Origin of the sequence: Gluconobacter cerinus (assembly GCF_025961355.1) — a bacterium.
Lineage (GTDB): Bacteria > Pseudomonadota > Alphaproteobacteria > Acetobacterales > Acetobacteraceae > Gluconobacter > Gluconobacter cerinus.
Genome location: NZ_JAOQNM010000001.1, coordinates 1265001 through 1379398 on the forward strand (window position 1 = coordinate 1265001; position 114398 = coordinate 1379398).

Below are 114398 nucleotides of genomic sequence, written 5' to 3' on the forward strand. Positions count from 1 at the left end.
GTCATAATAATCATTCAGCGTATCAACGCCGACTACCTCCATGCCTCGCGCCAGCAAGGCATGCGAGACGTGAAAGCCGATAAATCCCGCTGCCCCGGTAACTAAAACCTTCACGTATCAGTGCTTCAGTGCCGGGCTACTTACGGTATCCCCTACGCGGATACCCAACTCTTCCGTAACCCCTCCAGCAAGCTCAAGCGTGTTGGCCACAACCCCGTCACTGCTCAGGATTGCCTCACTCAGCGGAACCGCCTTCTCCGCAATGGCATGAACATGATTGGTGGAATCAATGAAAACGATATCGAGGGATACCAGTGTGTTTCTCATCCACATGTCCGAAACCTGCGGCTGCGGCCAAAGGAAAAGCATTCCCTTGTTTTTGGGCAGCTCCTTGCGGAACATTTCGCCGACTTCCTGTTCCCTGTAGGTTTTGGCCAACTCCACCGTAAACGAGTGCTTAACTCCGTCTTGCGTCGTGATTGTCAAAGGTGCTGTCGGAAGAACAGGCTGCGCCTGACGAATAGGTTCTTCTGCGGCACAGGCGGAAGCCGTCATACTGCCCGCGAGAACACCTATCGCACCTAATATGGAACAAGCCATTACACGCATGGGAAACCCTCTTTGAAATTTATTGTTCAGAAACAAGAAATGGATTGGACCGGCGTTCTTCCCCAATGGTCGTAGGCATTCCATGCCCACACAGCACCACAGTCTCATCCGGCAAACTCATGAGATGTTGGCGAATACCTGCAATCAGCGCAGGAGCATCCCCATAAGCAAAATCGGTTCGGCCTACCGTCCGGCGGAACAATGTATCGCCAACAATAGCACGACGACTGCCATGATCCACAAACACGATATGCCCTGGCGTATGTCCGGGAATATGACGCACCTCGATATCATGGCCCAGAAGTTGGAGTGTCTCACCGCTTTCCAGAAAGCGGTCCGGAACAACACTCACCATCCCTGTCATACCAAAATGCGTGGCCTGTCTCTCAATACTACTCAGCAGGAACGCATCACGCCGATCTGGCCCGAGAACAGGCACGGGATCTGATTGAATTTTATTCAGGCGTTCCCGGAGCTCATCAGCGCCGCCAGCATGATCAAGATGTCCATGCGTAAGAAGAATAGCCTCAACTGTCAGCCCGCGGAGCTGGGAGAGCAGTTCATCCACATCCCCCCCTGGATCGACCACCACGGCATGGTTCCGTTCGTCCCAGAGGATCGTGCAATTCTGCCTGATCGGCGTCACAGGCACTCTTTTGACATTCAAAGGGACCACGGTTTTTCTCCCGCACGGCCAGTTTAGCGATACCTCCCGGCGATACCGCGTCCCACCCCCTACGACAAGGGAGCCAAGAGGTGATTGACCGCTTCTTAAAGCCGCCTCACTCTGGGGCTTTCCAATCTCGGGATCAGGATACCCCCATGAGCCGCATCATTCGCACAGAACCCAACGCCATTCTTTCCAAGGCTGTGGAATATCATGGCTTTGTTTTCACCCAAGGCGTTGTCGCCTCAGACCTGTCACAAGATATCGATGGCCAGACCAAAGACGTCTTGGCTCAACTCGATGCCATTCTTGAAGAACACGGCACAGACAATACCCGCATTCTTCAGGCACAGATCTGGCTTAAAGACATCGCAGACCGCAATGCTCTCAACACGCACTGGTCCGCATGGCTCCCGGAAGGACTAGCTCCTGCACGCGCCTGCGTTCAGGCTGTCATGGCTGACCCACGCATCCTCGTGGAAATCATGCTGACAACCACGAAATAAGCCACCCGACCAAATACGGCACAATTAAGGCAGAATGCGACACGAGAAAGATTTTCATTAGAAATGAAAATTTAACCCTTAGTGATGCATTCTGCCCTTGTCAGGGTTGCATGAAGATTGTTAGCTCCCTGTAACCCGAACGACACAAGCCTATTCAGGATCAAAAAGATCGTGACGCATAAAAGTTGCCGGAAAACATTTTTCTCTGCCCTGGCGCTCTCCGCTGTCATGTTCTTTGCGAGTCATGCACAGGCCAAACACCTCCGTAGTTCACACGGTGGTCATGGTGTCTTCCGCTCCCATCGCGCATCTCATGCGTACCATCATCACACCTTTTCAACTGCACACGTCATTCAGTGCGTAGCTTATGCAAAAGAAGCATCTGCCGTCGTGTTGCACGGCAATGCGCGGGACTGGTGGTACAATGCTGCAGGCCGATACGCCCGTGGTAACGCTCCGGAAGCGGGATCGGTTCTAAATTTCCGTGGCATCCGTCGTATGCCTCTGGGCCACGTCGCTGTGGTACGGGCTGTCGAGAACAACCGTACGATCTACATTGACCAGTCTCACTGGGCATCCAATGGCATTGCGCACAACGTGCGCGTCGTTGACGTATCACCCAACAATGACTGGAGCGCCGTTCGCGTTGCCCTTAACGACCGTAGCGGCCGTCTTGGTAGCATCTACCCGACATACGGCTTCATCTATGGCCGCGCAGACGATGGTCGCCAAGCTCCGCAGGTCATGGTCGCTCGCGAAAGCCATGCAACTACCTTCCGTCATCGTGCAATCTTCAGAGGATCGAATGCTCTGAGTCATCCGATGAGCAACACGGAAATTGCAGAAGCCCCAGACGATGCATTCACATCTGACGCTCCGAACCGGTCCATCCGATAAGAAGACTTCAGATGCAAAAAGCGGGGCTTAAAGCCCCGCTTTTTTTATGCCCAATCGCTCAGAAACGGCTTAATCCGGCCGACTGTCTTTATGATAAGGATGGTTCGAATTGATAGCCTGAGCCCGAAAGACCTGCTCGGCAATCATCACGCGCACAAGCATATGGGGCCAGGTCATCGCCCCTAGAGCAATAACGGCATCAGCTCTCTGGATCACTGATCCATCCAGCCCTTCTGCTCCACCAATCAAAAAATATAACGGACGACTGGTTTCCTGCCACCGAGCAAACGTGGCTGCAAACTGCAGGCTGCTAAACGTCTTTCCCCCCTCATCAAGGGCAATGACAAAAGCATTCTCAGGACAGGCTCCCAAAAGCCCCGCAGCATCCTTGCGCTTCTGCTCCATAACGGAGCCTTTGGACGGCGCAATTTCTGTCACCGTCAGCACAGGACGAATCCGGGCGGCGTAACGGTCAAACAGTTCCCGTTCAGGCCCGGACTTCAATCGCCCAATAGCAACGAGCTTCATTCAGCCCTGCTCTTCGTCCTTACCGACAGTCACTTCGGATTCGCTCGAATCTAGATCAGAGCCCCACATTTTCTCAAGAGCATAGAGCTCACGGCTCTCTGGCTTGAAGAGATGAACAACAACATCCCCTGCATCCAGAAGGACCCAGTCGCTGCCATTCGCGCCTTCAACCAGAACCCGGTTGAAGCCATCTTCGCCCAGCTTTTTCTCAATATGGTGCGCCATGGCGGCAATCTGACGATCTGCCAGACCAGTTGCCACAACCATACGATCTGCAAAGTTGGCACGGCCAACCAGATCCAGAACCACGATGTCCTCTGCCTTGTCTTCCTCAAGGCTGGCCGTGATGATGGACAGCATTTTTGTCAGAACATCAGGCTGCACAGGCTCGCGCTTGACGGCAGTCTTCTTGGGGCCAGCAGCAGCAGCCTTCTTGCGAGGCGTTCCAGGCACCTTGGCAGCCTCGGCCAGTGCCGCATCAGGGGTGCTGGTTTTCCGACGCGTGGTCTTGGCCTTCGGGTCGGTTGAGGTCGTCTTGGTGATGGCTTTTACTCCTGATCCGGTTCCAGACAGATTTGCCCGGACTCTCGCAACGCTGTAGCCGATATATCGTTCTGCGGCGCAGAAAGGAACGTCCATGCGCATCCTTTTCTTTGTGCCAGTATAGCAGCCTCCCTCGAAGGCCGTCGATTTCGCCGCAAAGCAGACGCCGCAGCGCCGTGCAAAGCAGGCGTTACACTCCCTGGCCGCGGCAGAATCGCTATAGGCACCATACGGGCCAGCATCCTCCAGTTTTTCCAGCGAGAGAATTGCGCCAGCCCATCTGCTCCCATCAACCAGACAAACTGAACATGAGGAAAGCGCTTCTGAAGCAATGCCACAGTCTTCACTGTAAAACGCTGTTTCAGCCTTGCTTCTATATCCGTAGCACAGATTCGACGGCCATCAGCGATCTTCCGGGCTGACGCAAGGCGCGCCCTGAACGATCCCATGCCCTTTCGAGGCTTGAGAGGATTCCCAGGTGAGACCATCAGCCACACCTGATCCAATCGCAGAGAGCGCAACGCCTGCTGAGCCACCTTCAGATGACCATAATGCGCCGGATTGAAAGAGCCACCCAGCAGCCCAATCCGCATACGTCGGCCATCGCCAAACGTCGGGATCGTATTCAGCCCCGCACCTGTCCGTTGCCAAGCACTTCGTAGCGATAACACGTCAACTGTTCGAGCCCCACCGGGCCTCGCGCATGCATCCGTCCCGTGGCAATTCCGATTTCAGCCCCAAAGCCAAATTCACCACCATCACAGAACTGAGTGGATGCATTCCACAGCACAACCGCACTATCGGTCCCATTCATGAACACAGCAGCAATCTCAGGATCTTCCGCGATAATCGCTTCCGTATGAGCACTGCCATGGCGCGCGATATGGTCGAGAGCCTCCTCGACGCCATCAACAACAGCAATGGAGAGAATCGAATCCAGCCACTCCGTATCGAAATCGGCGGCACTGGCAGGAGGCAAGGTTGAAACAATAGATCTGGCAGCCTCATCCGCCCGGAATGTGCAGCCCTTTCTGGCCAGATCATCCACAATGCTCGGCAGGAGTGACGGAGCAATCGCCCGATCAATTAGAAGCGTTTCTGTCGCCCCACAGATTCCCGTACGGCGCATCTTAGCATCCAGAAGAACCCGACGCGCCATCTCAGAATCAGCACTGGCATGAACATAGGTGTGATTCAGCCCATCGGCATGAGCCAGAACAGGCACCCGCGCCTCACGCTGAACGCGTTCCACCAAAGATTTTCCACCACGTGGAATAATGAGGTCCACGCCCTCAGCAGCCTGAAGGAGCGCGCCCACTAGAGCACGATCGGCAGACGGCAAAATCTGTACACAAGCCGGATCAAGACCCGCAGCCGTCAGCCCTTCAACCATCGCCGTATGAATTGCGCGCGCCGAATTCAGGCTTTCGCCTCCACCACGTAAAATGACAGCATTGCCAGACTTGATGCAAAGAGCCGCAGCATCCGCTCCAACATTCGGCCGGCTTTCGTAAATCATACCGATGACACCGAGCGGCACAGCAACACGACGGAACAGCAACCCGTTAGGGCGCTCCCATTCTGCGAGAACGCGTCCAAGCGGATCAGGGAGCTTTGCGACGTCTTCCAGACCCTTTGCCATAGCCTCAACGCGCTCAGGCGTTAAAGTCAGACGGTCCCGGAATGCCGCTGTCCGATCATCGGAAAGCCCGGCCAGGTCCTGCTCGTTTGCCGTACCGATTGCTGCGCTGTTGGCACGAAGTGCCTGAGCAGCAGCATTCAGTGCCAGATTACGCGTCGCCTCATCCGCTCGCGCCAATCCACGAGCAGCCTGACGGGCCTTATCAGTCAGGCCTTTCAGAATAGCCGCAGCGTCAGACATTGAATCGGAACAGGAGAATATCTCCGTCCTGCACAACATATTCCTTGCCTTCGATCCGCAACTTCCCGGCCTCCTTAGCACCTGCTTCACCATTGCAGGCCACATAGTCGTCAAAAGCAACTGTTTCGCAGGCAATGAAGCCACGCTCGAAATCATTGTGAATGACAGCAGCAGCCTGAGGCGCCTTCACACCTGCCGTAATGGTCCAGGCACGCGCTTCCTTAGGGCCGACCGTAAAGTACGTCCGTAGACCCAGCAGGCGATAGCCCGCTGCAATCACGCGATCCAGACCACTGTCGCTCAGACCAAGCCCTTCAAGGAACTCCGTGCGATCTTCCTGCGGCAACTGGCTAACCTCAGCCTCAATCGCAGCAGACACGATCACAACGCCAGCGCCCTCTTCCTCAGCCCGCTTCCGAACTGCCTCAGAGTGAGCATTGCCGGTCGCCGCAGCAGCTTCCTCGACGTTACACACATACAGAACCGGCTTCGTTGTCAGAAGCTGAAGACGCGCAGCCTCACCTTCCTGGCCCTTCGGCACGGCGGTGCGGGCAGGCTTGCCATCACGGAGAGCCACAATCAGCGGCTCCATGAGTTCGAGTTGCGCCTGTGCTTCGCGATCATTCCCACGCGCACGCTTCTGAAGATTGATCTGGCGCTTCTCAAGGCTTTCCAGATCCGAAAGCATCAGCTCGGTCTCAATGATGTCCGCATCCCGAACCGGATCGACCCCATCTTCAACGTGGGTGATGTCATCATCTTCAAAGCAGCGCAGAACATGAATGATCGCATCCGTCTCGCGGATATTCGCCAGAAACTGGTTTCCCAGCCCCTCACCCTTGGATGCACCACGGACCAGACCCGCAATATCAACAAACTCAAGGCTGGTCGGAATCTCTTTCTGGGACTTACCAATCTTCACCAGAATATCCAGCCGAGGGTCCGGCACGGCAACACGGCCCGTATTCGGTTCAATGGTGCAGAATGGGTAGTTCGCTGCCTGCGCTGCGGCTGTTTCCGTCAGAGCATTGAACAACGTGGACTTGCCAACATTGGGCAGACCAACGATGCCGCAATTGAAACCCATTGTGCTCTCCATCTTTCAGGCCGCCACATCGGTCAGCCCAGTCTCAAAATTCAGTTGCCCTGTGTTCGCAGAATCCACGCCCACGGACAACACCTGCACCCCGCAAAACAGGCAGCAGAGTACGATTCCCGCCCGAGAACTCTCTCCGGCAACGATACCCGCACGTTATAACAGTGAAAAAAGCCGGCCATAAGAGACCTGAAGTCTCGCGGCACTCAGGCCGTAAGCAGCGCTACTTTTGTCATGAACGCTTCATTCTCGCCCTTGCCCAGAATAGGCGCAGCATCCGCAACCGCCTCAAGCCACCGCTCAAGCTCCGGCTCTTCCGCCTTGGCGAAATTCCCCAGAACATGCCCGTGCACCCGGTCCTTGTGCCCCGGATGGCCAATGCCCATCCGCACACGCCAGTAATCCGGTCCGGGAAGACAGCGATCCATTGAGCGAAGGCCATTATGCCCAGCCGCTCCGCCGCCACGCTTGATACGCAGCTTGCCGAAAGCAAGATCGAGTTCATCATGGAAAACGGTAATGTCGGCCTGCGCGATCTTGAAGAACTGCGCGGCCTGCTGAACGCTGTCGCCCGACAGGTTCATGTAGGTCATCGGCTTGAGGAGCAGGATTTTCTGCCCCCCAAGAACGCCCTCGGAAGTCTCCCCCCGAAAGCGCTTGCGCCACGGGGAAAACCCGTGACGCCTGGCGATTTCATCAACCGCCATGAAGCCGATGTTATGTCGATGACGGCTCATCCCCGGCTCGGGATTGCCGAGACCGGTCCAGAGCCTCATGACTTACTTCTTCTTTGCGCCCGGCTTTGCGGTAGCAGCTGCGGCAGCGGCAGCAGCCTTGGCAGCGGCTTCAGCTTCCATTTCCGCATCAATGGTCGGCGGAGCGATGGAAGCGATCACGAGATCAGCAGCCTGATGACCCGTCAGCTTCACGCCTTCCGTGCCCTTCAGATCAGACCAGCGAACGCTGTCATGAATGTCGAGAACACTCAGATCAACAGTGAAGCTTTCCGGAATGCTTGCTGCATCAGCGGCAACGTCCACGGAATGACGGACAACGTTCAGAACACCGCCGCGCTTGATGCCAGGAGCCTTCTCTTCGCCAACGAAGATGATCGAAACCTGAACGTGCACCTTCGTGCCCGCTGCAACGCGCTGGAAGTCGATGTGAATCGGAGCATCCGTCACCGGGTGCAACTGCACGTCACGGATCAGGGCTGCAACCGGCTCTGCGCCTTCTGCTGCCAGGTTGTACACGCGGGAGGACCAGCCACCACGGTGCAGTTCCTTCATGATCACGCGCGGATCAAGAGCAATGATGGAAGGCTCCTGCTTGCCACCATAGATTACTGCCGGAACCAGCCCGGCACGTCTCGTTGCGCGCGCTGCCCCCTTACCAGCCTTCGCGCGCGTCGAGACAGCAAGTGTCGTCAAATTAGCCACTGTTACGCTCCTGCGTATTGAATTTTGTCACCACACAGACCTCCAGGGGTGCCTGTGCGAGCGGCGAAATAGCGGAAAACTGCGCCACACACAACCTTTTTCCCAGATTTTACCTTCCTGATGGCCTACCCCAACCATGGCTGGACCCACGCCCAAACCGCCAGATAGTCTGTCACAGCCCCATAGTCGCCTGCGTTACAGAGAATCCATGAGCATCGCCCACCGCCTCGAACACCTGCCCTTCACCCCCTTCCACCGTCGGCTTCTGATCCTTGGTGGCTGTGGATACATGTTCGACGGCTTGGACTCCGCCATCGTCGCCTTCACACTTCCGGTTCTAAAAACGGAATGGCACCTGTCCGGCCCATCGCTCGGTGTTCTGGGGAGCGCCACCTATCTGGGATACGGTCTCGGCTCCCTGCTGGCAGGTTGGTGGGCCGACAGGTCTGGCCGCCGTTCCGTCATGATGAGCGCCCTCGCGCTCTACGCGATCGGCTCTCTTCTTTCGGCAGTCTCCCACACATTCGGCAGTTTCTTCAGCGCCCGTCTTCTCGCAGGACTGGGCGCCGGCGCAGAAGCCACGATCATCGCCCCCTATCTGAGCGAGTTCGTCTCATCCCGTTATCGCGGCGCCTTCACGGCCAGCCTCACGGGCTTCTATTCTTTCGGTTACGTCGCCGCAGCCATTCTCGGATTCATGATTGTCCCCTCATCACCGGATGGCTGGCGATGGGCCTTGGTTGCCACAGCCCTACCCGTCCTGATGCTCCTCTGGTGGCGGCGTACCCTTCCCGAGTCCCCAAGATGGCTCGATCAGCAGGGGCGAACGCACGAAGCCTGCCGAATTGTCGGAGCCATCGAACAAAGCGCCGGACTGGCCGCCGGTCTTTCGACAACCCCCGATACAGCCGGACGAACAAACCGCCCCCTGAGCGACCTTTTCGCCCCCAGCCTCAGACGTTCCACTTTCATGAGCTGGGCCATGTGGCTGAGCATCACCTTCTGCTTCTACGCGTTCTTCACCTGGATCCCCACGCTCATGATCGAGCGCGGCATGACCGTGACCCGCAGCTTCGCCTACGCCATCTCGATCTACGCAGCACAGCTCCCCGGATATCTGGCCTCAGCCTTCTGCACGGAACGTCTGGGCCGACGCGCCACGGTCGCTACCTTCATGATCGGCGGCGGGATCAGTGCCATCGGCATGGCCGCAAGCCAGACACCCACACAGGTCCTGCTTTTCGGAATTATGCTGTCCATGTTCATGAATGGAACCTACGGCGGCATCTACGCCTACACCCCCGAACTCTTCCCGACGTCCCTGCGCGGAAGAGGCATGGGACTGGCCTCCGCAATCGCTCGTCTGGGCGCCATCTCGTCGCCCGTCCTGATTGGCTGGATCTACCCGAAAGCCGGTTTCCCCGGCGTCTTCGGCCTCACAACCTGCGTCCTCCTCATAGGGGCTAGCATCACCCTTCTCTTCGGCCCCAAAACAGAAAAACGCCCGCTCGATCAGGAGCAGGCGTTCCACTGAGATCCAGAATATCCGGCCCGATCAGAGCATCGGCATCCCGCCATTCACAGGTAACAGAGCGCCCGTCGTGTAACTGTTCAGCGGGTCCGCAAAATACACATAAGCCCCAGCCAGTTCCGCTGGCTGACCTGGGCGACCCAGTGGGACATCAGACCCAATGCTCTTCTGCGCCTCTTCCGGCATTCCCGTCGCAATGAACGGCGTCCAGATCGGGCCCGGCATAACCCCGTTCACCCGAATACCTCGTGACGCAAGCTGCTGCGCCATACTCACCGTAAAGTTCGCTATGGCTGCCTTCGTCATGGAATACGGTACGAGAATCTGAGGCGGCGTCTTCAGATTGACTGAAGACGTATTGATGATGGACGATCCCGGCTTTAGATGAGGCAGAGCAGCCTTCGTCAGATAGAACAGCGCATGCGTGTTGGTATCAAAGTGGCACTTCCAATCGTCGTCACTGATATCCTCCAGATGCTCCGCCCAATTCTGAAACGCAGCATTGTTCACAAGAATATCGAGACGACCGAACTCTTCCAGAACCTTACCAACAAGCAGTTTGCAATGCGTCGCTTCACGAATATCCCCCGGCAGCAGAAGGCAACGACGCCCCTCTGACTCGATCTGCCCGGCAATATCCTTTGCATCCTGACTTTCGGTTTCGAGATAGGAAATCGCAACCTCCGCCCCCTCCCGGGCAAAAGCCAGCGCCACAGCGCGCCCGATCCCGGAATCACCACCGGTAATCAGAGCCACCTGCCCCTTGAGTTTTCCAGAGCCCTGATAGGTCTTTTCTCCATAATCAGGCTGCGGCGTCATTTTTGATGATAGCCCCGGAAAAGGCTGACTTTGCCCTTCAAAAGGAGGCTGAGGATAACGATTGCGAGGATCGACAGGCATTCAAGCCTCCTGAGCTGCATGAAAGATGCAAGTAAGGAGCCGTAACGACCCATTCTTTCATTCAGTTCAGAACATTTCATCAAATTATTTTCTGGAACATTTACCAGGGACTCAGACTTCTAAAGTGAAGGATTTCCCAAACCGGAAATCGACTTACCGAATTCGAAACGGCGTGCCCGGCATTATTCAGTCCGGACAGTCGCGACGACAGCAGATCGGACCGGACCATGAGCGACACGGCAGACAAACGCACCACCGTGACCATCGGTGACCAGACCTTCGAGCGCGGCCCGCAAGGCGCAACCCATCAGACCGCAGATGGCGACACACCGACCCTGACAACCCAGCAGGGCGTTCCCGTCGCCGATGACCAGAACTCCCTGAAAGCTGGCCCGCGCGGCGGAACGCTTCTGGAAGACTTCCATTTCCGGGAAAAGATCTTCCACTTCGATCACGAACGCATCCCCGAACGCGTTGTTCATGCCCGGGGCTACGGCGCGCATGGCTTCTTCGAACTCACAGACTCATTGTCTGACTACACAACCGCAAGCGTCCTCGGAAAAACCGGCACCCGCGTCCCGGCATTCGTCCGATTCTCAACCGTCGCAGGTGGCAAAGGATCATTCGATCTCGCCCGCGACGTCCGCGGTTTCGCCGTGAAGCTCTACACCGAGGAGGGCAACTGGGATCTCGTGGGCAACAACATGCCCGTGTTCTTTATCCAGGACGCCATCAAGTTCCCGGACATGGTCCACGCCGTAAAGGAAGAGCCCGATCGCGGCTTTCCGCAGGCGCAGTCCGCCCATGACAACTTCTGGGACTTCGCATCCCTCTCGCCCGAAACCGTCCACATGCTCCTCTGGATCATGTCAGACCGTGCCATCCCACGCTCTTTCCGCTTCATGGAAGGCTTCGGCGTCCATACCTTCCGGCTCATAAACGCCGAAGGAAAATCCACATACGTGAAGTTCCACTGGAAGCCGAAGCAGGGCCTTCAGTCAGTTGTCTGGAACGAGGCCGTCAAGATCAATGGCGCCGACCCTGACTTCCACCGCCGTGACCTTTGGCAGGCCATCGAATCAGGGGATTATCCGGAATGGGAACTGGGCGTACAGCTCTTTGATGACGCCTTCGCCGACAAATTCGACTTCGACATTCTGGATGCGACAAAACTCATTCCGGAAGAACTCGTCCCTGTCCGCCGGATCGGCCGTCTGGTGCTGGACCGCATGGTGGACAACTTCTTCGCCGAAACCGAACAGGTCGCCTTCTGCACCCAGAATGTCGTCCCCGGTATTGGCTTCACCAACGATCCACTCCTGCAAGGCCGGAACTTCTCGTATCTGGATACGCAGACAAAGCGTCTCGGTGGCCCGAACTTCACGCATATCCCCATTAACGCGCCCAAATGCCCGTTCCACAACTTCCAGCAGGACGGCCACGCCGCCATGCACAACCCGAAGGGTCGTGTAAACTACGAACCCAACTCTTGGGGTGCAGGTCCGCGTGAAAACCCCAAGACCGGCTACAGGCACTTCCCCGATGACAACGGTCGCACGACCCGCGAGCGCGGTGAACTCTTCGCCGATCACTACAGCCAGGCACGCCAGTTCTACATCAGCCAGACAAAGCCCGAACAAACGCACATCAAGAACGCGTTTGTCTTCGAGCTCAGCAAGGTTGAAACTCCAAACATCCGCTCCCGCGTCATCGCCCATCTTCTGAATGTGGATGAAACGCTGGCCAAGGGCGTGGCCGAAGGTCTGGGCCTGAAAGAGCTCCCCGCCCCAGCTCCGGCCGCCCGTACACCCATCACGGATCTGGCCGCCTCAACAGCACTCAGCATCCTCAAGAACGGCCCTGACTCTTTCGCAGGCCGCAAACTGGGTGTCGTGATTACAGAGGGTACGGATGCGGCCTTGCTGGATGCACTCCAGAAAGCCGCAAAGGCGGAAGGCACACTGATTGAACTGGTCGCCCCCGTTGTCGGCGGCGTAACGCTGACAGATGGCAAGACCATCCCGGCTGGCCAGAAAATCGTCGGCGCCCCATCCGTGCTTTACGACGCCGTCGTGCTGCTCTCTTCCGTGGAAGGGACAAAGCTTCTGAGCAGGGAAGCAACAGCCCGTGACTTCGTGGCAGATGCCTTCGCCCACGCCAAATTCATCGCCTACGGCCCGGACGCTGCCCCCCTTCTGGCAAAAGGCGGCATCACGCCCGACGAGATGGACGATGGTGTAATCGCCATCAAAAACGATGGCGATTTTAAACCCTTCATCACAACCTGCCGAAAGCTCCGCTTCTGGGAACGTGAAGCCAAAACCCACAGCGTCTGACACACAAAAAGAGCCGGGGATTACTCCCCGGCTCTTTTTTAATGCTGAACAGAGGCCGCAACCCGCCGATCAGCTTCCTGCCGAACATGCGCAAAATCCTGCTTCAGCGGCTTTCCATGCTCAACCATCAGCACGCCCCCCACATACACCTGCTCCAGATTTTCCTGAGCCGCCGCAAAAACCAGCGTGGCATACGGGTCAAACACATACCCAAGATTGGTCGGATCAATCACAAGAAAATCCGCAAATTTCCCAACTTCCAGACTCCCAAGACGATCCCCAACTTCCAGAACATCCGCACTCCCCCGCGTGTGCAGGCGCACCACATCATACGGGCTCATGATTGCAGCGCTCTGATACTTGTCCCGGATGGCATAAAGCCCGGTCCGCATGTTCTCGAAAGGATCAGCCAGATCCGCACTGGCTTCCCCATCCTCTCCCATACCAACCCGCAAACCAGCTTTCAGATAGGCCGGAATATCCGCCGTCCCTGACGCCAGACGACCATTTGAAAGCGGATTCCATACCATGGACGCCCCAGCCTTTACGGATCGGGCAATGATCTCAGGCGTCGTATGGATGAAATGCCCGAAAATCAGATGCGGCCCGAGAATGCCTTCATCCTCAAACCAGTGGAACCGGGCCTGCTGAGCTGAAACGTTCTCAGGTGGCTCCAGATAATGACTCTGGTTGGACAGATGATACTCCCGCATCAACGCGCCTTCGATCTTCGCAACGTCTCCGGTGTCGTGAAATCCCGTTCCACCATTAATCATCACGGACAGGAATGTAGACCCCACATGCTGCCCAGCGGACCACGCCAGAAAATCCCCAACATGCTGGTGAGCCTTTGCAAGTGACATATCGGCTTTACCCGGCAATGGCTCAAGACCATGTACAAATCGAATGCCGGAAGCAGTTTCAGCCTGAAACTGCAAACGATCCGTTTGCACGACCATCTTCGGGCTCGCCCCGCCATAATTGAAATTATAGGCAGCCGTGACGCCATGAGCGAGATGATCCAGCGCGCCATCGAGAGTGAACCAATAAATATCCTCAGGTCGCGCCACACTCGCCTTCCCGGAATACAAAGCCGTAATCCATCCCATCAACGTCTGATCCGCCGCGAGGCCACGATACGCAGCCTGCCAGAGATGGCTATGAGCGGATATGAACCCTGGCATGACCCAATGTCCGTGCAGGTCCATGTCCTGATCCGCTTGAAGATCTTTGGGAGGAGTTCCGGGGCCGATATGATCGATCACGCCATCTGAACGGACAGAAAAATACCCTTTAAAAGGCGCTTTCTGCCCATCGGCCATTGAAAAGATCAGGGCGTTACGAATCAGAAGATGAGACGGTTCGGCGTAGGCTACGCCCCCGGCACAGGCGGCCACCAGCATGGAACAGAGAATCTGAGCAGGACGAAGCATTTTCATGCCGGAACGATAACAGTCCCAGCGATCCGCACAAGCGCTGCGGCACTCTGCAATACTATGATGAAACGCGAGGCCGGATTGCTGAGATCTGATGACCAATATGGCCACCGCCTGCGAGTGTCCGTCGGCGATGGCTGAAGAACCTCTGGTCCGTCAATGTATCCACACCCAGAACTTCAACCTGCTGAACACCAGCAGCTTTCAGCCGCGCCGAGCAGTATTCTGGCAAATCGAACATGAAATGCCCTGCCCGTTCCGCCACACGGAAAAACAGGCCTGCGTTCTCGTCCTGAGCCAGAACGGCATCCCGCATATCCGGGCCAACCTCATAACTCTCAGGCCCAATGCAAGGGCCGACTACTGCCCGAATATTCGTGGCGCCCAGAGCTTTCATTTGCGTCACAGCAGATTCGAGGACGCCGCCTACTGCTCCACGCCATCCTGCATGCGCGGCTCCCACAATCCGCCCATCCTCGGAAGCCAGAAGAACAGGCCCGCAGTCTGCCGTAATGACCCCAACACCCACGTCAGGGCGATCCGTCACCAGCGCATCGCCATCCTGCCCATGCCCCATAGCCCAGAGAACCGTCTCTCTGGTCACTGGAACCGTAATGTCACTATGCGTCTGCTTCAGACCCAGAAGCTTTTCTGGCTCAACCCCGATCTGCCGCGCAACGCGCGCACGGTTTTCGCTCACGTTCGCCAGATCATCAGGAGACGACAGAGAGCAGTTCAGGCTGTCATAAGGTTTCGGGGACACGCCGCCGAGGCGCGTAAAAAAGCCATGTGGCACGCCAAGACCATCACTTCTGAGAATAGCCTCAGACATGTGCGCTCTCCTGCGCCGAACGACGAAGGGCATACGTCATCAGACCCAGCCCGGCGAGCGCCATCGGAATACACAGGATCTGCCCCATCGTGACCCCACCGGCCAGAAAACCAATATTCGCATCTGGCTCCCGAAAAAACTCACAGAAGCTCCGTGCGCAGGCATATCCAAAAAGGAATAACCCTGACAGAAATCCGAAATGTGCCCGCAATTTAGGGCGGGTTGCCGCGAACAGCATGACGCACAACAAGAGAACGCCTTCCGTCAACGCCTCATAAAGCTCGGAAGGGTGCCGCGCCACTGGGCCACCTGTGGGGAATACCATGGCCCACGGCAGATCAGGCGATGCTGGACGGCCCCACAGTTCCCCGTTCACAAAGTTGGCGCAACGACCTAACGCCAGCCCAATCGGAACCACCGGCACGATCCGATCCGCAAAAGCCAGAAAGCTCAGACGGTTCTTCCAAGAGAAGAACGCCAGAGCCAGAATGACGCCCAAGGCCCCACCATGAAATGACATTCCGCCGTCCCATGTCTTGATGATGTCCACTGGGTACGCGAGATAATCCAGAGGTCGGTAGAACAACACGTACCCAAGACGACCACCCAAAAGAACACCCAAAATAGCGTAAAACAGGAAGTCATCGACCTGTTCACTGGTCGCTACTTCCGGTGCCAGCCTGTTCAATCGTCTCGCAATTGGCAGCGCGATGATGAACGAGACCATATATGCCAAGGCATACCAGCGCACCGGCAGCGGGCCGACATGAAACGCAACGGGGTCAAACCCAGGGAACATCAAGGGCTGGCTCAAAGGTTTGACTCCGTTCGGGAAAGATAATCACGCACATACTGCCGTATTCCGTCTTCAAGAGACGTAAACGGCGCATCATATCCTGCCTGACGCAAACGGCTCATATCCGCACAGGTGAAGGACTGATACTGCCCACGAAGCTTCTCAGGCATCTCGACGAATTCTACATCCCGAGCCCGATGCGCAGCGTCACAAACTGCATGCGCCAGATCCAGATAGCTCCGCGCCACACCGGTTCCGCAGTTGAAAAGACCACTGACATCCGGATGGTCGAAAAGCCATAGCATGACGTTCACAACATCCCCGACCCAGATGAAATCACGCTTCTGCTGGCCATCGGCCATTCCTGGAACGTCAGATTTGAACAGTCGTGCCGCAGCCCCACGCTGAAGATCATCATACTTGACCTTCACGACGGAGATCATGGACCCTTTGTGATACTCATTCGGGCCATAAACATTGAAAAATTTCAGTCCAGCCCACTGCGGTGGGGCCGAATGCCCAGCTTCCAGCTCACGCCTTACCCACAGATCAAAAACCTGCTTTGACCATCCGTAAAGGTTCAGCGGCTTGAGATGATCAATCGCGTCCAGCCCGTCACGGAACATCTCAGGCTGGTCCGCAGCGCCATATGTCGCCGCAGATGAAGCGTAAATCATCCGGACATCGTTCTGGGCGCACCAACGCCAGAGAAACTGCGACAACGCCACGTTAGTCGACCAGACAAGGTCTCCGTCTCGTGCAGTCGTTGCGCTGATCGCGCCCATATGAAAGATCGCTTCGATCTTTGGCGCTGTCTCGAGGAAACTCGGGAGCGCCTCAGGCGTGATGATCTGATCCGGCGCATGAGACGCGAGGTTGCGCCATTTTACGCCCTCACGAAGCCGGTCCACAACAACCGTCCGCAGCCCGCGCTGACGCAGGGCGGCATGAAGGCACGATCCAATGAATCCGGCTCCGCCGGTGACGATAATCATCCTTCCTGTATAGTCTGCCCCCGAAAACGATCCAAGCGACGCGCCACACACGACACGCCGCCTCTCTGCAGGAGTTTCTCCCATGTCTGACAGACCCCGCTTCTTTGATGACCTCGCAGGTCTTGCCGGCAATGCTTTTTCGGCTGTTACCGGCGCACGCGAAGAACTTCACTCCATCATCCGCACCCGCGTTGACGAAGTCCTGAATTCGCTGGAACTGGTTCGTCGTGATGAGTTCGATGCCGTTCAGGAAATGGCGACACGCGCGCGCATGGCACAGGACGAGGCAGAAGCACGCCTTGCTGCCATCGAATCGCGCCTGACAGCACTCGAAGACCTCGCAACTGAAGAAAAGGGTGGCCCTCAGGGCTGAAACGGTCGCTTTCGTTGCGATCCGGATGCAACACATCTTCGTACGAACTGATTGAAGCTGTGCGTGATACTTGCACACTTCACCAAGGCCACATAACGTGATCAACGTCAGGAGAGGTCATTCCCCTCCTGGCCGCAGACATCTGGAGCGCCGTACCGGTGCATGACCGGTTCCGGCCTCCACGGCCTTGGGAGATCCGACATGCCTGCCCTGAGCACCTCACTCACCACAGAAACAGAATCCCATCCGCTTGACCTCATGGAACAGGTCATGGGCCTCTACGAATGGGAATTCGAGCGCCTTGGCCAGTCCGAAATGGCGGCTCAGGCCCCAGGTCAATGGTGTGACTACTCTCTCTATTTCACCTGGTCAGACGAGCTTTCAGCCCTGCATCTGAATTGCACGCTGGATCTACGGTCCCCCACAGCACGTCGGTCAGACGTGCATGAACTGGTCTCCCTCGCCAACAACAAGCTGTGGGTTGGTCATTTCATTATTGATCCGGAAACCGGTGTTCCCTCCTTTCGCCATACGCTCCTGATGCGTGGTGTCTCAACCCCTCCAGGTGAAAGCATGGAAGACCTGATCGATATCGCAATGTCAGAATGTGAGCGCTTTTACCCCGCCTTCCAGTTCACTCTCTGGGGCGGAAAATCTCCTCAGGATGCACTGGACGCTGCCATGCTTGATTGTGTCGGAGACGCATGACCTTGCCATCAACACCTTCAATTTTGCTGGTTGGTTGTGGAAAACTGGGAGGCGCGCTTCTCGATGGGTGGCTCGCCTCTCCCACACCACCCCATATCATTGTCGTTGATCGACACAGATCCAGTTCGGACGATACCTTTTCAGTCGTTCGGGCCGCGTCTGACATTCCATCGACCTTTACGCCGGATATTATCGTTCTGGCCGTAAAACCTGCGACAGCGGAAGACGCGATCAGCGCCCTAGGGGAATCTTTGGGCTCTCGCATGAAGAAGGCTGCACTGCTTTCCGTCATGGCCGGCCGAACCTGTGCCGCCCTGTCAGATGCGACATCTAAAAGCGGCGCCACTCTCCCCATTCTTCGTGCCATGCCGAACACCCCTTCAGCAATCGGCGCAGGTATCAGCGGTTTTTATGCGTCTCCTCAGGCGACAGAAGAACAGACAAGCCTCTGCCACGAACTGCTATTCGCCGTTGGCGATGTTGTCCGCGTCGATAGTGAGGAAGACCTTTTGGCAGTAACAGCCGTCTCCGGCTCGGGTCCTGCTTATGTGTTTCTTCTTGCGGAACTGCTCGAAAAAGCTGGAGAGGCACACGGCCTGTCCCAAACGACAGCACGCCGTCTGGCACGGGGAACGATTTACGGCGCCGGGCGGATGTTGGATGACATGCCCGACGATGCTGCCGACCTGCGCAAAGCTGTCACCAGCCCAAACGGAACAACTGCTGCCGCCCTGAATGTTCTCATGGCACCAGACGCATGGCCGTCAAATATTTCAAAAGCCATTGACGCGGCCACAAAACGGGCCGACGAACTCGCCGGTTGATCGTTTCTCTCTGGTGGGAACTTGCTGACACTGGCAAACGCTCCCACCATTAAGAAACAAGTTTTCTACAGGAGACCGGCATGGAAGAGCGGCAGGACCCATTTGATACCGATGAGCTGGCATCAGACAGCACACCGGAACTGGACAGGGAAGCCTTCGATATTGCTCTCCTCCAGTCTGCCCTGAGCCTCGCCGGTTCAGACGGCTGGCACCGGTTTTCTCTAGTTGATGCAGCGCGCGAGGCAGGCCTGCCTGTTGATGCTGTGCGTTCCCGCTATCCAATCAAAGCACTGTTGCTGCTGCGTCTGGGGCGTATGGCCGATGAAAGCGCACTTCGTGACGAAGGAAATGGCGGCACACTTCGCGAATATCTTTTCGACCTGATGATGCGCCGATTCGATATTTTCGAAGAATATCGCACAGGCGTCAGGGCTGTCCTTCACGCCGTTCCCTATGACCCCGCCCTGGCCGCGCTTTTAGCCGGAGCAACTGTGGACTCCATGCGCTGGCTCGCTGATGCAGCAGGCATGGACTGTTCCGGTCTCGGCGGCCTCTGGCGCATTAATGCCCTGACCGCCGTTTGGGGACACGCGCTCCGGGCTTGGGAAAAAGACGAAAGCCAAGACCTTGGAAGCACCATGGCAGCCCTGGATCAGGCGCTCAACAAAGCTGAACGTCTCGGTATCCTGAAGGCCTCAGCCCGCCGCAAAATGGACGAAGCCATGCGCACTACAGGGCTGCCAGATCACGAACTGGAACTTGAATTCTGATATTGGGCTTTACGAGACGCATTGGTTCGGATTAAAAGCCGATCCATCGCGTTCGTAAACGCGATCTACTGGGGCGTAGCCAAGCGGTAAGGCAGCGGATTTTGATTCCGCCATGCGGAGGTTCGAATCCTCCCGCCCCAGCCAAAATCCGATATAAATCATTGATATCAAACGGATTTTATTCGGGTAAAAAATTGAGTTTTGGGACTTTTCTCCATTTTCGTCCCCAAAACTGGCTCCAATGCTCAAACGAAAAAATGGCTGTTACCACTTCCGCAGAGTAGTCCCTTCACATATTCGTGATGCTTTGGGTCAGACTGAAATCTGGCTCTCTCTAGGCACGCACAGGAAGAGAGACGCCACGTCCCGTGCGGGCATGATATATGGACAGGTCGAGAACCTGTTCTGTTTCCTGTCGGGTGGTGGTGCCTTGCCTGAAAAGTTTGACCTTAAGAATTATCTTCTGGAGATGGTGAAGCTCCATCCGTCTGATTTCAAAGAGGATTGGCTGGCAGGAGCCAGTGCCGGAATTGACGTAAAGAAAAAATATCTCTCAGGAGCTTCTGACAGATTCCTTCAGCAGTTCGTGAAGGATATAGATGGCCGAAATGCTCACCTTTTGAACGAAATCCAGCGTCTGGGCGCAGAGCTGGAAGCTGCCAAGGCAGCAGGCAATCATGAGCGGGAAGGTCAACTGTTAGCCCTGCTGGGTCAGGCCATCTCCAAGATACCCGATATGAGCCAGCCGGTTCCTGCTGCTCCTGTCATGCACCACCAGATTCCGCCAAAAATCTCTTCGGTACCTTTCAGAGACATCGCCAACAGGTATTTGGAAATTAAGAGAGCAAGCGTCTCCATAGAGACCTATAACCACTTTGTAGCCGCGTGCAGTCTGTTTGGCAGATTCACTGACACCACTCGTGAGCTACATACTTTTACCCGTAAAGATTCATCAGCTTTCATCAACGTCTTGAGACAGATGCCCAAATACTGGGGAAAATCTCCCAAAGAAGAAACGATGACTCTGGGAGAAATTGCCGCATACCATCGGACGCGAAACCCTGGATACGTGACTTTATCAACAGATACGATGAGCCGACACATCAACAAGATGGCCGAAATCTGGAGTTATGCCATTTCGATTGGAGAACTGGACGACAAGAAGGAATACGATATCTGGTCGAAGCATATGGTAACGGCCATTAACGAACAGACCGTGGACAGAAGGCCGTTCAAGGAAACGGAGCTGGCGGCTCTCATGGAAACCCTGTGGAAGCCACGGATTAATATCAACACAGTCAGACAGATTATATCCGTTGCGACCTATACAGGCATGAGGCTGGAAGAGATTTGCAGACTTCGCCCATGCGATATTCATGAAGTTGAGGGCGTTCTCTGTTTCGATATCCGGATTCATCAAGATGCGAATGGGAAGGAAATCTGGAACCCAAAATCAGAGGCCGGTGAACGTCTCATTCCCGTTCACTCCTATATCAGGAACTCTACCGGATTGATTGAACGCGCTAAAAAATGCGAAAAATCCAAGAAAGACCGGATATTTTTCGACCTTCCTTATGCTGCCTCCACTAATAAATATGGAGCGGCTTTCTCTCAAAGGTTTAGCAAGTTCAAGAAAGATGCGGGTCTGCCTCGTGAGACAACATTTCACAGTTTCCGACATCTGTTCCGAACCATGCTTGGTCATCGAAGCGATGGACTGAACTACCCGGTAGAGTGGATTGACCAGATTCTGGGCCATGAAACAGCCGGAATGGGAAGCCATTATAATGCAGGGACAACACCAGCGAACCTGATGAAAGTTGTTCGCACAGTGAGGTTTGAAAGCTGGGACCCCATGGAAATAAAAAACCGATAACCCTGCACTGAAACAAAACTGCATTTCTGTCTGCTATACTTTCCTCTCAGGACTGGAAAACATCCCGGAGACCAGTCAGGAGAAGGAAGTACAACATGTTTCTACGACAGGACCATTATAGACCATTCTGCCCCTCTCCACGATTACACGGGGAAAGATGCAGGATGATGTGCAGTATGCCGAGATAGACCACTGGATAAGAACCACCAGACCCGATGTCTGGCGCAGGCTGTTACCCCTGCATGGGATTTACAAGAACGAAATTACCCGTAAGGTCGCAGAAAACTGCGAGTTCCTTGCCTGTTTCGAAGAGACCGAACAGGTCGCTATGGAAATCGTGGACTGGGTTGAAACCCTGCCCGATGACCTTGTTTCCGGCTTTGACCTTCTCTCCCAGTCTTATGACGAACTGAAGCAAACCCAGCGAATCACAGGGCAGGTTCTCACACGCAAAGCCAACAGGCTACGCCGTAACCTCCGAAGGGTTCTGGAACTCTCCCCTGAACACGATAGGGTGCAGAAAACATTCGATGACGAAAAGCTGGCTGCCAGCAAATCGTTCATCGTGGTTCCCGACCGACAGAACCCGGACACTGGCCTTTCAGCGCATACGCTCCGTCAGTGGCAGCTCAGGAAACACTATGCGGTCACGCTGGCCATAGCCGACAGCCTGCATGATTTTGCTACCAGATTTCTGGGCTATCAGGGCCTGTTCCTGACCCTCACGTTACCCGGAAAATATCACGCCTGTTCCTACGAAGAAGCAAAGGCAGAAATCTCCAGACGTTGGAAAACTGTCAGACGCAAGGCACGGGAGAAAGATGTCCTCCTGCTGGGCATGACAGCGCTCGAACTCCAGGACGACGAAACACCCCACTATCATATCCAGCTCTACATCGACCCAACTCAGAGAACATGGCTTGAGGAGCAGATACTTCAGGCCTTCCCGAACGAGATTGAGCGACAGGACGAAGCCATCAAGGACATCCGCGATGTGCTGTCTGTCTCTCTTTATCTCACGAAGGACTATGGAAAACCCGAGACCAGTCTGACCTTCATTGGCCTGACACGCGACATCCGAGCCCGTTACACGAGTATCTACGCAGGCAACCGCTACGGAACCCTGTCCGATGCCAGGATTGCCACAGCTCACAGACTGATAAAGCGGAAAGCCTTTGGCGGAACAGCGCTGCTTCTGATGCGGGGATTTTCCGATGAGAGACTAAACCGGATATCAGCACGACATCCCGATTTTCATTATGTCCGCACAGGGATGCCACGGGTTCTGACAGCTCTGGTGCATACAATACATTTCAGGACAGTGAAGGATTTCAATGCATCCCCTGTCAGCCAGAACTCCATGGTCAGACAGAAGGTTTCAGCAGGGAAAACAGGGGTTCAGTCTCTCTTCGTTCCAACTTGTTTAAATGACTACCAAGAAGGTGTCCCGGCCTCTTCGCATGGATGGGAGCGGCTTCAGTCCAGAGGGCAACCTCCTCCTTTTCTGAGCATGAAGTGAAACCCTGACAGCCTCCACCGACCAGACCCAGATTGGCGCAAAACCCAGAGAAATCCCCAAGAGGCGCGAAATCTTCCCTGAACCGGAACGTGTCTGTCAGACCTGTCTCACCCGTTCCCTGCAAAGAGTGGTGTCATAATCCTCCTCAGAAATGAGGACCAACCATGAAAACGGAGACATTACACATCCGGGTCAGACCGGAAGAACGGGAGAGACTGAAAACCACAGCAGGAGCACGCAGACTGTCTGTCTGGTGTCGCAGGGTTCTGCTCAATGAACTGGCCGGAGGGGCTTCGATTGCCGAAGAATTGCTGGCGTTGCGTCGGGAGCTGTCTGCCATTGGCAACAACCTGAACCAGATAGCCAGACGACTGAATACAGGGGAGCAGGTCGATATCGCTGCCCTGCCTGCTGACATCGACACCCTGAAAGCCCGCATCAACAGGGTTCTAAGGCGGGTGCGATGATACTCAAGAGCAACCCCATCAAAACAGCTTCCGGGTCAGGAGCCATTTTCCACCATCTGGTCGAGAAGACTGACGAGAACGAGCATATTCTGCTCTGGAAAGGCAGACGTCAGGATGTCGATGACTGTATCGCTGATGCAGCAGCCTTTCATCGCGTGAACGCAGTCCAGCACTTCCAGGTCTCTTCAAAAGAGAAACTGACCGACGAACAGTTTGCCGACTGCATAACGATGCTCGCCAGAGAGTTCGGATTTCAGGCCTCAGATGTCTGCCTTGCGGTCATCCACACCAAAACCCGCCACGATGGCAAAGCAGACAATCGCCATTGCCAGTTTCTGGTCCGTACAACTCACCCTGAGACCGGCAAGGTTCTCGATGTTTCCCATCGCTATGAACGTCAGGAGAAGGTTGCCCGTCTGTTCGAGCTGAAACACGGTCTGGAGCTGACGAAGGGACGCCATAACCTAGCAGTGTATCACGCTGTTCCAGAGGAGTTCCGTGACCGTCTGAAGGCTCTCTGCGAAGGGCCGCTTCCGAACTCCTGTCTCTCAGACCCACAATCGAAACTGTCCCAGAGACAGGGCGCCAGTCCGTTCGACATCAAATACGAGGTCCGGGAGCTGTTCTCCCGTAGCCAAAGCTGGCAGGCGTTTGAACGTGCCGTGGTAGAGCGTGGCTGGACTTTGGAAGCTGGCCAGAAGAAACCGGATGTTCTCATTCTGAAAGACGAAAACGGGGTCTTTGTGGGGTCTCTGACTCGTCTGCTGGGCCTGAAGAAAGCGGAGCTTCAGCAACTCAGAACAGACCCGGAGGCCATGAAACAAAAAGGGATAGCCAGCCCTGGCCCTCGTGACACACGAGACCCAACTGGCAAGGGGGAAACCCCCGTTGACCCCCATAGCGATAGTGCTGAGGATTCCGATAAGACTTCAGAGGAACAGGAAAAATCTGGCTCCTCTTCCGGGTCTGCACTCCACTCCCCTCCTCCGAACCCCCTGTCTCCAAAACCTCACTGGCTGGGACCCATTGCTCCGCTTCTGCATTCGTCCCGCTCGACAATTACGGAGGGGATGTCACACGCGGAAATCCAGTCGGTCATCGACTTCAATGCTCAGGAAGCAGAAAGAGACGACCAGCTCCGTGAACTGCTTCACGACCAGAAACGCTTTGCGGCCCTGCTGACCGAAATCCTCACCAGTTTCCAGAACCAATGGCAGAACCTGCCGTCCGAGCCATACCCCGCCCCGAAAAGCCGGGATGCATCGGCTCTCCGCAAGACACAGGAACAGACACTGGCCCCCGCCCGTCAGGCATGGAAACAGGCAAAAGCCAAAGCGAGTGTCTGGAATCTCTGGAACGGAACTGACATCCAGAAAGCCAGAGCTGCGTTCGAGGCTCTGCTGCATCGCTATGGCTATGACCGTCACGAGGTCGGCAAACTCGACCTGATGGACAATGACAATTTTGCCTATGCCGTGAACTGGATGGCGGAACGTGTAGCGTCAGGTCGGGAGCGTCAGCACAGGGCGTGGCAGAACACCCCCGAGGTTCGCCGTTACCTGACAGCGAAAGCCGGGATGGAGAGACTGGTGGCTCATCTGAAAGCCACAAAAGATGTGGAACTGCTGCTCTTGGCGAGAACCAACCCGGAGGAGGCTCTGAGACGTCTGGCAGAACTGACGAAGACAGAGGCTGGACAAACCAGTTCGCAATCCCTTCCTGTCAGGACAATTCCATCTCCCGACAGACAGAAGACACAGCGCTCCACTCTCTCGCTTTAAAGAGCTGCCTTGACCGTACTACCGGAGAGCTTGGCATCGACCGAGCCATTCATCTGTTTGAACAGTTCGGCATACATGACCTCTTCAGCCCGTAAATCTTCCAGTGTCAGACGGAGGCCGGAGACATTGGAGAGGTTTTCACCGACCGGAATGACCGTCACCGAGAGATAGGCCATCTCATGGGGTGTCGTGTAGGTCAGCGGTGCATTCGCTTCCGCAGTCGTCCCGGTCTGGGTCGTCACGACCTTTCCATCCGGTCCGGCATAGGCTGTCCCGGACGGTGTGCCATAGCGGGTCATGGGCTGAAGATGCAGACCGTATTTGGACGCGATATCCGCCTGAAGGTCCGCGTAATGCGGGGAGGCTTCCATCGGGAAGGACGCAGAGCGTTCAATCTTCGTAACCACCGCCCCCATGACAGGAATGGACAGGCGCACAGTCAGGCTGTCCTGTCCCTTCTGACAGGTCAGGGTGCTCGGGAAATACTGCGTGTTGACCCCTACCCCTTTGTAGGTGGTGGACAGATAGGTGTTCGTCACCTGAGGAGCTTTGCCACAATAGGACGTCATGGTGCTGGTGGCATCAGCCTGCGTCATCCCGAGCCTAAGGCCAAGAATGCTGTCCTGCCCGAACACGTTGTCGAGGGGCTGATAGGTTACGGTCTGCCTGAGATGCACCCCGCCATTGTCGGGTGGTGTCTGGGGCTGGGACGGTGGCACGGACAGTCCCAGAAGATGGGCACAGGCCGGTGTGATGAGTCCCTGATTATGCGCCAGCAGACACTGGGTGAGACTCTGGGCATGGACGGAGAGCGGAACAGTGCTGACAGCCAGCACGAGGATGAAAGCCGGAAGGAAAGACCTGCTCATGATGTTACTGCCTCAGTCCGCTGCCGCCAGTATTCTGGCTGGTGGTGAAGCTGTGATGGACCACGATGTCCTTGTGGAGTGTCACCTTGAGGATATTGCTTTTGGCGCTGTCTCTGGTCCCCAGAACGCCAAGTCCTACAACGTCCTGCACCATGGACAGACCATCCTGCCGGGTAGCGGAATAGACATACACCCACTGCTCATTGCCGTTCTCGAAGGACGTTTCGGACGGCTCGCCATAGAGCTGACGGAGCTGGGACGAGGTTGTCACACCATCGCGAATGGAGCGGTCGATATCCGCAGCCGTGACACTCTTCAGGGATGCATTGCCAGCCGAGGAGCAGGCACTCAGACAGCCCAGCATCACAGCCAGAGCCGCTGTTTTCATCATCTTCAAGACGGTTTTCCTTTTTGATGGAGCGGCAAACCCGCGTTACAGGCTCTCAAGAAAGCGGGGGTTGCTGTTGAGGATGGTGCTGAGTGTGCGAAGAGCCTGCTGCCTGTTTCGGAACAGCCGAAGCACGACCCGCAGCAGAGCAATGCCACCCACAAGCACCCCGAGATTTACGACCATCGCGAGGAGAGAAATCATCGCCAGAGACGAGGCTTCTCCATGAGGCATCAGGCGACTGACCAGCCCCGTGAGAATCATCAGACACACGAACAGCAGACCGAAGCCGAGCACGCCTTTCAGGAGGCGACCTGCCATTCTGGACGCATCTGTCATCACAACTGACAGCGGCAGGGTATTGGAGACCAGCGTGGACTGACCCGTGGACAGGTTGCGGACATAGAGGATGCGTCCTGTTTTCTTCCCCTGAAGATTCCCCCAGACAAGACAGACCTCCTGTCCCTCCCGGACGGAACACTTCAGGCCCACCTGAAACTGGCGACCATCAGGTGCGACCACCCAGAACCTCTGGTAATCGCGGGTGAACAGGGTTTTCTCGGCAGGAATGTCCACGAAGAGCGTATCCCCGACCGCCATGCCGCCAATGGGAGGACGATAGGTGCTCTTTTCCGACCACTGACAGACCCCGTGAACCGTTCCCCGGATTCCGTGAAGCCAGAAGGGTTTTCCGCAGAGTTCGATATCCATGCCGTGCCCGAAACCTTCCGAAAAACAGGGGAAAAACACGACATCCCCCGTTATCGGGAGAGCGGCACCCAGCCCCCTGTCCGTGCTGAATTGCTCTGCAACATATCCCGTAAACACCTGATTTTGTTATGATTCAGGGAGGAGACCGGAAGGGCCTGAAAGGGTCCCACAAAGGTGTCCCGGAACAACAGGACAGGGATTATGGGAAAATATGGCTATGCACGCGTAAGCACGTCACGACAGCAGACGGACAATCAGGTCACGGACCTTCTGCGGGAGGGCGTGCCGGAAACGCAGATTGTGACGGAAACAGTTTCAGGGGCGACAGCGTGGAAATCGCGTCCGGCCCTGAAGAAACTGGTCAGACGGCTTCAGGCCGGGGATACGCTGACGGTGGTGAAGCTCGACCGTCTGGGCCGTAATGCCCTCGATGTGCTGACCCTCATCGACGTGCTGAAAAAACGGGAGATTTCTGTCAGGATTCTCAATCTGGGGATTGATACCGCAGGCGCTGGCGGCAAGCTGTTCCTGCTGCTTCTGGCGGGATTTGCGGAGTTTGAACGCAACATCATCCGCGAGCGTGTGCTGTCAGGGCTGGAGACCGCCAGGGCAAAGGGCATCCGCCTCGGGAGAAAACCGACGCTGACAGAAGACGACATCGCTCAGGCACGTCGTCTCAAGGCTCAGGGCCTGTCTGCCAGAGAAGTCGCGAAACTTCTCCACGTCTCCAAGATGACCGCCTGGAGGGCGATGAACTCCTGAAATCCGTCCCGCAATCCCCGTACCAGAATTGCAGAACCGGACTCACAGCCATGCAAAATCACCCTATTCCCAAATCAGGTGTTTTTGGGACGATTGATTCTTCATACAGACATTAAAAAACTCGGGTATATATAATATATACCCGAGTAAACAAAAATACGTCACACGTAAGATAAAAGTAAATCTACGAAATCTGTTCCTTTTGCTGTATTATCATCTCCTCCAAGATTATTATATACATCCAAAACTTTATTTTTAAACGGTATAAATGTATCCTCATCTAACAAATTAATATCCAATACCGAAATTTTTTCTATTATTTCAGCTCTATTTTTAGTTTTAATCATACAAACAAGAGCGTACATCGACAGATGATAAACAATATTATTGAAGTCACTTTTATTGCTCATCTGTTCTTTTTTCATGAATCCTTCAATTCTTTTAACGAATAAATAAGAATTCACATATAACTGTAACGGATAATTTTTGTTAAATATTTGATTGTATCTATTATTATCATTAATGAGAGTAGATGGCCTTGCTCTCGCATTGTTAGGCTGAAGCAAAACAACGGACATTACACACTGCGCTAAAAAAGGTATAGATACAATCTTAGACGCGGGTTTCCCATCATTTTTATAGAAATTTTTTCTTCTATCGTAATACAATCCGTATGTTCGAAAATAATCTTCAATATCCCTGTGAATTTCATCAGCACTTCTTAACGAGGCTGGAGGTATGCTTGTTTGGCTATTTGTAGCTCTAATAATCCTATCCCTAGCTTCCGGATTTTCTTCACAAATAACCCTGACAAGTATATTTCTTTTTTCATCTATTGAATTCATTAATTGAGAATAGAAATTGAATATTTCATGGGATGTTTGAAGTCCGTTGACAATTTGTGGATTTTCTATAGTTAAAGTTTTTCCAGAAAGTACAGCTTTTGATGTTATTACAGTAACGCCATTATTCAAAAACCAAAAATCTTCTGTACCAGTTTTTAAAGTTTTTTGTATTTCTACATTAACAATAACATTTTTATTATGGTCCCTGACATTAGATTCAAATATACTTCTTGATATTGAGTCGTTATCTGAAATAAATTCGTAGTATTTTCTTAGGTTGACAAGACATAAATAACTACCACTGATGGTTGCTATCGGCGATTCCGATAATTCCATGCTTCGTGAGGTACTTTTAACCTTTCTATTTAACTCGACTAATTTACTAGCTCCAACAAATTCCAGAGAAAAAGTTGCTCCCGTAAACATTCTCATAATAGTAGATTTCAGGGGAAGGCCCTTGGTTTCTACTTTGTGATGGACCTCCTCCCCCATTGATGCATAATAGTAAGAGAATTTCACATCCGGAAATCCCTTCATTAAATCTGTGTATAGTTTTCTAAATATAGAAACTTTATTTATTAAGTTTTTATTGTATGTGTTTTGAATTACTTCATTGTTTAGGTCTGTAGATATATCAAAAAGGTCCCTTGTAACCTCATTAAATTTTACAACAGAGTCTTCCTTGAAAGATTTTGATGTTTTAGACTGTATTAATATTACTTCTATTTTACTGTTTTTGCCATTTTTTGTGTATTCACTATCCTCTTTTATTAGCTCTCCATTTAAAAATACGTATATTGAGTCTATGCCACCATCATTTCCACCACCAACTATACTATATTCTATATCTGAATACGTTACCTCGTAGTCTTTTAGTAACTGAGATGCTGAATATAACTCAAAAAAATCTTCGTATTTCAATCCTTGCTATTCAGCTTCGTCTTTTATTATTCTTTCCATTATAATTTGTGAATTTGACAAATTAGACACAATATACTCCCTTAATTTTTATTAAATAAAGCCTTTTCCATTGTCCTTGTCCATATGAATTTTATAGAAAATTACATTGATGTATTTGTTAGTGATATTCATTGGCAATTTGCAGATATTTAAATTTTATGAGTAGATTATATAATTAATAAATATGCTATAATATCGCCATAGATTGAGAAATATGGCGGTATTATAGAACCGCAGAAAACAGCCAGAAAATAACCGCCATAAATCTCCGCCAAAATTATAAGGAGAGTTATATGAAATACGGTTATTGCAGAGTGTCCACAGTAGGGCAGGATTTGAAGGAACAGGAAGACGCCCTGGTAGCTCTTGGAGTTCCAAAAGCGAATATCTTCAAGGAAAAAATTTCAGGCGTCATCAGGTCAGATAACAGACCTCAGTTTGGGAAGCTCCTGAAGAAGATTCAGGCCGGAGATGAGCTGGTCGTGATGAAGCTCGACAGACTTGGAAGGTCTACCCTCGATATCCTGACAGTTATCCAAAACCTGAGAGGTCAGGGCATCGCCATCACCATTGAAGGAGTGGGGACCATCAGGGATGACATGATGGGAAGTCTCACCATGAACCTCTTGGCCTCCTTTGCAGAGTTCGAGCGTGCTCTGATTATCGACAGAACCCAGTCCGGCAGAAAAAGAGCAATGGCCAACGGAGTACGAATGGGAAGGAAGGAGAAGCTTTCTCCCCAAGCTCAAAATGCCATCAAGCGACGTTATGGGAGCGAGACCGGGAAATCCTTAGCCAACGAGTATGGCGTTGGCTTGAGGACAATCCAGCGAATAGCTTCCGCAGCATGATGCAAAACGGATTGCAAAACAGCCCAGATAAGCTATCCTCGTCTCCGGAGTTATCTCCAAAGTCGTCTCCAAAGTCGTCTCCAAACTTGGCTGTTTTCCTCGACCTAACTGCTTGATTTTATTGAGACATCGGCTTTTTTGGCTAATTCCTCCCGCCCCAGCCAAATCTTTATAAATTCTGCTTCAGTCCAGGGCTTGCCTTGAACCGGACTGTCCGTCCCGGGGGAACTTCCACCGGTTCTCCTGTCCGCGGGTTTATCGCTTGGCGCGCTTTTGTTTCGCACACGGTAAACGTACCAAAGGAGGAGATAGTAAACCCTCCCTCACGTCTCAGTTCATCAATAATAGCATCTACAAGATCGTTAGCTGCTCGCTGTGCAGCAACGCCTGTACAGTCTATGGAGTCCTGAAGAACAGCTGCGAGAAATGCCTTACTCATAGATGCATTTTTTCTCCTCTTGTGCGTCCCTGTCTCAGGATGCAGCTCCAACACCTGAACATTCACCATCTTTTACAGCATTCCTAAGTATTTCTTACAATACCATTAGGCAACGATGATATAATCGCTTCAGCAGCCCAAGCGTTCCATCGTCAGGAATTTCATGTCGCGTTCTATCTGCCTTTTTGCCTATCACGCGCCTGCACCAACACTGGCCCCACACACCCGCCATCTCCTCGATCAGATTGCGGGATGCGGGTTTGAACTGCATGTCGCCGTCTCCGGCCTGGACCCAAACGATACGGAAGGATTAACAGTCCTTCGGAACAGTTTTACTTCTGGCCCTATACCAATCGCAGCGACCCTCTATCCCAGAGAAAACTCCGGTCTTGATTTTGGTGCCTGGCAGGACCTGCTCAACAGGCAATGCGATGCGGGAGCGACTGAAATTCTCTTTGCGAATGACAGCATCTTTGGGCCTATGACGCCCTTGCAGCCCATTGTGGACAACATGCGAGCCCATCATTCCCCTGCCTGGGGCATGGTGCGGTCAGAGGCTATTACAGCCCATCTTCAGTCATGGTTTCTCGTCATGACACGGGAAACCCTCGATCATCCCGCCATAAGGCGCGTGTTTGAGCAGCCATTTAACAGCATGAGCAAGCCGGAAATTGTCTTGCATGGTGAGTTAGGCCTCGGCTTGGCTATACAGGCAGCCGAACTGGAGATGACAGCCTCCTGGAGCAGCAAACGGGGTCTGGCACGCCTTCTTTCGTTGAACCCAATGCATACAGACTGGCGCACCGTGCTTCACTCAGGGCAAGCACCGTTCATCAAGACAGAGCTTCTCCGCGACAACCCAAGTGGAGTAGCGTCAGTCCATCTCTGGCGAAGCGAAATTCCTGACAAAACCTTTTTCGACCCCGACTGGATCGCACTCTACCTGGCCAACAACCCGCCGCGCGTTCAGCACAAAAAGGCCGGTTTCCGAGCGCGACTGGTTCAGGCCTTGGCCAGTGAAGACAGACTACGTGCTTTACCAGCGCTTTTAATGGGTCACTAAATTGACTTTACGCTTCGCCACGCGCTCCAGAAAGCCAAGAAGCTCTTCTGTTTGCGCTTCGTACGTGGCCAGACTGCTCTTGAATGGATTGACGTATCCATCGAATTTTTCGGCCTGACCCAGCAAGGATTCGACGGCCGAAGCCAGTGTCTCAGGACGTCCATCAAGCGGGAGATGCGTTCCATTCACCCCGTCCACAACGTCCTCTGATTGTCCGCCGGGCGCGGTCGTAACAACCCAGACGTCACGCGCCAAAGCTTCACGAACCGTCAGGCCGTAACTCTCTTTCCATTGGGACGGAAACAGCAAGACATCAATCTGGTCATAGAAATCATCGAGTCCAGCCTGTGTGAAGGCAGGAACAATTTTCAACTCCCCTTTCACTGACCAGTCTTCAGCATGAATGGACCTGAAACCAAGATTAATCTTGTTATCGACCAGAACCAGTTCCCAGTCAGATCGCTCCAGAGACTCCATACATTTTTTGAGTTGTGGATATCCCTTTACGGCCTCTGTCCCACCGACGAATCCAAACCGGATTCGAGAACCGAGCGTTCGCTGACGACGAGGTCGTTCAGGCCACCGAAAGCCATTCCGGTTCACAACAATCCGCTCAGGCTCAACACCATTGGCAAGATAAAGCTGACGATGTGCCTCAGATGGGCTGATCAACAAAGCCGCTTCAGCCAGAGCCTGATGCATGATCGTCACACGATCTCGCAAGTGTCGGGCATGAGGTTGGCACATCTGGCAAACCTGCTGGTCAATACGGGTCTGGAAGCAGTAACGCCCATCCTCCCGAACCATGAACTGCCTGTCGCATAGCCACCACGCATCATGCAGTGTCAGAACATAAGGAACTCCCCGTTCCTGACAAACCCGTAGCATGGCAGTACCAAGCCCCTGAGCGGCATGCACATGCACCACATCAGGTTGGTAAGCATCGAGCCAACCAGCAAACACCTCAGCCATCTGCGGGTTGTCCAGGGCACCAATAAGGTCCGTTCCCTCCGGGATGACCGCAGACAACACGTCCGTGCCGTTGATGACGTAGCGAATACTTCCTGACAAATTCTCGTCCAGGCGTGGGCGGGATGTCATGATTCCCACTTCAACACCGCGGTGCGTGAGCCGGGTTGCCAGTTCCTCTGCGACGATCGTTGCTCCCCCGAATGAGCGGGGAGCGTAATAGACATTCGCCATCAGCACTCGCAGAGCTTTACGTTCCGGTATCATGGGCGCACCAAAAACAGCCTGCCCCTGCGTGACAGCCATTGCTTCAGGCGCGTATCGCTCCATCACATCCTGACGGGCCTGAATTGCTAAACGCTGACGCAATGGCACATCTCGTGCCAAGGTCAGAAAACTCCGCTTCCAGTCATCATCGGTAACGGCCAGCAGGCCATTTTCGCCATGTCGCATGACTGAAAGAAAAGCATTCCGAGGAGAACAGATGGCCGTAACCCCAACGACTGCCGCCTCTAGAAATTTGATATTGCTCTTGCAGTCATTGAAAAGCGTGGGCTCAAGAGGCGCAATCGCAATATCCGTTCGGGAGAGTGCCGCGAGATAGTCGCGATATGAGAGTTCTGTCAGGCGCTCCACACGGTCTCCGAACCTGTGAAAGTCATCCGAAAGTTTAAGCTGACCAATGACCCGCAGACACAACCGCGGCTCATCTTCCATCGCAGCAATCAGCCCGGCCTGAGCCTGCCGAAAATCTTCATCATGCGTATTGGTTCCTGATCCATAAGAAACCCACACACGCTCCACGCCCGTACCTTCATGGGTCGGAAGCGACGCCGCGATCTCAAGCGTCTCATGATCAAGCGCATTTTCCAGCACTGAAACGTCAGTCAGGCCTGCATCCAACATGGCCTGCGCCAATGCCTGGGTCGAAGCGATACCTCGGCCACAAGCCAGCATGCAGCGCCTAAATAAGGTAACACCCGACATGAGCAGATCCTGCTCTGCCTGCGGCAAACTGCTGATGTTCCCATTCTGAAGATACTCTTCAGCATCAAAAATAAGATCATCCACTTCCCACCACGGCTCAAGGCGAAGGCGATGGGCCTCGGCGACCAGCTTCATGACAGTCTCGAAGCCAGGAACCCTGTAGAAAATCACCCGCGTACAAAGCTGTAACCCGGACATCGCAACACCAATGTCCCGCCAGTCCACAACCTGAACAGCCCATCCAAGGCGTTCCAGCAGATCCCGCTTTTGCCACACACGATACTTCGCGCACTGCCTCAAAGAGACTTCTGCGATAATCAGAATTTTTGGTGCAAGGGATGCTGCGCCCTCATCAAGCACATCACTGTAAACGGAGTGGCCAGCCACAGCTTCTTCAGACGTAACTTGCTGGGTAGCCTTTGAAAGAACGGAGTTTCTCTTCTTGCCAGAGCGAGGAAGAGCCTGGCGTGCCAGTGCACCCCCTACTGCCCGAAGACCGCCTTTGCTCCAAAGCTCAGTAACGCGATCAGGAAGTTCTCTAAGGGGCCTGCCCGAGGGAAGCCGCCCGAGAGACAAGCCTCTTACCAGCCGCAGTGGAGCGGTGACCCGCCACGACAGAGAACTCTGAACAAGAGTCATCTGATCCCGCAGATGCGTGTTTTCAATTTGTAGCCCATCGGCTCTCATTCCGTTCAGACGTGCTGAGCTGCGGTAACTCTCAAGCAAAACCTTCTGCGAATCTTCTTCAGCTGTACCTGGAAGGAGGGTCACGTTAGAGCCGGGCTGCACTGTCATCAGAGAAAAGGCCAAAGTCTGTGAAGGGGTGGGCACAAACAAAAAAAGCTGGGTTCTTTCGAACCCAGCTTTCTTCATGAATGCTGGCAAGCCAGCAAACAGGGTAGATTAGCTCAGATTGAAGCTGGAAGCCTTCAGATCTGTAACGCCGAGGAACGTGATCTTAGAACCGTCGGACAGTGCAATGGTCGTGTTGCCACCGGCAACAGTTGCATTGGACAGAACGTTCTCAAGCCCACCGTTGTTCTGAAGGCCGTACTGGTACAGAGCCATCAGGTTACCAGCTGCGCTGCCAAAGTCACTGATGGTGTAGTTGCCACCAGCAGCACCCTTGTTCAGAGCAAACAGGTTAGCGGAGCCGGAACCACCCTCAAGGGTAGCATTGCCCGTTCCACCAACCAGCGTATCGGCACCGGTTCCGCCAATGACGGTCGTGTTGCCGGTACCTGCGAAAGCCTGCAGGACACCATGGGAAGACGCAGCAGAAATTGCTTCGTCACCATCGTTACCTACGAACAGGCTGTAACCGGACACACCATCGAACTGAGCGTTCAGGCCGGATGCACCGAACATGGTAGCATTGCCAGCCGTGATGGTGGTGTTGCCCGTACCGTTCAGGAAGGACAGGGAACCATCGACACTGATGCTGTTGCCCGTACCACGGATCTGCTGGAAGTCACCTGCAGCAGAAATGGTATCGTTCAGACCACCAGCGACCGTAGCAGTCGTTCCAGTCGCGAAGTACGTGCTGGAGCTACCACCCGTGATGAAGCCGTTGCTACCAACCGATACGGTGTTTGCGTACGTCGTGTCGTAAACCGTGGCGTTGGCGCCAAGAGTTACGACCGAGCTGCCACCCAGCAGGGTAACAGTGTCGGTGCCAGCGGAACCGTCGATCGTGTCCTGGCCCTCGGAACGAACAACGTTCGTACCTGAACCCAGGGTGATCAGGTTGTTGCCTGTTCCGCCATCGATGGTGTTGTTGCCATCGGTGCCAGAAATCGTGTCGTTACCGGAACCGGTAGCGATGTTCCAGTTACCAGTCTTGCTTGTGCCAGCGAAGGTGTTGTTGCCAACACCACCGATGAACACGCCGTTCTGGTTTCCAGCCTGAACCGAAACGCCGACCCAGCTGCCTGTCAGCAGCTTGATGTTGGAAGCGGTATCATTTGAAAGGTCAATTGAAACAGCGCCATTGAGCGTATCGGTCGGTGCGTATGAACCCGCAGCAACATAAGCTACATCACCGGTGATGCTGTAGCTGCCGCCTTGGGTGATAACGCCCTGGGAAACGCTTGCGTTACTTGGGCTGCTGTTTCCGCCTGGTACCAGATCATAGCTCGTCAGACCGCTGACACCAGCGATAGCAGACGAATATTGACTGGCCAGAGCGTGGGCCTGCGCACCGTCGACCGTGACCGCAAGGATCTGGCCGGAGGCGCCAACCACGGTAGTGATTGCCATTACCATGCACTCCTAAAAAAGGTTGCCTCGCACTGGCGGCCCTCAGACCACCCAAATGATCGAGTGACGAGTCTTGCATATATCAAAGCCTCATCACCAAAAGCAATAAGGATCTGACGCACCTACACAAGAACCACCCCAACATCGGAGCAATATAAAGGTCCACTCACAGTGCAATACCCAACTGTGCTTAAAAAGACACAGACAGGCAGGGGCAGGAATGCCCCATCACAGAAGGGAGCATTTTACGAAGAGTTGCAATGACAGGTTAAACTTTACAGCAGGCAATCAATAAAAAATTAAAATACTTCACAAAAAACAAACAGAAGGAGGGATTGTGTCTCTACAATGTCTTAAGATGCTTTTCACACCATAATCCTATACGAATCTGTAAATTGCACCTGTGACAAACATATTCCCAACCTCCCTCTCCCCCGCTCTGCAGGACCAGTATCTGGCTGACTTAGCCATTTTGCTTACCCAGAGGCCATCAACCGAGGCAATCTTCTGCCAGCAGGAAGATTGGGGTGACCACGCCGTCAGAACAATTACGTGGCTGGTGAACGGCTTGCAGGATAAATCTCAGCAAGCAGCCACGATCCTGCTTTCCGCAACTCTTGACGATGAGCTTGGCTCCCAGCTCAGGACCCGCCTGGAGCTTGAAGGCAATCTTCCGGAAACAAGATTCACCAGCGTCTTCCAGAACACTGACGGAGGGCTAATCCTCTGTCGGCAGGCACATGAAAAACAGAATACAGTCTCCAGCATTCCAGTTGTTGTGGTCGGAAAAAACTCCCGGCCGCATTCAGAAGAAATACGCCTTTCGGATTATATTTCGCTCTGCCCAGCAGGAACTCACCCCCTTATAGAACTCCTTAAGGGTCAGTCAGACACTTCTCGCAGCTTCCGTCACAGGGTTCGTCAACTCCTGGCCCATGACCTGACCATGCGTCGGGCTAACAAAGAGCTTCAGCGATATAGAAAATCCGCCGAGCAAGCCGAGCGCGCGGTCCATACTCTTCGGATTGAAAGCCGATCCCTTTCAAGAGATCTTCGCAGTCGGAACGAGAAGATCACATCCCTAACGCACATTCTTGACCCTATCCGTCAGGAACGTGACGTGTTCCGCACAAAAATGATGGAAGAGAGCCAGAAGCGGGCAGAGCTTGAACATCACTACACGGAAAATCGTGCTGGTCTGGAGTCTCTGGAAGCTTTCCTCTCGCAACCTGCCCCTCTGTGGCGCCGGGTTCTCCGGTCATTTCGAAAGCCGTTCATTCCCTACATTCCGACGCTTCCAGAACTGCAGCCTCAGTGGGACAAGGAGGATTTTTCATCCAGTGTATCTCCTGCCTCGAGCGAGACCACCGACAGCCCCGACACTCATGGATCTTCACTTGATGGCATACAGCGCGTTCTTTTCATCGCCGGAGAACCCAACACTCCGGGTGTGGCTTATCGATGCACCCGGAACGCTGAAGCTGCCCAAAATGCCGGATATGAAGCGCGCATCCAGCCGTGCGCCGCAGTAGGCTACGAGGATATCCGCTGGGCCGATGTCCTGATCTTCTGGCGCGTAGAATACAGCGGGCATGTCAGCACCATCCTTGATCTTGCCCAGCAGGAGGGCGTCAAAACTATTTTTGACGCTGATGATATTGTCTTCGTTCCACATTACGCCCGCGTCGACTTCATAGATGGCATCCGCTCTGTCGGGGCGACAGAAGAACGTATCGAGCGTTGCTTTGCAGACATGCGCCGAACTCTTGTCCGCTGTGATCAGGGATCGACCACGACACGCGAGCTGGCCCTTGCGATGCATGAGCTACGACCCGTCGTTCACCTTCTTCCCAACGTCTATGATCATGAAACACTGCGTCGATCACGCCTCGGCTGCCGCCTTCGCGGAGAGCCTGGCCGTGCAACGTCTGAAGACGCACTGATCCGCATTGGATACGCCACAGGTTCGCGGACCCACCAGCGTGACTTCGCAATTGCGTATCCCGCTTTGACACATGTGCTGAAGACCCACCCCAATGCACGGCTGGTTCTATTCAGAGAGAAGGACAATCACCGACCCGTTCTTTTGATGGAAGAATTCCCCGCACTTAAAGCCGTAGAAAACCAGATCGAATGGCGAGACATGGTCCCGCTGTCCGAACTTGGAGAAGAGTTCGCCAGATTTGATATTTCCATTGCTCCGCTGGAAGTTGGAAACGTCTTCTGCGAAGCCAAAAGCGAAATCAAATTCCTGGAAGCTTCCCTGGCAGGGAATGCCTCGATTGTTTCCCCAACAGGCCCCTTCCGGCGCATTGTAAGAGATAACGAAACCGGCCTGCTCGCTGAAACGCCCGAAGACTGGACCCGCGCCCTTCTGAAACTGGTCGACAACCCCGATCTACGCCGTACGCTGGCTCGCAACGCCTACCATGACGTTCTCTGGCCCTTCAGCCCTGAAGCTCAGGCCCGGCGCATGTCACTCGCACTCTCTTCTCTCAATGGTGATGTGGAAGCAGCTCAAGCCGCAGAGACCCTTCTCGCCCGGAGCCGCCTGAAGTCCCCGGCGCTCCCGGTCATTCCGGAGAGCGAGACCCTCTTCCATCATGATATTCTGGGGGAAGCGGAGGTCACTGTCATTGTGACATCCTACAATTACGCCAATCACGTTCTGGATGCTCTGGACTCCGTCGCAGCCCAGACACTTCCCATTCTGGACCTTATCGTGGTGGACGATGGGTCAACGGATGAATCTCTTGACCTCATCAGGATCTGGATGGAACGACACACCAGTCGTTTCAACCGCCTGATCTTCAGGCGCTCCATCCGCAATGCAGGGCTGGGTGGCGCACGAAACATCGGCATGGACGCAGCAGAAACCCCCCACACCCTGCAACTGGACGCCGACAACATCCTGCGTCCGGATGCCTGTGAAACCCTGCTGGCTGCCATGACATTTGGCATCGCCTACGCTTACCCGCTGATCCAGTGCTTCGACGAAAACGGGCCACTCGTCACGAAGAAGACCCCTGATCTAACGACACCGCCCGGCGCACCCGTTCTACTGGGGGATCTGCCCTCTAATCCCCTGACACTGGTTTCAGGCAATCGCATTGATGCCATGGCCATGGTCGCCAAATGGGCGTGGGCAGCAGCCGGCGGCTACTATGTTTCACGTGAAGCAATGGGCTGGGAAGACTATGACCTCTGGTGCACTTTTGCTGAACTTGGACTACCAGGACGGCAGGTTCCAGCCATTCTGGCGGATTACAGGCAGCACAGCAGTTCCATGACCAACGCATCGACAGAGCGTGCTGCCCATAAAGCGCGCGTCGTCGCATATGTGCAGGACAGACACCTCTGGATTAATCTGACAGCAGAGAAGGCCCATCAGAGAGTCTAACCTCTCCGAGATACATCTCTCAGACGAAAAAAACCCCGGACAGTTTCCTGTCCGGGGTTTTTCATGAAAAGGCCGGATCGCAAGATCCAGCCAACTCATAATCAGAACGGTGCATCGATATCCACGACATCAATCAGCTTGTGATTCACAAACTCCTTGATGCCCAGACCAATCAGCTCACGGCCATAACCGGAACGAGCCACACCACCGAACGGCAGATCAGCCTTCACCATCGTCGGATGGTTCACATAGACCATGCCCGTGTGGATCTTCTCGGCAACCTTCACGCCACGCGCCGTATCCTTGGTAAAGACGGAACCGCCCAGACCAAACGGCGAGTCATTGGCAACGCGAATTGCCTCAGCCTCGTCCTTCACACGATAAAGCTGCGTGACCGGACCAAAGAACTCCCAGTGACGGGCTTCATTGTCGCCATGCAGGTTCGTCATCAGAAGCGGCTGGAAGAACGCGCCCTTCTCCGGAACCGGTGCGCCGATCACTTCAACAACAGCGCCATGCTTCTTGGCTTCTTCAACCTGAGCCTTCAAATCATCGGCAGCCTTCTGTGAAGACAGCGGCGCAAGCGTCGTAGCCGGATCCATCGGATCACCAGCCTTGAACTTGAGAACCTCAGCCTTATAGATCTCAAGGAACTTGTCGTAGATGGCGTCTACAACGATCAGGCGCTTGGAAGACACGCAGACCTGGCCGGCATTCCAGTGACGCCCGAAAGCAGCCCACTTGGCAGCCTTTTCAACATCGGCATCTTCAAGCACGACAAATGCATCGGCACCGCCGAGTTCCATCGTTGCCTTCTTGAGCGCCTGACCAGCCGTGCTGGCCACAATGGCGCCCGCACCTTCAGAGCCGGTCAGCGCCACACCACAGACGCGCGGATCATTCAGGATCACGGCCGTATGATGACGGGCAGCATAAAGATTGTGGAATGCGCCCTTTGGCAGGCCGGCCTCGATCATCAGATCATCGAAGATAGCAGCACACTGCGGCACATTGGATGCATGCTTCAGCAGAACCGTATTACCGGCAGAGAGCTGCGGCGCGATGATACGAGCGATCTGGTAGTACGGGAAATTCCAAGGCTCAATCGCAAAGACAATACCTTGCGGCTGATGGATCAGGATGGCTTCGCCTTCCTTCGGATCAGCAACCGGAAGCTTTTCCGGCTTCAGAAGCTCTTCTGCGTTCTTGGCGTAATATTCAAAGATCTCAGCGGAGAGAATGGTCTCCAGCTTTGCTTCTTCATAAAGCTTGCCCATCTCAAGGGTGAGAAGCTTCGCATATTTATCGATGTCACGGCGAAGGATTGCGCCTGCCGCAGCCATAACCTTGGCGCGGTCTGCAAAGGAAACGTCGCGCCAGCTCTTAAATGCCTCATACGCGTCCGTGATCGCCTGCTGAACTTCCTGGTCAGTTGCTTCCGGGAAGGTTTTAAGCGTTTCACCCGTATATGGATTGGTCGTAGCGTAAGCCATGACGGAAAATCTCCGTTGAATAAAATGGTACCCTGCATATTGGCATGAAAGCCATGGTACGGAACCCCCAACCCCTCAAAAGTTTGAAAGTTCACATAGCCGTGTTCTGTTTAAGCTCTTCCAGCCATGCTCGTGCGTTACCATCGGACGGCGCCCTCCAGTCTCCGCGCGGAGAAAGAGAGCCGCCAGCAACGATTTTTGGCCCATTTGGCATGGCAGAGCGCTTGAACTGACTGGTGGCAAAAAACCTGTGGATAAAAATCCTTAACCAGTGACAGATTTCTTCCAGATCATAGGATTTTCGCCGGTCTTCAGGGAAATGCATCGGCCATGAACCGGTTGTAACACGTCCCCATGCCTTTTCAGCCAAAAAGGCGATACGTGACGGGCGAAATCCATACCTGAGCACATAGAAAAGCGTGAAATCCTGCAAGGCATACGGGCCAATCATCTGTTCCGTACTCTGAATTCCCTGCCCCACATCCGGAACGAGCTCAGGGGAGATTTCAGCATTGACGATCTTCTCCAGAACGTCTGGTGCACCACCTTCCAGCCCCCCTTCCCGGACCAACCAGCGAATGACATGCTGGATCAGCGTCTTCGGCATTCCAGCGTTCACATTGTAGTGAGACATCTGATCCCCGACGCCATAGGTGCACCACCCCAGCGCCAACTCAGAAAGGTCACCCGTCCCGATGACAATGCCATTTCGATGATTGGCCAGACGGAAAAGAAAGTCCGTTCTCAGCCCTGCCTGCACATTCTCGAAGGTAATGTCATGAACCGGCCTGCCCTCTGCATAAGGATGACCAATGCCCGCCAGCATCGTCTCGGCCGCAGGCCGAATATCGAGCTCATTGGTTTCTACGCCCAGTGCTGACATGAGCGCATGAGCAAGCCCACGACTTTCGCTGCCAGTGGCAAATCCGGGCATCGTGTAGGCAAGGACATGCGTCCGGGGCCAGCCAAGCTCATCAGCAGCTCTGACCGCGACCAGTAACGCCAGCGTACTATCAAGGCCGCCGGAAACCCCAATGACAGCACGCTGCGCACCACTCGCCTGCAACCGCTGACGCAGCGCGCTCACCTGAATGGTCCAGGCTTCATAGCAATCCCGGGCCAGCGTCTTCGGATCAGAAGGAACAAAAGGGAATCTTGCAACGTCGCGCTTTAACCCAAGGTCTTCCAGTGGGGCAGACAACGCGAACCCAATGGTTCTGAAACGGTCACGCCCGACACCAAACTGACCCGTCCGCAAGCGCTCCTGCCGGAGAAGATCAAGATCCACATCCGCCACCACCAGCCGCTCTCCCTGAGGGAAGCGATCTGACTGCGCGAGAAGGCGGCCATTCTCGTGAATGGAAACCTGACCATCCCATGCCAGATCAGTGGTGGATTCCCCCTCCCCAGCCGCTGCATAAGCATACGCGGTCAAAGTCCGCATGGATTGCGCCTGGCACAGCAGAGAACGGTCATCTGTACGGCCAATGGTGACTGGCGACGCAGAAGGATTGAGAACAACACTCGCCCCCGCCTGAGCCAGCATTCCGCTCGGAGGGTTGGCCACCCACAAATCCTCACAAATCTCGACGCCCAGCGTCAGACCCGACAGATCATGTGCTTCAAACAGAAGGTCCGCGCCAAACGGAACCTCAGCGCTTCCAATCCGCACCAGTCCAGACGTTCCCAAGCCAGATGTGAACTGTCTGGGCTCATAAAACTCCCGGTATCGTGGAAGATAGGATTTGGGAACCACACCCAGAATACGCCCACGATGAATGACTGCTGCACAATTATAGAGCAGCTCCCCCCGGCAAAGCGGCAGCCCGACAACAGCAACACTCATCAGGTCAGCCGTCTGCCTGGCGAGCCATTCAAGGGCAGTTCGGGCACCATCCAGCACCACATCCTGGAACCGCAAATCATCAAGCGTGTAGCCGGTCAGTCCCAGTTCCGGAAAAACAACCGTAGCAACACGCTGGCGGTCGCATTCCTTCAGGACCTCAAGAACCCTTTCCGCATTGGCATGCGGTTCAGCCAGAGAAACGGGAAGCGTACAGGCCGCAATCCGGGCAAAACCCTGATGATAAAGTGAGCGGAATCTGGTCATGGTGCCTCTCTCAGACCCAGGCGACGCAGAAGCGGGCGCCACGTTTCAATATGTTCAGCGATACAGCCATTACGAAATTGAACCGGAGAGGCTCTGTGCCGTTCTGGCTTGCTCACCCCGTTTCTCCAACCGGAGGAACATTATGACCCAGGAAACTTACCAATGGATCTGCTTCGCTGGACGGTTGTCTTCCTCATCCTTGCCCTGTGCGCCGCCGTGCTTGGGTTCGGTGGGATTTCGGCAGATTTCGCCTATATCGGCAAGATCCTGTTCTTCATCTTCCTCGTACTGCTGATCATCAGCCTGATCTTCGGACGCGGTCGCCCGAGACTCTGACAGGTTTCAGCCTCGGGAGCGCAGCATGCGCACGCTTCCGAGGCTGGCCACTACAAATACGACTACAGCATACAAACCGCCCGTCTCCGTCATGGAAATCGGAAGGCCGAACAGATAATCCGGCGAATCACAGGGCTTGTTTGGCCGGGACGGCATCGCTGCCATCCAGTCCTTGAAGCTACCGCCATGAAAAACCGGCGCACGGCACTCAGGAGCAGGGCTTGGCCAGAACTTGTGTTCAACGCCAGCGTGCAGAACTGCCAACCCGATACTGACCGCCAGGCACAGCAGACCCGCAAAGACGGGATATCGTGCGTAACGTCGCGGCAAAAGCAACGTCAAAGCGCCAATCCCGATCAGAACGCGCCAAGGCCTCCGTTCCCACAAGCACAGTTCACACGGCGCTAGCAGAAGCCGGTGCTCCGCAAACCATGCCGTCCCGAGCGCCAAAACCCCGGCCAGAACGAACAGCCCTCCCAGTATCCTGGTCATATCGGGCTGCTTCGTTCCGGTCAGAGTCATGTGCGAGAGGCCTCCAGGCTATCTAGAAACTGCTTGGCCCAGCTTCCCGCTGTGTTGCGAGAGACTTCGCCGTAAAGTGCGGACCATGCCTCATGACGGGTCTGCACGTCCATGGTGAGTGCCGCATGAAGTGCATCGGCCATCCCTTCAGCATCCAGCGGATTGACCTGAAGCGCCTCTGGCATCTCAGGTGCCGCACCAGCGAACCGTGACAGAACCAACACGCCCGGGTCCTTGGAATCCTGAGCCGCGATGAATTCTTTGGCGACAAGATTCATACCATCGCGCAACGGGGTGATGTAACCGACATCGGACACCCGATAGAGCCCTGCCAGAACATTCCGGGAAATCGGCCAGGTCGTATAACGGATCGGCACCCAGTCCGGCGTGCCATATGCCCCGTTGATCGTTCCCACCAGGCCATCAAGCTCTTCCTTCAGAAGACGATAGCTTTCCACACCCGTCCGGGAGACAGGCGTGATCTGTAAGAACGTCACCTTGCCGCGATATTCCGGATAGTTTTTCAGGAGCATTTCGTACCCCCGCATCCGCTCAGGCAGACCTTTGGAGTAATCCAGCCGGTCCACACCGATAATCAGGCGCTTTCCAACCAGACTGTCCACAATCTGCTCCACGTCTTCCGTGGATGCACTTTCAATGGCCTGCTGCCTGAAACGGATCGGGTCAATCCCGATCGGAACTGCCTCTACTTCTGCCTTGAGGCCATACTCCGCGAAACATCCCCTGAGATTCTGGGCATCCTCGGGTGTCTGCACACCAATTCGGTCACAACCTGCAAGCCCTTTCAGAAGGCGCTGCAATTGCGGCAGGAGACGCGCCACACTCCAAGGTGGAAAAGGAATATGCAGGAAAAAGCCAATCCGGCCCTTGACCCCTCTGTCCCGCAGCATCTCAGCCAGCGGGAACAGATGATAATCATGAATCCAGATCGTATCGTCCTCTTTCAGAAGAGGAACCAGACGATCGGCAAAGACGGCATTGGCTTCGTAGTAAGCCTCGCAATCTTCACGCGTGTAACGGATAAGCTGCGTTCTGTAGTGGCATAACGGCCAGAGAACGCCATTGGAAAAGTTCAGATAGAACCTGTCATATTGCCGGGGCGTCATATCAAATGTGGCATAAGTCACATTCCCAGCACGGTCCTCCATGACAGGCCGGTCCAGTGCATCTTCGCACTGTTCCCCGGACCAGCCGAACCAGAGGCTGTCCCGTGTCTGAACAGCATCATACAACCCAACAGTCAGACCACCCGCAGGCTGCGTCCGTTCTCCGGGCGCTGGTGTACGATTGGAAACAACTATCAGGCGCCCCATCCATGCCCCTCCGATAAATCGTGCAGCCACCGGCGGAACGTGACTGCATCAGGAAAATCATCCGGAATGAGCCAGCCAGCACCACCCATCTGGCGCGCAGCCCTCACTCCGTCCATGTCTGTAACGTCATCCCCGACAAAGAGTGGCAAGCGACCGCGAAAAGGATTTTCAGACATCAACTCCCGCACGGCTCCCCCCTTGTCCACGCCCAACGGACGAAGCTCGATAGCCATGTGAGCGTCCTGCAAACGAAAACCGCCAGCTTCTGGTGACCATTGCTCCGTCAACGCCCGAAATGCCGTTTCCGCCTCCGGCGCCTGACGATAGTGCAGGACCATTCCAGCCTTCTTGCGTTCCACACTCGCACCGGGATGCAAAGAGACGATATCTTCCGCCTTCTGCAGCCAGTCAGCCGGCACAGAGGGGAGAGCAGGATGGGTAATGTCTTTTTCAGGTGAGGTCCGCACGGCCACTCCATGCTCCCCCGCTACGGCATGAGGAATGCCGGGCAAAAAATGGTCGATCTGGGCGATCGGTCGGCCAGTCACAATAGCCAGCGCTCCGCCGAGCATATCTTTCAGGCGGAGGAGATCGTCTGCCAGTCCCGGGGGGACAACCACACTTTCAGGAGTAGGAGCGATATCGACCAGTGTTCCGTCGAAATCCAGCAGGATTGCAGCTTTTGAAGGCGGAAAAGGAATCTGGATCATGAGTAGGCTTCTCTTTCCAGTTTCAGGGGTACCCCCGCTCCGCCCACTCCTTATTCCAGGCCGGGATCGGCTGCGGGAGGAGGCAAGGACGGTCCGGCTGATGCCGGTGGTGCGGGAGGCACAAGAGACTGCGCACCACCAGAGGGCGGCGCGAGAGGAATCGGTGCGTGGCTGTCTGGCGCCAGCGGAACCGCTCCTCCTTCAGATGATGATGAAGAACCGGACTGATCGGTCCCCCCTTCATCTTCCGTTGCTGTCGTACCGGCCAGTTGAGGCGCTTTTATGACAGGCAGCGGTCCAGCGTCCGGCGCAACACGATCTCCCGTGCACGCCACAACACGCACATCATAAAGCGAACTGCCATAAGTCCCGAGAGATGGCTCATTCTGCAACATCCACCCGTCGAAGGGTGGTCGAGCCGAATCTCCCGAATCACGCAGGTGCAGCAACGCACCAGAGTCAGCCGGCAATGTTTCCGGACGACTGACACACGCCTCAACAGCAACCGAAAGCGTTCGGTAGGAGGCATTTGCACCCACCGGGATCGTCAGCGTTTCAATATGGGCATCCAGCCGATCCAGAACACGAATGACAGCCTGTGTCCGTCCCTGCCAGGTATTAGCGGGGTACATCGCCGGGGGAGCAACCCCTACAGCAGCAAACGCCGATGACGTTACAGACAGAGCCAGAAGCGCCGCACCGGCAAACAGAAACCGATTGGTCATGATCAGGCGTTTCCTTGGGATTTCGGGTCCACGAGATCGGCAAGCATGGCGATGAAGGACTGGCGCATGGCATCTGGGGAAACACCCATCAGAATACCGTCCTCAAACGCATCCTGCAGGGTCTGACGCAATTCGGCATCATTTTCTCTCAGCACGCGCACTTTCTCGACGCAGGCTACTGGCTGCCCATCACGATCCAGCCATGGAAAATCCTCGGAACTCACGGCTCGTCTGACAGGCCACCAGCAGGCTTCTGGGGCTTTTGAGCCTTCTGAAGCGTATCCGTGACCGAAAAGATGAATTTGCTCAGAAGCTGCTCAAGACTAATAGATCCCTGCGTCTCCGTCAGCGCCCCACCAGCCTTGATAAGAGCGTCAGCGCCACCCGGTGACAGCGCAATGTATTTTCCGCCCAACAGACTGTCAGACGTCACAATCGCTGCAGAATCTGTTGGTAGCTTCACGTCCGGGGACAGTGTGAACGTCACCTGGGCCTGAAAAGTCTTCGGATCCACAACCTCAGACATCACATGGCCGACGGTAATTCCAGCCAGACGCACATCTGATCCGACATTCAGACCATCAATCTGGCTGAAAGACGCATGAACCTGGTAGCCACCATCATCATGACGATGATGACCCAGCATCGCCAGAACCAGCATCCCGACCAGAAAGACCAGCACCAGAAACCCAGCCAGAAGCTCAAGCCGATCGTGGCGAGCTGCGGCAGGCGCTGTTCCCGTGGCTGCGCTCATGACATCACCTTCGAAAAAATCATTTTCCTGCACTAGCGGACTCCATCGCCGCAGTCCAACCCTCCCTTTGGAAACAGAGATTATCAGCCCGGGAAAATGTTATCCCCCATATCCCCATGTTCCCACCCATTAACCCGGCCAAAAGGCACGTTTTCCCGCTTCCGGGGCACCGGAACGCAGCGTAGATTCGCAGCATGACAGCCCGTCTTCATTGGACCGGCGTTCGCATGAGAACGCTTCGGGTCACCACCGATCCGGACGACAGCGCCACGCGCTCCGTCACCCTTCCGGCCGCCTGGGAGGATGATGCCGCGCAGGCGCTGGCCCAGATCACGCAAAATGGTGGCCCCATCCGCCTTTCGACGGAAGCGGCACGCTGGGTTGACACAATTGATGCGTGTCCGCCTCTCCCCGGAACGCCAGCCAATGCCCCCTCTCCTGCCCGGAGCCTGTCTTATCTTCTGCTGATGCGTCAGCTCGCCCCCAACATTGCCCTGTGGGAACGTCACCCTGACGAAATTCCAGGCTTTGTTGTGCGACTGTCTGGCTTTGTTCAGGAGGACGGTTTCGCACCAGAGCATTTCGTAGCCTGCCTGAAGCTGGCCTGCGATTCCCTGCGTCGACTTCACGCAGCAACACGCGTGGAGCGAACAGGCGAACTGCCGCTCTTTGATCTGCCCGCTGATCCGTCAGAAGAACCCGCAGGCATTATCCTGCTAACGGACCTGGATGCTTGCCTCGCATCCATGGGGCTCGACTACGACAGTGATGCAGGACGAGAGGCCGCCAGAGCCATTGCCGCACTGGCCACAAGCATCGCGCATGCAGGCACAAATCTCTCGCTTCCGACCATTCCCGCCTGCGCATCTCTACCGGGGCTACGTGCTCTCGCGGCAGAGGCCTGCGCGGCCATGGAAGGCCAGCACCTTTCCCCTGTGGAAACGGGATTTTCCGGACCCGGACCTGTCGACGCACTTCTAGGTGTTGAATCCTGTGGGTTGGCGCCGGTCTTTTCGCCCCTACGAAGCGATGGACATCTCCGCGCCTCGACCCTTGCCAGACTGGCTTACAGAGGCCTGACGCCCGAATCCGCCCTTGCGATGGCTCTTGCTGGTGAAGCTCCCCTTCCTCCGACAAGGCCGGAAGCCCATGCCGCCATGCATAAGGCCATGGAACGCTCCGTCGATTTTCTTCCGGAGTTGCCAGAACCCGAACTGGCGAATCTGCGTGCCAAACTGGAACGGGGCGCTCGGCGTCAGCTTCCAATGCGCCAAACCGGATTTACTCAGCGCACTGCTGTCGGCGGTCACAGTCTCTTCATGCGCACGAGCGAGTTTGAAGACGGCACCCTGGGTGAAGTCAGCATCATCCCGACCCGAGAAACGCCAATGGCCCGGGGTTTAATGGATTGTCTCGGGCAGGCTGTCAGCATCGGTCTTCAGTTTGGTGCCCCGCTGGACGCTTTTGTAGAACGATTCGCTTATACCCGCTTCGGGCCTGCGGGCACGGTCGAAGGTGATCCGGGCGCTGCCTACGCATCGTCGATGCTCGATTACGCCTTCCGAACGCTTTCGGAGGCTTATCTCGGGCAGCACATGCCAGACGCACCACAGATCGAACCGAACGCGGAAGATACATCTCCTATGTTGCCGTTCGATCATTCGTCGGGCGATACACCCCGCGGTCGACGCCTCAGACTGGTGAGTTGATGAAAATATGGCGTCTTCCGACGTCTGCACTGCTGGAATACATTGACAGCCTGCGGACACGTCGGTAGCTAGCGCCTGCGCTGAGAAGGAATCCGGTCATTGTGCCCGGTGGACAGGATGCGCACAGGGTAAGGGATCAGACAGCGTGGGACACGCCCCTTCCGACGAGGATGACAGCTTTGATGTGCGCCTGAAGCGCGCAAGCAAAAAGCTTGATCCCCACGCGGAAGAGTTTTCCACGAAGTCCTCCGATGGAGATGCGGGTTCTATCGCATCTTTCGGGGTTGCGATCCGGGTCGGAACGGAGCTCGTAGCCGGTCTGGCGGTTGGTGTGGCATTAGGCTACGCTCTTGACCGCTGGCTGGGTTACAGGGTTCTTTTCCTTCTGATTTTTGCCCTGCTAGGTTTTGGTGCCGGCATGATGAATGTCTGGCGGGTTTTGAATGGGCCGGGCATGGTGCCCGAGCTGAAAGATGACGGGAGAAGCCAGCGTGGCAGCCGGATCGACGATTGACGCGCTCGGACAGTTCGAGCTCCATCCGGTTCTCGGATCTCTGGGCGAAGCTCTGCGGTTCTCACAGTCTCCACTGTTCATGCTGATCGCCGTTGTGCTGGTGCTCGCATTCCTCTTCATCGGAATGCGCCCAGCCTCCGTCGTTCCTGGCCGTCTTCAGGCCGCAGCCGAAATTGGTTACGACTTCATTCATGACCTTGCCATCGGCACGATGGGTGAAGAAGGCGCTGCTTTCTTCCCGTTCGTGTTCGCTCTGTTCTTCTTCATTCTCGCCGGCAACTACCTCGGCCTGCTTCCCTTCTCCTTCACCTATACAAGCCATATCGCAGTGACACTTGCGCTGGCCGTAACGGTGTTCGTGATCTCGATCCTGGCTTCCCTGCGCTTTCAGGGTCTGGGTTTCTTCAAGCACTTCATGCCAGCCGGCGCCCCTGTGTGGCTGTCGCCGCTGCTCGTGCCGATCGAGATTCTTTCTTTTCTTTCTCGCCCCGTCAGCCTGTCGATCCGTCTGTTCGCCAACATGGTGGCCGGTCACGTTCTGCTCGAGGTGTTTGCCGGCTTCACAATCATGCTCGCCGGTCTGGGCTTCTTCGGTCATATCCTGGCCGTTGCCCCGATCGCGATCAACATTGCGCTGACGGCTCTGGAATTGCTGGTGGGTGTGCTTCAGGCATACGTTTTCGCCATTCTCACCTGCATCTATCTGCGCGAGGCCGTCGCTCACTGAGCGCGGTTTTGCACAACCCCTGTATCGACCCTAAAGGAACCTGACCATGGACGTTCAAGCCGCTCGTGACATCGGCGCCGGTATTGCAGTAATCGCCCTCGCAGGCGTCGGCATCGGCCTCGGCAACATCTTCTCGACGCTCGTGAGCTCCATCGCTCGCAACCCGGCTTCCCGCCCGCACGTTTTCGGCCTCGGCATGCTCGGCTTCGCGCTGACGGAAGCCGTTGCTCTGTTCGCGCTGCTGATCGCCTTCCTGATCCTGTTCGCCTGAGGTCGAACATGCACCGCACGCCACGTCTTTTCCTGTTCGCCGCTCCGCTGGCGGCTGTGCCGGGCCGAGCTGTGGCTGCGGGCATGCCGCAGCTGAACGTCCATGATCCGCTGCTGATCGGACAGGTCGCCTGGGGAGCCGTCATTTTTGCCGGCTTCTATGTCGTCCTTAGCCGTTCCGCTCTGCCGCGGATCGAGCGCGTGCTGTCGAACCGACGCACCCGCATCCAGAACGACCTCGATATTGCCCGCCGTGCGAAAGCCGAGTCCGACCGCGCAAGCGCCGAACTCCTGAGCACCCGCCATGAAGCGGCCGCACAGGCTCGGGCCAATGTAGAGCGCATCCAGAACGAGGCACGCCTCAGCGCTGAAACGCATGCACGGGAAACCGCAAAGCGTCTCGAAGCTGAAGTCGCAAACGCCGAAGCCCGGATTGCCCAGTCCCGCGAGCAGGCTCTTTCCAGCCTCCCCGCGATTGCTACTGGTACCGCTCAGAACCTGGTCTCCCGTCTGATCGGGGAACAGGATGAACAGACTGTCGCCAGCGCCGTGAAACGCGTCAGCGCCTAAGGAGACGACGATGTTCCAAGAACCCCGTTTCTGGACTGCCCTGGCATTTGTCCTCTTCTTCGTGATCTTTGGTCGCAAGCTCTGGGCCGTCATCACGAGCCATCTTGATGCCCGTGCAGAAGGCGTTCGCCGTGATCTGGACGAGGCAGCCCGTCTCCGCCGTGAGGCAGAGCAGATGCTCGAAGATGCGACCCGCGAGCGTGAGAAGACGCTGGCAGAAACGCAGGCCATGATTGCCCGCTCAGAGACGGAAGCTGCTGCTTTGGCAGAACGCGCCCGTCACGAAGCAGAAGCAGCAGCCGGCCGTTACGAGAAGATGGCGCACGACCGGATTGAAGCCGCAGAACGCGCTGCAATCCGTGAAGTTCAAGAGCGCGCAACAGCCATTGCCATCTCGGCAGCTCGCGATGTTGTGGCCTCTCGTCTTTCCGAAAGCCCGGACGTTGCTGCTCAGCTGATTGAGCAGAGCATTCAGAATCTTCCTGAAGCGCTGCGCCGTTCTGCGGCCTGAGTTTATGACATCCGTCCGCCCATCCCAGACTCCTGTGACGCTTTCCATTGTCATGGCAGTCCTGAATGAGGCGGACAATATTCTACCTGTCTGTCAGGAACTCGCTGGAGTTCTTGATGGCTTCCCGGAAAATACTGAAATTCTCGCCATCGACGATGGCAGTACAGATGCCACTGTCGAGAAGCTTCTTGAAGCACGACGTCAGTATCTTCCAAATCTCAGAATTCTTAGCCACCCACGGCGCCTTGGCAAATCTGCTGCTCTGAGAACCGGAGCAGCCGCCGCTCATGGCGAATGGATGGCGACCATTGATGGCGATGGTCAAGACGATCCTTCTTCCATCATCCGCATGCTTGAGCTGGCACGTTCAGCCAATTCCAAGCCGCCGCTGGTGGTTGGTGTCCGTCGAAAAAGGAATGACCGTCTCTCCCGGCGCATTGCGACAAAGCTGGCCAACGGCTTGCGCCGTCGCCTTCTGAATGATGGTTGCCCGGACACCGGAGCGCCCCTCAAACTTTTCTCTCGTGAGATGTTCCTGCGTATTCCGCAGTTTGAGGGTGTACACCGCTTTCTACCGGCCCTCCTTGGACACTATGGCGCCCCGCTGATCTGCCATGAAGTTCAGCACCGTGCTCGTCTGCACGGCTCATCAAAATACACCAATTTCAATCGGGCTCTTGTCGGCATCCGTGATCTTCTGGGTGTCATGTGGCTGCAAAACCGAACCCACCTGCCCGATCGTCTGACCGAACACTGATCCATCCTTTAACGAGGATGGCCTTTCAGACACTTTCCGGCCACCATTCTCTGATGGACCGGAACGGAGCCTCTGCATGAAACTGACATTCCGGCATTATGCCCTCCTTGGGCTAGTGACCTTTCTGCTTGCCTTGCCGGGACGCATGACATTGCCCCCGCTGGATCGTGACGAGCCACGTTATATGGAAGCGTCAGAGCAGATGCTCACGTCCGGAAATTTTGTAGACGTCCGCTTTCAAGACAAGCCACGCTATTTGCAGCCGGCTGGCATCTACTGGCTTGAAGCCTCTTCTGCAAAAATTGCGGAAGAACTCTTTGGCTCAGACGTTCTTCGCAAAACCTGGCCCTATCGCATTCCAAGCCTCATCGCCGCCGCCCTTATCATTCCCCTGACAGCCTGGATGGGAAGCGCACTTTTCGGAGCAGTTACCGGTCTGATGGCTGCGGGCCTCCTGATGGTTTCGACGCTCTTTGTCGCCGAAAGCCATATGGCGACAATCGATACAGTCCTACTCCTGGATATCCTGTGCTTTGAAGCAATGCTTCTGAAGGCATTTCTCGATCGTCAGAAGAACAGTCCGACATCCGTCTGGGTTGCGTGCGGTTACTGGTTGGCGTTGGGCGTCGGCCTAATGCTCAAGGGCCCTGTTGTTCTCATTCCAGGCTTTTGTACCCCACTGGCCCTATGGGCTGTCGAACGTGATCGAGAGTGGTGGTCCAGACTGCGTCCGCGCTGGGGTTGGCTGCTCATGCTCGCCGTAGTCGTTCCCTGGTGTGTCGCGATTGATGTTGTCAGTCATGGGGACTTCTTTTCACGCGCCATTGGCCGTAATTTTCTGGGGAAAGTAGCACATGGCCAGGAAGCTCACGGCCTACCACCGGGCTTCCATCTTATTGTCTTTGCGCTAGCATTCTGGCCTGGATCTTTTTTTGCTGCTTTGGCAATTCCCTCAGTCTGGAAAAATCGCAAACTGCCTCAAGTCCGGTTTTTGCTGAGTTGGATTATCCCGCACTGGCTGGTCTTTGAACTAATCGCCACGAAGCTTCCGCATTACGTTCTGCCCACATATCCGGCCATTGCAATCCTGACTGCCGCGGCTCTAACGATTTGGGGTCGTCCAGCTCTTTCCAAATGGAGCAAAATCGCTCTCGGATTCTACGGCGTTATATGGGCCGCAGTTGGATTGGCCTTCTGTTTCGCTGGCACGGTCGTGCTGTATAAAATGCAGCACATGCTTTCGATCCGCGAATGCCTGGCGCTCTGCGGAGCACTCCCTCTCATGGGAGGAGCAATTCTTCTTTTAATCCGCAATCATCGGCAGCAGGCAGCTTTTTGCGCGATGGGTGCCGCTGTCATTGCACAAGCCGGCCTCTTCCTGGCTGTAATCCCCAACCTGCAAACCATTCGACTGGCTCCCCGAGTGGCTGCACTTTTTGAAGACGTGAAGCCATGCGCTCAAACTGTGCTTGTCTCGACATCTTATTCCGAGCCAAGCTTGGTTTTCCTGGTGGGTGAACACACGCAGTTGATTGGCCCAGAAGCCGCGGCAGCTTATCTCCAGCAGAATCCTCGTTGCACCCTCGCTCTGGTAGACCGAAAGGATGAAAAGACCTTTCGGGATGCATTGAACCGAACCAACCTTAGCATCGTAGAATATGGCCGTATCCAAGGCCTGAACTACTCAAACGGTCATCATCTTGACCTGGGCATGTTCGCCCCGGACTAAATTCCTGGAAATTGCCATGGTGGAGCTGAGGGGAATCGAACCCCTGACCTCCTCATTGCGAACGAGGCGCTCTCCCAACTGAGCTACAGCCCCATGGCACTTTTGATAGTTCCCATCAGCCCGGTTTCTGTCAAGCAATCCGGATGAGGTTGTCCTGTCTCGCCGAGGCAGATACAAAACCTGTTCCTGGCTGGCCGCTTACCCGGTCTTCCGCGTTTTCCGACGAGGTTTTCAGCATGCTTGCCCTGCACGCCATTATCCTGATGATCATTCAGGCATTCGTATGGGCTCTTCTGGCTTACTGTATCCTGTCCATGCTGCTGGGCTTTGGCGTGCTGGATATTCGTAACCGGTTTTTTTACTCGCTCTTCAACACCCTCGCGCGCGTCGTCGAACCGATTCTGGCCCCTATTCGGAATATCCTTCCCAGCACAGGCGGCATGGACTTCGCGCCGATGGTCCTGCTGCTGGCAATCCAGTTTCTGGTCTATCCCTTGGTCAACCGTGTATTCGCCATGCTGATTTACCACCCTGCTTTCTAAGACTTACCGGACTGCGCGCCACACTTCCTCCAGCGCATCAGCCAGATCATTGTGCGGCTCACTCCACTGACCTGAGTGCATCGGCGGTTGCATCCAGGCGCGCCACCCTTTTCCCGGCTCACGTTCAATGCGAACAGACCAGTCTTCAGGCAAGCGGCTTAGCACACGCTCCATCCGGACCTGACTGGTCAGTGGCTTGGCGTAATTATGCCCCATGGTGGAGCTCCTTTCACAACGTGAACTCCTGAGCTGCAATGACCATGGCAAAAATAAAAAACCGGACATTACAGTTCAAAACATCTTATGCCTTTTAAATAGGCACGATGCTGCCAGCTGCAATATCCGGAATGAGTTACGGCTACTTTAAGAGCCGGAAAGCCGGAGAGTTTTACCCTGTCAGGCTGTGCCACCTACCGTCAGGCCAGACAACTTCAACGTTGGTTGCCCCACTCCGACAGGAACGCCCTGACCAGCTTTGCCGCATGTCCCAATTCCCGGATCAAGCGCCACATCTGACCCGATCATCGAAATCTGGTTCATGGCATCTGCACCGTTTCCAATGAGCGTCGCCCCCTTCACCGGGCGCGTCACTTTTCCATCTTCAATCAGATAAGCTTCAGACGCCGCGAAAACGAACTTCCCGGACGTAATATCAACCTGACCACCGCCAAAATTGACGGCATACAGTCCACGCTTTGTAGAGCGGATCATCTCGTCGGTCGTTGCTGTTCCTTCAAGCATCACCGTATTTGTCATACGTGGCATAGGGGCATGAGCGTAAGATTCCCGACGCCCATTTCCCGTGGAAGACACACCCATCAGACGAGCATTCAGGCGATCCTGCAAATAGCCCGTCAGAATACCGTCTTCGATCAAAACAGTCCGTCCCGTTGGCGTTCCTTCATCGTCGATGCTCAAAGATCCTCGACGCTCAGGTAGTGTGCCATCATCAATAACCGTCACCCCAGGAGCAGCCACACGCTTCCCGACCATACCGGTGAAAGAGGATGTTCCTTTCCGGTTGAAGTCCCCTTCCAGCCCATGGCCAACAGCTTCATGGAGCAGAATACCTGGCCATCCTGGTCCAAGCACCACATCCATTTCTCCTGCAGGTGCCGGCGCTGCATCAAGGTGCAGCAGAGCCTGCCTCAGAGCTTCATCAACTGCTGCTTTCCATGTCGCGCCATCCAGAAGACGATCCAGTTCATACCGTCCCCCCTGTCCATGACTACCACTCTCGCGACGACCGTTCTTTTCAACCACGACCGATACATTAAGACGGACCAGCGGACGAAGATCCGCAACGCGATCTCCAGCATCCGAACGCCGCATGATCTGCACGGCCTGCCACTCGGAACTCAGACTGGCACTGACCTGAACAACGCGGGTATCCACACCACGGGCATAGGCGTCAATTTCGCCCAAAACTGCCGCACGCGCTGCGAAGTCCGTTCCCTCCAGCGGTCGGGAGTCAGAATAGAGACGCTGATTGGTTGATCGCGGCCCCGGCGCCATCACGCCACTTCGTCCCTGTCGCACGGCACCGACCGTGCTAACCGCACGTGCCAGGGCGTCTTCACTCATTTCATCAGAATGGGCGAAAGCCGTTTCTGTTCCCAAGACTGCGCGCAGACCGAAGCCGGAAGAGGTTGTGAAACTCGCTGATCGGATTGTCCCGTCATCCAGTGAGATCCCCTCATTTTCGCGGTATTCGAGAAACAGTTCTCCATCATCTACCCCTGCCAATCCCTGTGCAACCAGTGCTTCGGCACCCTCCCGCGTCAGTCGGGAACCGGGGCGGTCAAAAAACAGGGCATCAGTTGTGGCAAGGGCTCCCAGCGCATCTGCGGCAATGGACATCGGGATAATCTCCTGGCTGAGAGGATGGTGAAGAACTAGAAATGGGTCATAGCACGCGAATTGAAAGAGGCCGCCTTCAGGTGAGTGCTTTTTCGAGGCGACGCAGGGCGTCCTGAAGAATTTCCGGCTTCTTGCAGAATGCAAAGCGGATCATGTTGCGTGGCGGTTCAGCGCCCTCCGGGTCATAAAAGGCAGAGACCGGGATTGTTGCTACGCCTGCATGCTCAACCAGCCATTCGGCAAACTCCACATCCGTCCGCCCGTGAGCATGACGTGACGTATCCGCCACGACAAAATAACTTCCATCTGCGGGAAGTGTCTCAAAACCGAGGCGATGCAATCCTTCCACAAGAATGTCTCGGCGCAATTCCAGGTCAGCGGACAAACTTTTGTAGTAGCTGTCGTCTTTATTCAGACCATGCGCCACAGCGCGCTGAAGATTAGGAGCCGTGGCAAACACCAGCACCTGATGAGCCTTGGCAACCACAGACGCCAGAGCCGCGGACGCTGTGACATACCCGACTTTCCATCCCGTCAGAGAGAAGCTCTTGCCTGCGCTCCCAATGCGCATGCAGCGCTCCCGCATGTCAGGAAGCGTCATGAGGGGAATGTGTTTCACGTGAAACGTCAGGTGTTCGTAAACTTCGTCACAGATCACATAGGCATCATGTTCCTTCACCAATCCTGCAATCAGCTCAAGTTCAGTCTGTGAAAAGACCTTGCCCGCAGGGTTCATCGGAGAGTTCAGGATCATGGCCTTTGTTTTGGGGCCAAAGGCTGCACGAAGCTCTTCTTCGGGAAGCTTCCAGTGTGGCGGCTGAAGACGGACGCACTTGGGAACTGCGCCGATCATCTTGAGCATGGGAAGATAGGTGTCATAGAGGGGTTCGATCAGAACCACTTCATCACCAGCTTCCACAACAGCCATCAGGCAGGCTGCCAGAGCCTCCGTTGCTCCAGACGTCACAACGACCTCTGTCGCCGGATTAATCTCAAGCCCATAAAAACGCCGGTTTGATTCAGCGACAGCCTGCCGGAGCTCCGGCAGCCCCGTTAGTGGCGCGTACTGGTTTCTATTGTCCTTCAGCGCCTCGGCCGCGACGTTGATAATATCCGCCGGACCTTCAGTGTCCGGAAAGCCCTGTCCCAGATTGATTGCATCATACTTGGCAGCAAGCTGAGACATAATCGTGAAAACGGTCGTGGGCAGCGAGGACAGATAGGTATTGGGCGTTTTCATGGACCAGAGCTTTTAAGACATGGAACGGAAGAGAGACCTCACCATTGCAGGACCCGCTCGTCCTGAAAAGCCATTCCCTGCGCTTTGGTCCTCACCTCACGATCTCAGTTGAACAAACGTCTTTTTGGAATCAGTACCCGCACAGTAACTATGGAATTCCCGATCAATAAAATTTTCCCGATCGGACAACACCCCGGCAAGTCAGAGCTTCCCCATCCCTGATCGGCCAGAAAAACGCGTCCAATCAGGCCAAGTGCCATTTTGAGACACTTTCTTTCTTCAATTGATGATGAAATGAAGGTGTATGTCGTACTCGACAGATGGGAAATTGTCCCGTAATCGTTTTGAAGCCGTTCACACGATGCAAGGCGACAGATCGATGGCCAGAAAAGCCCCTACTTCCTCCACCGCCAAACCGAAAGCTGCAGCTCCACGCCGCGCTTCCGCCAAGGCTGCTTCCCCCAAGACAACCGCCGCAGCTGGCAAGCCACCAGCACCGAAGCCCGAGGCCGTTGCCCGCGTTTTCGAGATGATCCAGGAACATGCGGCTGAGTTCGTCGATCTGCGTTTCACCGATCCCAAGGGCAAGTGGCACCACACGACCCAGACGGTCTCCACCATTGAAGACGACACGTTCGTTGAAGGCTTCATGTTCGATGGCTCGTCCATCCAGGGCTGGAAAGCGATCAACGAGTCCGACATGGTTCTGCTGCCAGATCCGGAAACGGCCGTCATGGACCCGTTCTCCGCAAAGCCGCAGCTGATCCTGTTCTGTGACATTATTGATCCCAAGACAGGCAATTTCTACAATCGTGATCCCCGCTCCACGGCCAAGCTTGCAGAAGCCTATCTGAAGGAAGCCGGCTTCGGCGATACCGCTTTCTTCGGCCCGGAAGCTGAATTCTTCATCTTCGACAACGTCCAGTTCGGCACCGGCCCGAACTTCGGCACGTACCAGCTCGACAGCATCGAAGGCCCAGGCGCATCTCTGAAAGCCTACCCTGAAGGCAACATGGGCCATCGCCCTGTCGTCAAGGGTGGCTACTTCCCGGTCCCGCCAGTGGACAGCGAGCATGACCTCCGCGCCGAAATGCTCTCCACGATGGGCGAAATGGGTCTTCCGATCGAGAAGCACCATCACGAAGTTGCACAGTCCCAGCACGAGCTTGGCACGAAGTTCGACACACTCGTGAAATCTGCTGACTTCATGCAGATCTACAAGTACTGCGTGCACAACGTTGCCCACTCCTACGGCAAAACGGCCACGTTCATGCCGAAGCCGATCTCGGGCGACAACGGTTCCGGCATGCACGTTCACCAGTCCATCTGGAAAGACGGCAAGCCAACCTTCGCTGGCGACAAGTATGCGGACCTGTCCGAAGACGCACTGTTCTACATTGGCGGCATCATCAAGCACGCCAAGGCTCTGAACGCGTTCACGAACCCGTCCACCAACTCCTACAAGCGCCTGATCCCGGGCTTTGAAGCGCCCGTGCTGCTGGCTTACTCCGCTGCCAACCGTTCAGCTTCGTGTCGTATCCCGCACGCCACGAACCCGAAGGCAAAGCGCGTTGAAGTCCGCTTCCCGGACCCGATGGCAAACCCATATCTCGCATTCGCAGCCATGCTGATGGCTGGTCTTGATGGCATCCGCAACAAGATCCACCCTGGCGACGCTATGGACAAGGATCTGTACGAACTGCCGAAGGAAGAACTGGCTCAGATCCCGACGGTCTGCGGTTCGCTCCGTGAAGCCCTCGAAGCCCTCCAGGAAGATCACGCATTCCTTCTCGAAGGCGGCGTTTTCACCAAGGACCAGATCGAGAGCTACATCGACATCAAGTGGCCTGAAGTCTACAAGTTCGAACACACACCCCACCCGGTCGAGTTCGAGATGTACTACTCGGTCTAATCCGAGCAGACTTCTGCAAAACGGAGAAGCCCGGCCTTTGCGCCGGGCTTTTTCGTACCCGCTTTCCCTGTTACGGCACCCGTCATGATGCACCCCGCTTTCGAGGCTTTTTCAACTTCCGTCCTGCCCATTCTGGATATTGCCGGAACGGCCGTCTTTGCCGTTTCAGGAGCCCTCGCCGCCGCACGGGAACGCCTGACAATCCTGACTTTCATGTTCTTCGCTGCCATTACAGGTGTTGGCGGTGGAACCGTGCGCGATCTGTTGATCGGTGCACCTGTCTCATGGATGCATAACTCCACTGGCATCACAGTCTGCATGGTCTGCGCTTTGCTCGTCTGGTTCACGCCAGGTCGCCTCTGGTCCGAGCGCGCCGTAGACTGGTTCGACGGGATGGGGATTGCGGCTTATGGCGTGTATGGCGCAGCCAAAGCCATTGCTTATGGCATCCCACCTGTTCCAGCCGCTCTGATGGGAATTGTCAGTGCCTGCATGGGAGGCATTTTTCGCGATGTGCTGGCTGGCGTCCCATCCATCATCATTCGTCCAGAACTATATGTTACGGCCGTTGCCCTCTCATCGTGCAGCTATGTGCTGCTGACAAAAGCAGGGTGTGACACCACACTGGCGGCTGCCATCGCCATTTTCGCAGGGTTTGCCCTTCGCGCACTTGCCCTTCTCAAGGGACTGTCGCTACCGCATTATCGAAAATAGCCCTCCTCACGGAAAAGAACGTCCGCTCATGCGCATCGCCCCCGTCCTGAAGGGACTTCTAGCCGCTCTCCCTCTGCTTCTTTGTGCCCCCATAGCGCACGCCTCAGACTTTGATATCGTCGTACTGGGAGCCGCCGGAGGCCTGGATGACGGAACGTTAAGCGCCTACCTAATCCGGCCTGAAGGTTCCGACAAAGGCGTTCTTTGCGATGCGGGAACCGTTCTGCATGGCTTGAAAGACGCCGCAAAAGCGGGTGCGTTCAAAACCCTTTCCCTCAAGTCCGCAACACTGACTCCGGAAGGGGAAATCCTTCACACGACCATTGCGGCCTATCTCATCAGCCATGCTCACCTGGATCATATTGCCGGTCTAATCGCCATCTCCCCGGATGACACACCCAAGCCGATAATGGCTTTTGCGTCCGTCAACGCCATTCTCGCAGACCATATCTTCAACTGGCAGATTTGGCCCAACATGGGCGACAAAGGCGTCAAACCCCGGCTCAGCACATACCGCTATGACGATCTAACACCCGAGAAGCCAACACCTATTAGCGGAACATCTTTGCAGGTTCAGGCCTATCCATTGAACCACGGAGGTGTGGAATCGACAGCATTTCTGCTCACAAACGGCCCAGACGCCCTGCTCTATCTCGGAGATACCGGGCCAGACGCCCCACAGCACTCAGATCACCTGCATCGTCTCTGGCAGGCTATCGCGCCCCTTGTGCGTCAGAAACATCTCCATGCCATCATGATAGAGTGCTCTTATGACAACTCCATTTCCGATAGCCACCTGTACGGGCATCTGACGCCGCACTGGGTAGAGGCAGAACTGGAAGACCTTCAGCAGGTCACAGGCGTTTCGCTCAAAAATCTGCCCGTCGTAATTACGCACGTCAAACCGACACTCAGACGCCAGCAGGATCCCGTTCTGCGCATTCATGAAGAACTGGAAGCGGGCAATACAACAGGCGTCCACTTCATTATGGCAGCTCAGAGCCTGCACCTCAGGCTCTGACCGCCAAAGGCAATCTCTCAGTCAGCCAACAACATCAAAGCCAACGTCTTCCACTGTCTCTTTCAGCGCTGCCGTAGAAACCTTGGCATCGTCATACTGAACAACGGCCTGTGCTGGCTCCAGGGTCACATCCGCAGCGGAAACGCCAGGAACAGCTTCAAGGGCTTTCTGGAGCTTGCCTGAACACCCTGTGCAGGACATGCCTTCGACCTGAAATGTTACGGTTGCTGTCATGGGTGTCTCTCCTTCGTGCATGGTTTGCCGCCCCAACAGCGACACATCAGAAGAGACATATTCCCGCTGGAATTGAAACAGCTTTCAGATCGCGTCACTGATTTCATCAAGCGGCGTCACCTTCATCAACTGCACCGAAGCATCCAAACGATCCAGCAACGCGGCAAGAGACCGGAAATGCGGCGTCTGCAGATGCTGCTCGAAAGCCTCAGTCGAAGCCCAGCGCTCCTCGGCCGTGAAGCGTCCTGCATGGTCCTGATCGCGGCTGATTACGTAACGCTGGCAGCCTTCTTCCGCACGTGATGCAACAATGCAGCGTACCAGTTCCAGCTCCAGCTCTCGTGCTTGGTCAGACGATACAGTCAGAATGGCGACAACACAGGCAGCATGACTCACGATGTTTTCCTCACAAAAAAAGATACAGGATCTGGTTCTCATCGGTAAACTAATGACCCTCGCCCCTGTGCGCTGCCATTTCTACAAGATACGTTTTCTGAAATCTCCCCCATGTTTCACATGAAACATCTTCCTGAAATTTCCGGAGGCACCTATTCATGAGTCTTGAAAGCGTAAGGACTGATCTCGCCCAGCGCGCGCCTGATCTCTCCATCATCGTGACGGAGCGTTCCACGGCTACTGCTGAGGAGGCTGCTGCCACACACAATGTCGAGCCCGATCAGATTGCCAAAACACTTGGCGTGAAGGTTGGGTCAGGTCCACAGGCTAAAACTGTGCTGATCGTCATGGCAGGAACAAAACGTCTGGATAATCGTCTGACAAAAGACGCTCTGGGAGGTCGTCCCCGCTTCCTTAACGGAGAAGAAGTGCTGGAACTTACAAGCCATCCGCCCGGCGGCGTTTGCCCCTTTGGACTATCAGAGCCACTTCCCGTTTATTGCGATGAGTCTCTGCGCGCATTTAACATCGTGATCCCTGCAGCAGGTGCCACCAATGCCTCCGTCATGCTCACCCCGGCGCGTCTGGCAGAACTGACGTCTGCAGAGTGGGTCACCGTCACATCCTGATGGACGGTAAAAAAGGCGCCCCTTTTGAGGGCGCCTTTTTTACTCACAAAACAGATTAATATTACGCGTCTGCGTAAGTCGAAATATCCGGGCACGAACACACCAGATTCCGGTCGCCCCACGCGTTATCCAGTCGCCCCACCGGCGACCAGTACTTGGACGTGTTAACTCCACCCGGGAAGCAGCCCTTCTCCCGCGCATAGGGGCGACCCCACTCACTGGCCAAATCGGCCGTCGTATGAGGCGCAAACCGTAGCGGACTATCCTCTACGGCAACTGCCCCTGCTTCCACATCTGCAATTTCTGCCCGAATGGCGATCATCGCATCGCAGAACCGATCCAGCTCGACCTTCCCCTCGGACTCTGTCGGCTCGATCATGAACGTCCCCGCCACCGGGAAACTGACCGTCGGCGCATGGAACCCGTGATCAATCAGACGCTTGGCAATGTCGTCCACCGTTACACCAACCGCATCTTTGATCGGCCGCAGGTCAACAATGCACTCATGCGCCGTAAAGCCGTGGCTACCCCGATATAGCACCGGGTAATGCGCTTCCAGACGCGCCGCGATGTAGTTCGCATTCAGAATGGCCACTTCCGTCGCCCGGCGCAGTCCCTCATCCCCCATCATCATGATGTACGCCGCAGAGATTGGAAGAATGGACGCTGACCCATATGGCGCAGCAGAAACGGCAATCCCGTTCTGGCCCGGCAGATACGGCGCCAGATGGCTGCCCACACCAATCGGCCCCATGCCCGGTCCACCACCGCCATGCGGAATGCAGAACGTCTTGTGCAGATTGAAATGCGAAACATCAGCCCCGTACAGACCCGGCCGTGCCAGACCGACCTGCGCATTCAGGTTCGCACCATCCAGATAAACCTGCCCACCAGCCGCATGAACAAGATCACAGATCTCGACAATCCGCTCCTCAAACACACCATGCGTAGACGGATAAGTAATCATGATGGCCGCCACACGCCCGTCATGCTGCGCAATTTTCGCCTTCAGATCCTCAACGTCAACGTTACCATTGCTGTCACAGGCCACAACAACAACACGCATCCCCACCATGTGGGCGGAAGCCGGGTTCGTTCCATGGGCGGACGCCGGAATCAGGCACACATCCCGATCCATATCTCCGCGCGCCTGATGATACCCACGGATCGCCAGAAGGCCCGCAAACTCACCCTGCGCACCAGAATTTGGCTGAAGCGACACAGCATCGTAGCCGGAAATCGCACACAGCGTCCGCTCCAGATACGCAAACAGTTCCGCATACCCAGCCTGCTGATCCTTCGGCGCAAACGGATGAATCCGCCCGAATTCAGGCCAGGTGATGGGAATCATTTCCGCTGTCGCATTAAGCTTCATCGTGCAGGAGCCCAACGGAATCATCGTCCGATCCAGCGCCAGATCCTTGTCAGACAGAGACCGCATATACCGCAGCAGATCCGTCTCCGAACGATGAACATGGAACACCGGATGCGTCAGCAAAGCCGCCTGACGGGACAACGCCTGCGGTAGAGCGTCTTCAACAGAAAGCTCCCGCTCCAGAACCGCAACGCGCGCCTCATCCGCCCCGAAGCACTGCCACAGTGTCCGGATGGTTTCAGGCGTCGTCGTCTCATCACAGGATAGACCAATCCGTCCGTGGCCCGCATTACGCAGATTGATCCCGGCATCCAGAGCCTTGGCACGAATGCCCTGCGCATCGGAACCAGCATGAACTGTCAGCGTGTCGAAGAACGTTTCCGTCTCAACCGTCACGCCAAGAGCCTTCAGACCCGCAGCCAGAATAGTCGCCAGACGATGCGTACGACCCGCAATCGCCTTTAGCCCTTCCGGCCCATGATACACCGCATACATGGACGCAATGACGGCCAGTAGAACCTGCGCCGTGCAGATGTTGGACGTCGCCTTCTCGCGGCGGATATGCTGCTCACGGGTCTGCAACGCCAGTCGGTAAGCGGGGCGCCCGGCGCTATCACGTGAAACACCGACCAGACGCCCCGGCATGTGCCGCTTGTAAGCATCCTTCGTCGCCATGAACCCGGCATGCGGGCCACCACCGCCCATCGGCACGCCATAACGCTGCATGGACCCGATGGCGATGTCCGCGCCCAGAGCCCCCGGGCTTTCCAGCATCACAAGAGCCAGCGGATCACAGGTCACGGCAACAATACCGCCCTGAGCATGAACTGCCTCAATCACACCGCGCGGGTCACGCACTGCCCCGGACGACGCCGGATAAGACAGCAGCGCACCAAACACAGACGCCGCATCCAGATCCGTCGCCGGATCACCCACCACAATCTCCCAGCCAAGAGGCTCGGCCCGCGTCTTTAGAACAGCCAGCGTCTGCGGATGCGTATCAGCATCCACAAAGAACCGGTCAGACTTGGACTTGCAGACACGCTTGGCCAGCGCCATCGCCTCTGCACAGGCTGTGCCCTCATCCAGCAGGGACGCATTGGCGATATCGAGCCCTGTCAGATCCGCCACAAGCGTCTGGAAGTTCAGAAGCGCCTCAAGGCGGCCCTGACTGATTTCCGGCTGATACGGCGTGTAAGCCGTGTACCAGGCCGGGTTTTCCAGAATATTGCGCTGAATGACCGGCGGAAGAACCGTGTCGTAATATCCCTGCCCGATCATGGACGTCAGAACGCGGTTCCGGGACGCAATCTCCCGCAAACGCGCCAGAGCCTGCTGTTCCGTCAGCGCCGCGCCAATCCCGTGATCGCCACGATCAAGAATGGCTTTCGGAACCGTCCGGTCAATCAGATCCTCAAGGCTGGACGCCCCGATCGTCTGCAACATCTCCGCAATTTCAGAGGAGCGTGGGCCAATATGGCGGGAGCTGAAGTCTTCGGTCTGTTCAGGCCACAGGATCGTCACGGTATCGTTCTCTGGAAGTCTTGATGGGCAGGGAAAGAAAAATGGGCCCGACAAAAGCCAGACCCATCACAGAACGTCAGAGGCTCTTGTACTGCTCTGCCGTCAGAAGGGACGTCACGTCTTCCGGGTTAGAAACCTTCATCTTGAAGATCCAGCCCTCACCTTCTGGGTCATTACCAACCAGCGTCGGCTCATCAGAAAGCTTCGTGTTGAAACCCGACAGTACACCGGCTACCGGAGCATAAATGTCAGACGCCGCCTTGACGGATTCCACAACCGCAGCAGCATCGCCCGCCGCCACGTCCGTTCCTTCATCCTTGGCTTCCACGAACACCAGTTCGCCCAGCTCTTCAGAAGCATGAGCCGTAATGCCTACGGTCGCTTCTTCCCCGTCCAGACGGATCCATTCATGCGATTTGGTATAATAAGTCGTCATCGCTGCTTTTCCTTGGCTTAACGCTTGAAACCGGGCGCCACAAACGGCATCGCCCGAACATGAACCGGAACGAATTTTCCACGCAGTTCGGCAAAGAGTGCCGTGTCATTCCCTGCGTAATCTGTTGCGACATATCCCATCGCCACCGGCGCCTGGACCGTCGGGCCAAACGCCCCTGACGTCACCAGACCAATCTCTTTCTGGCCTTCCGCATCCGCAAAAAGCTTTGCGCCCGCACGAATAGGCGCACGCCCCTCCGCCATCAGGCCAACACGCTTGCGGCTGACACCCTCACGGGCCTGACGCAGAACAATCGCCGCACCCGGATAGCCTCCTTCACGAGAGCCCCCTTCGCGGCGGGCTTTCTGAATGGCCCAAGCCAAAGAGGCTTCAATCGGCGTGGTCGTCGTGTCGATATCATTGCCATACAGGCAAAGCCCCGCTTCCAGACGAAGCGAATCCCGGGCTCCAAGCCCAATGGGAAGAACCTGTGACTGAGCCAGCAACGCCCGCGCAACAGTCTCCGCATCCGCGGCTGCACAGCCAATTTCGTAACCATCTTCACCGGTGTAACCCGAGCGCGACAGCGTGACCGGAACACCAGCAAGCTCCGTCTCGATCACATCCATAAAACGCATATCGACCGCTGCCGGACAAAGAGGTGCGATAGCCTCCTGAGCCTGCGGCCCCTGCAACGCCATCAACGCGCGATCAAACTGCCGCGTCACAACACAACGGTCGGAAAGCGCCGCTTCAATCAGTGCTGCATCCTGCTCCTTGCAGGACGCATTCACCACAACGAACAGATCATCACCCATATTGGCGACCATCAGATCATCCAAAATGCCTGCGGCGTTATTGGTCAGAAATCCGTAGCGCTGCCGCCCCTTCGCAAGCCCCGCATAATCGGCCGGGATCAGGCTTTCGAGCGCCAGAGCGGCATCACGCACATCACCACTGCGAGCAGCAATCCGGATCTGCCCCATATGGGAGACGTCAAAAAGCCCAGCCTTGCTACGTGTGTGCAGGTGCTCGGCCATCAGCCCTGCGGGATACTGAAGCGGCATCTCATAACCCGCAAACGGCACCATTTTGGCGCCAAGTTCCAGATTAAGAGCATGGAGAGAGGTACGCTGGAGAGAGTCGGTCATGGGGTAGGTCCGGCCCGGTCAGAACGTGAAGGTGCAGACGCGCCCGGAGTCTCCGGAAAGCGCCGCCCCTTCTGTCCTTTTGCCTGAGATCGCTATCCCGTCGGCGGGTACGTCAGGCGCACCTCTCTCCAGAATTTACCGACCAACTCGGTCCTTTGGCCTGAGAGTTTCCGGGGCGGTTGCTCCTTCGGCGCCAGCCTTCAAGGCCAGTCTCTCCCGTATTGGTCGGACTCGATCCTGCCAGTTTCCTGATCTCTTCGCAATCGTTACGGTTAGTTCTGCGTTACGATTGCCGCATACCTTTGTAACCAGAACGGGAGAACTTTCATGGCTGGCGAACTGACTGTTATTGCAGAATTGTCCATTCCCCCAGAAAATCGGGAAAAATTCCTTGAAATGTGTGCTTATGACAGCAAGCATTCCAACGCGGACGAGCCCGACTGCCATAGCTTTGACGTGATGATATCCAACGAAGATCCGAATCTCATTGTGCTTGTCGAAACCTATCGCGATCAGGCTGCCTTCGATGTGCACCTCAAAACGCCGCACTTCCAGAAATTCGCAGAGGCCGTAAAAAACCTTGGCGCCAAGGAAAACAACGTCCGCTTCTTTACAAGGACGGCACCCTGATATGCGCTTCTCGCTCAAAAACAGCGTCTGTGCCGCCACTCTTCTCCTATTGGCTGCATGCAGCGCGGAGCAACCGCAGAAGCCGCATCTCATAGGTCTGGCAAACCCCGCCAGCGTCTCCTGCACAAAGCAGGGAGGAACTCTGGAAATTGTTAGTCAGCCGTCTGGACAGGTTGGTATGTGCCACCTGCCCTCCGGCCAGACCTGTGAAGAATGGGGCCTGTACCGCGACCATCAGTGCAAATCGTTGCCACCCACCTCCAAACTGTAAGTGCTTCCTCTCGTTTTCCTGATTTCCAAAGAGATCAGGAAAACCGCTTTACGATATGAGCAGTCTTCTTAAAATAAATACATAACATGTTATATATGTTATCCACACTATCCACCTGAAGGCAGTTCCCCATGCAGAATCAGGCCCCTTGCCTCTCCATAGGCTCGTTAACAAGCAAGACCGGGCGCCTCTTCACGCGCCTGATGGAACAGAAACTGAAACCCGCTGGAATGCGCGCAGGACAGATTCCGGTTTTCCTTGCCCTCGGAAAAGGCGAAGTCCGCACTCAAAAGGTGCTTGCTGAGCTCGCAGGGATTGAGCAACCAGGCATGGCAACACTGCTGGCACGCATGGAGCGCGACGGCCTGATCGAACGCGAACCCGACCCGGACGACAAACGCGTCAGTCAGATCCGGCTTTCGCCAGTTGGCCTCACCAAGAGCCAGCAGGTGATTCCGATTATGGAAGGAGCCAGCGAGGAAGCCTTCAAAGGCTTCACTCCGCTGGAAAGAGACATTCTCATTACGCTTCTGGAACGCATGAGCAGTAGCCTCGAAAGCTGTCTTTAAAATCCTTCACTCCTAAAAAGAGCGAAGGATCAGGCCTTACTTCTCCGTCTTAGGAAGATGCTCGGCAATATACGGCGGCAGATTGAAAGAACCGACGTGAATTTCAGGCGTCCAATAGCGTGTCGTGCCGAGGATCTTGGCAGCGTCTGCACGTCCGCGAATCTGCTCCAGCGTCTGCGTGTTCGGAGCCTGGCCTTTGGAAGCCATACCCAGCGTCATGAAACCGCCGACATAAGTCGGGACAGCGGCAACATAAGCTGAAACATGCGGGAAGAATTTCGCACGACGCAGGCTCGTCTCATACAGTTCATCAGACTGCATGAACGGAACACCGCACTGGTTCACGATCAGACCTTCATCCGACAGGATACGTGCGCAGTTGCTGTAAAATTCGTCCGTAAACAGAACTTCACCCACACCGATTGGGTCCGTGCTGTCCACGATGATGACGTCAAAAGAACCGTCAGCAGCCTTGGCAACATAGTCGATACCATCGCCGACAATCACTTCAGCGCGCGGGTCATTCCAGGCATCGCTCGCAATGTTCGGCAGATGCTGCTTGGAGAGTTCAATTACCGCACCATCGATTTCCACCATGACGGCTTTTTCAACGGTCTTGTGCTCAAGAACGCGACGCAGAACGCCACCGTCACCCGCACCAATGATCAGAACGCGCTTCGCACACGGATGCGCCAGCATCGGAACATGCGTCAGCATTTCCTGATAAACGAACTCATCGCGTTCCGTGATCTGAATGACGCCATCCAGAACCAGCACACGGCCATGGCTGGAGCTTTCAAAGACAACAATGTCCTGGAAATCAGATTTTACGCGCGCGAGCTCGCGCGTTACGAGAAAACGCTGTCCCCAGTCAGGGTACAGGGTCTCGTTGATCCATGTTTCAGCCATGGTCATCGGTTCCTTGTCGGGATTTAATAGCAGAGTAAAGACCAGCCGGTTCGGCTGGCCCCTATCCGAGAATCAGGCCGCGCTAGCGTTCCTGTCCTGCACGCGTCCACGGCGTACGGCATCAACTTCGATGCGGCCAGCCTGAAACAAGCGCTGCATGACCGGAATCGAAAGATTCGGATCACAGGCGCCGCACATGAACACATCTACCGCAGCGTAATTACGCTCTGGCCATGTGTGGATCGAGATGTGACTTTCTGCCAGCACCAGAACACCAGACACACCACCATTCGGCGTGAAGTGGTGGAAATGGCTGTGCAGAATCGTTGCACCGGCTGCAATAGCACCCTCGCGCAGCGTCTCGTCAATCCGTGCTGGATCATCTAGATTCCGGGCATCCCAGAAATCGATCAGCAAATGATTACCGGCATAGCGTTCGCCATCCCGTTCAATAAAATAGTCTTTGCGCTCCTCTTCAACAGAGTGAGCAGCGCTGTTCTGGATATCTCTCGGGAGTTCCGATACCATCCCCAGTTGAGCAAGTGCGTTCATCACGTACCCCCAAACCAGTAGACAGCCTGTTGGGCGAAATCGCCCCCTTGGGCCAAGAAGCGCGGTAGTTAGAGCCCCCTTCCTGCGGATGCAAGGGTTTTCTGGCCTGATTCGCTAATATGTCACATTCCCGGAAGAAGCAGGGCCGACATTACAGATCATCCCACTGCCGCCAGACGCTCCCAAGAAGAACAACCGTTTGGGAATTCAGAGTAAAATACCCTATAAAAACTCAAAAAATCGGCATTTTTTTGGGATCACCCTTCACTTCAGGGTCTTTCTGACACAGCAACAGATACGCCCCGTCATAGCCAACGATTCGTCCTATGCGTCATCTGCGGCGTAGGCAGGCGGGGGCCGCACAGCGCATAAAAAAACACGCACTCCAAGGCTGAAATATCTCAGCCTCGAAATGCGTGCTCTTCATACCCCCTAGCCGATAGCAACTAAGGGGCCCTAATCCGTAAAGATCAGTTCTTGGCCTTGTCGACCAGCTTGCCCTTGGCAATCCACGGCATCATCGCACGCAGCTTCTCACCGGTCTTCTCGATCTGGTGAGCGTCATTGCGAGCGCGGATAGCCTTGAAGCCAACGCCACCAGACTGATTCTCAAGGATGAAGTTACGAACGAACGTCCCATCCTGAATGTCCGTCAGAACGCGCTTCATCTCGGCCTTCGTTTCCGGCGTGATGATGCGCGGACCCGTCACGTACTCACCATACTCCGCAGTGTTGGAGATGGAGTAGTTCATGTTGGAAATGCCGCCTTCGTAGATCAGATCCACGATCAGCTTCATTTCGTGCAGGCACTCGAAGTAAGCCATTTCCGGGGCATAGCCACCTTCAACCAGCGTCTCGAAACCAGCGCGGATCAGGTCAACGACACCGCCACACAGCACAGCCTGCTCACCGAACAGATCGGTTTCCACTTCTTCCTTGAAGCTCGTCTCGATGATGCCTGCGCGGCCGCCGCCATTTGCGGAAGCGTAGGACAGAGCGATGTCCAGCGCCTTGCCAGAAGCATTCTGGGCCACAGCAACGAGGGACGGAACGCCACCGCCACGCTGGTATTCAGAACGCACCGTGTGGCCCGGGCCCTTCGGCGCGATCAGGAACACGTCCAGATCCGGACGGGCTTCAATAATGCGGAAGTGGATGGACAGACCGTGTGCGAATGCAAGTGCTGCACCCTGCTTCAGGTTCTTCTCAAGGCTGTCCTTGTACAGGGCGCCCTGGCCTTCATCCGGCGTCAGAACCATGACCACGTCGGCCCAGGCAGCAGCCTCGTCCGGGGACATGACCTTGAAGCCAGCCTCTTCTGCCTTCTTAACGGCAGAGGACGTCGGACGCAGGCCAATGACGATGTCGGTCAGGCCGCTGTCACGCAGGTTGTTGGCATGAGCGTGACCCTGGCTGCCGTAGCCAATGATCGCGACTTTCTTGCTCTTGATCAGATTCAGATCGGCATCGCGATCGTAATACACCCGCATCAGACATGTTCCTCGTTAACGTGAAAGACAGAGGGGCCACGACCAATGGCCGCAATCCCCGTGCGCGAAACCTCAGCCAAGCCAAGGGGGCGCATCAACTCGATAAAAGCGTCGATCTTGGAGGGAGACCCCGTCAGTTCGAACACAAAACTGGTGGCCGTCGTATCAACCGGGCGCGCCCGGAAGGAATCCGCAATCCGCAGACCTTCCGTGCGGTTCTCGCCACGGGAAACGACTTTCACCAGAGCAAGCTCACGGCCCACATACGGGCCTTCTTCCGTCAGATCACAGACCGCATGAACCGGAATCAAACGCTTCAGCTGCGCCTTGATCTGCTCAATAACCTGCGGCGTCCCCGACGTCAGAACCGTAATGCGTGACAGGCTGCGCTCGGCATCTACCAGCGCCACAGTCAGGCTCTCAATGTTGTAGCCCCGGCCTGAAAACAGGCCCACCACGCGGGCCAGTGCGCCACTCTCGTCTTCAATAAGAACCGAGATGACCGAATGTTGGATTGTCTCCGTCATCAGACCAGCATCATCCCTTCTTCGGTCAGACCTGCCGCCGCGGAATCCTGATCCGGGCCAAGCAGCATCTGGTTGTGAGCCGCGCCCGATGGAATCATCGGGTAGCAGTTTTCATTTTCCGCCACGCAGATATCCGCGATGACAGGGCCGTCATGCTCCAGCATCCGGCGGATGACATCATCCAGCTCACCCACGCAGGTCGCACGCATCCCGGTTGCCTGGAACGCTTCCGCCAACTTTACGAAGTCTGGCAGCGCCTCGCTGTAAGACTGGGAATAGCGTGACCCATGCAGCAGCTCCTGCCACTGACGCACCATGCCCATATACTGGTTGTTCAGGATGAAGATCTTCACCGGCAGACGATACTGCGCGATCGTCCCCAGTTCCTGAATGTTCATCAGGGTCGAGGCTTCACCCGCGATATCAATCACCAGCGCATCCGGATGCGCAACCTGCGCACCCACAGCGGCTGGCAAACCGTAGCCCATCGTTCCCAGACCACCAGACGTCAGCCAGCGGTTCGGCTTGGCGAACTGGAAGTGCTGGGCCGCCCACATCTGATGCTGACCCACCTCGGTGGACACAAACGTGTCCCGCCCCGTTTCCATCGCCATTTCGTACAGGCGACGAACGGCATGCTGCGGACGGATAACCGCAGACGGCGTCATATCCTGCGTGAAGCCAAAGCCATCCACGCTACGCCAGGACGCAATCTGGTTCCACCATGTGCTCAGATCCGGTGCCGGCGTATCGTCCCATGCGTCCAGCAGCGCCTGAAGCGTATCGCGAACATCACCTTCCAGACGCACATCCACGCGGATGATCTTGTTGATCTGGCTCGGATCAATATCCGCATGAACCTTAAACGAATTCGGCGAAAACGCGTCCACACGGCCCGTGACGCGATCATCAAAACGCGCACCCAGAGCGATCAGCAGGTCACAGCCATGCGTGGCCATGTTCGCCTCAACAGACCCGTGCATGCCGAGCATACCAAGGAACTGCGGATCAGGAGACGGAAACGCTCCCAGCCCCATCAGCGTGGACGTGACCGGGAAACCCGTCTTGCGCGCCAGACGACGCAGCAGCTCAGACGCTTCCGGACCAGAATTGATGATGCCGCCACCCGTGTAGAACAGCGGGCGCTTGGCCGTCTTCATGGCCTGGACCGTGCGGGCAATCGCCTCGGCATCCGGCCCACCCTGACGACGGAAACGCTTCAACCGTGAGAGCGCTGGCGCCGTTAGCGGAGCCTGACCAACTGTAATGTCCTTGGGCAGATCAACCAGCACAGGCCCCGGACGACCGGAACGCGCCACCTCGAAAGCTTCACGCACCGTCTGGGCCAGAGCACCCGGCGTCCGCACCAGATAGTTGTGCTTCGTGGCCGGGCGGGTAATGCCCGTCGTGTCCGCTTCCTGGAACGCATCATTGCCGATTAGCTTCGTCGGCACCTGACCGGTCAGGCAGACCAGCGGAATCGAATCCATCAGCGCATCGACAAGGCCGGTCACGGCATTGGTCGCACCCGGGCCAGACGTTACCAGAACAACGCCCACCTTGCCCGTCGAACGCGCATAGGCCTCAGCCGCATGAACGGCAGCCTGCTCATGACGGACAAGAATGTGGCGGATACGGTCCTGCTTGAAGAGCGCATCGTAGATTGGAAGGACAGCGCCCCCCGGATAGCCAAAGACTACCTCTACGCCCTGTTCATCGAGAACGCGCAGAAGCACCTCCGCGCCATTCAGCGCCTCGTTGCCTGTTGTTGCGTCTCTTTCAGCAGAAGCCGTCACCGTATCCTCCTAAGGGGTATGAGGCGCGGGATTTAGGACAGTTCTGTAGGATTCGTCAACTCGCTCAGATATAAAATTCTCAATTTTTTCGTATTCTGTTTTCGATTCTTGCGCAAATGGGGTGTATCTACGAAACGAAACCATCGAATTGCCATCTGATCCCAAGGCATGATGCCGAAACCACGTCGCCTGTCGGCGCGTATATCGTCCGGTCGCCAGAACAGCAGCCTGTCGCGCAGCCTCGATCGTCACGTCACCCTGCAACACCGCAGCAAGCTCAGGAACCCCATGCGCGCGCATGGCTGGCAATACAGAATCCAGACCCCGTGCAACAAGTTGACGCACTTCATCCAGCGCCCCGGCATCCAGCATCTGGCTAAAGCGGGCATCAAGAGACGCCCGCAATTCCTCCCGAGGTGGATCAAGAAGAACGGAAACAAATCGGCAGGGAGCCGCTGGCAGACCGGGTTGAGCCCGCCACCAGACAAGACCATGCCCCGTCCCACGCCAGACTTCCCATGCTCTGGAGATGCGTTGCGTATCATTCGGGCGCAGCGTGGAGGCAGTTTCCGGGTCTACCTCCAACAGCTTCTCATACAGAGCTGCCGGGCCAATGTCCTGGGCCAGTGTTCGGGCTTCCTGTCGCGCGCTATCCCCCGGATCAGGTACTTCCACGAGACCATCTGTAAGAGCGCGGAGATACATGCCCGTACCGCCGCACAGAATTGGCAGACGCCCAGCCCTCCAGGCCGCGTCCATTTCGGTCAGAGCCTGTTCGCGCCACCAGGCCACACTTCCCGGCGTTGCCGCATCCAAAACACCGTACAGTCGGTGAGGAACAATCGCCTCATCCGCTGCATCGGGGCGCGCTGTGAGAATATGAAGATCGCGGTAAACCTGCATGGAATCAGCATTGATCACTGTTCCATTGAAGGTCCGCGCAAGATCAAGAGCCAGAGCAGACTTGCCGGAGCACGTCGGGCCAGCCACAATGATTGCTGTCTTTGGGGCGTTCATTCCCCTGTTCCTGCCACACGCGCTGGATCGTTACGAGAGCTTATGTCCCTTCCTTCCGTTCTGACACTCATTGCCGACCGCAAGGCTGGCCCCCTCAAACCAGAAGCCATCGACGTCGCCCGCTCTCTGGTGAAAGGCAAAGCCCCTATCGTTCTGTCTGAAGGGGAAGCCGTCGATATTCCATGCCCTACACCTGGGCCCGGCGCCGCAAGCGCCGCAACAATCCGCGCAACGCTGGCCCCCTATCAGGTCGACACACTGCTGCTAAAAACCCGTGGCCGCCGCAAAGCTGTTCTCGTTGCAGACATGGACAGCACTATCGTGACGGGAGAAACGCTGGATGAAATGGCGGCAGCTCTTGGTGTAGGCGAGCAGGTTGCAGCCATCACCCGAGCCTCCATGAATGGAGAGATCGACTTCGAAACGTCCATTGAACAACGCGTTGCTCTGCTCGCAGGAAAATCAGCATCTGTTCTGGAAGATGTCTGGCAGAATGTAACCCTGACGGACGGCGCGAAAGAGCTCGTGCAGACCATGCGCAAGCACAATGCTCGGACGGCTCTGGTGTCAGGTGGCTTCACATGGTTCACACAACGGGTGGCAGAGCTATGTGGCTTCGACGAAAATCACGGAAACATTCTTGAAATCGTCGATGGCAAGATGACTGGAAAGCTAGGCGGCTCGGTTCTGGGGCCAGATGCAAAGCTGACTCATCTGGAAGCCCTGACAACTGAGCGGGGTGTTCAGCTTCGTGCTGCGCTCACAACTGGGGACGGTGCGAACGATATTCCAATGCTGGCCAGCGCCGGGCTAGGCCTAGCCTTCCACGCAAAACCGAACGTGAAGAAGGTGATTGGCACGCAGATCAATTTTTCAGGTCTGCGCGCGCATCTGTTCGCTCAGGGATACCGCGCCGCCGATTTCGTCACTAACTGACGAAATGGCCGCGCTTTTAAACTCCCGCCTTAATACCCCCAGGTATAAGGCGGGACACCACCGTAATAGGCTGGCGCTCCATAATATCCCTGCGGAACGGCATACCCGCCAGCAGGAACACCCCCCTGATATCCACCAGGGTAGTACCCGCCGGGATAGGAATTGGCAGCACCTTCGATTGCCATGCCAGCTGCGACACCAAGGGCAGCACCGACGCCCCAGCCGCCCCAGCCCCAGCCGCCGCCCCAGCCCGGGGTACCCCAGCCGTAACCGAACCAGCCCGGGCCGCCCCAGCCATTCCATCCACCCCACCCAGGCGTGCCCCAACCGACGAAGCGCGGGCCACCCCATCCACCGCCCCAGCCACCATAGCCGGGACGGAAGCCCCAACCGGGGCCTCCACGATAGCCGTAACCACCACCCGGACCACCGCGGAAGCCACCCATGCCAGGCCCGCCACGGAATCCACCCCCCGGGCCACCACCGTAACCGCCACCACCACGAAATCCGCCCATCCCGCCACCTCCGGGACCACCGCGGCCTCCTCCTCCACCATGGAAGCCACCACCGCCACCGCCCGGACCGCCGCCACGCTGCGCCATGGCCGAGAACGGTGCAGCACCAATCAATGCGGCCAGCACCAAGGCTCCAGCAGATTTTTTCGTGATGTTCATGGCTTGTCTCCTTGGAAATAGCCGCTTTTCAACTTTCCATATCGTCAGAACTCTGGTCCCTGAAAAGGGCTCTTTCAGGGCATGAAACAAGTCGTTTCACGTGAAACACTTCTGTCACCGACGCCTGCGGCCACCCCGCGCTCCGATATGGCCACCAAGGCGTTGCAGGGCATCCCGCAACTCGTCATCCTCAATCTCAGGAACATCAACCTGAACGGGCTTGGGCCTTGGCGGCTTGGGCCTCTCAAATGCTGTCATGTCCTGAACAATCTTCAACCGAAGAATAAGATGCTCGCCCCGCAGACCACAGGCTGTATTGATCCGTTCAATGATCTGAGGTGCGAGATGCTGCAATTCCATGGCAATCGGCCCCGAACACGCCAGCGTCAGAGACCCTGCCGACAGCCGACGCGGCTCGGTCACACGAGACAGACGTGGACCGATAAAATCTTCCCAGTCCATGGAAAGCCGAACCAGAAGCGGAGACTTCTTCTTGAACGCCGGCTTGGTAATTCCCGGCACCAGAGCACCAATCTGCCGCGCTCCTCCCCGCTTGGGAATCCATGCGGGCTTTTGGTCCATTCCCGCCGCCCGACCACGAAGGTTCTTGTCCGGACCGTGATCCTTCGTCATATCCCTCTCCGTGACTCCTGATGCTTCCGACCTGCTCCGCTGGTACGACACTCACCGCCGCACCCTTCCCTGGCGCAGCCTCCCGGGACAGCGGCCTAACCCCTATGCCGTCTGGCTGAGCGAAATCATGCTTCAGCAGACGACCGTAAAGGCTGTCATAGCCTATTACGAACGCTTTCTCACGCATTACCCGACCGTGCAGGATCTGGCCGCAGCCCCACAGGAAGACGTTCTCTATCTTTGGGCCGGGCTCGGCTACTACGCCCGTGCTCGTAATCTCCACACCTGCGCCAAACGCGTTGCAGAACTCGGGCAATTCCCGGACACGGTCGAAGACCTTCTGAAGCTTCCAGGCGTCGGGGCCTATACCGCGCGCGCCATCGCCGCGATTGCCTTCGGCCGCCCCGTCGTACCGGTCGATGGGAATGTCGAGCGCGTGACATCACGCCTTTTTGCCATAGAAAACCCTCTCCCCGCCTCGCGCCCGCTTCTGGCCAAACAGGCAGCGCTCCTCAACCAGTCAGCAGAAGCACAGGATCGTCCATCAGACTTTGCCCAAGCCCTGTTCGATCTTGGGGCCACAATCTGCACACCCCGCAACCCATCTTGTCTGACATGCCCCTGGCGTCCATCCTGCCTTGGCCATGCCAGAGGAATAGCGTCCACACTTCCTCGCAAAGCGCCCAAACAGGCCCGTCCCACGCGTTACGGCGTGCACTTTATCCTTCTGGATACAAGCGAACGGGTTTTGATGAGAGCCCGACCTGAAAAAGGTCTTCTCGGCGGCATGGACGAATTTCCGGGGACGGAGTGGCGCGAGGCCCCCTGGACTGAAGCTGATGCCATGAACCATGCCCCGACACTTGGGCCGTGGTCTTTACGGGGAGAGGTCACTCATGTCTTTACCCATTTCACACTTAAGCTCATGGTTTACGCAAAGACCCTCCCTGCGGGACATAATGCAGGGATCGACCCATCCTTTGGCGCGTTTCGGTCAACAACACGCGCAGCATTGCCAGGCGTTATGAAGAAATGCCTTGCCCTTGCAGTTACTGATATGGAGAAAAAATGAGCCAGACTTTTCCCAAAACCCAGTTGTGGTTCATGGACTGGCATAGCCGCGTTCTGGATCATGACCCGATCAGCGACTATTTTTCTCCGACTCCCTTCCAGCCTGGCGTCTATCCCGGCATGTCAGCCCTGATTGCGCTACCCCTCAACCTTCCTTGTGACATTACGTTTACCAAGCGCGTTTCAATGCCCCGCCCGCTGCCCGTATTTGAGGCCCATGATGCTGAAAAAGGGCTGCTGTTTTTTCAGTTAAAAGGGCACGACAAATTTCTGAAAAGCGTCCCCGTGCCGGGAAAAGGCGAAATCAACACCGACGCCTCCATTCCAAAAAACTGGGAGCGCTTTCTTCCGATGACGGAAGACGTCATGCGTGGCCTGTCCACTCTTCTAACCCCTCAATCCGCCAGCCTGATTGATGTAGCCACCGGGAAGGTACTTCCGCCCATCAAACCTGGCGCAGGGTTCCTGTGGTCCTTGGGAGAAACACCTCTTCCCCTGGCCGCCAACATCCAGAATATTGAACAGATCGGACGGCTCCCCGCACGGCACGAAGCCGAAATCTCGTTTATTCGAAACGCTGATCAGCCTCCCTTCCGAGTTCATGTCAGACGCCCCAGCTGACACATCAGGACACGGAATTCACGATTGTCGTGAGTGCAGGTGATTTCCAGACCTTTCATGGCTGAACCTGCGTTGCTTTTCCTGAAAACCTCTCAGGGAAAGCTGTGACAATGCCTCAAACACCGTCCTCTGACCTCAAACATCTTCTCCCCTCCGAATTAGATACGGGAACAGTCAAACAGGGTCAGATTACTTTTGGAAACTGGCGCGGAGACGCTGACGTTCCTGAAGCACAGCCTCCACACGCCCTCCCACCATCCGAGCGTATCGGGTTCGCAGTCATGGGACTGGGACGGCTGACCCTCGGGGAAATTCTTCCTGCCTTCCTTCAATGTCGGCTGGCTAAACCCGTAGCGCTCATTTCCGGTCGCAGGGAAAAAGCCAGATACGCAGGACATGCTTATGGGATCGGGGAAGATTCGCTTTTTACCTATGATGAAATTCACAAACTGGCAGACAGGCCCGACATTCAGGTCGTGTATGTCGTAACCCCCAACGCATTGCATGCCAGTCAGGTAGAAGCGCTTGCCGCCGCAGGCAAACACGTCCTGTGCGAGAAGCCCATGGCAAATTCAAGCGCAGACGCCAAACGCATGATTGAAGCCTGCCATGCTGCAGGTGTTAGGCTCATGATTGCCTATCGCTGCCATTATGAACCCTTCAATCAACTTGTCAGAAAACTGGTTCAAAGCGGCGAACTGGGACGACCCAAACTTGTAGAAGCCATCAATACCCAGATGCAGGGAAACGCGGATCAATGGCGCCTCAAACCCGAACTGGCTGGCGGAGGAGCCCTTCCGGATATCGGTCTCTATTGTCTCAACGGGACACGCTCTGTGCTTGGAGAAGAGCCTGAAAGTCTGTTCGCACAGATGGTCAGCCCTCCTGATGATCCACGCTACAAAAATCTGGACGAAACATTTTCATTCATGCTCCGCTTCCCGTCAGGTGTAATTGCCAACTGCGCCACCAGCTACGGTGCACACGAAAGCAAAGACCTGCGCATCCACCTGGAAAAAGGATGGATTTCTTTGGAAAACGCATTTGCCTATACGGGGCATCGCCTGCGCATTGGACGACGTCAGGGTGACCATAAAATCGTCAGCGAATGGCACATCCCGGCCGAGAACCAGTTTACTCTGGAAATCGACCATTTTGCTGAATGCATTCTCCAGAACCAGCCTCCCCGAACGTCTGGCGAAGAGGGGCTGCGAGATCAGAAACTGATGGAAGCGCTCTATCAGTCCGCCAGAACAGGTCAGATGATCCACCTGCCTAAAGACGCGTTGTAAACGCCCTCCTCAACCTATCTCGTGCAAGTCACACTTCGCATGCAATGGAACCCCACACCGCCCAGACAGTTAGGATCTTTGCTATGCTTAAACTCTCTTCTCCCCTCTCCGTACCAGCCGCCCTTTTCCTCGCAGCGTTCAGCCTTGCAGGCTGCGTGTCCGAACCTCTCAGCCCGCAGGAGCAGCAACTCGCTTCAGCAGGGTTTGTCAGGCATCCGGCCAATTCGCCGTCCCGCCGGGCCGAACTTCAACTCATGCCCCAGCATGTTTTCCTGACCCGCACCACACCTGAAGGCCTGCGCTATATCTACGCAGACCGTGACATCTGCGACTGCGCCTATATCGGCACGCAGGAAGCCTTCGAAAAATATGCGGCACAGCAACCCCATGGCGTACCAACCCTGGGTAAAGCTACCCCGCCGACGGTAAACCCACCGGCACCAAACCTGCCCGCAACAGGCAAATAACTGACCTCGCCCCCGAGGCGCGTGCACCATGACCTTCACCGTCGGGCACTATCTTGCTGAACGCCTTACCCAGATTGGGCTGAAGCACCATTTCGCAGTGACGGGCGACGACAATCTCGTTTTGCTGGATCAAATGCTGGCTCATGGCGGCATGAAGCAAATCTACAGCTGCAATGAGCTGAATTGCAGCTTGTCCGCAGAAGGCTATGCCCGTGTTAATGGTGCAGCTGCAGTGATCATGACGCTCGGGGCTGGAGCAACCTCGGCCCTGAACGTCATACGCGAAGCCTACGCTGAAAGCCTGCCTGTCATCCTGATTTCAGGAATATCAAACACAGATGACGAAGGGGCGGATCGCGCTTTACCCAGTCAGATCGCCATAGTCGGCCGCATCACTGTAGCCGCAGAGAAAATCACTTCGGCTGAAACAGCCCCGGGGCAAATAGATCACGTTCTCCGAGCAGCTCTACGCGAGAAAAAACCAGCCTATCTGGAAATTCCATGTCATATCGCAGGCCAACCCTGCGTGAGACCCAGTCCGGTTTCCGCCGTGACATTAGATAGTTATCAATCTGAAATACCTGAACGCTACAACAGAGGAACGTCTCTGCCGTCTTAGAGCGCCCCTGAAAATTATCATTCCTGTTGGCAGCAAGCTTCAAGCAAGCGAAGCGCTCCAAGAAACAGTCGACAGCGCGACCGAAGACATGTTGTTTCTGGGCCGAGTATCGCCCCAAACGGGGTCTCAGCGCGTGAGTAATCCTTGAGCCCATCGGGAAGAGCTAATCTGCCTCCCCATTCAAAACGACACCCGATAGAGCTGTTTTCAGAGCGTCCGGGCCTTCGGCATTTACTTCGAAGGCAGGATCTTTATGTCTTCAACGCCACCAATAAACACCTGTGTCTGGTAGTAAGTACTACCAATCGTGCCATCTGCCTTGATCCGGCCGATTAAAACCCTTTTGGCCAGACCTGAAGCCTGAACGTGACGATGCATGAAATATTGCTCTGCGGTCTGGGATGTTCCCTGTAGCAAGTCGTTTACCGTGCTTTCGTGAATGGCGATGATAAGCGTCTTCGGATCCCGATAGTTATCAGCGGAATCCAGATAGACCATATTATTCTGCCGCCCGACGCGCTGGACAGTCATCTCGAATTTTCCAACGACGCCCGTCGGGTCTGCCGCTGCCGCTGCGATCGCTTTTTCGGGCGTATACGCTTCGGGTGAACATGCAGCCAGACTGATACCCACGATACCAAGAGCAATGCTCTTTTGAAAAAGCGCTATCACTGTCCACTCTCCATCATCAGGCACAGTCAAAATAACCGTATCTTTTCGTAACAGAACGTAGACTAACCGCTCCGGCGATTAGGCCAAGACCTTATCCAACGAAATTTCTACGGCTTCTAACCTGCCAAGCTTTTAGAGAAGACGTGCGAATTTCATGAACAGAAACGTCACACTCATGAAAACGAAGCAGACAAAACCAGCTTCAATGGTCCCCCAGGCCCCCTGAGCCAGAAACATTCCGCCGGTATTCATTCCGAAGAATCCCGTTACGAACGTAGCAGGAAGCATCAAGGTTGTGCCAACCGATACGATATAGAGCCGCCGGTTAGTTTCTTCTGCCTGATTGGACCCCAGTTCATCCTGCAAAGACCGGGCACGGTCCTGAAGCGCGATAAGATCGTCCAGAGCTGCATGCACCTGGCGCTCCGCCCGATCCCGCAGTTCGTCCTCTGCCCAATCCGGAAGATCCAGATCTTCGTCTTTCAGAACGCGATCAATTGGCGTCACAACACGACGCAGTTCCGTCGCCCGACGCCGCACCTTACCAACAATGCCACCCAGATGACCCAGATCAGAACGATGCTCGATCAGTAGAAGAGCATCTTCCGCGCGATCCAGGTCGTCATCAAGCTGGCCAAGCTGACGCCGCACTGTCCCTGTGAACTCCCGAAGGGCACGATCAATAATTCCTGCCGGCGTCGGAGGAATATGGTCGGCTTTCAAAGACCGGTAAGCGGCTCCAAGAACCGGGATCGGATTGCGCCGCGTTGTAATCAGAAGATCGGGTCGCATTGCAAAGCGCCATGCACAGATCTCCCGGTCATCTTCAGACAAGGCATCATCAAAAGCAGGTAGCGCGCCCCAGATCAGGTCATCAGCCGCTTCAAGTGCGATCCCGTATTCCGTTTCTGCCAGCATCCCGCACACATCTTCAGGCAGATCGGGTAAATGCGCGACGAAAGAGCGTGCGGAGCTATGGACCGTATCGAAATGAAGCCAGAACCAGCCCTGCGACGTCAGCTCGTGGCCCGGTGTCAGAAGGTCTTCAACCTCTTCCTGACCCAAAGGTCGCAGGTCTTGTCCGGGTACAGCATGAACAGCCCAGACCAGCCCGTTCGCGAACGCAGGCTTCCCCGTCTCCTGATACGCAGGATCGATCACCGTGAAAGGAAAGTTGTAGGTGGAGTTCTCTGACACGGCATCCTCCTGTTCTTCAGGGGGTATTCTGGACCTTTGTCGGCACTCAACAGCACGACAGAGGGTAATCTGCCGTTCTCTGACATGGCCGCACAGCAGACGCAATATGCTCTTTATGGCAACTGTTACGCTGGCCGGGAGTTAACAGATTATTCCTGGAAGAGCCAGCTCTTCACCATCAAAGGAAATATAATCATGTCCATTCGCCTCAAAGCTTCCCTGCTTGCCACCGCTGTTCTGATGGCTGCCCCTGCGGTCTCGTCAACAGCATTCGCGCAGGCCATCAGCAGCCCCAGCAACGACCAGACGCAAACGGCCAACACTGCCGCGCAGAAGGCCCAGAACTCCACCATTGATCAGCCGGCGAACCATCTTCCGACCAATCCCCGGACCATTACGGAACAGCCGGACCAGCCAGCCCCTGCGGCCCCACACGCCATGTCCAACACGTCCAAGCAGGGCAAGACAGAATACAAGAGCCATCTGAAGCGGACAAAGCAGTCTCACCTGACGGTCAAGACGAAGCCTGACACCGCACAGCCGAACTGACACAGACCAGATGCGACGGAGCCACACTTTGCGTGGCTCCGCCAAATCTCTATACCTGCTGCCATCCAAGACGGGCAGTAAGGGCCAATCATGACCACGCAGGACTACAAGGTACACGACATCTCCCTGGCAGACTGGGGCCGCAAGGAAATTTCCATCGCTGAAGGCGAAATGCCCGGCCTGATGGCACTCCGCGAAGAGTACAAGGACTCCCAGCCGCTTAAGGGCGCCCGTATCGCTGGCTGCCTCCATATGACCATCCAGACCGCCGTGCTGATCGAGACACTGACAGCTCTCGGCGCAACGGTCCGCTGGTCGTCCTGCAACATCTTCTCCACGCAGGATCACGCCGCAGCAGCCATCGCCGCCGCTGGCATTCCGGTTTTTGCCTGGAAGGGCCTGACGGAAGAAGAATTCAACTGGTGCATCGAGCAGACCATCACGGGTCCGGACGGCTGGACGCCGAACATGATCCTTGATGACGGCGGCGACCTCACGGTCATGATGCACGACCAGTTCCCGGAACTCCTGAAGGACGTCCGCGGCCTGTCTGAGGAAACGACGACGGGTGTGCATCGCCTCTGGCAGATGGCAAAGGCTGGCACGCTGAAGGTTCCGGCCATCAACGTGAACGACAGCGTCACGAAGTCCAAATTCGATAACCTGTACGGCTGCCGCGAGAGCCTGGTGGACGCCATCCGCCGCGGCACAGACGTCATGATGGCTGGCAAGGTTGCCGTGGTTGCCGGTTACGGCGACGTGGGCAAGGGTTCCGCTGCTTCCCTGCGCAACGCAGGCTGCCGCGTTCTCGTGACCGAAGTCGACCCGATCTGCGCCCTTCAGGCCGCCATGGAAGGCTATGAAGTCGTCACCATGGAAAACGCAGCACCGCGCGGCGACATTTTCGTCACCTGCACGGGCAATGTGGACATCATCACGATCGACCACATGCGCGAAATGAAGGACCGTGCGATCGTCTGCAACATCGGTCACTTCGACAGCGAAATCCAGGTTGAAGCCCTGCGCAACTATCGCTGGAACAACATCAAGCCGCAGGTTGACGAAGTCGAGCTGGCCGAAGGCCGCCGCATCATCCTGCTCTCCGAAGGCCGTCTCGTGAACCTTGGCAACGCCACGGGCCACCCGTCCTTCGTGATGTCCGCTTCCTTCACCAACCAGACGCTGGCCCAGATCGAACTCTGGACCGCCAAGCCGGGCCAGTACGAGGTGAAGGTTTACACCCTGCCAAAGGCTCTGGACGAAAAGGTTGCTGCCCTGCACCTCGCAAAGGTCGGCGCTGAACTCTCCAAGATGTCCACGAAGCAGGCTGACTACATTGGCGTTCCGGTTGCTGGTCCGTTCAAGCACGAAGAATATCGTTACTGAGCGGAACAGGTGACACGGGGTAGGCGTTGTCTACCCCGACACTGTTTTTCAAACCGTCAGGAGAATTTCCTATGGGTCTTTTCAGCTCGATCATGTCCAAGATTTTCGGACATGCAGAAGCAGCCACGCCGACAACTTCCGGCACGGCTGATGCACAGGCTTCCGCTGGCGCTCCGGCTGCCGCAGCCCCAGCGACGCCTGCAACTCCAGCCGCACCAGTAGATGTGGATGCCGTTCTTTCGGATCTGGCATCCAAGGCTGGCCAGCCGCTGAACTACAAGACCTCGATTGTGGATCTTCTGAAGCTGCTCGGCCTCGACAGTTCTCTGGAATCACGCAAGCAGCTTGCAGGCGAACTGCACTACACGGGCAGCACAGACGACTCAGCAACGATGAACGTCTGGCTCATCAAGCAGGTCTATGCCGAGCTGGCCAAGAACGGTGGTAAGGTTCCTGAAGGCTGGGCTCACTAAGCCTTTCCAAAGGATCTGTTACGAAAAAGCCCGGATGTTCTCATCCGGGCTTTTTTTATTTTTCACTGCGTAGAAAAAAGAATGGGCCGCGAAGGGGACAGTGTTAAGGCAGACGTCTCGATATCAGGAGCCCTTCCCTGACGCAGTTCTGCCAGAGACTGGTGAAAAACCCTGATCCTGACATCCCGTGAGCCATCTGCGTGACGCCAGCGTTCGAACGCCAGAACGGTATTTGGGGCCGTAGAATCCGGTTGATCGGGGAAAGACCAGTCGAGCCCAAACAGGGCCATCATCGCAGCCAGATTGGTATCGTGGCCAGCCAGAACAAGCACCTTTGTGGAAGGCGATATCCCGGGGATAGACCGAACCGGGCGATCAGACAAAAACGCACGAATACTCTCCGCCATCACCCCGTTTCTAGCGCGGGCATATTCGGGCAGACGCCTCAGAAGATGATTTTCCGCTTCATGCGCAGGCATAACAGCTTCCAGAACGTCCGGCGCATCTTTGTCAGCCACCTTGAAGTCAGCCAGAGACAAACCTTCTGCATAAGTCAGCAACAGACTTTCTGCAGCCATGCCTCCCGTTACGAAGCCGCCCTGAAGATGTGGCGTTCCTTTTTTCCACTCAATCTTCGTCGCACCTAAAAAGCATTGAGGCGACGAATTACTCTCCGAGCATGCCTCCGGCGCCATGAGCGATTGAACGGCTTTCAGAGCGTTATGAGAGGCCGGTTCGGACAATGTCTTCGTGGCGGCTACAAATTCTTGCTCCAAAACTCCACGATCAATCTGGCCGGCCTGACTTCCAAGCGCATTAAAAACCGGATCGACACCCGTCGTCGCCCACTGGGCCTTTATGGCGCATCCTGGGGCTATTTCTTTGGCCCAGACGTCCCCCGTCTGTCGCGTCCGATGATCAGCCGTATCAGCCCAGACAACAGTCTCCTGCTTCATAGTCTGACACTTCTCGGCGCCATGAAACAGAGCGCTTGCGCTATAGTTTCTCTGAACAGCCTGCACCATCGCTGCCAACGCTACGGCACCGTGCTGTGTCATTTCTCCAGGCGCTACAGACCATGTCTGCCAGGTATGACCCGTCCGATGCTGCATTTCCTGCGGTGAAAGTGTCGGACTACGGATCCCGTGTCGGCCGAGAAAAACAATTTTTTCGAGAACATCTGGCTGCGCCTGAGAGGCACAGCCCCCCAAGGCAAACAGAATAGCGAGCGAAGACAGTCGCCGCATCATGGCATCGTCGCCGTCATGTTGAAGAACACGCTCCGGCCAGCAATACGCCAGAACAGTGGGGCATCGCCATAAGACTGGTTCCCCGCAAAGTCGCTGATGGCGCGGTTGTTGAACAGGTTGGCAATTTTGATGCTTGGGGTCACGTTACTGAAAAACGAGCCAATATGATGAATGCGCCAACCCATGGCGAGATCCGCCGTCACAGTGCTTCCGATTTTGTACTGATTTTTGAAGACCGTATTATCTGCATCATCAGTCGTGCTGTCCAAGCCCCAATGCGTTCCGGCATATTTTCCCATGATTGAAAAATAGGGCCCATGCTCACTCTCATAGAGCAGCCCGAAAGACGCCAAAGCGTTTGGACTTTTGGCAACGCGAACATTGGTGTGCTTATATTTTGCGTCATTGACGCTGTAGTTCCCATAAAGGGAAAAACCGTAACCAATGACATATTGCCCTTCGAGTTCAATTCCTCGGTACACTGCTCCACCGCTGTTCACATATGTCGATGTCGTACCGATATTGGGAACCTGAATCTGCGCAGAGGCAATATAATTCGAGAAATTGATGTAATATCCATCCAGAGAAAGCATCCAGTTGCGCCCATGATATACCGATCCCACCTGATAATTCATGGTGGTTTCAGGCTTTACATTTCCAACGGAACTAACCTGAAAAACAGACAGTGGTGGCGCGAGAAAGCCGCGCGCAACCTGAGCATAAGCGCTCCAGTTTTTCATAATACGTTGATTAATTGCAATGGATGGCTGCCATGATCCATAGCTTTGCGTGTCTTTCAGTGGGAGCTTTGTCCCCTTATTAATGCCTGCATCATAATCTCTTTTGAATATGGAATATTTTACACCCGGCTTAATTGTTGCTCCTGCCCACGGATGAAAATTAAGCTCCAGATACGGTTGAATTGTCGTGTTCAGGTCTGAAATATCGTAGCTATATGCTGAACCATTTTTACCAAGAACCGGAACGGAATTCTGGCTCAGATCAATGGCATATGTATAGCGGCGATCTTTCTGAACATCCGCCCAAACCCCCAGAAGAATATCACCGTAAGACGTATGCCCCTTCAGACGAAGGGTATCGCCATATGTCCGATACGCCGCATCTGCATATTTTCCAGGAATATCGTTTTTATAAGTCGCCACCTTTTTCCCGGCGGCATTATAAAATGTCACACCGTTTGCTGCGGTATCACCTTGACTTGCGTCTGTGCTTTCAGAATAATCATGCTCAAAACCACTGGTGTAAATCTGATTTTCTAATGTGAGCCAGGACAAAAGCTTTGTCTTAAGGGAGATATAATCAAAATCAGATGTATAAACGCTTGGCTGATACCCATAATAACACTGCTTCGATGGGTCATTGCATAACCCGTAGTTCTTTCCATATTTTTTATAATCGTCCAGCGTGGCGCCCTGGGTCGTGTACTGCCATTCCTTGTTATACGTCGTTTCAATCGTAAGCGTTGTTTCTGGCGCCAGATCGATAACATCCTTGAACATCAGGTTGCTGCGACGCTCAGAAGAATTGGTCAGATAACCATTGGTTTCCTCGTGCTGCATATCGATAAAAGCACGGCCCATTCTGGTTTTGCCTGTATCGAATTCAATGCCACCTGCGCGAGTATTGAAACTACCGTACGTCCCGTAAAGCGTTGTTCCCATCCGCGCCGCTGGGTTTTTAGACGTAAATCCCATGGTTCCGCCGAACGTCGCATTTCCTATCGTTGACGCTGTGCCCGGACCACGATCAATCTGCGCCTCCCCCAGAAAGTGAGAGATAAACAGTGAGGACGTCGTATGACCCATATCCGAAGCATTTCCGAAAGGAATGCCGTCGAATGTCATATTATATTGGCCGTCCTGAAAACCACGCAGACTCATAGTTTCAGCTTTTCCCATTCCCGGACCATTCGGGTTCTGAGAAAATACGCTTGGCTGGAATTGAATAATGTCATCAACGCTGGCGAGCGGAATAATATTATTTTCCAAAAACCCCGACTGAATTTTTGATGTCGGTTGCGCAATGTCTAGCGGAACCGTTGCGGGAGCGATACGTGCAGCATGCCCAAGAACTGTGAGCTTTTCGACCTTCGGCTTTTCTTTGGATGCATCCTTTTCGGTGTCAGCCTGCTTGAGCTCTGCCGCGTTGGTCGTTGAACCAAAAAATATCGCCGCAGCCATAACGCCTGTCTGCAGGACGATTTTTTTTCTGGTACTGATCATTGGAATTGCGCGCTCCCGTGGAATAGAGAACGCTCATTACTGTTACTACCCAGCGCTGAGAACAGGAATTACCAACCTGTAATAGAAACTTCATACGGAATACCAAAATCTGTCATAAATATTATGAAACATTTTGGTGTTGGAATGTATCAGGGTAGCGGTCGCTTGTCCGCGATGGGGTCAATCTTCGGTTCCGTCAATGGGCCGGAATCCACTACAACAACCAAATCTCCTGCGATCGGGGTCGCCTCCCGGTCCTTGGGCAGGAGTGCCGCAAAGCGAGGATCATAGCTGGCCGCCTGTTCGTAAAGCGCATCTATCAGACCATAATGATCCATGAAGCGGTTCATCGTCGCTGGAATTCGGATACACCCTTCAGACGCAGAGTGACCAAGTCTCCACTCGAGAAACTGTGGGTCCGTAGCGTGAATTTCCAGCCGGATCTGCCCGGTTTCATGTTTTGGGAGCCAGCCCTTCATTGCCGTCTGCCATCCCATATCCCAAACACGAGATCCTTTGGCACCAATCCCGCGGATACCATATTTGTTTTTTGTGCCTTCAGCACGATAGCCTAAGCGGTCGGCTGAATTTTGAAATATGCCTGTCGGAGTAATGTAATAGTATTTCCGGCCTGTTGTTCCTGTTGAAACAGGAGTGCCTCCTAGGGACACCCAAGGCTCGTCTGGTAATGCCAGAACAAAATCAAGATGCTGAATACGCTCATTACGATCCACAACCATAATCAGTTGAGGACGTGATACAGGCTGATTGGCCTTTGCAACTTCAGCCTGAGCAAGAGAGACAAATGCCTCCCGACGGTCCTGCTTATAAGTCGTAAAACCCTTCACGGTCTTTGCCATCATTTTCACGAGCCGCGCAGCTTCCTTGTGGGCCTCTGCATTGCTGACGACAGGAAGTGGCGGAATCTGAACCGCAGGAACCACCGGCGTAGCATCTGTCACAGGATTACTGGCAGGCGGAGGAACAGAAACATCTCCACCTGGTGCACTCGATGCCGGAGGAGTTGGATCCGCATGTGCGCACGCTGACAACAAAGGACCGCCACCACATAATGCGGTTGTCACGACAAGAAGTCTGGCAGAGCGATACAATGTGGAAACAGGCCGCATGGACAGGATTACCCTCGGTTCATAATGGTTCAATGAACGCGGGGGATCGGCAGAACCGTCCAGCGTTCAGCGGGAGACGCCACGCCTTAACGCGCCATCTCCCCAAAAAGTCACAGGTCGAGCAACAGGCGTCTTGGATCTTCAACAAGCTGCTTCACTCTAACAAGAAAACTGACTGCTTCCCGACCATCGACAATTCGATGATCGTAGGAAAGTGCGACATACATCATTGGTCTGACAACAATCTGACCATCCCGCACAACGGGTCGATCCTGAATGGCATGCATCCCCAGAATACCCGATTGCGGCGTATTCAGAATCGGCGTGGACAGAAGTGAGCCGAAAATGCCTCCGTTCGTTATGGAAAACGTTCCAGAAGAAAGCTCATCAAGCTTGAGAGACCCAACTCTCGCACGCTTTCCATAGTCGGCAATCCGACGCTCCAATTCGGCGAAGCTCATCTGATCGGCTTCATGCAGAACCGGGACGACAAGTCCCCGCTCGGTACCCACGGCAATGCCCAGATTGACGAAATCGCGATAAACAATCTCATCGCCCTCGATCTGGGCATTAAGTGCCGGGTAATCCTTCAGCGCTCCAACAACAGCCCGGGCGAAAAATGACATGAAGCCCAACCGGGCACCGTCATGCTTTTTTTCAAACTCGTCACGATATTCTGCCCGCAGAGCTTTTGCCGCTGACATATCAATTTCATTGAACGTCGTGAGAATGGCAGCCGTATTCTGAGCTGCTTTCAGATTCCGTGCGATAGTCTGACGAAGGCGTGACATGGGAACACGACGCTCGCGACCATCATCTGCCCTTGGCGCTGAGGGAATTGGTGCTTTGGCCGGTGCAGCAACGGGTTCCGGCTTCGGAGCAGCAGCAGGCACAGGTTCGGGGGCAGGCGTGGAAACAGGCTCAGGCTTTACCGCTTCGACAGGAGCAACGGGAGCGACAGTCGGCGCTTCAGCCGTTTCGTCCACTTCTCCCAGAAGACCCCCTATTTCCACCTCTGTGCCAACCGCGATGCAATTCTCCAGACGCCCGGCGGACGGGGCAGTCACCTCAACGCTGACTTTGTCTGTCTCAAGTTCGAGAATTGTTTCATCGTGCTGAACATAGTCGCCAGACTGCTTCAGCCACCGCGCGACGATTGCGGTCGTCAGGCTTTCCCCTAGCGCCGGTACCCGGATTTCGACCGCCATCGTCACTCCTTACTTGCACAAACATCCCGATCAAGGGATGGATCTCTATAAAATTCCCGTTCCGTCGGACATACGACAGGATCACAAAAACAGGATAGTGCATCTTGCGGTCAAACGGGAGCCAGGAACTATCCCTATGCCGGGACTTTGAAAAGAAGACCAAAGGACACCGTCATGCCCCTTCCCTCGGATTATCCCGAATTTCTTGCATCCGATCATCTTTCTGGAAGGACGCGCGACATTCTCGTCACGCGCCTTGAGGACGACCTGTTACAGGCGCCACGCGTCCTTTCCCCAAAAGCCTTTGCGGTTCTTGAGGCCCTCCTGCCGGTTCTGCTTCCTCAGGAAGATATTCTGGGAAACAGTCCTCTTAATCTGGCCGTCCGCATAGATACCGCCCTTGCCGGACCACGCGACGGCTGGCGGTTTGCAGAACTTCCTCCGGACGTCACGGCGTGGGAGCAGGCATTACTGACTTTGGATGATCTCGCCAAAGCTCAGCACAGCATGCCGTTCCCGGCGCTTAATGCTTCAGCGATTGGTCAGACGCTCGATGAAATCGCGGAAGGACGCCACGGCATAAATGCGGCGAACCGCCTGACGCCTGAACAGATGCAAAAGTGGTCTTTTGATCTCCGGGCAGACGCGATTGAATGCTTCCTCGCCGATGCTCGTGTTCAGGATGCGCTAGGAATTTCCGCCAACCTCAACGGTGGGGATGGTGTGTTCCAAGGGTTCCAGACTGTTGATGCCAATGAGCGGGAATCCTTCGAACCTTCACCCAAAATCCCTTCAGCCAAACCGTGAGACAAGACCCTTCCATGAAGACCTATGCCGAAACAGAGATTCTGGACGTCATTGTCATCGGGAGTGGCGCAGGCGGCGCTCCTCTTGCCGCTCGTCTGGCCCAGGCCGGAAAGAGTGTCCTGGTCCTTGAAGCTGGCCCGAACTTTTCACCCTCCCGTTATACATCTGACGAGATCGAGGCGCGCGAAATCTACTGGCTGCATGAACGTCTGTCTGGTGGCCGCAATCCTCAACCTTTCGGTGGAAATAATAGTGGCACTGGCGTGGGCGGCTCCCTGCTGCATTATGGTGCTTTTCTACCCCGCCCTCATGCTGGCGATTTTCGGCTTCATACTGAAACCGGCCGCAGTGTGGATTGGCCCTTTTCTTATGAAGAACTCCTCCCCTACATAGAAGAGGTTGAAACCTTCATTGGTGTCTCGGGTCCATCCAACTATCCATGGGATCCTACCCGGCGTTATGCCTACGCCCCTCCACCAGCCAATCCGGCTGCGATGAAGATGCGGGAAGCTTGCGACGCCGTTGGTATTCGTCATGCTGATGGACCAACGGCTCTCATTACGCGTGATTTCAACCAGCCTCATTTTGGAACTCGTAAAGCGTGTGCAAATTGCGGCGCATGTCATCAGGGCTGCCGCAACGGGGCCAAGTCAGGCGCAGACAATACGTGGCTTCCGCTTGCTGTCGCGCATGGTGCTGAAATTCGCTCTGGGTGCCACGTCCATACAATCGAGACGAACCAGGCTGGGCGCGTCACCGGCGTCGTCTACACCCGAAACGGTGAAAATGTCCGTCAACGCTGTGAGCGCCTTGTTCTGTCTGCCGGTGCTGTCGAAACGGCAAGACTGCTATTGCACAACGAACTGGCAAACAGCTCTGGACAGGTCGGTGAAAACTACATGACCCATATCTCGACGCAGATCTGGGGAGAAATTGATGAGGAGGTACGCCCCAACCGGGGTTATCCGTCCCTCACAATCACAGAAGACATGATGCGTCCCAAAGATGCCGATTTTGCGGGGGGCTATTTGATCCAGTCTCTCGGAATGATGCCGATCACCTGGGCCTCCAACATTGCACGTGGGTCAAACCGTCGTGGAGCAGATCTCGTAAGAACATTGGCCGGGTACAACCGCAGTATCGGCATGGGGATTCACGGCGACTGCATGCCCAGCCCTGAAAACCGGGTTGTTCTGTCAGATGAAAAGGATGCCCTGGGCCTGCCAAAGCCACTGATTACCCACAGCTACGGCCCGAACGAGCTGGCAATGCACGCTCATGCATCGCGTCTGTTAACGCGCATGTGGCAAGCCATCGGAGCCAAGGATCTACGTCTTCTTGATCGGGCAGCCCATATGATGGGAACGGCACGGATGGGGACGGAGTCCGGCTCTGCTGTCGTCACCCCATACGGTCAGAGTTTTGATATCGACAACCTCTGGATCAGCGATCATTCAACCTTTCCCAGTGCCACGGCAGCCAATCCGGCCCTGACCATTATGGCCCTGTCTTTGCGCACCGCAGATGCCATGCTGAAAAACTGATTTATATCAAAGTGCCACCCCGGAGCGCACGAGGCTTGACACCCCTTTGTGCGCTCCGGTAATTCGAGCGTGACTTCTTGGTGGCTATCAGCTGCCCGGTCTCCTTTCCTAACCGGATGATGCCCGTTTGCGATGCCCGGCCCTTCATGGGTGCCAGACATCCCGAACCACTGCTTCCGATCCAGTTCTTGCATCAGGCAGGCACATCCTCCCCCATTAAGGTCTGCCCAAAGGGCACATAAGGCGCGTCTTTCATGCATCTCGCCGAACTCAAGAAAAAATCTCCGGCCGATCTGCTGGCTTATGCAGAGGAACTGGAGATCGAGAACGTCTCGTCCATGCGCAAGCAGGACATCATGTTTGCCATCCTCAAGACCCTTGCCGAGCGCGATCAGGCGATCTACGGCGAAGGGACGCTGGAAATCCTGCCAGACGGTTTTGGATTCCTGCGCAGCCCGGAAGCAAATTACCTTCCTGGCCCTGACGACATCTATATTTCCCCAACTCAGGTTCGTCGCTTCGGCCTCCGCCCTGGCGATACCGTCGAAGGCCAGATCCGTGCGCCTCGCGACGGAGAGCGTTACTTCGCTCTGCTGAAGGTCAACACCATCAACTTCGAGGACCCGGACGTTGTCCGGACTCGTATCAACTTTGACAATCTGACGCCGCTCTACCCTGAGCGCCGCCTGAAGATGGAAGTTGAGCAGTCCGAGCCAGCCGCCAGCGAGTCTTCTCCGCGCAGCAAGGGCAAAAAGGACCAGCGCGACTACACCCCGCGTGTAATCGATCTGGTGACGCCAATCGGCATGGGCCAGCGCGCCCTGATCGTTGCTCCGCCCCGTACGGGTAAGACCGTGATGCTCCAGAGCATCGCTGCGTCCATTTCAGCCAATCATCCTGAAGTCTTCCTGATCGTTCTTCTGATTGATGAGCGTCCGGAAGAAGTGACGGACATGGCGCGCTCGGTGCGTGGTGAAGTCGTGTCCTCCACCTTCGACGAACCGGCAACACGCCACGTTCAGGTGACGGAAATGGTTCTCGAAAAGGCCAAGCGCCTTGTCGAGCACAAGCGCGACGTGGTCATCCTGCTGGATTCCATTACGCGTCTTGCCCGCGCCTACAACACCGTCGTTCCTTCATCGGGCAAGGTGCTGACAGGTGGTGTGGACGCAAACGCCCTGCAGCGCCCCAAGCGCTTCTTCGGTGCGGCCCGTAACATTGAAGAGGGTGGCTCGCTCACCATCATCGCCACTGCGCTGATCGATACCGGTTCGCGCATGGATGAAGTGATCTTCGAAGAGTTCAAGGGCACCGGTAACGCCGAGCTCATCCTGGATCGCAAGCTGGCTGACAAGCGCACCTTCCCGGCCATTGACATCACCAAGTCGGGCACGCGTAAGGAAGAGCTCCTTGTTGAGCGCGGTGAGCTTTCCAAAATGTGGGTCCTGCGTCGCATCCTTGCCCCGATGGGCACGATGGATGCCATGGACTTCCTGCTGGACAAGCTCAAGTACAGCAAGTCCAATCAGGACTTCTTCGACGCGATGAACAACTGATCCTGTTGTTTGCGTCACAAAAAAAGGGGAGCCATGGCTCCCCTTTTTTATTGGACTTTCTCACTCACCCTTTTCGAGATTGAGGAGAATTCTCTTGTCTACAACACCATTCAGCCCCGAATAGCCTCCAAGCCCGTTCGTTCCCACAACACGATGACACGGGATCAGAACAGGGATCGGATTCGCGCCCATTGCTCCGCCTATGGACCGGGCTGATCCACCAGCCTGTGCCGCAATCTGGGCGTATGTCCGGGTCTCTCCGTAGGGGATTTCAAGGATTGCCTGCCAGACCTTCTGGCGATACGGCGTGCCATATGGAGAAAATGGCAGACTGGAAAAATCTACCTTTTCGCCATCGAAATACTGTTCGAGCAGATCCCGAACTTTTACGAGGAGCGGAGTTTCCTCCTGATCGCGTCCCCATCCCCAGTCGAGAGCGACAATACGCCCTTCGTCTTCACTGATGGTAAGGGCTCCAAGAGGAGAATAACAGGATAGCTGTGGCATACAGCTAGGCTGCCTGATGCCTTGGAAAGCGTCAATCATGCTTCCCTAAAAGAGTCCCGATCAAAAAAACGTATGCATGCTCTGCATATTCCGGGAAGCCGATATTCTCAAATAACATATGGAACTATTTTCGTATTCTTTCCTGAAATACTCTGCAATCTGTTGGGAAATAGCCATTCGTGTGTCAAAACTGCGACAGGATCGCTCAGATACAGGTCATTAGTTTTTGAGAACAATTCTCATCTAGTTGTTTTTCGATTTTTGTCAGCATAACGCTCACGGAAACGTCAGAAGCTCAGTTTTCTATAAACAATAAGATAAGGAGTAGTAAGTTCTCGTGATGCTGGTTTTCCAGGCAACTTCAAAAACTGATGATTCCTTACCTGTAAGGCATCCATCAGGACTTGAGCGGTCCGGAATATCAGCAGTAAGAACAGTCTTTGCAAAAAGGACAGTCGGATCATGGTTTCTGGTCTACTGACGCCGATCAACGTTACGAAGAAGCGCCTTCTGGGCTGCGCGGCCGCACTGGCATTCTGCGCAGCTTCCCCTCTTGCCCTCGCTGAGGACACCGGTACCGCCATCACCAATGCCGACCAGCATCCAGGAGACTGGATGAGCTATGGTCGGACCTACTCCGAGCAGCGCTATAGCCCCCTGGACCAGATCACCAAGGACAATGCCGGCAATCTGAAACTGGCATGGCACTATGACCTGGATACCAACCGTGGGCAGGAAGGTACGCCGCTGATCATCGATGGCGTCATGTATGCCACGACCAACTGGAGCAAGATGAAAGCTCTGGATGCAGCAACAGGCAAGCTGCTCTGGTCCTATGATCCAAAAGTTCCCGGCAACATTGCTGACCGTGGCTGCTGCGATACGGTCAACCGTGGTGCGGCTTACTGGAACGGCAAGGTCTATTTTGGCACGTTCGACGGTCGTCTGATCGCTCTGGACGCCAAGACCGGCAAGCTGGTCTGGAGCGTTTATACCGTTCCCAAGGAAGCACAGCTCGGTCATCAGCGCTCTTACACGCTTGATGGCGCTCCGCGTATTGCCAAGGGCAAGGTCATCGTCGGTAACGGTGGCGCAGAATTTGGCGCCCGTGGCTTCGTGACAGCGTATGACGCTGAAACGGGTAAGGTGGACTGGCGCTTCTTCACTGTTCCAAACCCCGACAATAAGCCGGACGGCGCAGCTTCTGACGATGTGCTGATGTCCAAGGCTTACCCGACATGGGGCAAGGGCGGCGCATGGAAGCAGCAGGGCGGCGGCGGTACCGTCTGGGATTCGCTGATCTATGACCCGGTCACAGATCTCGTTTACCTGGGCGTCGGTAACGGCTCACCATGGAACTACAAGTTCCGGTCTGAAGGAAAAGGAAACAACCTCTTCCTCGGCAGCATCGTGGCCATCAATCCTGATACCGGCAAATACGTCTGGCATTTCCAGGAAACGCCGATGGACCAGTGGGATTACACCTCGGTTCAGCAGATCATGGCGCTCGACATGCCGATCAATGGCGAAATGCGCCATGTGCTCGTTCATGCGCCAAAGAACGGCTTTTTCTATATCCTCGATGCCAAGACCGGTAAGTTCATTTCCGGCAAACCTTACACCTACGAGAACTGGGCCAATGGTCTGGACCCTGTAACGGGCCGTCCGAACTATAATCCCGACGCTCTGTGGACGCTGAACGGCAAGCCCTGGTACGGCATTCCGGGCGATCTGGGTGGCCATAACTTTGCTGCCATGGCTTACAGCCCGCAGACGAAGCTGGTTTACATCCCGGCTCAGCAGGTACCGTTCGTCTATGACCCGCAGAAGGGTGGCTTCAAAGCTCACCACGATAGCTGGAACCTTGGTCTGGACATGAACAAGATCGGCCTGCTGGATGACAACGATCCGCAGCACAAGGCTGACAAAGCCCAGTTCCTGAAAGATCTGAAGGGCTGGATCGTGGCCTGGGATCCGCAGAAGCAGCAGGCAGCGTTCACGGTTGACCACAAGGGTCCGTGGAATGGTGGCCTTCTTGCCACAGCCGGCGGCGTGCTGTTCCAGGGTCTCGCGACCGGTGAATTCCATGCCTACGATGCCACGACAGGCAAGGATCTGTTCAAGTTCCCAGCCCAGAGCGCCATCATTGCTCCTCCTGTGACCTATACGGCTCACGGCAAGCAGTATGTTGCGGTTGAAGTGGGTTGGGGCGGTATCTATCCGTTCTTCCTCGGTGGCGTAGCTCGGACATCCGGCTGGACCGTCAACCACTCACGGATCATCGCCTTCGCTCTTGATGGCAACGACAAGCTGCCTGCCAAGAACGAGCTTGGATTTGTTCCGGTGAAGCCGCCTGAGAAGTGGGATGAAGCCAAGACCAAGGACGGCTACTTCCAGTTCCAGACCTATTGCGCTGCCTGCCACGGCGACAACAGCATCTCTGGCGGCGTTCTGCCTGACCTGCGTTGGTCCGGTGCGATCCGCGGGCCTGAAAAGTTCTACAAGCTCGTCGGCAAGGGTGCTCTGACGGCCTACGGTATGGATCGTTTCGACACGTCCATGTCTCCGGCTGAAATCGAAGACATCCGCAACTTCATCGTAAAGCGCGCCAACGAGTCCTACGCAGACGAAGTCAAGGCCCGAGAGAATGAGGCAGGCGTCCCGAACGGCGAATTCCTCAACGTCCCTCAGGGTCCGGTTGCGCCTGCAACGCCGGACCATCCGTGACGGGAAACCGTCACGCTGAAAGGAATGACGTGACATGCTCAAGGCATTAACTCGGGACAGACTGGTATCTGAGATGAAACAGGGATGGAAATTCGCGGCCGCAGTCGGCCTTATGGCAGTGTCTTTTGGCGCTGCCCAAGCCCAGGACGCTGATGACGCCCTGATTCAGCGCGGTGCCTACGTGGCCCGCCTGTCTGACTGCGTTGCCTGTCATACAAGCCTGCACGGTCAGCCTTTTGCTGGTGGTCTGGAGATCAAGAGCCCGATCGGCACGATCTACTCCACCAACATCACGCCTGACCCGACATACGGTATTGGCAGCTACACACTGGAAGACTTCACCAAGGCGATCCGCAAGGGTATCCGCAAGGACGGCGCGACGGTTTATCCGGCCATGCCGTATCCTGAGTTTGCCCGCCTGTCTGACGACGACATCAAGGCCATGTATGCCTTCTTCATGCATGGCGTGAAGCCGGTCGCCCTTCAGAACAAGCAGCCGGACATCTCCTGGCCGATGAACATGCGCTGGCCGCTGGCCATCTGGCGCGCCATGTTCGTTCCAACCGTTACACCGGGTCTGGACAAGAGCATCTCCGATCCGGAAGTGGCTCGCGGCGAATATCTGGTGAACGGCCCGGGCCATTGCGGCGAGTGTCATACACCTCGTGGCATGGCCATGCAGGTCAAGGGTTACACGGCCAAGGACGGCAATGCTTACCTGTCCGGTGGTGCCCCCATTGACAACTGGATTGCACCAAGCCTGCGCAGCAACAGCGACACAGGTCTGGGCCGCTGGTCTGAAGACGATATTGCTGAATTCCTGAAGAGCGGCCGTATCGACCATTCCGCCGTCTTCGGTGGGATGGCTGACGTGGTGGCCTACAGCACGCAGCATTGGACTGATGACGATCTGCACGCCACAGCCAAGTACCTGAAGAGCATGCCTGCCGTGCCGGAAGGCAAGAACCTTGGTCAGGACGATGGCAAGGCAACAGCCCTGCTGGAAGCTGGCGGTAAGGGTGATGCAGGTGCAGAGGTTTACCTGCATAACTGCGCCATCTGCCATATGAATGACGGTACAGGCGTCAACCGTATGTTCCCGCCTCTGGCTGGCAATCCGGTTGTCATCACCGACAATGCAACGTCGATGGCTAACATCGTGACCTTCGGCGGCATTCTGCCTCCGACGAACACAGCACCATCTGCTGTTGCCATGCCGGGCTTCCGCGATCATCTGTCTGACCAGCAGATCGCTGATGCCGTTAACTTCATGCGCAAGAGCTGGGGCAACCAGGCTCCAGGCACGCTATCTGCCGCAGACATCCGTAAGCTCCGTACAACAGGTGCTCCGGTTTCCACAGCAGGCTGGAACGTGTCATCCAGAGGCTGGATGGCTTACATGCCACAGCCTTACGGCGAAGGCTGGACCTTCTCCCCGCAGACGCATACGGGTGTGGACGAGGCTCAATAAGCCTCTTCTGACCCTATCGGTCTGACAGGAACGGGCGGTCCGGAAACGGGCCGCCCGTTTTCTTTTGTGGAGGCCGATTTCACATGACGACGTCCTGCATTACATAAAGGGGCATGAACCCCTTTTCTTCCTCGGACCCTCAGGTCATTTTTGCTCTGGCCACAGGCGCAGGCCGCGCAGCGATCGCCATCATGCGCGCCAGCGGACCGGGAAGCGCCTCTATTCTCCAAAGCCTGTGCGGGTCCTTGCCCGAACCTCGGCGTGCCAGCCTCCGAAGCCTTCGCCATCAGGGCGAGGTGATGGATCATGCTGTGGTGCTTTGGCTGCCAGGGCCAAAATCGTACACCGGAGAAGATGGGTTCGAGCTACACCTGCATGCAGGTCCGGCCGTTATTGCGTGTGTCGCTGACGCCCTGACGGATCTGGGCGCCCGTCCTGCAGAGCCGGGAGAATTTACAAAGCGCGCCGTGCAGAAGGGCCGACTGGATCTCCTGCAAGCAGAAGCCATCGCAGACCTCGTCGATTCCGAGACTGAAAGCCAGCGCAAACAGGCCCTACAACAAGCCGATGGGGCGCTAAGCCGCCTTTATGATGGATGGGCTCAACGATTAAGGCTTGTTCTGGCCCATCAGGAAGCTCTGATCGACTTTCCTGATGAAGACCTTCCCCCCGAGGTGGAACACACTCTTCTGGCCGAGATGTCAGCTCTACATAACGAGATGTCCGCTCATCTTCAGGACAACCGTGGAGAACTGATGCGACAAGGGCTGACGGTCGTGATCGCAGGCTCGCCAAACGTTGGAAAATCAAGCCTTCTCAATGCGTTATCAGGATATGACGCAGCTATTGTCACTCACCGTGCAGGAACAACACGGGATGCCATTGCAGTAGACTGGGTTCTGGATGGCGTTCGTCTTCGTCTGATCGACACCGCCGGGCTGCGGGAAACTGAAGATGAGATTGAGGCGGAAGGTATTCGCCGGGCACTGTTTCACGTGAAACAGGCGGACGTTATTCTGCACCTCATTGGGCCAGATGAAGCAGCCGAGGCTTTGTCTTCCGATGAAATTGCAGTCCGAACAAAAATCGACATCGCACCAGCGCCCCCGAACATGCTAGGCATCAGCACCCAGACGGGTGAAGGTCTGTCAGAACTACAAGCTTTCCTGACCCAACGGGTCTCTGCGATGACGGCCAATGCCGGAGCACCGCCTTTGACCCGTGCTCGCCACCGTGCAGGCATTCAGGAAGCTGTTACGCACCTGGATCTCGCCCGAGGTGCCACGTGGCCCGAGTTGCGCGGAGAAGAGTTACGCCTGTCCATGCAGGCTCTGGGACGTCTGACAGGACGTGTTGATGTTGAATCCCTGCTCGATGCAATTTTCGGGCAGTTCTGTATCGGGAAGTAAGTTTTGAGCGATTTCGATGTCATCGTGATCGGCGGCGGCCATGCTGGTTGTGAAGCAGCAGCAGCTTCAGCGCGCTTTGGGGCCAAGACGCTCCTGCTGACACACAAGCTCGAAACCATCGGGGCTATGTCTTGCAACCCTGCCATTGGCGGCATCGGCAAAGGACATCTCGTGCGTGAGATTGACGCGCTGGATGGTCTGATGGGCAAAGCCGCTGATCGCGCTGGCATCCATTTCAAGCTGCTCAATCGCTCCAAGGGACCGGCTGTCCATGGCCCGCGCGCGCAGGCCGATCGCTCCCTTTACAGAACGGCTATTCAAACCCTGCTGGCAGAAACACCTAATCTGACGATCATGGCTGGAGCTGTTGGAGATCTGATTGAAGAGAACGGAAATATTCGTGGTGTGATCTGCGAAGACGGTCGGTCCTTCCGGTGTGGCGCCGTGGTGCTCACGACAGGCACGTTCCTGCGCGGGGTCATCCACGTCGGCCATGAACAGCAGCTTGCGGGGCGCATCGGTGAAGCGCCAGCCACCAAGCTGGGAGAACGACTGGAAGCTCTAAAGCTTCGTATGGGGCGCCTCAAGACTGGGACACCACCACGCATTGCCCGCGACAGCATTGACTGGGAGAGCCTGCCTGAAGATCGGGGTGATGAAGTTCCAGAGCCGTTCAGCCCTCTAACGAGCAGCATCACCAACGCCCAGGTCTCATGCCGGATCAGCCAAACCACATCGGAAACGCACCGGATCATCAACGAAAACCTGCACCGTTCAGCCATGTATGGTGGCGCGATTGCAGGCCGTGGCCCACGATATTGCCCGTCAATTGAGGACAAGGTTGTCCGTTTCGCAGAGCGGTCTTCCCATCAGGTTTTTCTTGAGCCCGAAGCGCTCCCGGGAAATCCCGGGGGTGACCTTGTTTACCCGAACGGTATCAGCACCAGCCTTCCCGCTGATGTTCAGGCCCTCATGATCGCATCGATGCCGGGGCTGGAAAAAACGCGGATCGTCACAGCCGGATACGCTGTGGAGTATGATTACGTCGATCCGCGGGAGCTGATGCCTTCACTTCAGTTGCGCAGCCTGCCTGGCCTTTACCTTGCAGGGCAGATCAACGGCACGACAGGCTATGAAGAAGCCGGTGCTCAGGGCCTTCTTGCTGGCCTGAATGCCGCCCGCGCGACCGCCGGAAACGATCCGCTCATTCTGGATCGGAGCGATGCTTATCTGGGTGTCATGATCGACGACCTGACATTGCACGGCATCAGCGAGCCCTACCGCATGTTCACGTCCCGGGCTGAGTATCGCCTCAGCCTCCGGGCTGACAATGCAGACCTACGACTTACGCCAAAAGGCATGGAAGCCGGCTGCATTCTATCTGAACGCGCTGAAGCCTTTACCAACATGAAGACCCAGATTGACGCAGCCATGGCACTGGCAGCATCGACGACCTTCCTGCCCCAAGCCCTCAAGGACGTCGGGTTTGAGGTCTCTTTAGATGGGCGACGTCGGAGCGTTCTGGATGTTCTTGCCAGCAACGGCGATCATTCGAAGGTGTTGGATCTGGCGCCATGGTTTGGTGCTCTGCCTCTCCGTATCCGCCGTCATGTGGAAACGGAAGCCCGCTACGGCGGCTATCTCCAGCGGCAGGATCGCGAGATCAAGCAGCTCGCATCCGAAAGCGCCATCGCCCTTCCGGACAATCTGGATTACAACGCTATCGGCGGCCTGAGCAGTGAGATGCGTGAGCGTTTTACTCAGGCACGACCAACCAGCTTTGCAGCTGCGCAACGTGTGCGAGGTGTAACCCCCGCTGCGCTGGTTGCCCTGCTGGCCCATGTAAGGACCCTGTCATGACCACCGTTTCACGTGAAACGCAGGAGAGACTGGAACGCTTCGCAGACCTGCTCGTGCAATGGAATGCGAAGATCAATCTGGTCAGCCCAAAAGATCTAGGCCAATTGTGGCCACGCCATATCCAGGACAGTCTGCAACTTGCAGACATGATTCCTGCTGGTGCAACCATTACTGATCTGGGCTCAGGCGGAGGCTTTCCTGGCCTTATTCTGGCAATCGCAACAGATAATCCTGTGACGTTGATTGAGTCCGATCAGCGGAAATGTGCCTTCCTCCGAGAAGCTGCTCGCATCTGCGGAGCCAAAGTCACGGTCATTCCAAAGCGAATTGAAGCGGCAACCCCGCCAGAAGCCGACATCATTACCGCCCGTGCGCTGGCCCCGCTGGTCAAACTGCTCGGATGGGCGCGTCCTTTGCTGAAAGAAAACGGATTTTGTCTGTTTCTCAAAGGCATAAAGGCGCAGGATGAGTTGACCGAGGCAAGCCGTGACTGGCACATGACATCTACCATTCTTCCCAGCCGCACCGACCCCGGCGGAGCCATTATCAAGGTCAGTGATTTCAAGCGTGTCGTCTAATTCCGTATCCCCCACCACCCGCATCATTGCTGTCACCAACCAGAAGGGCGGTGTTGGCAAAACCACGACCACAATCAACCTAGCCGCAGCGCTGGCACGGAAACAGCGCGTCCTGCTCGTTGATCTGGACCCTCAAGGCAATGCCTCGACCGGGTTGGGCATTGAGTATGATCAGCGGAATATTGGCACCTATGCCGCCCTGATGCAGGAAGCGGAGCCTCAGGCTCTCGCACAGCCGACAGAATTCGAAAATCTTTCGATTATCACCGCCAATAATGAGCTGGCTGGTGCTGAACTTGAGATGATCGCAGATGAGCGTCGTGAATATCGTCTAAGGGATGCTTTGCGCTCCCTTGAAGGCGACTACGATACCATCCTGATCGATTGCCCGCCCAGCCTTGGCCTTCTCACGCTCAATGCCCTCGTCGCCGCAGACAGCGTTCTCGTGCCGCTACAGTGTGAGTTCTTTGCGCTGGAAGGGATCAGTCAGCTTGTGCGCACCATTGACCGTGTGCGTCGTGCCTTCAATGCAGATCTGCATCTCGAAGGCATTGTGCTGACCATGTACGATCGGCGGAACAACCTTTCAGAACTCGTCGCACAAGATGCGCGGGGTTTCTTCGGTGAGCAGGTACTTGAAACGCTGATCCCAAGAAATATTCGTATTTCCGAAGCCCAGAGCCACGGTAGCCCGGTGCTGAATTATGATGCACGTTCCACAGGCGCAGTCGCCTATGTGGCACTGGCGGACGAACTTCTGAAGCGAACCGCGAACAGGACAAAGGCGTAAGCTGCGATGGCCAAAAAGGACACTTCCCCGCGCCTAGGTCGTGGTCTTGCCGCCCTTCTGGGCGATCAGGCTCCCCAGCTGGCCCGTGCTACGCGCGCCAATGCGCCTGTTCAGCAGCATACGTCCCTGCCCGTTGACGTGCTGGAGCCCAGCCCCTTTCAACCACGCCAGGACATGAACCCTGAGCGGCTGGAAGAACTGGCCAATTCCATTCGGTCCCGCGGCGTTCTGCAGCCCCTCCTCGTCCGACCAGACCCGGCCAACCCTGAGCGATACCAGATTATCGCTGGCGAGCGGCGGTGGCGCGCCTCTCAGCTTGCTGGGCTGCATAGTGTTCCCGTGCATGTGCGCCAGCTGGATGACACGGATGCCATGGCAGCCGCGCTTGTGGAAAACCTTCAGCGCGCCGACCTGAACCCGATCGAAGAAGCTGAAGGCCTTCAGCGGCTCATCACAGATTATACCCTAACGCAGGAAGAACTGGCCGGCGCCGTCGGAAAATCCCGGCCTCACATCACCAATACCATGCGCTTGCTGAACCTGCCGCCAGAGATCCGGGCCCATGTTCGCCGCGGTGAACTCTCAGCGGGACATGCCCGTGCCCTTCTGAGCCATCCAGACCCGATAGCTGCGGCCAAAACTGTTTTGGAAAAAGGGCTGAATGTCCGCCAGACAGAAGCTCTTGTCGCTGAGAAATCAGAGAAGAAAGCCGTTCAGAAAAAGCGCCGGGACGCAGAAATTGTCCAGATTGAAGAAGATCTGGCTCTTCGGCTGGGACTTAAAGTCCACATCGCTTACGATGGAAAAAAGGGCGGCTCGCTAAAGATCGATTACCGATCTCTTGAACAGTTTGAGAGCCTCATGCGTCTTCTCAACCGGGAATAAGAGGCGGTTATCAAAGGGGGCCATCATTTTTTTTGGATTTTATTCATTATAATCTGAAAAACCCCTTGCAAGCATTCCCGCTTCCCCTTTATAAGGCGCGTCACCGGAAACGGAGCGACGGGCACATAGCTCAGTTGGTAGAGCAGCTGACTCTTAATCAGCGGGTCCAAGGTTCGAGCCCTTGTGTGCCCACCAAGCTCCGTTTCCGGTCTTACCCTTGAAAATCTGCGCTTTTTAGATGATCTCAGCGGCGCCTAAGCCGTCTTCCAGATCAGGGTCTATATCCACCCTATAGATCTTCCGGACTCAATCCGGACTCATCTGAAAAACCTCAGTTCTTTTTTGCTCCCGTATATGATCGACAGCAGCAACAACAGAAAGCCTACTTTCGGTTTATGTAGAGAGTCGGTCTAACCAGGGTGCGAACTACCCCCGGACGACAAACCCTCCAGGAGGGACCCAAACATTTTTCGGATTGCCGCCTGATCCTGCTGGCCCTGCCCTTTCCTTTTTTCAGACCTATGCACAAAACGCATGCCTCTGAGGTCTCTGCTCCTGCCTTTCTTACCCTTGCCCTGAAAACGGTGTTAAAGGTGTTAGGGTGTTATTCGACTGATAAGCATCTGTTTTATAACAGTTTTTCAATAACATCTTTCGTAGTTCAGGCGTAACACCTTCTAAAAGGTGTTATTGGCTCTTATGGCTATTCCGCAGAAAACTGGGACTTTTCTTTAACACCTCCCAAACACGCCCATCCGCATATGCCAGCCTCAAAAGGTAACGATATGCGCTCAATGCATAGAAAGGCAAAAAACGCGGGAAGGAAACTTCCTGCGCTGCCCGCGCAGACCAGGCACTCGGACCGCAACAGGCTCAGAAATCAGCAGATAGGATGCGATAGACACTGGCCCTACCAATACCGAGACGCTTGGCTATCTCAGCAGGCCCGATTCCCTCATCTCTCAGCTTCCTCACCACGTCAGCATCAATCGAGGACTTGCGGCCGGTATAGACGCCACGTTCTTTAGCGGCCTTGATCCCTTCCAGCTGACGCTCACGCCGCAGATTCGTCTCAAACTCCGCGAACACACCCAACATGTCCAGGAACGCTTTGCCCGCTGCCGTGGTCGTATCCACCGGCTGCTCCGTGCAACGCAAAGCCGCGCCCTTGTCTTTGAGTGTGAGCATGATGGTTTGCAGATCCGCGATGGATCGAGCCAGGCGATCAATCCGCGTTACCACCAGCACGTCACCTACCTGTAGGAAAGCGAGCAGGGTTTGCAGCTCTCGACGCCCGGCGGTTGAAGTCCCTGACACCTTCTCGGAACGAATGACCTGACACCCAGCCGCTTTGAGAGCCTGCTCCTGAATTGTGAGATCCTGATCGGTGGTACTGACGCGGGCGTAACCGTAGATAGTCATATGGCGGTTCCAAGTGTCTCGTTTGGGTCTAGACCTTTCTCATAGAGTGTCTCATATAGAAAAATCAACCCAAATGAGACAAGGAAATCCGCCAATCCCGTGTCTCACAAAGCCGTCTCGTATCGGTATACTCAAAAGAGACACCCTGAACTCATGCGTCCAGCGCATGGCGAAAGGAGATCGCCTCAGCGATCCCCCTCTTCTGTTCCCAAAATAGAAGCCTTCACCTCATACGCCCGGATATTGCGATGGCCCGGCGGAGAAATGACAGTCGAGTTCTTGTTCTTGCCAGGCAGGAGATAGCCCGTCTCAATCAGAGTCTGTGTGGCATTGCGCCGGTTCAACCCTGATAGAGCTTCAGACATTCCCTCCGCTGTCAGGAAGTAACGCCATTCATGCTTTCCTTCCTCGCCTTTCATCCAGCGCTTCCAGCCTGCCCGGTTCTGCGTCCTGAACCTTTCTCCCGGCGGCTGGCTTTCTTCCGATTGCGCTGCATCCCCCTGGACAAAATCAACCCACCGTTCAAACCGGGCTTCACCATTCTTGGCAATGAAGTCTCGCACCTGGGCAACAGCCTGCTCATCCTCACGCCGTCCAACCGTTCCACGCTCTGCCAGCCATGCAGCGAAACAGATCTCCGCCATCACGCCGGGCGTGTCATGGTCCCAGCCTGTCAGCCCGTATTCCGTCGCAAGTTCTCCACCTGCTGCCACCATCGCAAATCGTGCAGCCACACTGCGCACCTGTCCGGATGCCTCAGGGTAGGACTGCAACCACTGAGCCGTCAGATCCGCCATACGACCGCGCAACCGATCCTGTATGGCGTCATTCCCTTTCATCCGCAGTTCATCCGTAAGCCGCAACAGGAACGCCCGTAGCGGTGCGCCATAATACTGCCCTGTGACAACGCGCAGGTGACGGGCGAAAGCGTCTGGCGTGTCATGGTCATGCACGTCTTCAAACAATCCACGGCCATGCCCGGCGTCTGCTGGCAGATCGGCAAACCGCACCTCTTGCCCGGCCTTTGTCGCCTTTCCGGCTTCACGGTTGAGATCCGCAAGCCCCAGTTCGCCGGTGCTCAAAAATAAAACGCGAAATCGCGCCACGGTCCGCGCTCCACCCGTCCGAGAAGCACGCGCCTTGCCCTGCCCGTTACTCAGCAGATAGGCGATCTCACCAGCCTCACGCGGGTCCAACTGCCCGATCTCATCCAATGGCAACAACACATCACAGGATGCCAAGGCCGTGCTCTCGATACCGTTGGACGTAGAGCGCCAGCTCCTGATGTAACTCGCTGCCCCGTTCTGAGGTGTACCCCCACATACAGAGGCCGCCACGCGCAAGGCCGTAGACTTACCCAGACGGCTAGAGCCCTTGAAGGAGATGCCGCCGCCCTCTTCACCCAGCAGCCCCAGAAGAGGCGCAGCAAAGGCACACGAGGCCGCGAAGATTAGACGGCTGTTCTTCATGCACAGCGCACCAATCTGGATCTTCCAGTCCTCAACCGTGCCAGCAACTCCGAACAGCGAGGTTTCCCGGTCCGGCGTTTGCAGGACGATACGCTCAGAGGTCTCACCAATGGTTGCGTCCGGCAGAACGAATGCGCTTCCATCTCCGAACTGGTGCCAGCCGATCCGTGTGACACTTCTCGCCCGCTGAGAACTTTTCAGGCTCGCCAGCCACTCCAGGAACGCTGCCTTGGCTTTAGCGCCCGCGCCCAGCGTTAGGCCGCCGTCTGCCAACCGGGTCCGGATCTCATTGCCATCTCCCGCGAACAAGGCACGGGCAAAAGCTTCCTCATGCCGGTGACCATCACGATCATGCCAAGCTAGGAGAAGCCCCCAGTTCAATCCGTTTTCATCACGTGATTCTCCCAGAACCTCGATACGTTCACAGAGGAAAAACGGAGCGCCATCACCGTTACGACGCCAGATCCCATCATCCCGATAAATAAACCGCCGGTCTTCACTGACTTCCTGCGGTTTTGCGTCATTTCGTCCCGCTTCCGGAAACTGAACCACCTTGGCGTTCTCAATTCCCTTACGAATTTCAGATTGGCCGCTCTTGCTGCCCTTCTGTGTCTTTTCCCCGGAGGACATCGTTCCAGTCTCCATGTACGATTTCAGGCATGGCGAGCCGAACAGTGCGGCCCTGCGATGCAAATTTCTTGAGAGCGGCTTCCAGTGCGCGACGGGCTTTTTCATTCCCGTGGTCATTGTCAGCCGCGATGATGATGTTTTTGAGCGTGTCTGGCAGAGCGACGGCAGCCATGTTGCTCAGTGAGACCGCAGACAGCACACGAAATTCAGGGCACGCCACAGCCACGGACAGCGCTGTTTCAATGCCTTCCGCGATAACCGTCACGTCATCGTCTGGAGCTACACCCAACGCCTTGCCAGAGGCTCCACGCCACAAGCGCACGCATCCGCCCCCGAACGATCCCAGCACCTTCTTGGCGTTCTGAAGATCAGCCTTGGCCCATTGGCCGCCGCGCATCTGACCCAGCCACGTCCGATGAACGGCCACCAGCTTTCCGGATGGGCCACAGATGGCCGCAATCATGGCTGGAAGCGGTCTCTGCACTTCCCCACACCAGACAGACGGATTGAAACGTAGCGCACCAGGAGCACGCCCAAGCTCACGCAGAACAATCCCGCGCCCGGCGAGATAAGCCTCTACTGGCGTTCCTGCGATACCAGGTGCCGTGTCATGCCATAGCCGACGCGCAGAAGCCCGCTTGCGCTGGGCCTCCTGATCCAATTCCTCACTCCGCTTATCGGGAACAGGCTGCCTCCGTTCAGGAGTACGGAAAGTCGGTGCAGAACCATCACCCAGCCCGAGCCAGCTAACAGCCCATTTCATGGCTTCCCGTCGATCTCCCGCGAACAAGACAGCTCCCACCAGATCCAGCGCGTCCCCGCGTTCTCCTGAACTGAAGTCAGCCCAGACACCCGCACGAGAACCATTCAGATGGACGGCAAGGCTCTGTCCCTTTTCGCCAGCTAGAGACCCACACCGCCATTCCGCGCCATCCTTCCGGCCGTTCGGCAGCAGCTCCCGCGCCAGAACACCGATGCGCTCCGCAAGCATCCGTGAGAGCGTGCCCGCGTCATGCTGCCTCATGCGGGTTGCGCCTTTTGGCTCCAGATCTCTGTATCCACCTCACCGAGACGGGTGAGAGCCAACGAAGCAATCCGCCATTCCTCTTCAGGGCAAGGTGGTAACTCTCCCTCTCCACCCCAGACCAGCATTTGACGCCGCAGATCCATTTGCGCCTGAAAGACATTAAGGGCCCGTACAGCCGCTGAGGTTGCTTCGTCCGTCTGGAGAAAGATCTGCTCTCGTAACCACTCTGCGCCCCAGAGGAGCGGCACAGTCAGATCGTGCAGAAGAAGAAAGCCTCCCGCCAAATCTTCCTTGCAGATAGGGTTTGGCCAGTAATCGTCGCGCTGTTCGTTAATGCGTCGCACCAGCCTTGCAAGAGCGTCTTCGCTCTCACCAACCGGGATAAGGACACAACCTGCAATGACCCTGTTTTGAGAGGCCCGGACAAGCTTTTCAGCCTTTCTCAAGCACTCCCGGTCTTCCTCGCTCCAATCGCTGCCACTCACCCGCGCAGGCTGCTGGAGACCCAATGTGATTAAATGCCCAAGAGTAGAGCTCATACCACTTCCTCCTGAGCAGGGAGGATCTGGGCAATACGGGCCAGCCCTTTAAGGGTCAGCACCACCTGAGGGCGGCTTACCAAATGCCCCTCTGGGTGCGTCTGCTCAAAATGCTTGTAAGAGAGATAGCCAGCCCGTTCCTTGTCCGCATAACCAATCCATCGGCTCTTGTTTCCGGCCCGATAGATCCAGCGCATCTCGTGAAGACGAGCCATAAACCGACGCGGCGGCCACCCACATTCCTTGGCCGCTTCTGTGAGGGTTAGCAGTCCGTCCATCCCGGCGATGCGATCATAGGCCAAGGCTTTCGGAGCCAGCGCCACCAGTTCGGCATCCTTTCGCTGGAGAGCTTCCTGAGCCGCCAGAACAGCACGCGCCATCAGCGTCTCAGACGTGTCTCCAGCAGAAGAAGCGACATACGCACCCGTGCGGCGGATTGACGGAATGACCTCACCTGTCACCCACTTCTTGAACCGCTTTGCAGCAGGCTTCCGGCTTGTAAGGACCAAAGACCAGAGACCGGATTCATTGATGAGGACAACGGACTGAGCCCGACCGTCAGCAAAGACACCGCCGTCCCGGATACCCTCGCCAATGTTTAGGGTATCCTTCTCGTCATCATCCAGACGCCGACCCGCTACAGACGGATTGCTATGACCGAGAAGTCCGCACACATCCGTCAGCACCCACCAGGCGACACCCTCACGGTTCAGCACCCGAACATTCTGACCTTCGAACTGGAAAGGCATTACCTGAGTCATACCGCGCCCTCCCGCCGGGCCGTAGGTAGAGCCACGATGTCACCTTCAGGCCCGACGATGGCAGTTCCAGAAATCAACCGCTCAGCTGCCTGATCCCGCTTTTCTGCCAGCGTGAGAACGTCCTGCCAGCCGAGAGCATCCAGCCAGTTCCTCGCCTCGACCGTGCGAACATCCCGGTCTAGTCCAATGCGGAACCACACCAGGGCAGCCTTCAGAGACTGGAACTGATCAGGCGCGTCTTCCCGCATGTCTGGATGGACCAAGGCAAGAAAGGCGTCGTCAGCCAGCAGAACCTTCCGCAGTTCTGACCACGCTGCCAGAAAGCCAATCACAGCATCCTGAGACGGCACAGGACGGAACTCATCACGGCCATGCAGACGCATGGTCTCGCTCATGTCACGACGCCAAGGGCTGTTCTGCACGTAATCGTCACAGCCACGGAAGAACGTCATAAGGCGCGTAAGCAGATCCGGCTTGCTGTCTTCCAGAGACGGCCAAAGCAGATCACCGGCCCGGCGCGATGCAGGCGCACTCCGTGAAACCGTATGAGAGGCTGTCAGCATGGTGCGGCCTCCCGCTGGGCTCGCACCGTTGATTCTGCCGTTGACCGCATTGAACGGCTGGAGATCCAGCGCTGGAGCTCAGCGACGCTGTAGCCAATACGTCGTTCGGTTAGCTTGACGAAGGCAGGCCCGTTTCCACTAAGACGCATCGCCTGAAGTGTTCGGTGGCCTAGTCCAGTCATTGCCGCAGCCTGCCTCTCAGACACGACCAGCGGCGCAGGGGATGACCCCTTGTCCTTAATAGAAAGCATGAATTTTTACCTTCCTTGCGTCACGGACAGCGGCGTCACGCCATGTCCGAATGATGCGAGGATGTGCAGGAACGCCTTGGAAAATCGGCCAGTTAGGTCAGAAAGGAATTACTAACCATTCCAATTACTGGCGGATTTCCGGGCCTTTTCCTTTTCTGCCTTTAGCTTTTCGATGTCTTTTTTTGCCGCCAGCTTTGCGCTTTCTTCTTTGACCACACTTCGAACTTTGGCCTCACTGAGGGTCAACTTTTTTGCTTCGAGCTGACCTAAAACGTATCGCTCGCAGTCTGCCTGCTCTCCACGCTTTTCAAAAAGCTCACCTTCCTCTTCAAGCCAGGCACGCGCAGCGCTTCGAGCAAACGTGGTCTCGGCTTTCTCAGGTCGACCAGGACCACCCGGCTTTTTCATACTGGAGACCGCAGGTTCAGGAGTAACAGCCTCTACCGCCTGTAATATCTGGATGAAATCCACCGGGACACGGACTGAAGACCCCAGTTGTATCCAGCACGCCCGGAATACGTCTTCAAAGAAAGGCGGTTCTGTCCGCGGCGGATAATGGCAGAGGGTAGATTGCCTCCAGAACCCACTAGGGGGCTCTGAGTAATCACCTTGGAGTGGCTTATAAAATCTTACTCTTCCCTCACCAGAACAGAGAAAAGATACAATCTCTCTTTGTAGCAAAGAGAAGGCTGTCTTCATGTCTTGAAGTTCAGGCGAGATCAGCAGCTTCTGCACATTAGGTACCAAAGACGTAGAGCCTTGAGTGCGAGCCCAATATCTTAGTTGCGCCTGCTTAGATGCTTTCTCCAAACTGGCATATCCACCCGCTGCTTTACAGGCATCCCAAGCGACAAGACACTGATCCCAGACCTGCGCAGACACGATGTCATGCAAGGCATCAGCCAGCCCTACCCATGTACTGGTAGTTTCACCCATAGCCGCCCCACGCCAGCCGTCCCCACACATGAATTTGAGCGGCGCGGCGGGCCAGACGTGGGGTTCCGGCGTTCGGCGGCCAGACCTAGCCGCGCCATCCGTCACCATGCACCCAGCGCCAAAAGGAAACAAGCCGTGAACATACCCAGCGTGGACCAGTCCAGACGAGGCTAAAGAATGCCCGGTCATGCCATCACCTCAGAGCCTTGCCAGAGTGTCTTGAAAAGCCCGTGCTCAGCTTCTGGCAGGCTCAGCGCCGCAGGGTCCAGAACGTCCGTCAGGTCCTGCCCACAGGCTGCCATAAGGACGGGCAATGCTGAGGACAGACACCGCATGATCCGTGTGACATACTCGGACCGATACAGGGGAGCACTTCCGCCCACCGGCTCCAGATCCACTGCCTGAAGCGTTTCCAGTGCCGCGAACACCTGAACCACAGCATCCGCTAGGGAGGAAGACGGCAGAAGCGGCATCAGATCATGCAACAGCAGTTCGACACTTTCGGCCGCCTGCGCATCAAGGGCAGACCAGCGCCGTTTCCGTATCTCTTGCCCGTCTTCCAGAGTTTCAAGGTAATCAGTCCTCTGATCCTTAAGCCTCTGAGCCCGGCGCATACGAACAGCAGCCTCATAGGGTGACACCGGCCCCACAGGAGCGGAAACAACTGGCTCCGCCGGGCGAACCTGCATGACCTGTGCCTGATCCCGTATAATGGCCGCAGCGACCTGCCCAAACCAGTCTGGAGCCTCACGGATCATCTGCTCATAATCAAGCACCGGCCGTCCTAATGCCTTTAGAGCTTCCATCTGGGCTTTCTGGCCTTCCGGCGTTGTCGCACGCTGCACCAGAAGATCATCCAGCAGCT

113 protein-coding genes, 3 tRNA genes, 2 pseudogenes and 2 riboswitches (2 of these 120 cut by a window edge) are annotated in these 114398 nt (G+C 55.7%); of the genes and pseudogenes, 55 read left to right on the plus strand and 63 right to left on the minus strand.

Features of this window, described 5'->3' with window-relative positions:
- The 3 genes in view from M2305_RS05810 to M2305_RS05820 are tightly spaced (at most 19 nt apart) and all read right to left on the minus strand, a layout consistent with a single transcriptional unit that may run on beyond the window.
- Window positions 1-114 carry the 5' portion of an NAD-dependent epimerase/dehydratase family protein gene (locus tag M2305_RS05810; RefSeq protein ID WP_264648821.1) on the minus strand. 864 nt of this gene lie to the left of the window's left edge, so the window shows 114 of its 978 coding nt (coding positions 1-114); the start codon lies at window positions 112-114; its stop codon lies off the left edge, out of view.
- A gap of 3 nt (window positions 115-117) precedes the next feature.
- Window positions 118-609, minus strand: a complete 492-nt coding sequence (locus tag M2305_RS05815; RefSeq protein WP_202206810.1) for a DUF192 domain-containing protein — start codon at window positions 607-609, stop codon at window positions 118-120.
- A 19-nt stretch (window positions 610-628) separates the two neighbouring features.
- The gene (locus M2305_RS05820; RefSeq protein ID WP_456306138.1) at window positions 629-1285 is read right to left on the minus strand and encodes an MBL fold metallo-hydrolase; all 657 of its coding nucleotides are present in this window, start codon (window positions 1283-1285) and stop codon (window positions 629-631) included.
- Window positions 1286-1431: 146 nt separating this feature from the next.
- Here M2305_RS05820 and M2305_RS05825 point away from each other — a divergent pair, with 146 nt between their 5' ends.
- Together M2305_RS05825 and M2305_RS05830 are read left to right on the plus strand one after the other, a co-directional pair.
- Window positions 1432-1782 (plus strand): RidA family protein, encoded by a 351-nt coding sequence (locus tag M2305_RS05825; protein WP_046900317.1) that lies wholly within the window; start codon window positions 1432-1434, stop codon window positions 1780-1782.
- Between the two features lie 171 nt (window positions 1783-1953).
- Window positions 1954-2679: a CHAP domain-containing protein gene (locus M2305_RS05830; protein WP_264648823.1), complete on the plus strand. Its 726-nt coding sequence runs from the start codon at window positions 1954-1956 to the stop codon at window positions 2677-2679.
- A 69-nt stretch (window positions 2680-2748) separates the two neighbouring features.
- Here the strand turns inward: M2305_RS05830 and M2305_RS05835 are convergent, their stop codons facing one another.
- The 7 genes from M2305_RS05835 to M2305_RS05865 all read right to left on the minus strand — a co-directional run bounded on the left by M2305_RS05835 (window position 2749) and on the right by M2305_RS05865 (window position 8167).
- Window positions 2749-3207: a 23S rRNA (pseudouridine(1915)-N(3))-methyltransferase RlmH gene (locus M2305_RS05835; RefSeq protein WP_211503641.1), complete on the minus strand. Its 459-nt coding sequence runs from the start codon at window positions 3205-3207 to the stop codon at window positions 2749-2751.
- On the minus strand, window positions 3208-3660 hold the full coding sequence (rsfS, locus tag M2305_RS05840; RefSeq protein ID WP_203549192.1) for a ribosome silencing factor: 453 nt from the start codon (window positions 3658-3660) through the stop codon (window positions 3208-3210).
- A 95-nt stretch (window positions 3661-3755) separates the two neighbouring features.
- Window positions 3756-4343, minus strand: a complete 588-nt coding sequence (locus M2305_RS05845) for a nicotinate-nucleotide adenylyltransferase (protein ID WP_244591078.1) — start codon at window positions 4341-4343, stop codon at window positions 3756-3758.
- Window positions 4344-4375: 32 nt separating this feature from the next.
- A complete protein-coding gene (locus tag M2305_RS05850) occupies window positions 4376-5632 on the minus strand; it encodes a glutamate-5-semialdehyde dehydrogenase (RefSeq protein WP_264648824.1) in 1257 nt (418 codons plus the stop codon).
- Window positions 5625-6719, minus strand: a complete 1095-nt coding sequence (ychF, locus tag M2305_RS05855) for a redox-regulated ATPase YchF (RefSeq protein ID WP_264648825.1) — start codon at window positions 6717-6719, stop codon at window positions 5625-5627. Before ychF ends, M2305_RS05850 begins: the two co-directional genes overlap by 8 nt.
- A gap of 215 nt (window positions 6720-6934) precedes the next feature.
- Window positions 6935-7504 carry an aminoacyl-tRNA hydrolase gene (pth, locus tag M2305_RS05860; protein WP_264648826.1) on the minus strand — a complete coding sequence of 190 codons (570 nt, stop codon included), beginning with the start codon at window positions 7502-7504 and terminating at the stop codon, window positions 6935-6937.
- Between the two features lie 3 nt (window positions 7505-7507).
- On the minus strand, window positions 7508-8167 hold the full coding sequence (locus tag M2305_RS05865; RefSeq protein WP_086634762.1) for a 50S ribosomal protein L25/general stress protein Ctc: 660 nt from the start codon (window positions 8165-8167) through the stop codon (window positions 7508-7510).
- A gap of 208 nt (window positions 8168-8375) precedes the next feature.
- On the opposite strand from M2305_RS05865, the gene M2305_RS05870 reads away from it, so the two are divergent.
- The gene (locus tag M2305_RS05870; RefSeq protein WP_264648827.1) at window positions 8376-9701 is read left to right on the plus strand and encodes an MFS transporter; all 1326 of its coding nucleotides are present in this window, start codon (window positions 8376-8378) and stop codon (window positions 9699-9701) included.
- Window positions 9702-9722: 21 nt separating this feature from the next.
- On the opposite strand, the gene M2305_RS05875 is transcribed toward M2305_RS05870, so the two are convergent.
- Complete coding sequence (locus tag M2305_RS05875; RefSeq protein ID WP_264648828.1) at window positions 9723-10598, minus strand: SDR family oxidoreductase; 876 nt, start codon at window positions 10596-10598, stop codon at window positions 9723-9725.
- A gap of 227 nt (window positions 10599-10825) precedes the next feature.
- Here M2305_RS05875 and M2305_RS05880 point away from each other — a divergent pair, with 227 nt between their 5' ends.
- On the plus strand, window positions 10826-12934 hold the full coding sequence (locus tag M2305_RS05880; RefSeq protein ID WP_264648829.1) for a catalase: 2109 nt from the start codon (window positions 10826-10828) through the stop codon (window positions 12932-12934).
- A gap of 38 nt (window positions 12935-12972) precedes the next feature.
- Here the strand turns inward: M2305_RS05880 and M2305_RS05885 are convergent, their stop codons facing one another.
- The 4 genes from M2305_RS05885 to rfaD are packed head-to-tail and all read right to left on the minus strand — an operon-like array spanning window position 12973 to window position 16993.
- Window positions 12973-14373: an amidohydrolase family protein gene (locus tag M2305_RS05885; protein WP_264648830.1), complete on the minus strand. Its 1401-nt coding sequence runs from the start codon at window positions 14371-14373 to the stop codon at window positions 12973-12975.
- Window positions 14374-14428: 55 nt separating this feature from the next.
- The gene (gene pgeF, locus M2305_RS05890; RefSeq protein ID WP_264648831.1) at window positions 14429-15202 is read right to left on the minus strand and encodes a peptidoglycan editing factor PgeF; all 774 of its coding nucleotides are present in this window, start codon (window positions 15200-15202) and stop codon (window positions 14429-14431) included.
- Entirely contained in the window at window positions 15195-16001 is an 807-nt protein-coding gene (lgt, locus tag M2305_RS05895) for a prolipoprotein diacylglyceryl transferase (RefSeq protein ID WP_264649938.1), read from the minus strand. Before lgt ends, pgeF begins: the two co-directional genes overlap by 8 nt.
- 11 nt (window positions 16002-16012) lie before the next feature.
- Window positions 16013-16993, minus strand: coding sequence for an ADP-glyceromanno-heptose 6-epimerase (gene rfaD / locus M2305_RS05900; protein ID WP_264648832.1), 981 nt, complete (start codon window positions 16991-16993; stop codon window positions 16013-16015).
- Window positions 16994-17075: 82 nt separating this feature from the next.
- Between rfaD and M2305_RS05905 the strand changes: the two genes are divergently transcribed.
- The 10 genes and pseudogenes from M2305_RS05905 (at window position 17076) to M2305_RS05945 (ending at window position 25311) form a co-directional block, all read left to right on the plus strand.
- The gene (locus tag M2305_RS05905; RefSeq protein WP_099211189.1) at window positions 17076-17366 is read left to right on the plus strand and encodes an accessory factor UbiK family protein; all 291 of its coding nucleotides are present in this window, start codon (window positions 17076-17078) and stop codon (window positions 17364-17366) included.
- 201 nt (window positions 17367-17567) lie between these two features.
- The gene (locus M2305_RS05910; RefSeq protein WP_086634776.1) at window positions 17568-18074 is read left to right on the plus strand and encodes a type III secretion system chaperone family protein; all 507 of its coding nucleotides are present in this window, start codon (window positions 17568-17570) and stop codon (window positions 18072-18074) included.
- Window positions 18071-18898 (plus strand): pyrroline-5-carboxylate reductase, encoded by an 828-nt coding sequence (gene proC / locus M2305_RS05915; RefSeq protein ID WP_167386114.1) that lies wholly within the window; start codon window positions 18071-18073, stop codon window positions 18896-18898. The genes M2305_RS05910 and proC overlap by 4 nt, the downstream gene beginning before the upstream one ends.
- Window positions 18899-18978: 80 nt before the next feature.
- The gene (locus M2305_RS05920) at window positions 18979-19668 is read left to right on the plus strand and encodes a TetR family transcriptional regulator (RefSeq protein WP_264648833.1); all 690 of its coding nucleotides are present in this window, start codon (window positions 18979-18981) and stop codon (window positions 19666-19668) included.
- A gap of 69 nt (window positions 19669-19737) precedes the next feature.
- Window positions 19738-19812 (plus strand) — tRNA-Gln (locus tag M2305_RS05925).
- A 97-nt stretch (window positions 19813-19909) separates the two neighbouring features.
- Window positions 19910-20062, plus strand: a pseudogene (locus M2305_RS16355) (DUF6538 domain-containing protein); the annotation flags it as partial.
- 342 nt (window positions 20063-20404) lie between these two features.
- Complete coding sequence (locus tag M2305_RS05930; RefSeq protein ID WP_264648834.1) at window positions 20405-21544, plus strand: tyrosine-type recombinase/integrase; 1140 nt, start codon at window positions 20405-20407, stop codon at window positions 21542-21544.
- Window positions 21545-21701: 157 nt separating this feature from the next.
- Window positions 21702-23063: a replication endonuclease gene (locus M2305_RS05935; protein ID WP_264648835.1), complete on the plus strand. Its 1362-nt coding sequence runs from the start codon at window positions 21702-21704 to the stop codon at window positions 23061-23063.
- Between the two features lie 164 nt (window positions 23064-23227).
- Entirely contained in the window at window positions 23228-23530 is a 303-nt protein-coding gene (locus M2305_RS05940; protein WP_264648836.1) for a MobC family plasmid mobilization relaxosome protein, read from the plus strand.
- Window positions 23527-25311, plus strand: a complete 1785-nt coding sequence (locus M2305_RS05945) for a relaxase/mobilization nuclease domain-containing protein (RefSeq protein WP_264648837.1) — start codon at window positions 23527-23529, stop codon at window positions 25309-25311. Before M2305_RS05940 ends, M2305_RS05945 begins: the two co-directional genes overlap by 4 nt.
- Here the strand turns inward: M2305_RS05945 and M2305_RS05950 are convergent.
- The 3 genes from M2305_RS05950 to M2305_RS05960 are packed head-to-tail and all read right to left on the minus strand — an operon-like array spanning window position 25308 to window position 27279.
- Window positions 25308-26180, minus strand: a complete 873-nt coding sequence (locus tag M2305_RS05950; protein WP_264648838.1) for a hypothetical protein — start codon at window positions 26178-26180, stop codon at window positions 25308-25310. The two genes, M2305_RS05945 and M2305_RS05950, sit on opposite strands and share 4 nt — an antisense overlap.
- A 4-nt stretch (window positions 26181-26184) precedes the next feature.
- Window positions 26185-26571 carry a hypothetical protein gene (locus M2305_RS05955; RefSeq protein WP_264649939.1) on the minus strand — a complete coding sequence of 129 codons (387 nt, stop codon included), beginning with the start codon at window positions 26569-26571 and terminating at the stop codon, window positions 26185-26187.
- 42 nt (window positions 26572-26613) lie between these two features.
- Window positions 26614-27279 carry a hypothetical protein gene (locus tag M2305_RS05960; protein WP_264648839.1) on the minus strand — a complete coding sequence of 222 codons (666 nt, stop codon included), beginning with the start codon at window positions 27277-27279 and terminating at the stop codon, window positions 26614-26616.
- Window positions 27280-27480: 201 nt separating this feature from the next.
- On the opposite strand from M2305_RS05960, the gene M2305_RS05965 reads away from it, so the two are divergent.
- Window positions 27481-28041, plus strand: a complete 561-nt coding sequence (locus tag M2305_RS05965; protein WP_211500267.1) for a recombinase family protein — start codon at window positions 27481-27483, stop codon at window positions 28039-28041.
- A gap of 161 nt (window positions 28042-28202) precedes the next feature.
- Here M2305_RS05965 and M2305_RS05970 read toward each other — a convergent pair whose 3' ends face one another.
- On the minus strand, window positions 28203-29807 hold the full coding sequence (locus tag M2305_RS05970; RefSeq protein ID WP_264648840.1) for an AIPR family protein: 1605 nt from the start codon (window positions 29805-29807) through the stop codon (window positions 28203-28205).
- A gap of 332 nt (window positions 29808-30139) precedes the next feature.
- Here M2305_RS05970 and M2305_RS05975 point away from each other — a divergent pair, with 332 nt between their 5' ends.
- Window positions 30140-30697 (plus strand): recombinase family protein, encoded by a 558-nt coding sequence (locus M2305_RS05975; RefSeq protein ID WP_264648841.1) that lies wholly within the window; start codon window positions 30140-30142, stop codon window positions 30695-30697.
- A 169-nt stretch (window positions 30698-30866) separates the two neighbouring features.
- Here M2305_RS05975 and M2305_RS05980 read toward each other — a convergent pair whose 3' ends face one another.
- Complete coding sequence (locus M2305_RS05980; protein WP_046900345.1) at window positions 30867-31136, minus strand: HU family DNA-binding protein; 270 nt, start codon at window positions 31134-31136, stop codon at window positions 30867-30869.
- Window positions 31137-31299: 163 nt separating this feature from the next.
- Here M2305_RS05980 and M2305_RS05985 point away from each other — a divergent pair, with 163 nt between their 5' ends.
- Window positions 31300-32199: a rhamnan synthesis F family protein gene (locus tag M2305_RS05985; RefSeq protein WP_264648842.1), complete on the plus strand. Its 900-nt coding sequence runs from the start codon at window positions 31300-31302 to the stop codon at window positions 32197-32199.
- On the opposite strand, the gene M2305_RS05990 is transcribed toward M2305_RS05985, so the two are convergent.
- Both M2305_RS05990 and M2305_RS05995 read right to left on the minus strand, forming a co-directional pair.
- The gene (locus M2305_RS05990; RefSeq protein WP_264648843.1) at window positions 32185-34950 is read right to left on the minus strand and encodes a glycosyltransferase; all 2766 of its coding nucleotides are present in this window, start codon (window positions 34948-34950) and stop codon (window positions 32185-32187) included. The two genes, M2305_RS05985 and M2305_RS05990, sit on opposite strands and share 15 nt — an antisense overlap.
- Before the next feature lie 108 nt (window positions 34951-35058).
- On the minus strand, window positions 35059-36414 hold the full coding sequence (locus M2305_RS05995) for a beta strand repeat-containing protein (RefSeq protein ID WP_211499300.1): 1356 nt from the start codon (window positions 36412-36414) through the stop codon (window positions 35059-35061).
- Window positions 36415-36817: 403 nt separating this feature from the next.
- Between M2305_RS05995 and M2305_RS06000 the strand changes: the two genes are divergently transcribed.
- Window positions 36818-39814: a glycosyltransferase gene (locus M2305_RS06000; protein WP_264648844.1), complete on the plus strand. Its 2997-nt coding sequence runs from the start codon at window positions 36818-36820 to the stop codon at window positions 39812-39814.
- A 101-nt stretch (window positions 39815-39915) separates the two neighbouring features.
- On the opposite strand, the gene M2305_RS06005 is transcribed toward M2305_RS06000, so the two are convergent.
- Together M2305_RS06005 and M2305_RS06010 are read right to left on the minus strand one after the other, a co-directional pair.
- Entirely contained in the window at window positions 39916-41307 is a 1392-nt protein-coding gene (locus M2305_RS06005) for an NAD-dependent succinate-semialdehyde dehydrogenase (protein WP_046900348.1), read from the minus strand.
- A 91-nt stretch (window positions 41308-41398) separates the two neighbouring features.
- Window positions 41399-43417 (minus strand): NAD(+) synthase, encoded by a 2019-nt coding sequence (locus M2305_RS06010; RefSeq protein ID WP_264648845.1) that lies wholly within the window; start codon window positions 43415-43417, stop codon window positions 41399-41401.
- Between the two features lie 162 nt (window positions 43418-43579).
- Between M2305_RS06010 and M2305_RS06015 the strand changes: the two genes are divergently transcribed.
- A complete protein-coding gene (locus M2305_RS06015) occupies window positions 43580-43753 on the plus strand; it encodes a DUF1328 domain-containing protein (protein ID WP_046900350.1) in 174 nt (57 codons plus the stop codon).
- 6 nt (window positions 43754-43759) lie between these two features.
- Here the strand turns inward: M2305_RS06015 and M2305_RS06020 are convergent, their stop codons facing one another.
- From M2305_RS06020 to mlaD, 6 genes are read right to left on the minus strand one after another with little or no spacing between them, the layout of a single operon-like run.
- Window positions 43760-44275, minus strand: a complete 516-nt coding sequence (locus M2305_RS06020; protein WP_211512165.1) for a disulfide bond formation protein B — start codon at window positions 44273-44275, stop codon at window positions 43760-43762.
- Complete coding sequence (locus tag M2305_RS06025; RefSeq protein ID WP_064275514.1) at window positions 44272-45609, minus strand: alpha,alpha-trehalose-phosphate synthase (UDP-forming); 1338 nt, start codon at window positions 45607-45609, stop codon at window positions 44272-44274. The genes M2305_RS06020 and M2305_RS06025 overlap by 4 nt, the downstream gene beginning before the upstream one ends.
- Window positions 45597-46319, minus strand: a complete 723-nt coding sequence (gene otsB, locus M2305_RS06030; protein WP_046900353.1) for a trehalose-phosphatase — start codon at window positions 46317-46319, stop codon at window positions 45597-45599. Before otsB ends, M2305_RS06025 begins: the two co-directional genes overlap by 13 nt.
- Before the next feature lie 50 nt (window positions 46320-46369).
- Window positions 46370-47044 (minus strand): DUF2155 domain-containing protein, encoded by a 675-nt coding sequence (locus tag M2305_RS06035; protein WP_264648846.1) that lies wholly within the window; start codon window positions 47042-47044, stop codon window positions 46370-46372.
- A 2-nt stretch (window positions 47045-47046) separates the two neighbouring features.
- Window positions 47047-47268 (minus strand): hypothetical protein, encoded by a 222-nt coding sequence (locus M2305_RS06040; protein WP_046900355.1) that lies wholly within the window; start codon window positions 47266-47268, stop codon window positions 47047-47049.
- Window positions 47265-47798, minus strand: coding sequence for an outer membrane lipid asymmetry maintenance protein MlaD (gene mlaD, locus M2305_RS06045; RefSeq protein ID WP_207204216.1), 534 nt, complete (start codon window positions 47796-47798; stop codon window positions 47265-47267). The genes M2305_RS06040 and mlaD overlap by 4 nt, the downstream gene beginning before the upstream one ends.
- 194 nt (window positions 47799-47992) lie before the next feature.
- Here mlaD and M2305_RS06050 point away from each other — a divergent pair, with 194 nt between their 5' ends.
- From M2305_RS06050 to M2305_RS06085, 8 genes are all read left to right on the plus strand, one after another.
- Complete coding sequence (locus M2305_RS06050) at window positions 47993-49507, plus strand: TSCPD domain-containing protein (protein ID WP_264648847.1); 1515 nt, start codon at window positions 47993-47995, stop codon at window positions 49505-49507.
- 145 nt (window positions 49508-49652) lie between these two features.
- Complete coding sequence (locus M2305_RS06055) at window positions 49653-50021, plus strand: AtpZ/AtpI family protein (RefSeq protein WP_086634744.1); 369 nt, start codon at window positions 49653-49655, stop codon at window positions 50019-50021.
- Window positions 49999-50748: a F0F1 ATP synthase subunit A gene (locus M2305_RS06060; RefSeq protein WP_046900946.1), complete on the plus strand. Its 750-nt coding sequence runs from the start codon at window positions 49999-50001 to the stop codon at window positions 50746-50748. The genes M2305_RS06055 and M2305_RS06060 overlap by 23 nt, the downstream gene beginning before the upstream one ends.
- A 46-nt stretch (window positions 50749-50794) precedes the next feature.
- On the plus strand, window positions 50795-51019 hold the full coding sequence (locus M2305_RS06065) for an ATP synthase subunit C family protein (protein ID WP_007284348.1): 225 nt from the start codon (window positions 50795-50797) through the stop codon (window positions 51017-51019).
- 8 nt (window positions 51020-51027) lie between these two features.
- On the plus strand, window positions 51028-51588 hold the full coding sequence (locus tag M2305_RS06070) for a F0F1 ATP synthase subunit B family protein (RefSeq protein ID WP_046900359.1): 561 nt from the start codon (window positions 51028-51030) through the stop codon (window positions 51586-51588).
- Window positions 51589-51598: 10 nt separating this feature from the next.
- A complete protein-coding gene (locus tag M2305_RS06075) occupies window positions 51599-52099 on the plus strand; it encodes a F0F1 ATP synthase subunit B family protein (RefSeq protein ID WP_064275509.1) in 501 nt (166 codons plus the stop codon).
- Window positions 52100-52103: 4 nt separating this feature from the next.
- Window positions 52104-52856: a glycosyltransferase gene (locus M2305_RS06080; protein ID WP_264648849.1), complete on the plus strand. Its 753-nt coding sequence runs from the start codon at window positions 52104-52106 to the stop codon at window positions 52854-52856.
- 76 nt (window positions 52857-52932) lie between these two features.
- A complete protein-coding gene (locus tag M2305_RS06085) occupies window positions 52933-54585 on the plus strand; it encodes an ArnT family glycosyltransferase (RefSeq protein WP_211499308.1) in 1653 nt (550 codons plus the stop codon).
- Between the two features lie 17 nt (window positions 54586-54602).
- Here M2305_RS06085 and M2305_RS06090 read toward each other — a convergent pair.
- Window positions 54603-54678, minus strand: a tRNA-Ala gene (locus M2305_RS06090).
- A gap of 143 nt (window positions 54679-54821) precedes the next feature.
- Between M2305_RS06090 and M2305_RS06095 the strand changes: the two genes are divergently transcribed.
- Complete coding sequence (locus M2305_RS06095; protein WP_046900947.1) at window positions 54822-55127, plus strand: YggT family protein; 306 nt, start codon at window positions 54822-54824, stop codon at window positions 55125-55127.
- A 3-nt stretch (window positions 55128-55130) separates the two neighbouring features.
- Here the strand turns inward: M2305_RS06095 and M2305_RS06100 are convergent, their stop codons facing one another.
- The 3 genes from M2305_RS06100 to M2305_RS06110 all read right to left on the minus strand — a co-directional run bounded on the left by M2305_RS06100 (window position 55131) and on the right by M2305_RS06110 (window position 58227).
- Complete coding sequence (locus M2305_RS06100; RefSeq protein ID WP_211500281.1) at window positions 55131-55343, minus strand: hypothetical protein; 213 nt, start codon at window positions 55341-55343, stop codon at window positions 55131-55133.
- A 180-nt stretch (window positions 55344-55523) separates the two neighbouring features.
- Window positions 55524-56987 (minus strand): metalloprotease TldD, encoded by a 1464-nt coding sequence (tldD, locus tag M2305_RS06105; protein WP_264648850.1) that lies wholly within the window; start codon window positions 56985-56987, stop codon window positions 55524-55526.
- Between the two features lie 76 nt (window positions 56988-57063).
- Window positions 57064-58227, minus strand: coding sequence for an aminotransferase (locus M2305_RS06110; RefSeq protein ID WP_264648851.1), 1164 nt, complete (start codon window positions 58225-58227; stop codon window positions 57064-57066).
- Between the two features lie 529 nt (window positions 58228-58756).
- Here M2305_RS06110 and glnA point away from each other — a divergent pair.
- The 3 genes from glnA to M2305_RS06125 all read left to right on the plus strand — a co-directional run bounded on the left by glnA (window position 58757) and on the right by M2305_RS06125 (window position 61874).
- Window positions 58757-60139: a type I glutamate--ammonia ligase gene (gene glnA / locus M2305_RS06115; protein WP_046900948.1), complete on the plus strand. Its 1383-nt coding sequence runs from the start codon at window positions 58757-58759 to the stop codon at window positions 60137-60139.
- Between the two features lie 84 nt (window positions 60140-60223).
- Window positions 60224-60853: a trimeric intracellular cation channel family protein gene (locus tag M2305_RS06120; RefSeq protein ID WP_064275503.1), complete on the plus strand. Its 630-nt coding sequence runs from the start codon at window positions 60224-60226 to the stop codon at window positions 60851-60853.
- A gap of 28 nt (window positions 60854-60881) precedes the next feature.
- The gene (locus tag M2305_RS06125; RefSeq protein ID WP_264648852.1) at window positions 60882-61874 is read left to right on the plus strand and encodes an MBL fold metallo-hydrolase; all 993 of its coding nucleotides are present in this window, start codon (window positions 60882-60884) and stop codon (window positions 61872-61874) included.
- A gap of 21 nt (window positions 61875-61895) precedes the next feature.
- On the opposite strand, the gene M2305_RS06130 is transcribed toward M2305_RS06125, so the two are convergent.
- Together M2305_RS06130 and M2305_RS06135 are read right to left on the minus strand one after the other, a co-directional pair.
- Entirely contained in the window at window positions 61896-62108 is a 213-nt protein-coding gene (locus M2305_RS06130) for a heavy-metal-associated domain-containing protein (protein ID WP_264648853.1), read from the minus strand.
- Between the two features lie 84 nt (window positions 62109-62192).
- Entirely contained in the window at window positions 62193-62504 is a 312-nt protein-coding gene (locus M2305_RS06135; RefSeq protein WP_264648854.1) for a putative quinol monooxygenase, read from the minus strand.
- Window positions 62505-62662: 158 nt separating this feature from the next.
- On the opposite strand from M2305_RS06135, the gene M2305_RS06140 reads away from it, so the two are divergent.
- A complete protein-coding gene (locus M2305_RS06140; RefSeq protein ID WP_264648855.1) occupies window positions 62663-63133 on the plus strand; it encodes a YbaK/EbsC family protein in 471 nt (156 codons plus the stop codon).
- 61 nt (window positions 63134-63194) lie between these two features.
- Here the strand turns inward: M2305_RS06140 and gcvP are convergent, their stop codons facing one another.
- The 3 genes from gcvP to gcvT all read right to left on the minus strand — a co-directional run bounded on the left by gcvP (window position 63195) and on the right by gcvT (window position 67619).
- Window positions 63195-66032: an aminomethyl-transferring glycine dehydrogenase gene (gene gcvP, locus M2305_RS06145; protein ID WP_264648856.1), complete on the minus strand. Its 2838-nt coding sequence runs from the start codon at window positions 66030-66032 to the stop codon at window positions 63195-63197.
- Window positions 66033-66108: 76 nt separating this feature from the next.
- On the minus strand, window positions 66109-66468 hold the full coding sequence (gcvH, locus tag M2305_RS06150; RefSeq protein ID WP_064275498.1) for a glycine cleavage system protein GcvH: 360 nt from the start codon (window positions 66466-66468) through the stop codon (window positions 66109-66111).
- A 17-nt stretch (window positions 66469-66485) separates the two neighbouring features.
- Complete coding sequence (gcvT, locus tag M2305_RS06155; protein WP_264648857.1) at window positions 66486-67619, minus strand: glycine cleavage system aminomethyltransferase GcvT; 1134 nt, start codon at window positions 67617-67619, stop codon at window positions 66486-66488.
- A gap of 61 nt (window positions 67620-67680) precedes the next feature.
- Window positions 67681-67757, minus strand: a riboswitch (glycine riboswitch).
- A riboswitch (glycine riboswitch) is annotated at window positions 67758-67848 on the minus strand. It lies immediately after the preceding riboswitch.
- A 98-nt stretch (window positions 67849-67946) separates the two neighbouring features.
- Between gcvT and M2305_RS06160 the strand changes: the two genes are divergently transcribed.
- The 3 genes from M2305_RS06160 (at window position 67947) to M2305_RS06170 (ending at window position 69089) form a co-directional block, all read left to right on the plus strand.
- Window positions 67947-68249 (plus strand): putative quinol monooxygenase, encoded by a 303-nt coding sequence (locus M2305_RS06160; RefSeq protein ID WP_264648858.1) that lies wholly within the window; start codon window positions 67947-67949, stop codon window positions 68247-68249.
- A 1-nt stretch (window position 68250) separates the two neighbouring features.
- Window positions 68251-68520, plus strand: coding sequence for a putative hemolysin (locus M2305_RS06165; RefSeq protein WP_264648859.1), 270 nt, complete (start codon window positions 68251-68253; stop codon window positions 68518-68520).
- Between the two features lie 131 nt (window positions 68521-68651).
- Entirely contained in the window at window positions 68652-69089 is a 438-nt protein-coding gene (locus tag M2305_RS06170) for a MarR family winged helix-turn-helix transcriptional regulator (RefSeq protein ID WP_064275494.1), read from the plus strand.
- Between the two features lie 36 nt (window positions 69090-69125).
- Here M2305_RS06170 and speE read toward each other — a convergent pair whose 3' ends face one another.
- The 6 genes from speE to miaA form a co-directional block, all read right to left on the minus strand.
- Window positions 69126-69998, minus strand: a complete 873-nt coding sequence (gene speE, locus M2305_RS06175; protein WP_264648860.1) for a polyamine aminopropyltransferase — start codon at window positions 69996-69998, stop codon at window positions 69126-69128.
- Between the two features lie 72 nt (window positions 69999-70070).
- A complete protein-coding gene (gene speD / locus M2305_RS06180; protein WP_046900378.1) occupies window positions 70071-70550 on the minus strand; it encodes an adenosylmethionine decarboxylase in 480 nt (159 codons plus the stop codon).
- Between the two features lie 470 nt (window positions 70551-71020).
- Window positions 71021-72040, minus strand: a complete 1020-nt coding sequence (gene ilvC / locus M2305_RS06185; protein WP_046900379.1) for a ketol-acid reductoisomerase — start codon at window positions 72038-72040, stop codon at window positions 71021-71023.
- Entirely contained in the window at window positions 72040-72567 is a 528-nt protein-coding gene (gene ilvN, locus M2305_RS06190; RefSeq protein WP_064275493.1) for an acetolactate synthase small subunit, read from the minus strand. Before ilvN ends, ilvC begins: the two co-directional genes overlap by 1 nt.
- Window positions 72567-74363, minus strand: a complete 1797-nt coding sequence (ilvB, locus tag M2305_RS06195; RefSeq protein WP_046900381.1) for a biosynthetic-type acetolactate synthase large subunit — start codon at window positions 74361-74363, stop codon at window positions 72567-72569. The genes ilvN and ilvB overlap by 1 nt, the downstream gene beginning before the upstream one ends.
- Window positions 74364-74372: 9 nt before the next feature.
- Complete coding sequence (gene miaA / locus M2305_RS06200; protein ID WP_264648861.1) at window positions 74373-75380, minus strand: tRNA (adenosine(37)-N6)-dimethylallyltransferase MiaA; 1008 nt, start codon at window positions 75378-75380, stop codon at window positions 74373-74375.
- A gap of 42 nt (window positions 75381-75422) precedes the next feature.
- Here miaA and serB point away from each other — a divergent pair, with 42 nt between their 5' ends.
- A complete protein-coding gene (gene serB / locus M2305_RS06205; RefSeq protein ID WP_264648862.1) occupies window positions 75423-76316 on the plus strand; it encodes a phosphoserine phosphatase SerB in 894 nt (297 codons plus the stop codon).
- A gap of 29 nt (window positions 76317-76345) precedes the next feature.
- On the opposite strand, the gene M2305_RS06210 is transcribed toward serB, so the two are convergent.
- Together M2305_RS06210 and M2305_RS06215 are read right to left on the minus strand one after the other, a co-directional pair.
- Window positions 76346-76990: a hypothetical protein gene (locus M2305_RS06210; protein WP_264648863.1), complete on the minus strand. Its 645-nt coding sequence runs from the start codon at window positions 76988-76990 to the stop codon at window positions 76346-76348.
- Window positions 76991-77104: 114 nt separating this feature from the next.
- Window positions 77105-77623: a DciA family protein gene (locus M2305_RS06215; protein ID WP_064275159.1), complete on the minus strand. Its 519-nt coding sequence runs from the start codon at window positions 77621-77623 to the stop codon at window positions 77105-77107.
- Window positions 77624-77633: 10 nt separating this feature from the next.
- On the opposite strand from M2305_RS06215, the gene mutY reads away from it, so the two are divergent.
- The 5 genes and pseudogenes from mutY to M2305_RS06240 all read left to right on the plus strand — a co-directional run.
- On the plus strand, window positions 77634-78695 hold the full coding sequence (gene mutY / locus M2305_RS06220; protein ID WP_264648864.1) for an A/G-specific adenine glycosylase: 1062 nt from the start codon (window positions 77634-77636) through the stop codon (window positions 78693-78695).
- Complete coding sequence (locus M2305_RS06225) at window positions 78692-79315, plus strand: hypothetical protein (RefSeq protein WP_264648865.1); 624 nt, start codon at window positions 78692-78694, stop codon at window positions 79313-79315. Before mutY ends, M2305_RS06225 begins: the two co-directional genes overlap by 4 nt.
- A 110-nt stretch (window positions 79316-79425) precedes the next feature.
- On the plus strand, window positions 79426-80607 hold the full coding sequence (locus M2305_RS06230; RefSeq protein ID WP_264648866.1) for a Gfo/Idh/MocA family protein: 1182 nt from the start codon (window positions 79426-79428) through the stop codon (window positions 80605-80607).
- Between the two features lie 83 nt (window positions 80608-80690).
- Window positions 80691-81074: a hypothetical protein gene (locus tag M2305_RS06235; RefSeq protein WP_264648867.1), complete on the plus strand. Its 384-nt coding sequence runs from the start codon at window positions 80691-80693 to the stop codon at window positions 81072-81074.
- Between the two features lie 28 nt (window positions 81075-81102).
- Window positions 81103-81625, plus strand: a pseudogene (locus M2305_RS06240) (thiamine pyrophosphate-binding protein); the annotation flags it as partial.
- A gap of 299 nt (window positions 81626-81924) precedes the next feature.
- On the opposite strand, the gene M2305_RS06245 reads toward M2305_RS06240, so the two are convergent.
- Together M2305_RS06245 and M2305_RS06250 are read right to left on the minus strand one after the other, a co-directional pair.
- A complete protein-coding gene (locus M2305_RS06245; RefSeq protein WP_264648868.1) occupies window positions 81925-82365 on the minus strand; it encodes a hypothetical protein in 441 nt (146 codons plus the stop codon).
- Window positions 82366-82497: 132 nt separating this feature from the next.
- On the minus strand, window positions 82498-83562 hold the full coding sequence (locus tag M2305_RS06250) for a transporter (protein WP_086634723.1): 1065 nt from the start codon (window positions 83560-83562) through the stop codon (window positions 82498-82500).
- A 195-nt stretch (window positions 83563-83757) separates the two neighbouring features.
- On the opposite strand from M2305_RS06250, the gene M2305_RS06255 reads away from it, so the two are divergent.
- The 3 genes from M2305_RS06255 to M2305_RS06265 all read left to right on the plus strand — a co-directional run bounded on the left by M2305_RS06255 (window position 83758) and on the right by M2305_RS06265 (window position 85970).
- Window positions 83758-84111 (plus strand): hypothetical protein, encoded by a 354-nt coding sequence (locus tag M2305_RS06255; protein ID WP_099211936.1) that lies wholly within the window; start codon window positions 83758-83760, stop codon window positions 84109-84111.
- A gap of 90 nt (window positions 84112-84201) precedes the next feature.
- Complete coding sequence (ahcY, locus tag M2305_RS06260; RefSeq protein WP_086634722.1) at window positions 84202-85497, plus strand: adenosylhomocysteinase; 1296 nt, start codon at window positions 84202-84204, stop codon at window positions 85495-85497.
- Between the two features lie 71 nt (window positions 85498-85568).
- Window positions 85569-85970, plus strand: a complete 402-nt coding sequence (locus tag M2305_RS06265; protein WP_086634721.1) for a DUF3597 domain-containing protein — start codon at window positions 85569-85571, stop codon at window positions 85968-85970.
- Between the two features lie 62 nt (window positions 85971-86032).
- Here the strand turns inward: M2305_RS06265 and M2305_RS06270 are convergent, their stop codons facing one another.
- From M2305_RS06270 to sucB, 4 genes are all read right to left on the minus strand, one after another.
- Window positions 86033-87220, minus strand: a complete 1188-nt coding sequence (locus tag M2305_RS06270; protein WP_264648869.1) for a histidine-type phosphatase — start codon at window positions 87218-87220, stop codon at window positions 86033-86035.
- Window positions 87217-89463 carry a TonB-dependent receptor gene (locus tag M2305_RS06275; protein WP_264648870.1) on the minus strand — a complete coding sequence of 749 codons (2247 nt, stop codon included), beginning with the start codon at window positions 89461-89463 and terminating at the stop codon, window positions 87217-87219. The genes M2305_RS06270 and M2305_RS06275 overlap by 4 nt, the downstream gene beginning before the upstream one ends.
- Window positions 89464-89612: 149 nt before the next feature.
- Complete coding sequence (locus M2305_RS06280; protein ID WP_211495708.1) at window positions 89613-90593, minus strand: L,D-transpeptidase; 981 nt, start codon at window positions 90591-90593, stop codon at window positions 89613-89615.
- 110 nt (window positions 90594-90703) lie between these two features.
- On the minus strand, window positions 90704-91801 hold the full coding sequence (gene sucB / locus M2305_RS06285; protein WP_264648871.1) for a dihydrolipoyllysine-residue succinyltransferase: 1098 nt from the start codon (window positions 91799-91801) through the stop codon (window positions 90704-90706).
- 174 nt (window positions 91802-91975) lie between these two features.
- Between sucB and M2305_RS06290 the strand changes: the two genes are divergently transcribed.
- The 3 genes from M2305_RS06290 to rho all read left to right on the plus strand — a co-directional run bounded on the left by M2305_RS06290 (window position 91976) and on the right by rho (window position 95708).
- The gene (locus M2305_RS06290; protein ID WP_264648872.1) at window positions 91976-92608 is read left to right on the plus strand and encodes a gluconate 2-dehydrogenase subunit 3 family protein; all 633 of its coding nucleotides are present in this window, start codon (window positions 91976-91978) and stop codon (window positions 92606-92608) included.
- A gap of 14 nt (window positions 92609-92622) precedes the next feature.
- Window positions 92623-94152 (plus strand): GMC family oxidoreductase, encoded by a 1530-nt coding sequence (locus tag M2305_RS06295; RefSeq protein WP_264648873.1) that lies wholly within the window; start codon window positions 92623-92625, stop codon window positions 94150-94152.
- 254 nt (window positions 94153-94406) lie between these two features.
- A complete protein-coding gene (gene rho, locus M2305_RS06300) occupies window positions 94407-95708 on the plus strand; it encodes a transcription termination factor Rho (RefSeq protein ID WP_046900397.1) in 1302 nt (433 codons plus the stop codon).
- A gap of 60 nt (window positions 95709-95768) precedes the next feature.
- Here the strand turns inward: rho and M2305_RS06305 are convergent, their stop codons facing one another.
- On the minus strand, window positions 95769-96254 hold the full coding sequence (locus M2305_RS06305; RefSeq protein ID WP_046900398.1) for a methylated-DNA--[protein]-cysteine S-methyltransferase: 486 nt from the start codon (window positions 96252-96254) through the stop codon (window positions 95769-95771).
- A 423-nt stretch (window positions 96255-96677) separates the two neighbouring features.
- On the opposite strand from M2305_RS06305, the gene M2305_RS06310 reads away from it, so the two are divergent.
- The 8 genes from M2305_RS06310 (at window position 96678) to M2305_RS06345 (ending at window position 106130) form a co-directional block, all read left to right on the plus strand.
- On the plus strand, window positions 96678-98942 hold the full coding sequence (locus tag M2305_RS06310; RefSeq protein ID WP_099211272.1) for a PQQ-dependent dehydrogenase, methanol/ethanol family: 2265 nt from the start codon (window positions 96678-96680) through the stop codon (window positions 98940-98942).
- A 34-nt stretch (window positions 98943-98976) separates the two neighbouring features.
- On the plus strand, window positions 98977-100413 hold the full coding sequence (locus M2305_RS06315; RefSeq protein WP_046900400.1) for a cytochrome c: 1437 nt from the start codon (window positions 98977-98979) through the stop codon (window positions 100411-100413).
- Window positions 100414-100526: 113 nt separating this feature from the next.
- Window positions 100527-101822: a tRNA uridine-5-carboxymethylaminomethyl(34) synthesis GTPase MnmE gene (mnmE, locus tag M2305_RS06320; RefSeq protein WP_264648874.1), complete on the plus strand. Its 1296-nt coding sequence runs from the start codon at window positions 100527-100529 to the stop codon at window positions 101820-101822.
- A 3-nt stretch (window positions 101823-101825) separates the two neighbouring features.
- Window positions 101826-103682: a tRNA uridine-5-carboxymethylaminomethyl(34) synthesis enzyme MnmG gene (mnmG, locus tag M2305_RS06325; RefSeq protein WP_264648875.1), complete on the plus strand. Its 1857-nt coding sequence runs from the start codon at window positions 101826-101828 to the stop codon at window positions 103680-103682.
- Complete coding sequence (gene rsmG, locus M2305_RS06330) at window positions 103679-104260, plus strand: 16S rRNA (guanine(527)-N(7))-methyltransferase RsmG (RefSeq protein WP_264648876.1); 582 nt, start codon at window positions 103679-103681, stop codon at window positions 104258-104260. Before mnmG ends, rsmG begins: the two co-directional genes overlap by 4 nt.
- Complete coding sequence (locus tag M2305_RS06335; RefSeq protein WP_264648877.1) at window positions 104250-105050, plus strand: ParA family protein; 801 nt, start codon at window positions 104250-104252, stop codon at window positions 105048-105050. Before rsmG ends, M2305_RS06335 begins: the two co-directional genes overlap by 11 nt.
- A gap of 6 nt (window positions 105051-105056) precedes the next feature.
- Window positions 105057-105935, plus strand: coding sequence for a ParB/RepB/Spo0J family partition protein (locus M2305_RS06340; RefSeq protein ID WP_046900405.1), 879 nt, complete (start codon window positions 105057-105059; stop codon window positions 105933-105935).
- 119 nt (window positions 105936-106054) lie between these two features.
- Window positions 106055-106130, plus strand: a tRNA-Lys gene (locus M2305_RS06345).
- A gap of 678 nt (window positions 106131-106808) precedes the next feature.
- Here M2305_RS06345 and M2305_RS06350 read toward each other — a convergent pair.
- The 9 genes from M2305_RS06350 to M2305_RS06390 all read right to left on the minus strand — a co-directional run.
- Window positions 106809-107357, minus strand: coding sequence for a recombinase family protein (locus tag M2305_RS06350; RefSeq protein WP_264648878.1), 549 nt, complete (start codon window positions 107355-107357; stop codon window positions 106809-106811).
- Window positions 107358-107542: 185 nt separating this feature from the next.
- Window positions 107543-109456, minus strand: coding sequence for a DUF927 domain-containing protein (locus M2305_RS06355; protein ID WP_264648879.1), 1914 nt, complete (start codon window positions 109454-109456; stop codon window positions 107543-107545).
- Complete coding sequence (locus M2305_RS06360) at window positions 109407-110480, minus strand: DUF7146 domain-containing protein (RefSeq protein ID WP_264648880.1); 1074 nt, start codon at window positions 110478-110480, stop codon at window positions 109407-109409. The genes M2305_RS06355 and M2305_RS06360 overlap by 50 nt, the downstream gene beginning before the upstream one ends.
- Window positions 110477-111022 (minus strand): hypothetical protein, encoded by a 546-nt coding sequence (locus M2305_RS06365; protein ID WP_264648881.1) that lies wholly within the window; start codon window positions 111020-111022, stop codon window positions 110477-110479. Before M2305_RS06365 ends, M2305_RS06360 begins: the two co-directional genes overlap by 4 nt.
- Window positions 111019-111783 (minus strand): phage antirepressor, encoded by a 765-nt coding sequence (locus M2305_RS06370; protein WP_264648882.1) that lies wholly within the window; start codon window positions 111781-111783, stop codon window positions 111019-111021. Before M2305_RS06370 ends, M2305_RS06365 begins: the two co-directional genes overlap by 4 nt.
- Entirely contained in the window at window positions 111780-112346 is a 567-nt protein-coding gene (locus tag M2305_RS06375; protein ID WP_264648883.1) for a hypothetical protein, read from the minus strand. Before M2305_RS06375 ends, M2305_RS06370 begins: the two co-directional genes overlap by 4 nt.
- Window positions 112340-112597: a helix-turn-helix transcriptional regulator gene (locus tag M2305_RS06380; RefSeq protein ID WP_264648884.1), complete on the minus strand. Its 258-nt coding sequence runs from the start codon at window positions 112595-112597 to the stop codon at window positions 112340-112342. The genes M2305_RS06375 and M2305_RS06380 overlap by 7 nt, the downstream gene beginning before the upstream one ends.
- A gap of 111 nt (window positions 112598-112708) precedes the next feature.
- The gene (locus M2305_RS06385; RefSeq protein WP_264648885.1) at window positions 112709-113533 is read right to left on the minus strand and encodes a hypothetical protein; all 825 of its coding nucleotides are present in this window, start codon (window positions 113531-113533) and stop codon (window positions 112709-112711) included.
- Between the two features lie 185 nt (window positions 113534-113718).
- On the minus strand, window positions 113719-114398 hold the 3' portion of the coding sequence (locus M2305_RS06390) for a hypothetical protein (protein ID WP_211514586.1). 172 nt of this gene lie beyond the right edge of the window; the window shows 680 of its 852 coding nt (coding positions 173-852); the start codon falls outside the window, past its right edge — the gene reads right to left on this strand; it ends in the stop codon at window positions 113719-113721.

Excerpts from the sequence above, each read along its gene's own strand:
- M2305_RS05815 (WP_202206810.1), bottom strand. The coding sequence starts at position 609 with ATGCGTGTAATGGCTTGTTCCATATTAGGTGCGATAGGTGTTCTCGCG.
- M2305_RS05825 (WP_046900317.1), top strand. The coding sequence starts at position 1,432 with ATGAGCCGCATCATTCGCACAGAACCCAACGCCATTCTTTCCAAGGCT.
- M2305_RS05835 (WP_211503641.1), bottom strand. The coding sequence starts at position 3,207 with ATGAAGCTCGTTGCTATTGGGCGATTGAAGTCCGGGCCTGAACGGGAA.
- M2305_RS05845 (WP_244591078.1), bottom strand. The coding sequence starts at position 4,343 with ATGCGGATTGGGCTGCTGGGTGGCTCTTTCAATCCGGCGCATTATGGT.
- M2305_RS05850 (WP_264648824.1), bottom strand. The coding sequence starts at position 5,632 with ATGTCTGACGCTGCGGCTATTCTGAAAGGCCTGACTGATAAGGCCCGT.
- ychF (WP_264648825.1), bottom strand. The coding sequence starts at position 6,719 with ATGGGTTTCAATTGCGGCATCGTTGGTCTGCCCAATGTTGGCAAGTCC.
- pth (WP_264648826.1), bottom strand. The coding sequence starts at position 7,504 with ATGAGGCTCTGGACCGGTCTCGGCAATCCCGAGCCGGGGATGAGCCGT.
- M2305_RS05870 (WP_264648827.1), top strand. The coding sequence starts at position 8,376 with ATGAGCATCGCCCACCGCCTCGAACACCTGCCCTTCACCCCCTTCCAC.
- M2305_RS05875 (WP_264648828.1), bottom strand. The coding sequence starts at position 10,598 with ATGCCTGTCGATCCTCGCAATCGTTATCCTCAGCCTCCTTTTGAAGGG.
- M2305_RS05880 (WP_264648829.1), top strand. The coding sequence starts at position 10,826 with ATGAGCGACACGGCAGACAAACGCACCACCGTGACCATCGGTGACCAG.
- M2305_RS05885 (WP_264648830.1), bottom strand. The coding sequence starts at position 14,373 with ATGAAAATGCTTCGTCCTGCTCAGATTCTCTGTTCCATGCTGGTGGCC.
- pgeF (WP_264648831.1), bottom strand. The coding sequence starts at position 15,202 with ATGTCTGAGGCTATTCTCAGAAGTGATGGTCTTGGCGTGCCACATGGC.
- lgt (WP_264649938.1), bottom strand. The coding sequence starts at position 16,001 with ATGTTCCCTGGGTTTGACCCCGTTGCGTTTCATGTCGGCCCGCTGCCG.
- rfaD (WP_264648832.1), bottom strand. The coding sequence starts at position 16,993 with ATGATTATCGTCACCGGCGGAGCCGGATTCATTGGATCGTGCCTTCAT.
- M2305_RS05905 (WP_099211189.1), top strand. The coding sequence starts at position 17,076 with ATGTCTGACAGACCCCGCTTCTTTGATGACCTCGCAGGTCTTGCCGGC.
- M2305_RS05910 (WP_086634776.1), top strand. The coding sequence starts at position 17,568 with ATGCCTGCCCTGAGCACCTCACTCACCACAGAAACAGAATCCCATCCG.
- proC (WP_167386114.1), top strand. The coding sequence starts at position 18,071 with ATGACCTTGCCATCAACACCTTCAATTTTGCTGGTTGGTTGTGGAAAA.
- M2305_RS05920 (WP_264648833.1), top strand. The coding sequence starts at position 18,979 with ATGGAAGAGCGGCAGGACCCATTTGATACCGATGAGCTGGCATCAGAC.
- M2305_RS05930 (WP_264648834.1), top strand. The coding sequence starts at position 20,405 with ATGAGCCAGCCGGTTCCTGCTGCTCCTGTCATGCACCACCAGATTCCG.
- M2305_RS05935 (WP_264648835.1), top strand. The coding sequence starts at position 21,702 with ATGCAGGATGATGTGCAGTATGCCGAGATAGACCACTGGATAAGAACC.
- M2305_RS05940 (WP_264648836.1), top strand. The coding sequence starts at position 23,228 with ATGAAAACGGAGACATTACACATCCGGGTCAGACCGGAAGAACGGGAG.
- M2305_RS05945 (WP_264648837.1), top strand. The coding sequence starts at position 23,527 with ATGATACTCAAGAGCAACCCCATCAAAACAGCTTCCGGGTCAGGAGCC.
- M2305_RS05950 (WP_264648838.1), bottom strand. The coding sequence starts at position 26,180 with ATGAGCAGGTCTTTCCTTCCGGCTTTCATCCTCGTGCTGGCTGTCAGC.
- M2305_RS05955 (WP_264649939.1), bottom strand. The coding sequence starts at position 26,571 with ATGATGAAAACAGCGGCTCTGGCTGTGATGCTGGGCTGTCTGAGTGCC.
- M2305_RS05960 (WP_264648839.1), bottom strand. The coding sequence starts at position 27,279 with ATGGATATCGAACTCTGCGGAAAACCCTTCTGGCTTCACGGAATCCGG.
- M2305_RS05965 (WP_211500267.1), top strand. The coding sequence starts at position 27,481 with ATGGGAAAATATGGCTATGCACGCGTAAGCACGTCACGACAGCAGACG.
- M2305_RS05975 (WP_264648841.1), top strand. The coding sequence starts at position 30,140 with ATGAAATACGGTTATTGCAGAGTGTCCACAGTAGGGCAGGATTTGAAG.
- M2305_RS05980 (WP_046900345.1), bottom strand. The coding sequence starts at position 31,136 with ATGAGTAAGGCATTTCTCGCAGCTGTTCTTCAGGACTCCATAGACTGT.
- M2305_RS05985 (WP_264648842.1), top strand. The coding sequence starts at position 31,300 with ATGTCGCGTTCTATCTGCCTTTTTGCCTATCACGCGCCTGCACCAACA.
- M2305_RS05990 (WP_264648843.1), bottom strand. The coding sequence starts at position 34,950 with ATGACAGTGCAGCCCGGCTCTAACGTGACCCTCCTTCCAGGTACAGCT.
- M2305_RS05995 (WP_211499300.1), bottom strand. The coding sequence starts at position 36,414 with ATGGCAATCACTACCGTGGTTGGCGCCTCCGGCCAGATCCTTGCGGTC.
- M2305_RS06005 (WP_046900348.1), bottom strand. The coding sequence starts at position 41,307 with ATGGCTTACGCTACGACCAATCCATATACGGGTGAAACGCTTAAAACC.
- M2305_RS06010 (WP_264648845.1), bottom strand. The coding sequence starts at position 43,417 with ATGACCAGATTCCGCTCACTTTATCATCAGGGTTTTGCCCGGATTGCG.
- M2305_RS06015 (WP_046900350.1), top strand. The coding sequence starts at position 43,580 with ATGGATCTGCTTCGCTGGACGGTTGTCTTCCTCATCCTTGCCCTGTGC.
- M2305_RS06020 (WP_211512165.1), bottom strand. The coding sequence starts at position 44,275 with ATGACTCTGACCGGAACGAAGCAGCCCGATATGACCAGGATACTGGGA.
- M2305_RS06025 (WP_064275514.1), bottom strand. The coding sequence starts at position 45,609 with ATGGGGCGCCTGATAGTTGTTTCCAATCGTACACCAGCGCCCGGAGAA.
- otsB (WP_046900353.1), bottom strand. The coding sequence starts at position 46,319 with ATGATCCAGATTCCTTTTCCGCCTTCAAAAGCTGCAATCCTGCTGGAT.
- M2305_RS06035 (WP_264648846.1), bottom strand. The coding sequence starts at position 47,044 with ATGACCAATCGGTTTCTGTTTGCCGGTGCGGCGCTTCTGGCTCTGTCT.
- mlaD (WP_207204216.1), bottom strand. The coding sequence starts at position 47,798 with ATGAGCGCAGCCACGGGAACAGCGCCTGCCGCAGCTCGCCACGATCGG.
- M2305_RS06050 (WP_264648847.1), top strand. The coding sequence starts at position 47,993 with ATGACAGCCCGTCTTCATTGGACCGGCGTTCGCATGAGAACGCTTCGG.
- M2305_RS06065 (WP_007284348.1), top strand. The coding sequence starts at position 50,795 with ATGGACGTTCAAGCCGCTCGTGACATCGGCGCCGGTATTGCAGTAATC.
- M2305_RS06070 (WP_046900359.1), top strand. The coding sequence starts at position 51,028 with ATGCACCGCACGCCACGTCTTTTCCTGTTCGCCGCTCCGCTGGCGGCT.
- M2305_RS06075 (WP_064275509.1), top strand. The coding sequence starts at position 51,599 with ATGTTCCAAGAACCCCGTTTCTGGACTGCCCTGGCATTTGTCCTCTTC.
- M2305_RS06080 (WP_264648849.1), top strand. The coding sequence starts at position 52,104 with ATGACATCCGTCCGCCCATCCCAGACTCCTGTGACGCTTTCCATTGTC.
- M2305_RS06085 (WP_211499308.1), top strand. The coding sequence starts at position 52,933 with ATGAAACTGACATTCCGGCATTATGCCCTCCTTGGGCTAGTGACCTTT.
- M2305_RS06095 (WP_046900947.1), top strand. The coding sequence starts at position 54,822 with ATGCTTGCCCTGCACGCCATTATCCTGATGATCATTCAGGCATTCGTA.
- M2305_RS06100 (WP_211500281.1), bottom strand. The coding sequence starts at position 55,343 with ATGGGGCATAATTACGCCAAGCCACTGACCAGTCAGGTCCGGATGGAG.
- tldD (WP_264648850.1), bottom strand. The coding sequence starts at position 56,987 with ATGTCCATTGCCGCAGATGCGCTGGGAGCCCTTGCCACAACTGATGCC.
- M2305_RS06110 (WP_264648851.1), bottom strand. The coding sequence starts at position 58,227 with ATGAAAACGCCCAATACCTATCTGTCCTCGCTGCCCACGACCGTTTTC.
- glnA (WP_046900948.1), top strand. The coding sequence starts at position 58,757 with ATGATCCAGGAACATGCGGCTGAGTTCGTCGATCTGCGTTTCACCGAT.
- M2305_RS06120 (WP_064275503.1), top strand. The coding sequence starts at position 60,224 with ATGATGCACCCCGCTTTCGAGGCTTTTTCAACTTCCGTCCTGCCCATT.
- M2305_RS06125 (WP_264648852.1), top strand. The coding sequence starts at position 60,882 with ATGCGCATCGCCCCCGTCCTGAAGGGACTTCTAGCCGCTCTCCCTCTG.
- M2305_RS06130 (WP_264648853.1), bottom strand. The coding sequence starts at position 62,108 with ATGACAGCAACCGTAACATTTCAGGTCGAAGGCATGTCCTGCACAGGG.
- M2305_RS06140 (WP_264648855.1), top strand. The coding sequence starts at position 62,663 with ATGAGTCTTGAAAGCGTAAGGACTGATCTCGCCCAGCGCGCGCCTGAT.
- gcvH (WP_064275498.1), bottom strand. The coding sequence starts at position 66,468 with ATGACGACTTATTATACCAAATCGCATGAATGGATCCGTCTGGACGGG.
- gcvT (WP_264648857.1), bottom strand. The coding sequence starts at position 67,619 with ATGACCGACTCTCTCCAGCGTACCTCTCTCCATGCTCTTAATCTGGAA.
- M2305_RS06160 (WP_264648858.1), top strand. The coding sequence starts at position 67,947 with ATGGCTGGCGAACTGACTGTTATTGCAGAATTGTCCATTCCCCCAGAA.
- M2305_RS06165 (WP_264648859.1), top strand. The coding sequence starts at position 68,251 with ATGCGCTTCTCGCTCAAAAACAGCGTCTGTGCCGCCACTCTTCTCCTA.
- M2305_RS06170 (WP_064275494.1), top strand. The coding sequence starts at position 68,652 with ATGCAGAATCAGGCCCCTTGCCTCTCCATAGGCTCGTTAACAAGCAAG.
- speE (WP_264648860.1), bottom strand. The coding sequence starts at position 69,998 with ATGGCTGAAACATGGATCAACGAGACCCTGTACCCTGACTGGGGACAG.
- speD (WP_046900378.1), bottom strand. The coding sequence starts at position 70,550 with ATGAACGCACTTGCTCAACTGGGGATGGTATCGGAACTCCCGAGAGAT.
- ilvC (WP_046900379.1), bottom strand. The coding sequence starts at position 72,040 with ATGCGGGTGTATTACGATCGCGATGCCGATCTGAATCTGATCAAGAGC.
- ilvN (WP_064275493.1), bottom strand. The coding sequence starts at position 72,567 with ATGACGGAGACAATCCAACATTCGGTCATCTCGGTTCTTATTGAAGAC.
- miaA (WP_264648861.1), bottom strand. The coding sequence starts at position 75,380 with ATGAACGCCCCAAAGACAGCAATCATTGTGGCTGGCCCGACGTGCTCC.
- serB (WP_264648862.1), top strand. The coding sequence starts at position 75,423 with ATGTCCCTTCCTTCCGTTCTGACACTCATTGCCGACCGCAAGGCTGGC.
- M2305_RS06210 (WP_264648863.1), bottom strand. The coding sequence starts at position 76,990 with ATGAACATCACGAAAAAATCTGCTGGAGCCTTGGTGCTGGCCGCATTG.
- M2305_RS06215 (WP_064275159.1), bottom strand. The coding sequence starts at position 77,623 with ATGACGAAGGATCACGGTCCGGACAAGAACCTTCGTGGTCGGGCGGCG.
- M2305_RS06225 (WP_264648865.1), top strand. The coding sequence starts at position 78,692 with ATGAGCCAGACTTTTCCCAAAACCCAGTTGTGGTTCATGGACTGGCAT.
- M2305_RS06230 (WP_264648866.1), top strand. The coding sequence starts at position 79,426 with ATGCCTCAAACACCGTCCTCTGACCTCAAACATCTTCTCCCCTCCGAA.
- M2305_RS06235 (WP_264648867.1), top strand. The coding sequence starts at position 80,691 with ATGCTTAAACTCTCTTCTCCCCTCTCCGTACCAGCCGCCCTTTTCCTC.
- M2305_RS06255 (WP_099211936.1), top strand. The coding sequence starts at position 83,758 with ATGTCCATTCGCCTCAAAGCTTCCCTGCTTGCCACCGCTGTTCTGATG.
- ahcY (WP_086634722.1), top strand. The coding sequence starts at position 84,202 with ATGACCACGCAGGACTACAAGGTACACGACATCTCCCTGGCAGACTGG.
- M2305_RS06265 (WP_086634721.1), top strand. The coding sequence starts at position 85,569 with ATGGGTCTTTTCAGCTCGATCATGTCCAAGATTTTCGGACATGCAGAA.
- M2305_RS06270 (WP_264648869.1), bottom strand. The coding sequence starts at position 87,220 with ATGATGCGGCGACTGTCTTCGCTCGCTATTCTGTTTGCCTTGGGGGGC.
- M2305_RS06275 (WP_264648870.1), bottom strand. The coding sequence starts at position 89,463 with ATGATCAGTACCAGAAAAAAAATCGTCCTGCAGACAGGCGTTATGGCT.
- M2305_RS06280 (WP_211495708.1), bottom strand. The coding sequence starts at position 90,593 with ATGCGGCCTGTTTCCACATTGTATCGCTCTGCCAGACTTCTTGTCGTG.
- sucB (WP_264648871.1), bottom strand. The coding sequence starts at position 91,801 with ATGGCGGTCGAAATCCGGGTACCGGCGCTAGGGGAAAGCCTGACGACC.
- M2305_RS06290 (WP_264648872.1), top strand. The coding sequence starts at position 91,976 with ATGCCCCTTCCCTCGGATTATCCCGAATTTCTTGCATCCGATCATCTT.
- M2305_RS06295 (WP_264648873.1), top strand. The coding sequence starts at position 92,623 with ATGAAGACCTATGCCGAAACAGAGATTCTGGACGTCATTGTCATCGGG.
- rho (WP_046900397.1), top strand. The coding sequence starts at position 94,407 with ATGCATCTCGCCGAACTCAAGAAAAAATCTCCGGCCGATCTGCTGGCT.
- M2305_RS06305 (WP_046900398.1), bottom strand. The coding sequence starts at position 96,254 with ATGATTGACGCTTTCCAAGGCATCAGGCAGCCTAGCTGTATGCCACAG.
- M2305_RS06310 (WP_099211272.1), top strand. The coding sequence starts at position 96,678 with ATGGTTTCTGGTCTACTGACGCCGATCAACGTTACGAAGAAGCGCCTT.
- M2305_RS06315 (WP_046900400.1), top strand. The coding sequence starts at position 98,977 with ATGCTCAAGGCATTAACTCGGGACAGACTGGTATCTGAGATGAAACAG.
- mnmE (WP_264648874.1), top strand. The coding sequence starts at position 100,527 with ATGAACCCCTTTTCTTCCTCGGACCCTCAGGTCATTTTTGCTCTGGCC.
- rsmG (WP_264648876.1), top strand. The coding sequence starts at position 103,679 with ATGACCACCGTTTCACGTGAAACGCAGGAGAGACTGGAACGCTTCGCA.
- M2305_RS06340 (WP_046900405.1), top strand. The coding sequence starts at position 105,057 with ATGGCCAAAAAGGACACTTCCCCGCGCCTAGGTCGTGGTCTTGCCGCC.
- M2305_RS06350 (WP_264648878.1), bottom strand. The coding sequence starts at position 107,357 with ATGACTATCTACGGTTACGCCCGCGTCAGTACCACCGATCAGGATCTC.
- M2305_RS06355 (WP_264648879.1), bottom strand. The coding sequence starts at position 109,456 with ATGTCCTCCGGGGAAAAGACACAGAAGGGCAGCAAGAGCGGCCAATCT.
- M2305_RS06360 (WP_264648880.1), bottom strand. The coding sequence starts at position 110,480 with ATGAGGCAGCATGACGCGGGCACGCTCTCACGGATGCTTGCGGAGCGC.
- M2305_RS06365 (WP_264648881.1), bottom strand. The coding sequence starts at position 111,022 with ATGAGCTCTACTCTTGGGCATTTAATCACATTGGGTCTCCAGCAGCCT.
- M2305_RS06370 (WP_264648882.1), bottom strand. The coding sequence starts at position 111,783 with ATGACTCAGGTAATGCCTTTCCAGTTCGAAGGTCAGAATGTTCGGGTG.
- M2305_RS06375 (WP_264648883.1), bottom strand. The coding sequence starts at position 112,346 with ATGCTGACAGCCTCTCATACGGTTTCACGGAGTGCGCCTGCATCGCGC.
- M2305_RS06380 (WP_264648884.1), bottom strand. The coding sequence starts at position 112,597 with ATGCTTTCTATTAAGGACAAGGGGTCATCCCCTGCGCCGCTGGTCGTG.
- M2305_RS06385 (WP_264648885.1), bottom strand. The coding sequence starts at position 113,533 with ATGGGTGAAACTACCAGTACATGGGTAGGGCTGGCTGATGCCTTGCAT.